Origin of the sequence: Algorimicrobium echini, from assembly GCF_900115185.1 — a bacterium.
GTDB classification, from domain to species: domain Bacteria; phylum Bacteroidota; class Bacteroidia; order Flavobacteriales; family Flavobacteriaceae; genus Algorimicrobium; species Algorimicrobium echini.
The window spans coordinates 807,163-922,505 of the sequence record NZ_FOVN01000001.1 but is presented as its reverse complement, the minus strand read 5'-3'; the positions used below and the strand labels follow the sequence as shown (position 1 = coordinate 922,505).

101 protein-coding genes and 1 tRNA gene (2 of these 102 only partly in view) are annotated in these 115,343 nt (G+C 33.6%); 40 read left to right on the top strand and 62 right to left on the bottom strand.

What is annotated here, in order from left to right:
- The 8 genes from BM239_RS04140 to BM239_RS04100 all read left to right on the top strand — a co-directional run.
- Positions 1-1,399 carry the 3' end of a 1-acyl-sn-glycerol-3-phosphate acyltransferase gene (locus BM239_RS04140; protein WP_092206358.1) on the top strand. Its footprint begins 2,285 nt before the window's first position, so only the last 1,399 of its 3,684 coding nucleotides appear in the window; the start codon falls outside the window, past its left edge; its stop codon occupies positions 1,397-1,399.
- Between the two features lies 1 nt (position 1,400).
- Positions 1,401-2,933 carry a phytoene desaturase family protein gene (locus BM239_RS04135; RefSeq protein ID WP_092206357.1) on the top strand — a complete coding sequence of 511 codons (1,533 nt, stop codon included), beginning with the start codon at positions 1,401-1,403 and terminating at the stop codon, positions 2,931-2,933.
- Positions 2,933-4,597: a C45 family autoproteolytic acyltransferase/hydrolase gene (locus tag BM239_RS04130; protein ID WP_092206356.1), complete on the top strand. Its 1,665-nt coding sequence runs from the start codon at positions 2,933-2,935 to the stop codon at positions 4,595-4,597. Before BM239_RS04135 ends, BM239_RS04130 begins: the two co-directional genes overlap by 1 nt.
- 232 nt (positions 4,598-4,829) lie before the next feature.
- Positions 4,830-6,125 carry a flexirubin biosynthesis putative acyl-CoA ligase FlxY gene (locus BM239_RS04125; protein ID WP_092206355.1) on the top strand — a complete coding sequence of 432 codons (1,296 nt, stop codon included), beginning with the start codon at positions 4,830-4,832 and terminating at the stop codon, positions 6,123-6,125.
- Positions 6,126-6,140: 15 nt separating this feature from the next.
- A complete protein-coding gene (locus BM239_RS04120; RefSeq protein ID WP_245758186.1) occupies positions 6,141-6,560 on the top strand; it encodes a hypothetical protein in 420 nt (139 codons plus the stop codon).
- A gap of 27 nt (positions 6,561-6,587) precedes the next feature.
- A complete protein-coding gene (locus BM239_RS04115) occupies positions 6,588-7,151 on the top strand; it encodes a hypothetical protein (RefSeq protein ID WP_143094887.1) in 564 nt (187 codons plus the stop codon).
- Between the two features lie 67 nt (positions 7,152-7,218).
- Positions 7,219-7,629 (top strand): hypothetical protein, encoded by a 411-nt coding sequence (locus BM239_RS04110; protein ID WP_092206353.1) that lies wholly within the window; start codon positions 7,219-7,221, stop codon positions 7,627-7,629.
- A gap of 752 nt (positions 7,630-8,381) precedes the next feature.
- The gene (locus BM239_RS04100) at positions 8,382-9,263 is read left to right on the top strand and encodes a hypothetical protein (protein WP_143094886.1); all 882 of its coding nucleotides are present in this window, start codon (positions 8,382-8,384) and stop codon (positions 9,261-9,263) included.
- A 64-nt stretch (positions 9,264-9,327) separates the two neighbouring features.
- Here BM239_RS04100 and lysM read toward each other — a convergent pair whose 3' ends face one another.
- Together lysM and BM239_RS04090 are read right to left on the bottom strand one after the other, a co-directional pair.
- Entirely contained in the window at positions 9,328-9,831 is a 504-nt protein-coding gene (gene lysM, locus BM239_RS04095; RefSeq protein ID WP_092206350.1) for a peptidoglycan-binding protein LysM, read from the bottom strand.
- 164 nt (positions 9,832-9,995) lie between these two features.
- Complete coding sequence (locus tag BM239_RS04090) at positions 9,996-10,943, bottom strand: nicotinic acid mononucleotide adenyltransferase (protein WP_092206349.1); 948 nt, start codon at positions 10,941-10,943, stop codon at positions 9,996-9,998.
- A 222-nt stretch (positions 10,944-11,165) separates the two neighbouring features.
- Between BM239_RS04090 and BM239_RS04085 the strand changes: the two genes are divergently transcribed.
- Positions 11,166-12,167, top strand: coding sequence for an NAD(P)H-dependent glycerol-3-phosphate dehydrogenase (locus tag BM239_RS04085; protein ID WP_092206348.1), 1,002 nt, complete (start codon positions 11,166-11,168; stop codon positions 12,165-12,167).
- Between the two features lie 26 nt (positions 12,168-12,193).
- The gene (locus BM239_RS04080) at positions 12,194-12,817 is read left to right on the top strand and encodes a hypothetical protein (protein ID WP_092206347.1); all 624 of its coding nucleotides are present in this window, start codon (positions 12,194-12,196) and stop codon (positions 12,815-12,817) included.
- 79 nt (positions 12,818-12,896) lie between these two features.
- Here BM239_RS04080 and BM239_RS04075 read toward each other — a convergent pair whose 3' ends face one another.
- Both BM239_RS04075 and BM239_RS04070 read right to left on the bottom strand, forming a co-directional pair.
- Positions 12,897-13,979, bottom strand: a complete 1,083-nt coding sequence (locus BM239_RS04075) for an acyltransferase family protein (RefSeq protein WP_092206346.1) — start codon at positions 13,977-13,979, stop codon at positions 12,897-12,899.
- A gap of 204 nt (positions 13,980-14,183) precedes the next feature.
- Complete coding sequence (locus BM239_RS04070; RefSeq protein WP_092206345.1) at positions 14,184-14,459, bottom strand: hypothetical protein; 276 nt, start codon at positions 14,457-14,459, stop codon at positions 14,184-14,186.
- Positions 14,460-14,703: 244 nt separating this feature from the next.
- Here BM239_RS04070 and BM239_RS04065 point away from each other — a divergent pair, with 244 nt between their 5' ends.
- Entirely contained in the window at positions 14,704-15,063 is a 360-nt protein-coding gene (locus tag BM239_RS04065) for a hypothetical protein (RefSeq protein WP_092206344.1), read from the top strand.
- Between the two features lie 55 nt (positions 15,064-15,118).
- On the opposite strand, the gene BM239_RS04060 is transcribed toward BM239_RS04065, so the two are convergent.
- The 10 genes from BM239_RS04060 to BM239_RS04015 all read right to left on the bottom strand — a co-directional run bounded on the left by BM239_RS04060 (position 15,119) and on the right by BM239_RS04015 (position 26,004).
- Positions 15,119-15,883 (bottom strand): CDP-alcohol phosphatidyltransferase family protein, encoded by a 765-nt coding sequence (locus BM239_RS04060; protein WP_092206343.1) that lies wholly within the window; start codon positions 15,881-15,883, stop codon positions 15,119-15,121.
- A 132-nt stretch (positions 15,884-16,015) separates the two neighbouring features.
- Positions 16,016-16,744, bottom strand: a complete 729-nt coding sequence (locus BM239_RS04055; protein WP_092206342.1) for a hypothetical protein — start codon at positions 16,742-16,744, stop codon at positions 16,016-16,018.
- Positions 16,745-16,888: 144 nt separating this feature from the next.
- A complete protein-coding gene (locus BM239_RS04050; RefSeq protein WP_143094885.1) occupies positions 16,889-17,677 on the bottom strand; it encodes a DUF6090 family protein in 789 nt (262 codons plus the stop codon).
- Positions 17,678-17,850: 173 nt separating this feature from the next.
- Complete coding sequence (locus BM239_RS04045; protein WP_092206340.1) at positions 17,851-18,246, bottom strand: hypothetical protein; 396 nt, start codon at positions 18,244-18,246, stop codon at positions 17,851-17,853.
- A 13-nt stretch (positions 18,247-18,259) separates the two neighbouring features.
- Complete coding sequence (locus BM239_RS04040) at positions 18,260-19,678, bottom strand: efflux transporter outer membrane subunit (RefSeq protein WP_092206339.1); 1,419 nt, start codon at positions 19,676-19,678, stop codon at positions 18,260-18,262.
- Between the two features lie 6 nt (positions 19,679-19,684).
- The gene (locus BM239_RS04035) at positions 19,685-22,828 is read right to left on the bottom strand and encodes an efflux RND transporter permease subunit (RefSeq protein WP_092206338.1); all 3,144 of its coding nucleotides are present in this window, start codon (positions 22,826-22,828) and stop codon (positions 19,685-19,687) included.
- Between the two features lie 8 nt (positions 22,829-22,836).
- Positions 22,837-23,955 carry an efflux RND transporter periplasmic adaptor subunit gene (locus tag BM239_RS04030; protein ID WP_092206337.1) on the bottom strand — a complete coding sequence of 373 codons (1,119 nt, stop codon included), beginning with the start codon at positions 23,953-23,955 and terminating at the stop codon, positions 22,837-22,839.
- 1 nt (position 23,956) lies between these two features.
- Positions 23,957-24,466 carry a GbsR/MarR family transcriptional regulator gene (locus BM239_RS04025; RefSeq protein WP_092206336.1) on the bottom strand — a complete coding sequence of 170 codons (510 nt, stop codon included), beginning with the start codon at positions 24,464-24,466 and terminating at the stop codon, positions 23,957-23,959.
- A 126-nt stretch (positions 24,467-24,592) separates the two neighbouring features.
- On the bottom strand, positions 24,593-25,612 hold the full coding sequence (pheS, locus tag BM239_RS04020) for a phenylalanine--tRNA ligase subunit alpha (RefSeq protein WP_092206335.1): 1,020 nt from the start codon (positions 25,610-25,612) through the stop codon (positions 24,593-24,595).
- Positions 25,613-25,647: 35 nt separating this feature from the next.
- The gene (locus tag BM239_RS04015; protein ID WP_092206334.1) at positions 25,648-26,004 is read right to left on the bottom strand and encodes a hypothetical protein; all 357 of its coding nucleotides are present in this window, start codon (positions 26,002-26,004) and stop codon (positions 25,648-25,650) included.
- Between the two features lie 103 nt (positions 26,005-26,107).
- Between BM239_RS04015 and BM239_RS04010 the strand changes: the two genes are divergently transcribed.
- Entirely contained in the window at positions 26,108-26,644 is a 537-nt protein-coding gene (locus BM239_RS04010; RefSeq protein ID WP_092206333.1) for a CvpA family protein, read from the top strand.
- Here the strand turns inward: BM239_RS04010 and BM239_RS04005 are convergent.
- From BM239_RS04005 to BM239_RS03990, 4 genes are read right to left on the bottom strand one after another with little or no spacing between them, the layout of a single operon-like run.
- Positions 26,641-28,833, bottom strand: coding sequence for a PepSY domain-containing protein (locus BM239_RS04005; RefSeq protein WP_092206332.1), 2,193 nt, complete (start codon positions 28,831-28,833; stop codon positions 26,641-26,643). The genes BM239_RS04010 and BM239_RS04005 overlap by 4 nt on opposite strands.
- Positions 28,834-28,866: 33 nt before the next feature.
- Positions 28,867-29,349 carry a DUF2271 domain-containing protein gene (locus tag BM239_RS04000; protein WP_092206331.1) on the bottom strand — a complete coding sequence of 161 codons (483 nt, stop codon included), beginning with the start codon at positions 29,347-29,349 and terminating at the stop codon, positions 28,867-28,869.
- Positions 29,350-29,408: 59 nt separating this feature from the next.
- Entirely contained in the window at positions 29,409-30,884 is a 1,476-nt protein-coding gene (locus tag BM239_RS03995; RefSeq protein ID WP_092206330.1) for an ankyrin repeat domain-containing protein, read from the bottom strand.
- Between the two features lie 7 nt (positions 30,885-30,891).
- Positions 30,892-31,797, bottom strand: a complete 906-nt coding sequence (locus BM239_RS03990; RefSeq protein WP_092206329.1) for a DUF6607 family protein — start codon at positions 31,795-31,797, stop codon at positions 30,892-30,894.
- A 103-nt stretch (positions 31,798-31,900) separates the two neighbouring features.
- Between BM239_RS03990 and BM239_RS03985 the strand changes: the two genes are divergently transcribed.
- Together BM239_RS03985 and BM239_RS03980 are read left to right on the top strand one after the other, a co-directional pair.
- Entirely contained in the window at positions 31,901-34,039 is a 2,139-nt protein-coding gene (locus BM239_RS03985; protein ID WP_092206328.1) for a TonB-dependent receptor plug domain-containing protein, read from the top strand.
- A gap of 12 nt (positions 34,040-34,051) precedes the next feature.
- Positions 34,052-35,143: an HmuY family protein gene (locus BM239_RS03980; RefSeq protein WP_092206327.1), complete on the top strand. Its 1,092-nt coding sequence runs from the start codon at positions 34,052-34,054 to the stop codon at positions 35,141-35,143.
- Between the two features lie 67 nt (positions 35,144-35,210).
- Here BM239_RS03980 and BM239_RS03975 read toward each other — a convergent pair whose 3' ends face one another.
- The 15 genes from BM239_RS03975 to BM239_RS03905 form a co-directional block, all read right to left on the bottom strand.
- Entirely contained in the window at positions 35,211-35,837 is a 627-nt protein-coding gene (locus BM239_RS03975; protein WP_092206326.1) for a carbonic anhydrase, read from the bottom strand.
- Between the two features lie 4 nt (positions 35,838-35,841).
- The gene (locus tag BM239_RS03970) at positions 35,842-37,713 is read right to left on the bottom strand and encodes a SulP family inorganic anion transporter (protein WP_092206325.1); all 1,872 of its coding nucleotides are present in this window, start codon (positions 37,711-37,713) and stop codon (positions 35,842-35,844) included.
- Between the two features lie 48 nt (positions 37,714-37,761).
- A complete protein-coding gene (locus BM239_RS03965; RefSeq protein ID WP_092206324.1) occupies positions 37,762-38,418 on the bottom strand; it encodes a DUF2490 domain-containing protein in 657 nt (218 codons plus the stop codon).
- Positions 38,419-38,434: 16 nt separating this feature from the next.
- Entirely contained in the window at positions 38,435-39,064 is a 630-nt protein-coding gene (locus BM239_RS03960) for a carbonic anhydrase family protein (protein ID WP_092206323.1), read from the bottom strand.
- A 23-nt stretch (positions 39,065-39,087) separates the two neighbouring features.
- A complete protein-coding gene (locus BM239_RS03955) occupies positions 39,088-39,897 on the bottom strand; it encodes a universal stress protein (protein WP_092206322.1) in 810 nt (269 codons plus the stop codon).
- A gap of 10 nt (positions 39,898-39,907) precedes the next feature.
- A complete protein-coding gene (locus tag BM239_RS03950; protein ID WP_092206321.1) occupies positions 39,908-41,500 on the bottom strand; it encodes a SulP family inorganic anion transporter in 1,593 nt (530 codons plus the stop codon).
- Between the two features lie 90 nt (positions 41,501-41,590).
- On the bottom strand, positions 41,591-41,875 hold the full coding sequence (locus BM239_RS03945; protein WP_245758185.1) for a hypothetical protein: 285 nt from the start codon (positions 41,873-41,875) through the stop codon (positions 41,591-41,593).
- Between the two features lie 59 nt (positions 41,876-41,934).
- A complete protein-coding gene (locus tag BM239_RS03940; RefSeq protein ID WP_092206777.1) occupies positions 41,935-42,708 on the bottom strand; it encodes a tetratricopeptide repeat protein in 774 nt (257 codons plus the stop codon).
- Between the two features lie 11 nt (positions 42,709-42,719).
- Complete coding sequence (locus BM239_RS03935; RefSeq protein WP_092206320.1) at positions 42,720-44,492, bottom strand: BatD family protein; 1,773 nt, start codon at positions 44,490-44,492, stop codon at positions 42,720-42,722.
- A 60-nt stretch (positions 44,493-44,552) separates the two neighbouring features.
- Positions 44,553-45,392 carry a tetratricopeptide repeat protein gene (locus BM239_RS03930; protein WP_092206319.1) on the bottom strand — a complete coding sequence of 280 codons (840 nt, stop codon included), beginning with the start codon at positions 45,390-45,392 and terminating at the stop codon, positions 44,553-44,555.
- 73 nt (positions 45,393-45,465) lie between these two features.
- Positions 45,466-46,503, bottom strand: coding sequence for a VWA domain-containing protein (locus tag BM239_RS03925; protein ID WP_092206318.1), 1,038 nt, complete (start codon positions 46,501-46,503; stop codon positions 45,466-45,468).
- Positions 46,504-46,553: 50 nt separating this feature from the next.
- Positions 46,554-47,555: a vWA domain-containing protein gene (locus BM239_RS03920; protein ID WP_092206776.1), complete on the bottom strand. Its 1,002-nt coding sequence runs from the start codon at positions 47,553-47,555 to the stop codon at positions 46,554-46,556.
- 2 nt (positions 47,556-47,557) lie between these two features.
- Complete coding sequence (locus BM239_RS03915) at positions 47,558-49,222, bottom strand: hypothetical protein (protein WP_092206317.1); 1,665 nt, start codon at positions 49,220-49,222, stop codon at positions 47,558-47,560.
- Positions 49,223-49,237: 15 nt separating this feature from the next.
- A complete protein-coding gene (locus tag BM239_RS03910; protein ID WP_092206316.1) occupies positions 49,238-50,104 on the bottom strand; it encodes a DUF58 domain-containing protein in 867 nt (288 codons plus the stop codon).
- Positions 50,105-50,206: 102 nt separating this feature from the next.
- A complete protein-coding gene (locus tag BM239_RS03905; protein WP_092206315.1) occupies positions 50,207-51,208 on the bottom strand; it encodes an AAA family ATPase in 1,002 nt (333 codons plus the stop codon).
- A gap of 222 nt (positions 51,209-51,430) precedes the next feature.
- On the opposite strand from BM239_RS03905, the gene BM239_RS03900 reads away from it, so the two are divergent.
- Genes BM239_RS03900 through BM239_RS03890 form a run of 3 tightly spaced genes read left to right on the top strand, consistent with a single transcriptional unit; the run spans position 51,431 to position 54,272 of the window.
- Positions 51,431-52,294, top strand: coding sequence for an aldo/keto reductase (locus BM239_RS03900; protein WP_092206314.1), 864 nt, complete (start codon positions 51,431-51,433; stop codon positions 52,292-52,294).
- A gap of 41 nt (positions 52,295-52,335) precedes the next feature.
- Positions 52,336-53,094: an SDR family NAD(P)-dependent oxidoreductase gene (locus tag BM239_RS03895; protein ID WP_092206313.1), complete on the top strand. Its 759-nt coding sequence runs from the start codon at positions 52,336-52,338 to the stop codon at positions 53,092-53,094.
- 47 nt (positions 53,095-53,141) lie between these two features.
- Complete coding sequence (locus BM239_RS03890; RefSeq protein ID WP_092206312.1) at positions 53,142-54,272, top strand: ATP-binding protein; 1,131 nt, start codon at positions 53,142-53,144, stop codon at positions 54,270-54,272.
- A gap of 225 nt (positions 54,273-54,497) precedes the next feature.
- Here BM239_RS03890 and BM239_RS03885 read toward each other — a convergent pair whose 3' ends face one another.
- The 3 genes from BM239_RS03885 to amaB all read right to left on the bottom strand — a co-directional run bounded on the left by BM239_RS03885 (position 54,498) and on the right by amaB (position 58,902).
- Positions 54,498-55,688 carry a DUF1501 domain-containing protein gene (locus BM239_RS03885; RefSeq protein WP_092206311.1) on the bottom strand — a complete coding sequence of 397 codons (1,191 nt, stop codon included), beginning with the start codon at positions 55,686-55,688 and terminating at the stop codon, positions 54,498-54,500.
- 11 nt (positions 55,689-55,699) lie between these two features.
- Complete coding sequence (locus BM239_RS03880; protein ID WP_092206310.1) at positions 55,700-57,076, bottom strand: DUF1800 domain-containing protein; 1,377 nt, start codon at positions 57,074-57,076, stop codon at positions 55,700-55,702.
- Positions 57,077-57,348: 272 nt separating this feature from the next.
- Positions 57,349-58,902, bottom strand: coding sequence for an L-piperidine-6-carboxylate dehydrogenase (gene amaB / locus BM239_RS03875; RefSeq protein WP_092206309.1), 1,554 nt, complete (start codon positions 58,900-58,902; stop codon positions 57,349-57,351).
- A 121-nt stretch (positions 58,903-59,023) separates the two neighbouring features.
- Here amaB and BM239_RS03870 point away from each other — a divergent pair, with 121 nt between their 5' ends.
- The 4 genes from BM239_RS03870 (at position 59,024) to pbpC (ending at position 68,538) form a co-directional block, all read left to right on the top strand.
- Positions 59,024-60,103 carry an isoaspartyl peptidase/L-asparaginase family protein gene (locus BM239_RS03870; protein ID WP_092206308.1) on the top strand — a complete coding sequence of 360 codons (1,080 nt, stop codon included), beginning with the start codon at positions 59,024-59,026 and terminating at the stop codon, positions 60,101-60,103.
- Between the two features lie 94 nt (positions 60,104-60,197).
- Complete coding sequence (locus tag BM239_RS03865; RefSeq protein WP_092206307.1) at positions 60,198-65,771, top strand: alpha-2-macroglobulin family protein; 5,574 nt, start codon at positions 60,198-60,200, stop codon at positions 65,769-65,771.
- A 95-nt stretch (positions 65,772-65,866) separates the two neighbouring features.
- The gene (locus tag BM239_RS03860; protein WP_092206306.1) at positions 65,867-66,178 is read left to right on the top strand and encodes an antibiotic biosynthesis monooxygenase family protein; all 312 of its coding nucleotides are present in this window, start codon (positions 65,867-65,869) and stop codon (positions 66,176-66,178) included.
- 8 nt (positions 66,179-66,186) lie between these two features.
- On the top strand, positions 66,187-68,538 hold the full coding sequence (gene pbpC, locus BM239_RS03855) for a penicillin-binding protein 1C (RefSeq protein ID WP_092206305.1): 2,352 nt from the start codon (positions 66,187-66,189) through the stop codon (positions 68,536-68,538).
- Here pbpC and BM239_RS03850 read toward each other — a convergent pair.
- Genes BM239_RS03850 through BM239_RS03835 form a run of 4 tightly spaced genes read right to left on the bottom strand, consistent with a single transcriptional unit; the run spans position 68,525 to position 71,066 of the window.
- Positions 68,525-69,394: an endonuclease/exonuclease/phosphatase family protein gene (locus tag BM239_RS03850; RefSeq protein WP_177208975.1), complete on the bottom strand. Its 870-nt coding sequence runs from the start codon at positions 69,392-69,394 to the stop codon at positions 68,525-68,527. The two genes, pbpC and BM239_RS03850, sit on opposite strands and share 14 nt — an antisense overlap.
- Complete coding sequence (locus BM239_RS03845; protein WP_092206303.1) at positions 69,394-69,906, bottom strand: YciI family protein; 513 nt, start codon at positions 69,904-69,906, stop codon at positions 69,394-69,396. Before BM239_RS03845 ends, BM239_RS03850 begins: the two co-directional genes overlap by 1 nt.
- Positions 69,903-70,376, bottom strand: coding sequence for a CYTH domain-containing protein (locus tag BM239_RS03840; protein ID WP_092206302.1), 474 nt, complete (start codon positions 70,374-70,376; stop codon positions 69,903-69,905). Before BM239_RS03840 ends, BM239_RS03845 begins: the two co-directional genes overlap by 4 nt.
- Before the next feature lie 33 nt (positions 70,377-70,409).
- Positions 70,410-71,066 carry an NAD(P)H-binding protein gene (locus BM239_RS03835; protein ID WP_092206301.1) on the bottom strand — a complete coding sequence of 219 codons (657 nt, stop codon included), beginning with the start codon at positions 71,064-71,066 and terminating at the stop codon, positions 70,410-70,412.
- Positions 71,067-71,107: 41 nt separating this feature from the next.
- Here BM239_RS03835 and dinB point away from each other — a divergent pair, with 41 nt between their 5' ends.
- Together dinB and BM239_RS03825 are read left to right on the top strand one after the other, a co-directional pair.
- Entirely contained in the window at positions 71,108-72,211 is a 1,104-nt protein-coding gene (gene dinB, locus BM239_RS03830) for a DNA polymerase IV (RefSeq protein WP_092206300.1), read from the top strand.
- A gap of 126 nt (positions 72,212-72,337) precedes the next feature.
- Positions 72,338-73,048: a DUF6090 family protein gene (locus BM239_RS03825; RefSeq protein ID WP_143094884.1), complete on the top strand. Its 711-nt coding sequence runs from the start codon at positions 72,338-72,340 to the stop codon at positions 73,046-73,048.
- On the opposite strand, the gene pyk is transcribed toward BM239_RS03825, so the two are convergent.
- The 5 genes from pyk to BM239_RS03800 all read right to left on the bottom strand — a co-directional run bounded on the left by pyk (position 73,045) and on the right by BM239_RS03800 (position 77,329).
- Entirely contained in the window at positions 73,045-74,487 is a 1,443-nt protein-coding gene (gene pyk, locus BM239_RS03820) for a pyruvate kinase (RefSeq protein WP_092206298.1), read from the bottom strand. The two genes, BM239_RS03825 and pyk, sit on opposite strands and share 4 nt — an antisense overlap.
- On the bottom strand, positions 74,487-74,969 hold the full coding sequence (locus BM239_RS03815; RefSeq protein WP_092206297.1) for an IPExxxVDY family protein: 483 nt from the start codon (positions 74,967-74,969) through the stop codon (positions 74,487-74,489). Before BM239_RS03815 ends, pyk begins: the two co-directional genes overlap by 1 nt.
- A gap of 114 nt (positions 74,970-75,083) precedes the next feature.
- Entirely contained in the window at positions 75,084-75,824 is a 741-nt protein-coding gene (rnc, locus tag BM239_RS03810) for a ribonuclease III (protein WP_092206296.1), read from the bottom strand.
- A gap of 7 nt (positions 75,825-75,831) precedes the next feature.
- On the bottom strand, positions 75,832-77,082 hold the full coding sequence (fabF, locus tag BM239_RS03805) for a beta-ketoacyl-ACP synthase II (RefSeq protein WP_092206295.1): 1,251 nt from the start codon (positions 77,080-77,082) through the stop codon (positions 75,832-75,834).
- Between the two features lie 13 nt (positions 77,083-77,095).
- On the bottom strand, positions 77,096-77,329 hold the full coding sequence (locus tag BM239_RS03800) for an acyl carrier protein (RefSeq protein WP_008637711.1): 234 nt from the start codon (positions 77,327-77,329) through the stop codon (positions 77,096-77,098).
- Between the two features lie 184 nt (positions 77,330-77,513).
- Between BM239_RS03800 and purN the strand changes: the two genes are divergently transcribed.
- Both purN and BM239_RS03790 read left to right on the top strand, forming a co-directional pair.
- Complete coding sequence (gene purN / locus BM239_RS03795; protein WP_092206294.1) at positions 77,514-78,110, top strand: phosphoribosylglycinamide formyltransferase; 597 nt, start codon at positions 77,514-77,516, stop codon at positions 78,108-78,110.
- Positions 78,103-78,744 (top strand): ribonuclease H1 domain-containing protein, encoded by a 642-nt coding sequence (locus BM239_RS03790; RefSeq protein WP_092206293.1) that lies wholly within the window; start codon positions 78,103-78,105, stop codon positions 78,742-78,744. The genes purN and BM239_RS03790 overlap by 8 nt, the downstream gene beginning before the upstream one ends.
- A gap of 66 nt (positions 78,745-78,810) precedes the next feature.
- Here the strand turns inward: BM239_RS03790 and BM239_RS03785 are convergent, their stop codons facing one another.
- Complete coding sequence (locus BM239_RS03785; protein ID WP_092206292.1) at positions 78,811-79,563, bottom strand: T9SS type A sorting domain-containing protein; 753 nt, start codon at positions 79,561-79,563, stop codon at positions 78,811-78,813.
- Positions 79,564-80,262: 699 nt separating this feature from the next.
- Between BM239_RS03785 and BM239_RS03780 the strand changes: the two genes are divergently transcribed.
- Together BM239_RS03780 and BM239_RS03775 are read left to right on the top strand one after the other, a co-directional pair.
- Positions 80,263-81,189, top strand: a complete 927-nt coding sequence (locus BM239_RS03780) for a PfkB family carbohydrate kinase (protein ID WP_092206291.1) — start codon at positions 80,263-80,265, stop codon at positions 81,187-81,189.
- Positions 81,190-81,262: 73 nt separating this feature from the next.
- Positions 81,263-83,161 (top strand): amidophosphoribosyltransferase, encoded by a 1,899-nt coding sequence (locus tag BM239_RS03775; RefSeq protein WP_092206290.1) that lies wholly within the window; start codon positions 81,263-81,265, stop codon positions 83,159-83,161.
- A 757-nt stretch (positions 83,162-83,918) separates the two neighbouring features.
- On the opposite strand, the gene BM239_RS03770 is transcribed toward BM239_RS03775, so the two are convergent.
- Positions 83,919-84,527 carry a superoxide dismutase gene (locus BM239_RS03770; RefSeq protein ID WP_092206289.1) on the bottom strand — a complete coding sequence of 203 codons (609 nt, stop codon included), beginning with the start codon at positions 84,525-84,527 and terminating at the stop codon, positions 83,919-83,921.
- A 130-nt stretch (positions 84,528-84,657) separates the two neighbouring features.
- Between BM239_RS03770 and BM239_RS03765 the strand changes: the two genes are divergently transcribed.
- The 5 genes from BM239_RS03765 to BM239_RS03745 all read left to right on the top strand — a co-directional run bounded on the left by BM239_RS03765 (position 84,658) and on the right by BM239_RS03745 (position 93,906).
- The gene (locus BM239_RS03765) at positions 84,658-87,804 is read left to right on the top strand and encodes a UvrD-helicase domain-containing protein (RefSeq protein ID WP_092206288.1); all 3,147 of its coding nucleotides are present in this window, start codon (positions 84,658-84,660) and stop codon (positions 87,802-87,804) included.
- A gap of 22 nt (positions 87,805-87,826) precedes the next feature.
- Entirely contained in the window at positions 87,827-89,020 is a 1,194-nt protein-coding gene (gene kbl / locus BM239_RS03760; protein ID WP_092206287.1) for a glycine C-acetyltransferase, read from the top strand.
- Positions 89,021-89,143: 123 nt separating this feature from the next.
- Positions 89,144-90,508: an OmpA family protein gene (locus tag BM239_RS03755; protein ID WP_092206286.1), complete on the top strand. Its 1,365-nt coding sequence runs from the start codon at positions 89,144-89,146 to the stop codon at positions 90,506-90,508.
- Positions 90,509-90,571: 63 nt separating this feature from the next.
- A complete protein-coding gene (locus BM239_RS03750) occupies positions 90,572-93,328 on the top strand; it encodes a PD-(D/E)XK nuclease family protein (RefSeq protein WP_092206285.1) in 2,757 nt (918 codons plus the stop codon).
- 47 nt (positions 93,329-93,375) lie between these two features.
- A complete protein-coding gene (locus BM239_RS03745) occupies positions 93,376-93,906 on the top strand; it encodes a hypothetical protein (protein WP_092206284.1) in 531 nt (176 codons plus the stop codon).
- A 1-nt stretch (position 93,907) separates the two neighbouring features.
- Here BM239_RS03745 and BM239_RS03740 read toward each other — a convergent pair whose 3' ends face one another.
- From BM239_RS03740 to BM239_RS03730, 3 genes are all read right to left on the bottom strand, one after another.
- Positions 93,908-96,265 carry a hybrid sensor histidine kinase/response regulator gene (locus BM239_RS03740; RefSeq protein WP_177208974.1) on the bottom strand — a complete coding sequence of 786 codons (2,358 nt, stop codon included), beginning with the start codon at positions 96,263-96,265 and terminating at the stop codon, positions 93,908-93,910.
- Between the two features lie 179 nt (positions 96,266-96,444).
- Positions 96,445-96,518 (bottom strand) — tRNA-Ala (locus BM239_RS03735).
- Between the two features lie 71 nt (positions 96,519-96,589).
- Positions 96,590-97,387 carry a universal stress protein gene (locus BM239_RS03730; protein ID WP_092206282.1) on the bottom strand — a complete coding sequence of 266 codons (798 nt, stop codon included), beginning with the start codon at positions 97,385-97,387 and terminating at the stop codon, positions 96,590-96,592.
- A 46-nt stretch (positions 97,388-97,433) separates the two neighbouring features.
- Between BM239_RS03730 and BM239_RS03725 the strand changes: the two genes are divergently transcribed.
- The 3 genes from BM239_RS03725 to BM239_RS15380 are packed head-to-tail and all read left to right on the top strand — an operon-like array spanning position 97,434 to position 99,462.
- Complete coding sequence (locus BM239_RS03725) at positions 97,434-97,931, top strand: GNAT family N-acetyltransferase (RefSeq protein WP_092206281.1); 498 nt, start codon at positions 97,434-97,436, stop codon at positions 97,929-97,931.
- Positions 97,928-99,262 (top strand): MATE family efflux transporter, encoded by a 1,335-nt coding sequence (locus BM239_RS03720; protein WP_092206280.1) that lies wholly within the window; start codon positions 97,928-97,930, stop codon positions 99,260-99,262. Before BM239_RS03725 ends, BM239_RS03720 begins: the two co-directional genes overlap by 4 nt.
- A 23-nt stretch (positions 99,263-99,285) precedes the next feature.
- Complete coding sequence (locus BM239_RS15380; protein WP_177208973.1) at positions 99,286-99,462, top strand: hypothetical protein; 177 nt, start codon at positions 99,286-99,288, stop codon at positions 99,460-99,462.
- An 82-nt stretch (positions 99,463-99,544) separates the two neighbouring features.
- Here BM239_RS15380 and BM239_RS03715 read toward each other — a convergent pair whose 3' ends face one another.
- Positions 99,545-100,186: a 2OG-Fe(II) oxygenase gene (locus BM239_RS03715; protein WP_092206279.1), complete on the bottom strand. Its 642-nt coding sequence runs from the start codon at positions 100,184-100,186 to the stop codon at positions 99,545-99,547.
- An 89-nt stretch (positions 100,187-100,275) separates the two neighbouring features.
- On the opposite strand from BM239_RS03715, the gene BM239_RS03710 reads away from it, so the two are divergent.
- Both BM239_RS03710 and BM239_RS03705 read left to right on the top strand, forming a co-directional pair.
- Positions 100,276-100,734 (top strand): 6-pyruvoyl trahydropterin synthase family protein, encoded by a 459-nt coding sequence (locus BM239_RS03710; protein ID WP_092206278.1) that lies wholly within the window; start codon positions 100,276-100,278, stop codon positions 100,732-100,734.
- Positions 100,735-100,846: 112 nt separating this feature from the next.
- Complete coding sequence (locus tag BM239_RS03705) at positions 100,847-101,599, top strand: UDP-2,3-diacylglucosamine diphosphatase (protein ID WP_092206277.1); 753 nt, start codon at positions 100,847-100,849, stop codon at positions 101,597-101,599.
- Positions 101,600-101,694: 95 nt separating this feature from the next.
- On the opposite strand, the gene BM239_RS03700 is transcribed toward BM239_RS03705, so the two are convergent.
- The 7 genes from BM239_RS03700 to BM239_RS03670 all read right to left on the bottom strand — a co-directional run bounded on the left by BM239_RS03700 (position 101,695) and on the right by BM239_RS03670 (position 109,315).
- A complete protein-coding gene (locus tag BM239_RS03700; protein ID WP_092206276.1) occupies positions 101,695-102,963 on the bottom strand; it encodes an MFS transporter in 1,269 nt (422 codons plus the stop codon).
- An 84-nt stretch (positions 102,964-103,047) separates the two neighbouring features.
- The gene (locus tag BM239_RS03695; protein WP_092206275.1) at positions 103,048-104,148 is read right to left on the bottom strand and encodes an OmpA family protein; all 1,101 of its coding nucleotides are present in this window, start codon (positions 104,146-104,148) and stop codon (positions 103,048-103,050) included.
- Positions 104,149-104,177: 29 nt separating this feature from the next.
- A complete protein-coding gene (gene recJ, locus BM239_RS03690) occupies positions 104,178-105,869 on the bottom strand; it encodes a single-stranded-DNA-specific exonuclease RecJ (RefSeq protein ID WP_092206274.1) in 1,692 nt (563 codons plus the stop codon).
- A 118-nt stretch (positions 105,870-105,987) separates the two neighbouring features.
- Positions 105,988-107,829 (bottom strand): T9SS type A sorting domain-containing protein, encoded by a 1,842-nt coding sequence (locus BM239_RS03685; RefSeq protein ID WP_143094882.1) that lies wholly within the window; start codon positions 107,827-107,829, stop codon positions 105,988-105,990.
- A 4-nt stretch (positions 107,830-107,833) separates the two neighbouring features.
- Complete coding sequence (locus tag BM239_RS03680; RefSeq protein WP_092206272.1) at positions 107,834-108,409, bottom strand: hypothetical protein; 576 nt, start codon at positions 108,407-108,409, stop codon at positions 107,834-107,836.
- Positions 108,406-108,780 carry a hypothetical protein gene (locus BM239_RS03675; RefSeq protein ID WP_143094881.1) on the bottom strand — a complete coding sequence of 125 codons (375 nt, stop codon included), beginning with the start codon at positions 108,778-108,780 and terminating at the stop codon, positions 108,406-108,408. The genes BM239_RS03680 and BM239_RS03675 overlap by 4 nt, the downstream gene beginning before the upstream one ends.
- A 106-nt stretch (positions 108,781-108,886) precedes the next feature.
- Entirely contained in the window at positions 108,887-109,315 is a 429-nt protein-coding gene (locus BM239_RS03670; RefSeq protein WP_092206270.1) for an OsmC family protein, read from the bottom strand.
- Positions 109,316-109,436: 121 nt separating this feature from the next.
- Between BM239_RS03670 and BM239_RS03665 the strand changes: the two genes are divergently transcribed.
- Positions 109,437-110,027: a carboxymuconolactone decarboxylase family protein gene (locus tag BM239_RS03665; protein WP_092206269.1), complete on the top strand. Its 591-nt coding sequence runs from the start codon at positions 109,437-109,439 to the stop codon at positions 110,025-110,027.
- A gap of 70 nt (positions 110,028-110,097) precedes the next feature.
- Here BM239_RS03665 and BM239_RS03660 read toward each other — a convergent pair whose 3' ends face one another.
- The 4 genes from BM239_RS03660 to BM239_RS03645 form a co-directional block, all read right to left on the bottom strand.
- Complete coding sequence (locus BM239_RS03660; protein ID WP_143094880.1) at positions 110,098-111,825, bottom strand: M28 family peptidase; 1,728 nt, start codon at positions 111,823-111,825, stop codon at positions 110,098-110,100.
- Between the two features lie 38 nt (positions 111,826-111,863).
- Complete coding sequence (locus BM239_RS03655; RefSeq protein WP_092206268.1) at positions 111,864-112,436, bottom strand: uracil-DNA glycosylase family protein; 573 nt, start codon at positions 112,434-112,436, stop codon at positions 111,864-111,866.
- An 18-nt stretch (positions 112,437-112,454) separates the two neighbouring features.
- Positions 112,455-113,123, bottom strand: a complete 669-nt coding sequence (gene rsmI, locus BM239_RS03650; protein WP_092206267.1) for a 16S rRNA (cytidine(1402)-2'-O)-methyltransferase — start codon at positions 113,121-113,123, stop codon at positions 112,455-112,457.
- A gap of 95 nt (positions 113,124-113,218) precedes the next feature.
- A complete protein-coding gene (locus BM239_RS03645) occupies positions 113,219-113,950 on the bottom strand; it encodes a hypothetical protein (RefSeq protein ID WP_092206266.1) in 732 nt (243 codons plus the stop codon).
- Positions 113,951-114,054: 104 nt separating this feature from the next.
- Here BM239_RS03645 and BM239_RS03640 point away from each other — a divergent pair, with 104 nt between their 5' ends.
- Positions 114,055-114,711: a thymidine kinase gene (locus BM239_RS03640; RefSeq protein WP_092206265.1), complete on the top strand. Its 657-nt coding sequence runs from the start codon at positions 114,055-114,057 to the stop codon at positions 114,709-114,711.
- A protein-coding gene (gene alr, locus BM239_RS03635; RefSeq protein ID WP_092206264.1) for an alanine racemase crosses the window boundary here: on the top strand, positions 114,695-115,343 show its 5' portion. It continues 458 nt past the right edge of the window; the window shows 649 of its 1,107 coding nt (coding positions 1-649); the start codon lies at positions 114,695-114,697; its stop codon lies beyond the right edge, outside the window. Before BM239_RS03640 ends, alr begins: the two co-directional genes overlap by 17 nt.

Genomic DNA, 115,343 nt, shown 5'->3' with positions numbered 1-115,343 from the left:
GGTTGGTGTTCTCGTATTTGCAAAACATCCTGCTTTGTTTAGTATTTCCTTGGTATCTATTATTGGTATTTTTTCTGCTTTATGTGTATCATTTGTTTTGCAGCCTATATTTTTTAAATTCTTTATTGGCAGTAAAACCAGCAGACCAGCTCCTGTTTTATTGTTTATTTTTTCATCTATATCATTTACTTACTATGGTCTTGGCGGTTTAATTTTATCACTTTTTGGCGTTTTTGTTTCAAAAATAGTCCCAATCAGTATGAAGAAAAAAATGGGTTGGTTTCACCGCGTGATGTCCAAGTTCATGAAATCTGTTTTAGATTCCTATCCGTTTTTTAAAACCCAAGTAATAAATCCAACAAATGAAAGCTTTAAAAAACAAGCTGTTATCATTGCCAATCATACCTCTTTTTTAGACATTTTAGCAATTGGCATGCTAAACCCGAAAATTATATTTTTAGTAAATGATTGGGTTTATAACTCGCCTTTTTTTGGTAAAGCCGTTAAGTTAGCTGGATTTTATCCAGTTTCTAGTGGTATTGAGAATGGTGTATCCCATTTGCAGAAAAAAGTAGATCAAGGTTATTCGCTCATGGCTTTTCCTGAAGGAACACGGTCGTATACACACAAAATGAAACGCTTTCATAAAGGTGCATTTTATTTAGCCCATCAATTTAAATTGGATATTGTTCCAGTTATAATTCATGGGAACTCTGAAATATTACCAAAAGGGAATTTTGTTATTAAACGTGGCCACTTATCCGTTAAAATATTAGAACGCATTCCGTTTAAAAATAAAGCCTTTGGTACTACGGATCGTAATCGTACAAAAAATATCAGTACTCATTTTAAATCCGAATTCAAGAAATTTAGAAACCAAAATGAAAACGCCAGCTATTTCCACAATATGGTGTTAGAAGAATTCAGGTATAAGGGCCACGACAGGTATCAAAGCATTAAAGCAGATTTAAATTCACATCAAGACACCTACAAAGTTATATTAGATACGGTGGATGATAATGAACAGATTACTCACATTTCTAACGCGTATGGGCAATTAGATTTTTTACTTGCTGTTCATGGTCCGAGTAGAACTATTACGAGTTTTATAGAAAATTCAGCTTCCCGACAATTGGTAAAAAATAGTTTTATCGCAAATAATCATTATAAAATTCATGTAGTTGACTCTTTACATCAAGCAATTGAAAATTTAACAACTACAATTATTATTAACGCTGTAACGTTAACACATACAGAATTGGAAACATTAAGCTTAAAAAATGCTTCTCGCATTATATTGCTTCTAGAAAGTACAACATGTGATATAGCACTATTTGAGAAACAAAACTATCTTATAAGTCACCAAACACCGAAATTAATAATTTTAACCAAACACTAATTTGAAACCAAAATCACATTATGATATTGTTATTGTAGGCAGCGGATTAGGCGGTCTGGTTTCAGCTATTATTATGGCAAAAGAAGGTTATAGTGTTTGCGTTTTAGAAAAGAACCAACAATTTGGTGGGAACTTACAAACTTTCGCTAGAAACAAATCTATTTTTGATACTGGTGTCCATTATATTGGTAGTTTAAATAAAGGCGAAAATCTTTACCAGTATTTCAATTATTTGGGTATTATGGATGGTTTGTCACTTAAAAAAATGGATGAAGATGCGTTTGATGTCATTAGTTTTGATGATGATGAAATTACCTATCCATACGCTCAAGGTTTTGATGAATTTAAAGCACAATTAATCACCTATTTCCCAGAAGAAGCAGCAGCTATAAACACCTATTGCAAACAAATTCAAGAAACCTGCAATAAATTTCCACTATACAAATTAGAATCTGGAAAACCTTATGCAGATGGTGTTTTTAAGCTTCAAATTAGGTCGTTTTTAGAATCTATAACGACTAACAAACGCTTACAAGCTGTTCTGGCAGGATCCAATTTTTTATATGCTGGCGATGGTTATAAAACGCCGTTTTATGTACATTCTCTTTCTGTAAATTCTTATATACAAAGCGCCTACAGATGTATAAATGGTGGAAGTCAAATAACCAAATTACTTATAAGACAATTAAAAAAACATGGTGGTGCCATTTACAAACATCATGAGGTTGAAAATTTAATTTGTGAAGATGGTTTAATAAAAGCAGCTGTCTGTACCAATGGAAATCGGATTGATGGCAGCACCTTTATTTCCAATATTGAACCTAAAGTTACCTTAAATCTAGTTGGCAAAGAGCACTTCAGAAAATCCTACTCCAACAGGATTGATGGTATTGAAAGTACCATTGCTGCTTTTAGCCTTTATATTGTTTTAAAACCAAATTGTTTTAAATACATCAATAAAAATTACTACCATTTTAAGACCCAAGATGCTGTTTGGAATGCACAACATTACTCGCAGGAAAGTTGGCCAGAAAGTTATATGATGTCCATGGGAATTAAAAAAGATAACAACATATATGGCGATAATATAACGATTATGACCTATATGCGTTATGAGGAAGTGGAACCTTGGGCTAACACCTTCAATACAGTTGCTCATAAAAATGAACGTGGTCAAACTTACGAAGCTTTCAAAAAAGAAAAAGCAGAAATAATTATTGATGAGTTAGAGAAAAAATTCCCAGATATTCGCGATTGTATTCAGGAGTATTATACCTCATCACCACTTTCTTATCGGGATTATATTGGCACAAATCGTGGTTCCATGTATGGATATACTAAAGATGTTAATAAATCCATGCAATCTTTTATTTCTCCGAAAACAAAAATAGACAATCTGCTATTTACAGGTCAAAGTTTAAATATGCACGGTATTTTAGGCGTTACTATTGGCGCTGTGGTTACCTGTTCCGAATTATTGGGTCAGGACTATTTATTAGAAAAAATTATTGCTGCCAATCAAACTGAAAATTAATGCTGAAAACCTATTGGAACATACTCGTATTTACGCTGCTTATTACATCGTGTGGTGTAAAAAAATCGCTTCATGATATTCCAGATGTATCCAGCTATAACCAAAGTATTCCTGCACGCAACCAGATTTCCGATTCCACATTTACCACTGAGAATGGTCTGCTAACCAAAAATAAATATGCCCAATGGGAATTATATGTTGCTGGCGATCCGTATCAAATTGGTTTGCATACAGGCAGTTTAAGTCAAGAGTTAATGGCAAAACAGGAAACGGCCTTTTTAGGAAAAGTAGAAGAACTCGTTCCATCTAAAACCAAACAATATCTATTACGTAAAGTATTGGCGTGGTACAACCGGAAAATGTACTTGCACGTCCCTGAAGAGTATAAAAGTGAAATATTAGGGGTTTCAAAATATGCAGGAGACACTTATGATTATGTGGCTGATGATTATCTACGATTACTCTATTTTCATAGTGCCCACGATATTGGTCACGCCTTACAGGATTTGGCACTTGTTGGTTGTTCATCTTTTGCCGCTTGGGGAGATAAAACCGAAGATGGCAGCTTGATTATTGGTAGAAATTTCGATTTTTATGCAGGTGACGATTTCGCCAAAAATAAAATCATTGCCTTTATAAAACCTACAAACGGTTATAATTTTATGTCTGTTACTTGGGCTGGCATGATGGGTGTGGTTTCAGGTATGAACGACCAAGGGTTGACCGTAACAATTAATGCTGGAAAATCAGATATTCCGTTAATAGCCAAAACACCAATTTCTATTTTAACTCGTGAAATATTACAATATGCCAGCACAATTGATGAGGCTGTTGCTATTGCTAAAAAACGCCAAGTTTTTGTTTCGGAATCTATATTTATAGGAAGTGCCAAGGATAATCGTGCCGTTACTATTGAAGTCTCGCCAAACAATTTTGGGGTTTATAATGTTGAAAATTCCAATCAATTAATTTGTTCTAATCATTTTCAAAGTGATGCCTACGCTACCGATGAAAATAACTTGAAACAAATTGCCGAAAGTCACTCGCAATATCGTTTTGAACGTATGGAAGAATTACTTTCAGAAACGCCCAAACTAACGGTTGAAAAAGCGGTATCTATTTTAAGAAACACAGAAGGATTAAAAAATAAAGCCATAGGCTATGGAAACGAAAAAGCCTTAAACCAATTATTAGCCCATCATGGTGTGGTTTTTAAACCTGAACAAGGTTTGGTTTGGATATCCGCTAATCCGTACCAACTAGGCGAATTTGTAGCCTATAATTTGAATACGATTTTCAAAAACGAACCATCAGAAACTGCTGCCAAATCATTCCATAATAATGAATTAACAATAGAAGCCGATCCGTTTCAATTCACGCAAGCGTATTTAGATTATGAAACATATCGGGTTTTAAGTCGGGAGATTTCCAAAGCTATTTCAACAGACAATCATGTAGAACCAAACGTTCTAGACGAACTAATTGCCGTAAATCCAAACTTTTGGGAAGCCTATTATTTAGTGGGAACCTATTACTATAAAAAGCACTATTACACAGCAGCTTTACAGGCTTTTCAAAAAGCGCAAACCAAAGAAATTACCACTGTTCCAGACCAACAACATATAGATTGGTACATTAAAAAGATTAAAAACAAATTGAAATAAAATAGAATCCTTATTTTTGAATACACTATAAAGTGTCATGGATATTCAAGCATAAAAAATAGATATTTGGGATGAACTGCCGTTAGAGCAACAGTCTGAAATTAAACTTGGATTGCAACAAATAAAAGAAGGTAGAATAAAAGACTGTGAGACAATTATGAAGAAACATAGATACAATGCTTAGAATTGCTAAATTACCTAGAGTTGCAGACTCAAACCTCCAAAAAACATTATGATTCCTAAAATAGAACAAGCTACTAAAGCAGAAATTAAAATTTTTCAAGAAGAAAAGTTGGCTGAATTATTAGTGTATTTACAAGAAAACTCAAGCTATTATCAGCAGGTTTTTAAAAAGCATAACATTGCTATTTCTTCGATAAAAACCTTGGAAGATTTAACAAAAATACCAACCACATCCAAAGACCAGTTGCAAGCATATAACGATGAATTTTTATGTGTTCCTAAAAATCAAGTTATTGATTATGTTACCACATCTGGAACTTTAGGCGACCCGGTAACCTTTGCCTTAACCGAAAAAGATTTAGAGCGTTTAGCTTATAATGAAGCGTTATCTTTTGCCTGTTCTGGTGTTACTGAAAATGATGTCATGCAACTCATGACCACCATGGACAGACGCTTTATGGCTGGATTGGCCTACTTTTTAGGGTCCAGAAAATTAGGAGCTGGTATGATTCGCGTTGGTGCAGGAATCCCAGAATTACAATGGGATTCGATTTTAAAATTTAATCCAACCTATTTAATTGTCGTACCGTCGTTTTTATTAAAACTGATTGAATATGCCAAGCAGCATGATATTGACATCAATAAATCGGGTGTAAAAGGTGCCATTTGTATTGGAGAACCGCTTCGAAATCAAGATTTCACACCAAATGCACTATCTGAAAAAATAACGGATGAATGGAATATCCAACTCTATTCAACCTATGCTTCAACAGAAATGAATACGGCTTTTAACGAATGTGAAGCACAACAAGGTGGTCATCATCATCCAGAATTAATTATCGCTGAAATATTAGACGATTCTGAAAATCCAGTTATCGCTGGAGAAGTTGGCGAATTAACCATTACCACTCTAGGAATAGAGGGTATGCCACTTTTACGGTTTAAAACAGGCGATATGGTTCAAGCACATCATGATGCCTGTACTTGTGGCAGAACAACCATGCGATTAGGCCCTGTTGTTGGGCGCAAAAAACAAATGATTAAGTATAAAGGCACTACTTTGTATCCGCCAGCTATGGATAATATTTTAAACGATTTTAATGCTGTACATAGTTATGTTATTGAAATTTCAAACAACAGTATTGGTACCGATGAAATTTGTATTAAGATAGCTACAGATACACCTACAGAAAAACTGCTATTAAGTATTAAGGACCACTTTAGAGCCAAGTTACGCGTGGCTCCTAAAATTGAATTTCACGATAGAAAAGTCATTCAAAAATTACAGTTTCCTGCCATGAGCAGGAAACCAATTATGGTTATTGACAACCGAAAGAAAGACTAATTTAATAGTTCCAAAATGGCAGATATCATTATTAAATACACTAAAAAAAGACTGTATATTAACTTGATTTTAGCTCTTTTCTGGACAACATTGGGTGTTTTTGTTTTATGGGAAAGTAATACGATCCGTTGGTATAATTTCGGTTACCTGCTTGCAGGTTTATTATATCTTACCCAATTTTTCTATGATTTGTTTTGGCAATACCTATTTATATCAGATGAATGTATTAAAATAAATGGCTTTTTTGGAAAAAAAATCAGACTCAAAGATATTACGGCTATCGAAAAATTTGCTGGTGGTTATACTGTCAAAACCGAAAACCGAAAATTCAATATTCATACAAATTTGATTGATGAAAATTCCTTGATTGAATTTGACACATTTTTAAACACCATTGAAATTTCTGAAAAAGAGTACTACGAATTAAAAATATAACATGCTATAAGGATGTTAAAGAAACCTATGAAGAACACATCAAAATTCATCTTATTAATTTTAGCAATTGCACTGACAAGCTGTGGTGCAATGGGAACGAAAACACTTTACAAAGCGGAAATTAATTTGAATAAACCAACCAAAATTGGATTTAGTCAAGTTGCGAACGAAGATATAATGGAAAAAATAGTCAAAGGAAGCACAAAAATTTACGACAGTACTATGACAAACCAACTTGCAACGCAAAACATAAAATCTAACAAAATAATTATCGAAAACTATGATGGGTTTGAAAGTATAAATGAGACTAAAATTAAGAGTATTTGTACTGATAATCAGTTAGACGGAATGATACTGACACAACTCAAATTTTTGAATGTCAAATATAGTAGTATGTTTATTCCAATAGGCGTAAGTGAAGATACAGAGGTAGAAATGCAATATTATGATGCAAATGGACATCTATTATTGCATACAAAACACAATACTCATATGGGAAATTCATATTGGGACTTTCCTTCTGCTGACAAAACTGTAACGGACGGAACAAAAGGAGCTTTAGGCAGAATTATAAAGGAGATTGTGAAATAATTGATTAATTTAGAGTTAAGAAACGTTTACTGACTAGGAGCCACATGCAAGACCACTATTTTTCTAAATGAATAACCTAATTATAAAATACAAGAATAGAAGACTCTATGTTAATTTAATTATCGGATTGGTTTGGATTATACTGGGTATTTTGACTAGTTGGGCAGCAGAATATTCTCGTTGGTCAAACTACTTTTACATTATTATTGGCGTAATATATTTGGGTATATACGTTTGGGAATTTAAAAATCAATATTTAACAATAACTGATAGTTTCATCAAAAATAATTCGCTTTTTGGAAAGAAAATTCTGCTACAAGATATTATTCAAGTCAAGAAAATATTTGGAGATTATGTGTTAAAAACCAAGCATAAAGAATTTTCTATTAACATGAATATGGTTCATGACCATTCGAAAGCTGAATTAGTTACTTTTATAAATAGCATAAAATTGCCTGAAGAAGAAGAGATTAGGTAATAAAAAAGTCATACGGTTTATAAAGACACTGGTTGGCTTCGAATGAAATTTGATAGTGAATGTTTTTTAGAAGATTCAGGTACATCAAGTCAATAAAAAACATTATAATGCTAGGAAATGTTAATTTCGTTGAACTGCTTGATTCCAATTTTGTTTTATTTGTTTTATTTGTTTTATTTATAACAAAAAACCCAAGTCTAATACTTAACCTAAAATCAAAAACAAATAAAACAAGTAAAAATTAAATTCGCTCTTACTATTGCTGTTATGTCTTTAACCCTAATTAGTTGTTCGAATGATAACAATCCAATTACGGAAAATTCATATAATCATTCAAAAAGTAATCCCACAGAAATCAATAACCTATATAAAGGTAGTAATAATTCTATATAAACAAATGACGGAGTAGAATATCGTATTAATAGCATTGATAACAAAATTTCACGTTTCAGTCAAGGAGTAGATATGGGTTTCACAAATTTGCAAGGAGACGCTAAATTTTGTTGGCGTTGTGCTACAGTTTTACTTGAAGTTGTAGCGGTTGTTGTTGATATAGTTACTTCTGGACCAACAATGGATATGACGCAAGCTTGTCTCGCTCAAATGCAAGCATGTTTGGCAGCGAATGGAACTCCGACAAATATGCAGGCATCTTCTTCATGGTGGGGCGGAGATGATTGTTCCTTAAGCTGTGTTAAAAATTAAAATTTTATTTTCTGAATAAGTTAATATTAAAATATAAATATAACTGGTTGTTGACCCTAGGTGTTGTTATTCTTGCTCTTGGGTTAATGACCTCCTTATATCTATTAGTGTCCCCTTCATCTCATGACTACTTTACAGGAAGTGAATACTTTAAAGTTCCATACTTTTTGTTTTTATGTATTGCCATATTTGTTGCACCTATTACAGAAGAATTAAGTTTTAGAGGAGGTTTTAATAAATCTAAAAGTATAAGAATAATTTCTATTATTGGTTTATTTGTTTTTCTACTACTTTCTGAAAGTTTATTACTCAAAACATTAATGATAATATATATAGCATTATTAATAGTAAGCTTTTATAGAAAACCAAACACATTAGTAATCAGTTTGTATGTTGGAAATGCATTATTGTTTTCTCTTTTTCATTTAGATTTGGAACAATTTTTTACCATTTCATCCTTACAAGGATTTCTTTTCAGGTTTGCCTTTACTTTCTTCTCTATTTGGATTTGTATTAACTTCAATTTATTGAAATCGATTATATTTCATGCTGCATGGAATTTTGTTTTAATGGCACTTCTATCCATTGGTTTATTTTTTCCAAACGAAACGATCCATGAATATGAAAACGAGATGATAAAAGTTACATGGCAAAGAGCTTCCAAAACATCGAATTCCATAGTGAATTTTAATACTACAAGTGAAAATGTCATTGAGGCGAAAGGCTGTAATGTTATATTTTTACTAAAATCTACTGAATGGAATTTAAGTTCTAAAGATAGTTTGATAGAATTTGTGCCTACTGAACCATACATGGATTATAAAATAGACATGAAAATAAAAGATACCAGTAATACAAATCAAAATCTTTATACTTTAGTCAGAACGTTTTTATCTGAAAGTGATTTAATCAAATTAAGAACAAAATAAATACCATTATTTTTACAAAAAAAACCAACTGGTAGTTGGCTTTTTTATTTTGCATCTATATTTTTTATGCTTTATCCACTGCAGGAATACGCAATACTTGACCTGGATAAATTTTATCAGGGTCAGTTAACATGGGTTTGTTGGCTTCAAAAATAACTGGATATTTCATAGCATTCCCATAGAATTTCTTTGCTATTTTCCCTAATGTATCACCACTAACTACGGTATGAAATTGGGCTTCTGGTTCAGTATGTTCAACTGTCATTTGGTCGTCAACTACAGCAATCCCGTTGGAGTTTCCTACTACTAATATAATTTTTTCACGGGTTGCTTGATCGTAAGCCATTCCCGTTATGGTTGCGGTATCACCATCAATTTTTATTTGTAAGTTTTTAGCTTCCAGTTTTAAATCGGAAACCGTTTCTTCCATTCGGCTTGCTGCTGCGGACTCACGTTTTAGCTTGGCTGCTGCTGCATCGGCTTTTGCTTCGGCTGCTTCTTCTGCTTCGGTTTTCCCGATACCAAATACTTTTGCACCTGCATTTTTAATAAATGAAAATAATCCCATAATTGTTTACTTGTTTTTAATGTTAATAGTCGATTTCTTGAAATCATAAATTACAAAATTATTACTGCTATGCCTACTTATTTTGAATTTTTTAATACAAAAAAGAACCACCAAATGATTTCTCATCAGGCAGTTCCCTCAAAATTATAGACTAATTAAATTTTCTAGGCGTTTTCTCGTGTAGGTTCGCGAGGATTATCTTGTTTTTCAGCTTTAAACTTTCGTTTTTTACGTTGCTCTGTTTGTTTGCCTTCTGCATTCTTCAAAAACTGGATGTAACCACGTCCTGTAAATTCATAAACCGTTCCAGATGTTGGCTGATAAAATTCTATGGTTGCATCATTTAAAACGCGGAGTTCAAAAAACTCATCAGAAAAATAATCATAATCCAATGTTACGGTTTTTAAATAACGGTTTCCTTGTATATTTCTAACATTGTAAAGTCCAGTGTAGTCCCAATAAATGTTATCTGGATTGTACACATTTACATCCTGTGAGCTTCTAAATTCAGAATCATTTCCACCAGCTAAAAACTGTAAATAGTTTTCATAATCAAACTCGTTTGGCGCACCTGTTGGACTGGTATATGTTTTCTCCCATGCTTCATATTCCTGAAGGAAATAATGAATATTATCATAAAACACATAATCATAATCAAAATTGCTACGTTGGTAACCATCCAAAAAGTAGGATGTATCGTTATTTGGGTTATACAATTCAATGGTATTACTATCTATTTGGTACACATCAAAGGTTTGATAACCATCAATAACATGATAAACATCTAAAATATTATTGTAAGCATCATAGGTTCCTGTTTGAATACCAAAACCATTACCTTGATCACCAAATCCAACCAAATTATTATTAGCAAATAAATTGCCATTTCTGAATGATATGGTAAAAGCAATTTGTAAAAATGGTGTTTCGTTATAACCAGTAGTTTCATTAATATCTACATACCAGAGCTCATATCTATTTAATAATTGATTTAAAGAAATAGAAGGCGCTGGGCTTGGAGTATAATTATCCACAATAATTTCATCGGTATAACAGGCCGTAAAAAGTGTTGCAGATACTGCAAATGCGAAGAGTAGTTTTATTGTTTTCATGTGTTCTTTTTTTAATTAATAAATAGACACATGCTGTTCGCTATTAATCATTCATTTGAGTGACAAAAAACTTTTAGCATGCTCCTTTAATCAGGCCATTATTTTAAAGTTATTATTACAAGGTTTTCAAAACACGTGCCAAAATGAAAAAACCAGAGACTTTACATATCGATAAAGCGTAATATTTTATGTATTTTTGAACTTCTAAATACCATACAAATTATGAGTAAACCTTTAAAATACGCTGTTTTTGGATCGGGAAGTTGGGCAACTGCTATTGTAAAAATGCTTTCTGAAAATTTAGACGAAGTAGGTTGGTATATGCGCAGTATTTATACCAAGGAGCATTTGCTTAAGGAACACCATAATCCTAGTTATTTGAGTTCTGTAGAGTTTAAAATAGACCAGTTAAAATTAAGTAATGACATTAATGACATGGCTAATTATGCCGATGTTTTAATCTTTGCTATTCCTTCTGCCTTTATGTTTGGTGAACTAGAAAAACTAACAGCCAACGTAACGAATAAAACCATTGTTTCGGCTGTAAAAGGTATTATTCCTGAATCTGGTTTACTAGTTGGTGAACATTTTCATGATATCTATAAAATTCCTTTTGAGAACATTGCCGTTATTGCTGGCCCTTGCCATGCTGAAGAAGTGGCTTTAGAACGTTTATCTTACTTAACCATTTCGTGTGCAGATGCCAGTAAAGCCAAGTTAATTGCCAAAGATTTAGCAAGCGATTATATAAAAACGAAAATTAGCGACGATGTTATTGGTACGGAATATGCCGTTATGTTGAAAAATATTTATGCTATTGCGGCAGGAATTGCGCATGGTTTAGGTTACGGCGATAATTTTCAGAGTGTGTTAATGAGTAATGCTATTCGTGAAATGAAGCGTTTTATAAAGAAAATGCATAAAATGAAGCGAAACATTAATAACTCGGCTTATTTAGGTGATTTATTGGTAACGGGTTATTCGGTGTTTTCTAGAAATAGAATGTTTGGGAATATGATTGGGAAAGGTTACACAGTAAAATCGGCACAAATGGAAATGAATATGGTTGCCGAAGGTTATTACGCTACCAAAAGTGCACATTTACTTAACGAAAAAAATAAACGCAAAACTAAAACACCAATTATAGATGCCGTTTATGCTGTTTTATACGAAGGAAAAGAACCCAAAGCGGTTTTTAAAAAATTAACGGATAAGTTGGATTAACCTAAAAAAATCAGAATCACTTATCCATGAAATTACAACCATTAAGAATATCTGCAGGTTGGCAGGTTACCTATAATCAATTTTACGAAATAGATCCGTTAGTAGGTAACGAAGCCTATTTTGATGGTTCTAGTTTATTACATCTACACAACCGTGGTCTATTAAAATTTATAGATCTCTCCTGGCGACCAGAATTAAACCTAGAAGGTGCGTATAAATTAGAAGTACTAAACTATTTAGAACTATTTAATCCAAAATCAAATGAACTTGAGGTGCATCCAATCTGGGAGCAGCCATATTTATCCTTCTCAACAAAATCTAGAAAAACAATTGTAGATAAATTAGAGTCTTGTATGATGGAGCTACCTCCTTTTAAGGACTTACGGATTTTAGATAAACCAGGTGTAATAAACACCAAATCGGAAAATTATAGGTTAGAATTATATAGTTTAGGTTTAACGGAGCTACTTGTTTCTCAAGTGTTAGCAGATGGAAATCGAGAGATTCAAGACATAATTCTGGATCATCCAGATATTACGAAAAACATACTGTTAGAGTTTTTAAAAAAAAGTAAGTTTAAAAAAGTAGTAAATAAAGCGCAGCAAAAACTCAACAGCAAGCCCTTTAAAACACATTTGCGAAACCTTTAGAAACAAGGAAAAAAGATTCCACTTTGCAAAAATAAAATTTTGTAAAAAACGACTAGATAGCATTAATTATTGATGCTATTTATTGTTTTTCAAGCCTATTTTGCCTGTAATTGTCAACCTTATCACTAATGAAATGCTTTAAAAAAATAGAGAATATAATCGAAATAATAATGACCATGATTCCCCTATTAACCATAACAACATTTAAGTTTTTAACAATTACTATAACAAATATATGCGTGATATAGAGTGGGTAGCTTAACTCACCAATATAACGATCTAATTTCGAATTTTTTGTTAGTTCGAATATAAAAGGAATAGAGGCAAAAAATAAGACAAAGAAAATTTGATTCTTATAATCGAAAGTGATTTTATCATAAAGTACCATTACCACCAACAAGACAAAAATAACTAGCCTATTTACCTTTACATTTTTGAAGTTAATTTTATTGGATTTATAAATTTTATAAGCAAAAACCCCCAACAAAAAAAGTGGAAGTTCTGTAGGGAAAAACCTAAATAGCCAAGGTATATGGTTCAAGCCTAAATGTGTTTGCATAAAATATTTTAGTAAAAGAAGAACCAAGAAAAATCCAAAAATAATTTTTGCTTTTCGTCTTACAATAAAAGGGGATAAAAGATAAAACATTAATTCTAAAGCTACTGTCCATGCCTGTGGTATTAATGCAAAATCAAATCCATTTAATGCCTGCAAATTAAAATTTGGCTGAAAGAAAAATATCCCTGTACTCAAATTAACTTCAAAAAAGAGAAGTGCATCTTGAAAGAAGATAAAAATATTTGTAAACCCAACAATAATCAAGCTTGAAAAATGGAGTGTATCATAATTATCTATAAAAACATTTAAAGGGCCATAGCTAGCTCCATCTGTTGCTATACCAAACAAAAGTGAACTGAAAACAATAACAACCAGAACAACCCAATAAACAGGATAAAGACGCATTAACCTATTGGTAATAAATAGTTTATAGGAATTATTTACTCCAATATATTTTTCATTTAATATAAGAGCCATATAAAAGCCCGAAATAATGTAAAATGTTTGAACAGCTATCTGCCCTCCTAAAAAATTAAAACCGAAAAAAGCTTGGGTGTGTGATATAATTACAATTATAGCAAGAAAAGTTCTAATATGACCCATTTGAATTTATAGATAAATCTCGTTATAACATACTGATTTATCTGCTAAAATAAGCATTTATAATTTGATAAATACTGTTGCAAATTTGACAAATTTTAAAATACATAAACTAATTAATGATCAATTTTTAGAACAATAACTATCGAAATCATCAACGATTTAAAATAAATAAGACTACAGTTCTTAATTATCTGAAGCAATATCTTACACTGCTAAATAAACAATTATCAAAACCAGAAATACAACAATACTAATAACTATAAATTGTTCCTTTTTCTTTTGAGTTTGAAGTCTATCACGAATATTTTGTTTAACGGTTTCCAGTTCAACTTCTGATAATTCTGGAAAGTTATATTCCGTTTGCTCATCTAAAACTTTAAAATACTGATTACCACTTTCAAAAGTTTTTCGCCTTTTATCTTCACGAGCCTTTTTACGTTCTAATGTTGCTTTAAATTGTGATAAACTGCCGTGAGCCATTATTTGGTAATTATGAATTAAAGCATAATATAGCTAAAAAAAAAGAATTTTGAGACTTTTTAACCTACGTAATACCACGCGTTTACGACAATGGAAAAAACCACGCTTAAATTTAACACAAAACATGTAAACCTTTGTAAGGTAGTAATGATTGAATATATAAGTAAAAGTATTCATCAAGCTATAAAGGTGGTATTCGAAAAACCTATTTAATAGAGTAGAAAAAACTATTAATTCATGTATTATGAAAAATTATTATTCCTTTGACGAGCAAGCAATTTCACATGCTTTAAATTCTGCCAGGCAAACACATGCAGGATTAGATTTAACAAATTTAAAATCAGATTCAGATTTGAGTCGTGGAGGCGATTTACAAGTCCAGGCACAATGCATTTCTGTTAAAGTTGAAGACAATAAAATTTGTTTGAATCTGCCTTTTGGTTTTGGAAAACACTGTTTACATATTCCAATTAGTATCCCTAATGGTACTGCTGCAAACGCTTGTTTGAGTATTTGTACAACATGGGGAATTCCAACTGGAATTAAAGTAGCGGTTACCGTTGCTGGTGTTACTGTTATCAGTCAAACGTTTGGGAAATGTTAGATTAATTAAATGGTAGAACACACAAATGTTCTACCATTTTGTATTAGTTAAATGCTTAATAAAAATACTTCCGAATACCAATAAAAACAAATACCATAGCCGTATACCCTAGAAAGAAAGGCAGAATAAACGCTTTTAAGCCTAATACGAGCATGATTGAGATAACTAATAATTGAAACCCTAAACCAAAAGTTGAGATACTGGTCATTAACAAATTAGGCATGGTTTTACCTTTTTCTGCTTGACTATCGAGAGCATAAATTGTTTTATCAAAAGCACCGTATAATAATTTATACAAGCCAAAAAGAATATCTACATGCTTTTGTTTTTCACCATACAACGCGGTTGGTATTTCGTTTTCAAAAATGCGACTCGTGGTGTCGCCATCAAATTTATTTCTTAAAATAACGTAATAATAATTGTACAGCGTGCCTTGCAATTGTAGTCCTAAAAAAGCCAATAGGCAGATCCAAATATTGGTGGTACTAACCAACCATATCGCTATAAAGATTAAAGCATTTAAAATAATATCGGCAACCGAATCTAAATAACGACCTGTATAAGATGGTTTTTGTTTTACACGAGCCAATTCACCATCTGCTGCATCTAAAATAGATTTAAAAATTAAAAAAAAAGCTGCTAACATATAATACCCTTGTGTAATACAAAAAATACCAATGAGGCCAGATATAATGAAACCGATAGTTACATGAATGGGTGTGAAAGCAGTGTGTTTTAAAGCGTTTGCTATAACGCGTGCTAGTGGTCTTCCATAATCTGAAAGATCTAGAAATTTATGCGCTTTTGGCAATTTGGACATGTGTAAACATAGAAAAACTGTACTTTTGGAATATACCAATCAAAATGCAAAGATACCATTAAAATGTAGAGGTTGCATTTGCTATCTAAAATTAGGTTAGGAAATTACGGAAGCACTCTAGTAAATACGTTTTTATTTAATATTCATTTCAGAAATCAGTTGTTTCTTAACTTTTGGATTAATCATTATTGACTTCTTGAAATCTTCAAAATGTTCATAATTATTTGGTGAATCTTGAATCTGTTCGTAAATAAACGATTTGTCTGTTTGAGGATAAATAATGATGGTTTCTCCAAACCTTAAATCAAAAAGTTTCATATTAAGAAGCAAAATAGAAAACCCATCGGGACTTACGGTAAATACCCAATCCAATTCATTATTTTTTACTTTAAAAATTCCTTGTGCTGTTAAATAAGGGTAATTTCGAGAATCCACCAATGTAGTTTCTTCTGCATCCTTGTCATTTGTTAAAACTAGTAAGGTTAACTTATTGATTATTTTTTCGCTTTCAGGGCTTTCATATTCTCCAATTCTAACACCTTTTAAAACTGAAGTGCCCATTTCAATAAAAAATGGAATACTAGAAACTGCATAATCATATTCAGCTACTGGAAAAGGCGATTTGTTTAAAGGAAAACTCTGAAAAACTTCAGAATATTTATTATAGGTTTCAATGTCTTGATTAAAAAGATTTAGATCCCATTTAGTACTATCAAGATGTTGAATAGCTCTATTGTTTAATTTTCCAATATCCCATTTCTTTTCCTCTATTGCTTGAGAAACCAAATTTGATTTTTTGCTATCCTGACAAGAATGAAAGAGCATTCCTGAAATTATAATTATCAGTAACTTTTTTGTCATTTTAAATGTGGTAACGGTTTTGTATAAGATTAGTTGCGTGGATTAGCACTTAACTTTGCAAGTACACACTAAACTGAAAATCCGCTAGAATTTTCAGAAGTAGACGGGAACAAGCAATTACTTATAGCCATTGTTGAGCTTTCGTTATTTATTTAATTCAATTTCGATTATATCCAGTATGTCCCTAATTCTATTGTGTAATGCCTCTGATTGTAAATTGGCTGACTTGTTTACAGTAATGGCATTCCCTAAAACACCTTCCAAATTTTTATTGGTCAATATTTCATTTAGAGTAGCTCCTAATTTTGATTTACCAATTTTAATTTTAAGCGAATTAGCATCTTTATCCAATAACCAAAGATGGTCTTGTTCGTTCATAAAACTATTTGATAAATCCCTGCCAATACCTAATTGTAATGCAGTTAAATCAAATTGATTATAAACTATTTTAGACCAGACGTCTTCAACCTCTTTTACGGCAACTACATCTGATGACCAATTGGATAGTAAGCGACTTAATTTTACATTTCTAATCAATCTTAAATTTTCAGAGCTGTTTAAATCATTCTGTATAGGGTCAAATGTTGGGTCATTACCGATAATTGCAATTTTTTTTATAACACTATCTCTATTCGCTCTCTGTGGGTAATCAAATGCTTCTAATAATGCAACTGCTGAAATTATTATCTTTTCTCTTGTTGCCATTTTTTCTTCTAGTTGATTGAGATTTGCTTGATAATCCTCTTGAAGTTGTTTGAGTATAATCTTTTCTTTTGTTCTGTCTTTTCTTTGCTCATTCCAATTATTTATCTGTAGTGCAATTAAAATTCCAATAACAACAAGAATAATCTCTCCAAATGCATATTTTAAATACTTTCCAGTTTTATTTTCCATCAGCAAGTTTTGCCTAATTTTTCTAAAAAATTTTATCATTGGTTTGCGGTTTCTGATAATGAAGCACAACATAAAATATAGACCATAGTCTATATATAACTTATAGGTCTACCTCAAATTTAGTCAAATTTTAGCAAGTATGGTGTTAGGTTATAATATGCCGTTTTTGGCTGTGTGGTAATATGGGAATATGTATTGTGAAAAGATTGAGCTTATTTAACCAAAACACCTTTTACATCCATTAAAGGAATGGCTTGTAAAGCTTTTAAATTAATAGTGTTTTTACGAAATAGGTAGGTTTTATCAAACATAGTGTTCCCTTTAAAAAACGTGACTTGAAACTGATTATTTAAAGCAAATAAGTCTTCTTGCATAAGCTCAATTTTAGCATAACTTTTGGCTGGAAGGGTATCTATTTTCTTTCTAAAAATTGAAGTCGCTTTATCTTTAGAGTAGCCACTGGTAACAATAATAACCATTTCTAGGTCTACGTCCTTATCGTTAATAATATAGGCATTCCAATCTTGGGTTTTATATAGGTCATTATACTCGTTTACTACCGCAATATAAACGCCTTCTACTTTAGGAATTTCAATATCTTTTTTCATAATTTAACAGGTTCTATTTCCAACCGCCTCCTAATGCTTTGTAAAAACGGACAACGGCTAATAACTGTTCTAACTTATTGTCAATACTATTCAATTCAGCGGTTAATACGGTTTGTCTAGCTGTTAATAAATCTAAATAATTAGCATAACCATTATCTAATAGAATTTCAGAATTACTTTCTGCCCGACGTAAGGCTTCTACTTCGTTTTCACGGAATTCAAATTTATCAACTTCTGCTTGGTAGGCATAAAGTGCGTTTGAAACTTCCTGGCCAGCTACTAACAACGTTTGCTTAAAGTTTAAAAAGGCCTGTTCTTGTTGTGCTTGCGATACTTCGTATTGGGTTCTAATTTTTCGCTGATTAAAAATAGGCTGTGTTAAACCACCTACAATATTAGCAAAAAGAGAGTTGGTATTAAACCAATTATCAAATTCCAAACTTTGAAAACCTCCTGAAGCACTTAATGTTAACGATGGATAAAAGTTTGCTTTGGCTACATTTGTCATTTCAAAAGCTTGTATAAAATCGTTTTCTGCAGCAATAACATCTGGTCTATTTCGCAATAATACATACGGCACACCTAGCTTCATTTCAGTGGTTATTTCTTGTGCATCTAATGAATTACGCTCATAATTTTGTGGTTGTTTACCTAGCAAAATACTTAAAGCATTTTCTGTTTTAAAAATCTCCCGCTGGATATCAATTTGAAGCACACGCACATTATTATATTGCGCCACATTTTGGTCTACAGCTACTTGGGTAACTTGACCAGCTTCTTTTAATGCCTCAATAGTTTCCACACTTTTTCGTCGCGTTTCAGTAGTTTCCTTGGCTATTTCTAATTGCGCATCTAAAGCCACAAGGGTGTAATACGTAGTTGCTATAGATTCAATCAATTTGGTTTTTACCGCTTGATGAGCCGCAATACTTTTTAAATAGCCTGCTTGAAAAGCGCGTTTATTACTACGTATTTTTCCCCAAATATCAGCTTCCCATGACAGACTCGCTACCGCTTCATACTGGTCTATGGCACCGTTAAAGAACGAGCCAAACTGGCTGTTTTTTGCCAATTCTTGATGTGTTAACGAAGCGCCTGCACTTAAGGTTGGTAGATATCCTGCTTGACCTTGTTTTAAATAGGCTTCACCAGCAATAATTTGCTGAATAGCAACGCGAATATCAATATTATTTTGAAGTCCTTCCTCAATATATTGTGTTAAATACGGATCGGTAAAAACGTCTTTCCAAGACACATCTGCCATAGATAAGCTATCGGTTGGTAGCGCATCTGTTCGAAACAAATTTTCGGTTTCATTTTCCAAATCTGGTCGTTCATAATCTTTTGCAACCAAACAACTTTGCATGGTAATCAACACAAAGACTAGAACACTACCTCTTAAAAACATGTGTTTATTTAAAAATACTTTCATAATCTATTAAGCTTGATTTTGTTGATTTACAGCTTCAGGAACACCTGTTACTTTTTCTTGTAACCATTGAAAAATGACAAACAATACTGGAATGATAAAAACGCCTATTATAGTACCTATTAGTAAACCACCAACAGCTCCGGTTCCAATAGAGTTATTACCAGCGGCTCCAACACCTTTGGCTAAAACCAACGGTAATAGTCCTAATATAAAGGCAAAGGATGTCATTAAAATAGGACGTAAACGTACCTTGGCACCATCAATAGCGGCATCTACAAGTGAGAGTCCATGATGGCGACGCTGAACAGCAAATTCCACAATTAAAATGGCATTTTTGGCTAGAAGTCCGATTAACATAATTAAAGCAATCTGGAAATAAATATTATTCTCTAATCCCGTTAACCATGTTGTAAAATAGGCGCCAGCTACACCAATTGGCAGTGACAAAATAATAGCTAGTGGTAATAAATAACTTTCGTATTGTGCTGATAATAAAAAGTACACAAACAGAATACTAATCATAAAGATAATTGTCGATTGTCCAGCCGATGCTATTTCCTCACGTGTAATTCCAGAATAAGCTACTTGATACCCTTCTGGTAAATTAGCTTCTGCCAATTCGTTAATAGTTTTAATGGCATCTCCTGAACTAAAACCCGGTGTTGCCGAACCATTTACAGTTACCGCATTAAATAGGTTAAAACGATTAACCGTTTGTGGTCCATAAACCCGTTTAAAAGATACATATTGTGAAATTGGTGTCATTTGGCCACTAGGTGTTTTTACCATCATGCTATTCAAGCTAGCTTCATCCACACGGTCTTCTGGTAAGGCTTGAATAAATACACGAAACTGTTTTCCAAAGCGACTAAAATCTGCTACATAATTACCACCAATATAACCTTGTAAGGCTGATAAAATGGCACTCGTTGAAATACCAGCCTCTTTAGCGCGTTCCACATTTATATCCAATTCTAATTGTGGAAAATTGGTGCTAAATGAATTAGAAGCAAAAGCAATATCGGGTTGCTGATTTAATAATCGAACAAAATCGGTTGCAGTGGCATCTAGTTCGGTAAGGGGTCTTGCATTTCTGTCCAACAATCGCATTTCAAAACCATCTGCACTACCAAATCCTGGCACGCTTGGTGGTGTAAAGAATAAAATATTGGCATCAGGAATTAGTGCAGCTTTCTGAAATAATTGACCAATAATTGCATCAACAGACTCGGCTTCTGATTCACGTTCTTCCCATGGCTCCAAAATAATAAAACCCATGGCATTCGAGCTACCGGCTCCCGAAAAGAAGTTTTGACCACTAATAAATGAAGCGGCTTGAATACCTTCAATATCTTTAATAATATTATACATGTTTTCGTTCACTTTATATGAACGATCGGATGAAGAACCAGGAGGTAATTCAGCATTCATAAAAATAACACCACGATCTTCAGACGGTACAAAACCAGTTGGTATGACTTTATTTGCTGAAATAATAGCAAAAACACCCAACCCAAGAATTAAAAACGTGATCCATTTATGCTTTAATAAAAAGCCTAACGATTGAGTATATTTTCTAGTTGTAGCATTAAACCCACTATTAAACGCATCATAAAAACGTTGTAAAATTGATTTTTTCTTATGCTCATGATTGTTATGTGGTTTTAAGAAAATGGCACACAAAGCAGGTGTTAACGTTAAGGCGTTTAGCGCTGAAATAAATATGGCAATCATTAAAGTAACACCAAATTGCTCATAAAATACACCAGATGGCCCTTGAATAAATGTTATTGGAACAAAAACGGCAATCATAACCAGTGTTATGGAAACAATGGCACCACTAATTTCACTCATGGCAGACACAGAGGCCTTTTTAGCATCATCAAAGCCTTCCTCTAGCTTGGCATGAACCGCTTCAACCACTACAATGGCATCATCAACTACAATACCAATAGCCAAAATAAGTGCAAATAAAGTTAATAAGTTAATGGAATAACCTAACACATTTAAAAAGAAGAATGTACCAATAATAGAAACAGGAACTGCAATGGCAGGAATTAATGTAGACTTAAAATCTTGTAAGAAAATAAAAACTACCAAGAACACTAATAAAAAAGCTTCTAATAAGGTATGCAACACTTTTTCAATGGATGCAGTAAGAAACTTATTGGTATCATAGTTTACTAAATAATCAATTCCTTCAGGAAAATCCTTTTTAAGATCGTCCATTTTAGTATAAATATTTTCAATAATTTCTTGTGCATTAGAACCTGGTGTTTGAAAAACACCAAAGTTAACAGCAGGCTTCCCTTTAGTTCTAGACACAGATGCATATGAAAAGGCATCCAATTCTACTTTTGCCACATCTTTAACACGTAAATAGTCACCATTACCTAGGGCTTTAACAACAATATTTTCGTAGTCTGTTGCTACTTTGTAACGCCCTTTATACTTGATTACGTACTCAAAAGATTCTCCTGTATTTTGTCCTAAAGATCCTGCAGCGGCTTCTAAACTTTGTTCGTTAATGGCTTGCGTCACATCGCGAGGTTCTAATTTATAAGCTGCCATTTTAACTGGGTCTAACCAAATACGCATGGAATAATCTTTACCTCCAAAAACATTTACAGCACCAACACCGTTAACACGTTGTAACTCTGGTTTAATGTTGATATTTAAATAATTTTGAATAAAGGTATCGTCGTATTCTGGATTTGTAGAGTATATAGCTGCATATAGCAAGGCGGAATTTTGTTGCTTTTGAGTGATAACACCAGCTCTAATAACCTCGGAAGGTAATAAAGCATTGGCACGAGCTACACGGTTTTGAACATTTACGGCTGCAATATCCGCATCATAACCCTGTTCAAAAAACACTTGAATAGTGGCACTTCCTGAATTACTTGCTGTTGAAGTGATATAGGTCATTCCTTCTACACCATTAATCTGTTCTTCAATAGGAACAATAACACTTTCTAAAATAGTTTCCGCATTTGCTCCAGGGTATGTGGCCGTAACTTGAACGGTTGGTGGTGCAATATCAGGATATTGAGTAACAGGTAATTGTAGTAAGCCTAAAACACCTAAAATAACGATGATAATAGAAATAACCGTAGACAAAACGGGTCTTTCAATAAATTTCTTTAACATAATTGGATTTATTTAAATACCGTCTCAAACGAGTTAATAATACTATCTAATGGTTTTTTTATTGGCTTAATTTTGCTTCCTGAACTCACTTTATTAAGTCCTTTTGCTAAAATTGTTTCACCCACTTCTAACCCATCTTCAATAAGATATATACGCCCTGTAGACTTTAATACCGTTACAGGCTTATCTACCAAAGAGTCATTTATAACTTTATACACAAAGCTTTTACCTTGTCTTTCAAAAGTAGACTCAGATGGAATAACCATAACATCGGTATATATTTTAGGAATTAGAACGGTTCCACTACTTCCGTTTCGGAGTATTCCTGCTTTATTATCAAATTTAGCACGAAATGTTATTGATCCCGTTTGGGCATTAATATCACCAGTAATCGTTTCAATTTTTCCCGTTTTATCGTACAATTCACCATTAGCAAGGAGTAATTTCACCTCTGGAAACAACTCTAATTTTTCTTTAGAAGTTTCACCTTTGGCTTCACTAAAAAAAGAAATAAATGCTTTTTCGTTCATTGAAAAATAGGCATATACATCACTAATAGACGAAACATTTGTTAAAGGCATAGGGTCTTGAGCACTTACCAAAGCCCCTTTTCTAAAATTGATGGAGCCTACAACACCATCAACAGGACTTTTAACATTGGCATAATTAATATTAGCTCCAATACTATTATAGGTACTTTGAGCCTGTAATAGTTTGGCGTTTGCCGTTTCTAACTGGACACTGCTTATAATGTTTTTTTCAACCAACGGTTTTAATTTATTCACCTCTACTTGCGCTGCATTAACATTTGCTTTAGCTGCTTGAGCATCCTGACTTAACGATTGAGTTTCTAATTTAAATAATAATTGACCTTGCTTTACCGCTTGACCTTCTGTAACCAATACCTCCTTTATATAACCAGAAATTTTAGGTCGAACCTCACTATTCACTTCACCTTCTATACTCGCTGGAAAATTTTCATAAGTCGTTATATTTTGTTTGGCAACCTCAACAACAGGATATGGCATGATAGGTGGTGCTTTTTGTTGTGTTTCTTTCTCTCCACAGTTAAATAGTGCAAGAACTAATGCACATGGAATACCAATGTTGATTATACTTTTTTTCATGTTAAGATGACGTTTGAGTTTTCATTGAAGCTACTTGGAATTTTAATTCCGACATGGAAGCCATAGCTAAATTTAAAAATTTTATATAATTATGATGATAGGTTAAATCAAATTTAAGCTCGGAACTCGTGCTTTTTAAAGTGTTAATTTCGCGCTTATAATCTGTTATTTCTATATGTAGTTCTTTTTCCATTTCCCACTGCCCAATCATAGCATCGATACTTTGAATTAACGAATCTGAATTGATTACAAAATATTTTTTCCTATCGCCCATTTTGGTGAAATAGGAAATTTTATGAATATCTTGCAAATGATTCAGATGTGATGAAATAGTACTTTTACTGGCGCATAAATCGGATACTAAATCATCAAAAGTAACGCCTGCTTTTCCAGTTAAAATAATATAAGCCAAAATACGCGCAGCAACGGGTGCTAACTGCTCGGAATTCTCAAAATGAACACCTAGCTTTTCAACTAATTCGTGTTTTTTTTCTTTTAATGTTTTTATCATTGCCTTAAATAGAAAGGCAAAAATAAAGTTAGTTCGGTTATTCCCGAACTAATCGAAGTTAAATAATTGTTAAATAAAAAAAGCCGATGGTATCATCGGCTTTAAATTTTATCGTTAAAAATGTCTTTATAAAGCTGATTTAAACTGCTCTAAAAAACGCACATCGTTTTCACTTAATAAACGGATGTCACCAATTTGGTGTAATAGCATAGCAATCCTATCAATTCCCATCCCGAAGGCAAAACCTGAATATTCTTTAGAGTCAATTCCGCAGTTTTCCAGTACGTTTGGATCTACCATACCACAACCCATAATTTCTAACCAACCAGTTCCTTTGGTAATCCGGTAATCTGTTTCGGTTTCCAGTCCCCAATACACATCTACTTCAGCACTAGGTTCCGTAAACGGAAAGTAGGATGGACGTAAACGAATTTTACTTTTCCCAAACATTTCCGTAGTAAAATATTGAAGGGTTTGTTTTAAATCGGCAAAACTAACGTCTTTATCAATGTATAAACCCTCTACTTGATGGAAAAAGCAATGAGAACGTGCTGAAATAGCTTCATTTCTGTAAACGCGACCTGGCGAAATAGTTCGAATAGGTGGCTTATTGTTTTCCATATAACGAACTTGTACCGAACTGGTATGCGTCCGCAATAAAATATCGGGATTGGTTTGAATAAAAAATGTATCCTGCATGTCCCGAGCTGGATGGTATTCTGGTAAATTTAATGCCGTAAAGTTATGCCAATCATCTTCAATTTCTGGCCCTTCACTAACATTAAAACCAATACGCGAAAAGATATCAATTATTTGATTCTTCACTAATGATATTGGGTGTCTAGCGCCAATTTCAATAGGTTCGCCAGGGCGTGATAAGTCATCATAAACACCTACCGTTTCTTCGTTGTTTTCTAACTCTTCTTTAAGTGTGGCAACCTTGTCTTCAGCTGTTTTTTTAAGCGCATTTATAACCTGACCAAACTCTTTTTTCTGATCATTGGCTACGTTTTTAAACTCCTTAAAATAATCGTTTAATAAACCTTTTTTTCCTAAATATTTAATTCGGAACGTTTCGACTTCCTCTTTAGATTTTGCTTGAAATGCTTCAGCTTCAGCTATTAATTCTTTTATCTTATCTATCATGATATCATTGAAAATGAGTGCAAATTTACTAATTCTTATTTTATATAATCAGCTTCTATAAAATAGTTTACTATGGCTTCTTTCATCAATACACTTTGCTCGCCTGCTTTTAAGTTTGGTAGCTGCTCTTTAACTTTATAATGTGGCCATTTGTCGTCATCAAAATAATCAAATTCATAATAACCATAAGGCTCCAAAAGTCGGCAGATAGCTATATGCATCAAATCTAATTTATGGTCTTTTTTAAACTTCCGATCCAACTGACCTAGCTCTTGCACACCAATTAGATAAATAATAGCATCTAAATCTAGCTTGTCTCCATCAGCAAATTGTGCAGATAATTTATGCACCACTTGTTCCCATCGTTCTTTTAATTGTTCGTCTCTAGACATGTTGAAAATTAAAGTTGAAAATTAAATGAAAGCAGGACTTCCATTTCAAATTCCGTTTTATTTTGGCAAAGTTAACTTATATTTGACGAAATTCTGATGTAATATGACCGTAATTGATATCATTTTAGTGGCATTTTTGGGTTTCGGACTTATACGTGGTTTCTTAAAAGGTTTTTTTGTAGAAATAGCTTCATTGGTGGCATTAATTGCAGGAATTTATGGTGCTATTCACTTCAGTTATTATGCTGCTGAAATGCTTATGAATCAAGTTGATTGGGATGAGAAAACCATTAATGTAGCTGCATTTGCCATCACCTTTATTGTGATTGTTTTAGTCATTGCTTTGGCAGGAAGAGCCTTGACCAAGTTAGCTGATTTTGCTGCTTTAGGAATTTTAAATAAGCTACTAGGTGCGCTTTTTGGTGTGGTAAAAATGGCATTAATTTTAAGTGTGTTACTCAATATTTTTGATGCTATGAACACCACGATTACTTTTGTAGATGACGAAAATACGGAAAACGCTATACTTTACAAACCTGTAAAATCCATTGCTCCCATGATTTTTCCATTTGTAATAAAATCAGCTGAAAATCAAGAAGTAGAAGAAACCGATGCTGCTTCATATTTCCCTGAAATCTAATAACAATCCAATTGAATTTGTCCGTTTTTTTTATAGATATGCAGCCCTTCTAATTGGTGTTTTTCACAAATAAGCTCCAAGGTTTTAAGTACATCGTTTTGCATGGCCAATGAGCCACATAACATTAAAACACCTTTGTTTTTTAGCGTAGCTGCCATAAATTCAGAGTCCCTTAAAAGTAAATTTTGAACATAATTATTATTGGTATCGCGTGATAGTGCTAATTCCAAACGGGCTAATTTTTGAGTTTTTAAATAGCCTTCTATTTGCGATTTGTATAATTTGTATGATTCGCTTGTCCGTAATCCGAAATACAAATGCACTGTTTTTAGTTTGGTGTTTGCATTTAACATTCCTAAAAATGGAGCAATACCAGTTCCATTAGCAATCATCACGACATGTGGTGCTTTTTTAGGAAAATGAAAAGCTGCATTATTAATAATGCGAGCTTTAAAGGTACTGCCCAAACTAAAACCGTTTAGAAAATTAGAACCCAATCCATTGTCGTAATATTTCACACTTAATTGAATATGTCCATTTACTTTTCCTATAGAATATAGACGTTCCCGATAATCATTAGCTGGATAAACAGCCAGTAAATCGCCAGAAACAAACCGTTTGGCTTGTTTGGCTTTCAGTGTCAGTATAAATGTTTGATCTGGATTATCCGCTACGTCTGTTTTGTGAACAACCGTCAGTGAATTGGTTAATTTTGGTTTAGCAACTAATTTTTCTTCAGCAATTTGAACGGGAACATGTATTTTTTCCGTCCACGAATTTGTCCATTGTTTAAAAGCATCAACCGATTTATCATTAATAGTAAAAACAGGTAAAAATTGTTTGAATTTGGTTTGCATGGCCTTATCTACATCCAAGGCAAATTTACAAAAATCAGCATAGGCATAGGAACCAAAACCAACTACGGAATATTGTAAGGTACGTGGTTGTTGGGTTGTTTTTAAAAGCTCTAAAAATTTAGTTGCATTAGTTGGTGGATCTCCTTGACCATAGGTTGCGGTTAGAATAATTAGGTGTTCTGCCTTATTAAAAGTTGTATAACTATTCAACTCTGTAATGTAAGATTTTTTACCAGCTTCTAAAAGTTGCTCATGTAAAACATTAGCAAACGGTAAGGTACTTCCGTTTTCTGATCCTACTAGAATAACAAACTCACAAACCTCCTTTTTATATTTATTTTTTAGTTTAGATTTTCGGCGTTTTACTGTCATAGCAAATCCTGAATAAATGAAAAACAGGATGTTTGCCGTAGCAAGCGCTAAAATAACAGACCATAAAATACTGCCTTTTCCCGTATGTAAATTCAGACTCAACTCCGAGTAAAATGCAACAAGCGGATACTTAATTTCACTTAAAATTTCGCCTGTAAACTGATTAATTACTAATTCTTGATTAGTTAATGCTAGGGTGTAATAATCTTCCACATCATCAGAAAACGGAAATTCTATGGCGCGAACTTCAGAGAGTTGTGTGTTTTTAAACACAGGAAAATCTTCAATGTTTAATTCTGGTGTAACTGAAATAGCATCAAAATCAATATTGTGTGTGGTATTGGAAGTTGGTAGAAAATCAAATTTCTCTAAAGACAAATACACACCTGTAATGGTGATAATAATTATGGGAATTAAAGACAAACGCCCTAAAACAATATGCCAATATTGATTAAAGTTCTCATTGATAATTTTTGAAAAGAACTTTTTAAAACTACGCTGTCTTTTCAGAATTAGAATAGAACCCGTCACTGCAATTAAAAACAACAAAAAAGAACAGAGACCAACAAAAAAGCGTCCTGTACTTTTTAAAAATAAGGATCGATGGAAATTGGTTACCCATTGAAAAAAGGGACTCACTTCTAGTTTACTGCCAATAAATTGAGCATTTTTTGGATTGATATAACCCGTTTTACTGTCGCCTTCATGGGTAATTACGGAAGCTAAAACAAAACTATTAGCATCAATTTGAACATCTATAATTTCCGGATAGGTTTGCTTTAATGTGGAAATGGTTTCGGCTACCGTTATGGTTTCAAAATCGGCTGATTTAAAAGGTTGAATTTGTTCAGAAATAGGCTGAAACGCCAAAATAATTCCCGTTATGGAGGCTAAAAGAATAAAAACAAAAGAAGACACGGCCAGGGCAAGGTGACTGTATCTCCAGATTGAAATGGTCATAAACCAAACGTATTAATTATAAGTTTAAAAAAATTAATTTGGCATCATCCGAACATAACGAATAAATCCGCTGCCTGCTTTCTTGCTTTTTACTGTTTCAGAAGTCAATGGAAATTCCACATCTTTGGTGTAATATTCCTGATCTTCCACGGCTGTTTCAAAACGGATACTATAACCAGCATTAATTTTAGAATCTTCAATATCTATAACACTAATCGTTCTGGCACCTCCAGCAATGGTTGCTCCAGTAATGGCATCTATATTGCTACGTTTTTTTCCGTAGAATTTCCACCAGTCCGTTATATCATGATACCATTCGCTGTCATCTCCTTGTACGTATAGGGTTTTTTCGTATTCGCCATCTGGATTAATTAAGGAAATAACCACATACGCAGCTTCACCTGTATAATTCGTCATTTGTATCATACATTTGTATTTGGTAGAATCTGTAAGGGTTGTAAAGGATAATAATCCAAAGGTTAAAAAACTAACAAGTATTATATGTTTTATTTTCATGGTTTCTAATTTTACTAAAACCTGCTAGGTTGATGAAAGACTAACAGGTTTTCAATTAACTACTTCAAAAAATCTAAATTGCTTTTACTGGATTTTAGAATCTCATTTTCAGATGCCAAATCGAAAGCGGTTTCATCAAATTCTGTTACCGCATCCGTTTTAGCGCCTATTGAAACTAAATATTTTAATATGTCTGAATTTTTAGCACGCATAGCAGCCAAATGCAGAGCTGTATTACCTTCACTATTTTTTGCATTTACATTAACAGGATAGGTGTTTACCCATTTTACTAAATCCAAGTTATTTTGTAAAACGGCTAAATGAAATAAGGTATTTCCGTTTGCTTGAGGTTTGCTAATATCTATTCCATTAGCTTTAATTAAGGCTATTTTTTGTTGAAACTCCTTTTGATTATTAGCATTAAAGGAATCCATAGCATACGCTATAATATTGTTTCCATTGGCATCAATAACCGAAACTTCTGCTTTGTTTTTTATTAGGAAATCAACCACCACATACGTGTTGTTTTTAAGAGCTAAAGCTAAAGCCGATTCACCTTTCTTGTTCACCGTATTAATATCTTTTACCTGTTTGTTAAGAATGGTAATGACTTCCAAATTATTTCGGTAAGCTGCGTTTAAGAAGGCTGTATTTCCATCAGCATCCGCCTGATTTACATCAACTCCTTTTTTTATAAAATAGCGTATCAAGTCTAGATCTTTACTACGAGCGGCTAAAATATGCAAAGGTGTTTTACCTTCTTTTGAAGACGTATTGGAGTTTAATCCTATTCCTTCTAAATAGGTGTAAAAGTCTAAATTATTCGTGTGGCTTCGGGTTCCATAAGCCGCAAAAATAAAGGCTTGGTTATTTCCTGTAACACCTTTTTTAAGCAGCTGATTTAACATTTCTACATTACCCGTTTTAGCAACATAATTAAAAACGCCATTACCATTAGCATCTACACTTTGGATATCGAGCCCTTTGGATGTAAAATAATTGATGAGTTTAAAATCCGTATCAAAAGGTGCAGCAAGTAGTAGTGCATTAGCTCCTGACGGTGTAAGGTCCGATTTTAAATTGGCACCATGTGCCAAACACATATCATATACTTTGGTATTGGTTTGTCCTGAACCAGCTGCAAAATTTAAAATAGTATTTCCTTTATCATCCGTTATATCCGTTTTGGCACCTTTCTTTAAAAGGTATTGCATGATTTCGGTATTACCTTTGTAAGCGGCCCAAAAAATATAGGTTCGTCCGTCATGGGTTAATTTATTGACGTCATTTCCATTATAGGATTGAATGTATTGAATGGTTTCATTGGGAGCCTCTTGCAAAATGGCATATACAACGGCATCAAAATTATTGCTATTAGCTTGCGTTATATCATGTCCTGCTTTAATTTGGATATCTACATCTTCCACAGATGGTTTGTTGCTCCAAAAATCGCGATTTAAAAACACATTATCTTGGGCATAGCTTTGAAGGCTTAAAACAAGGATTAAAGCGGATATTATAGATTTAATTTTCATAGTATTCTTATTTTACAAATGCATCAATAATAGGACTGATGGTTTCAGATGTGTTGTAATTTTCATCATCCAATAAGTATTTAAACATAGTTTTGTTATCTACTTTTTCTTCTAAAAGCAAATCCGTATTTCGTGCAAAAACAGTATCCCATTTAGCACGCACTACAGCCCATTTTTCTTTGTTTTTTACCCAATAGTCTTGAGCAGCTTTGCATTCGCTATCGGCAATTTTCACGTAGGTATTATGTCCTTTTTCTTGAGCCAAAATCACGTCTTCCTTTCCTGTTTGACGAATAACCTTATCGTTATCCTGATCATGAATCCAACCGTTGGCAACAATTTCATGTCTGTTGGTTCTAGACAACACATTATAATCGCTACGTGTTGTATATTCACGTCTTGCTAATGGTGCAGCTGTGGTATTTTCCCAATAACTTTTTCCATCGACATGAACCCAAGTAGCAGAGCCTTCATAACGCGGACTGTCATCTACTTGAAAAACGCGCTGTGTCCATTGACCAGCCACGTCTTCTTTTGGAAGTGTTACAAAGTTCCACTTGTTATCATGGTCGTAAACATATAAATTGGTGTTTTCAAACTCCCAATCTTGTCGCCAATGCTTTACAATGTATGGACGCTCTTTAGAACCCACTATTAATAAATGTTGCATGACAATTTTATCGGCATCATCTTGAACCAGCTCTACCCACTCGATTCCTTTATCATGTTTTGTATCTGATGGCACATAAGTTGAATCACCAGAATATTCAAAAGTTTCTGCAAAATTGAAGCTTACTTCATAACATCCACACATGGATTTAATGGCTTCTTGATCTAGTTGTTGCTTTGTTTGTGCGTGCAATTTAAACATACATGCTAATAATAAAAAATAGGTAAGGGCTACATGTTTCATTTTTAGTGTTTTATTTTTTCTTTTGAAATAAATTCAAAATTTTGTTATTCTTATTTAGATTGAATTAAAATAAGATTTTATATTTGCGACAAATTTATAAAGAATGAGTCTAAATAAAAATAACTATTTACTTTTTTTTCTAATTATTTTGAATTCGGTTGTCTTTGCTCAAAACACAGAAACCGACTCAACAAAAACAGAACAATTGCATGAAATAGTTATTACTGGTCAGTATAATCCGCAGTCTATAAAAAAATCAGTTCATAATGTAAAAGTGATCGATAGACAACAAATTGAAAGTCAGGCCGCAAATAACATAGCTGATTTATTGAATTTCAATTTAAATTTAACCATCATTCCAAATGCACAAACCGGAAAATCTAATATTTCTTTTTTTGGATTAGACGAACAATATTTTACGATTCTAGTGGATAATATTCCATTAGTAAGCGACAGCGGTGTGGGAAACAACATAGATTTAACGCAAATAAATTTAGATGATATAGAGCGTATTGAAATTGTGGAAGGTGCCATGGGTGTGGAATATGGTGCGAATGCTGTTTCTGGAGTTATAAACATTATCACCAAAAAATCTATTGACAATAAATGGGAAATTCAAACCGCTATTCAAGAAGAAACCGTAGGAGATGAATATGCTTGGTTTAACGAAGGACGCCACATACAACTTGTAAATGTCGCCCATAATATTACTGATAAATGGTTTACAAGAGTGGGTTTTAACCGAAATCAATTTGCCGGTTATTTTGGTGATCAGCAAGGAAAAGAATACTACCAGAATGATGGGTTGCGTGGTTATGAGTGGTTGCCTAAAATACAGCTAAACACAAATGCTTTAATTAATTATCAATCTGAAGCCTTTAGAATCACTTACCGCTTTGATTACTTTAATGAGATTTTAAATTTTTACGGTACAACCGTAAGACCTAATATTGATATTAACGCTCAAACTTCCAACCCATCTGCTACCGATAGGATTTTTAAAACAAACCGTTTTGTAAACAACATTAATTTATCAGGACATTTTAAATCTGGAATCAATTATAAAGCATCCTTTTCGTACCAGCAACAGGAACGTCGTCTTAATGAGTTTAATTATTTTATTCTTACTGAAGATACAAGCAATGAAACAGACGAAACCTACCAATCCACCAAAGTGTTTTTCTCTAATGGTGCTATAAATAACCTCATTAAAAATGAAAAATTCAATTTCCAATTAGGATATGAAACACGCTTTATTGAAGGTTTTGATACACAAGCAACAGGCGTACAAACCCAACTTGATAAATCGCAATCGGTGTCTAGTTTAGCAGGTTATGCATCTGTTGAATATCACTTTACCGATAAAATATCTGTTCGTCCAGGTATGCGTTATGAATATAATTCACAATTCAATTCAAAAGTAACAGGATCTTTAAGTGCACGTTATTTAATGAATCATGGGTTTGAATTACGCGCCGAATTAGGAAGCTCTTACCGAACACCAAGTTTTGAGGAGTTGTATTATTACTTTGTAGATTCCAATCATGATGTCCAGGGTAACGAAAATTTAAATCCAGAAAACGGTTATACCGCATTTTTAAATTTAAAAAAACGCAGTTGGTTTAATAAACTAGCTCTGGTTAATGAATTTAAAATTAGCTACTTGTCTTTGGATGATAAAATTGATTTAGCCATTGTAAACGCACTACCACTTCAATATCAATACATAAATATAGATAACTACAAGCTTATTGGTGCTACTATAGATAATAGTATTAAAGCTGATAATTGGTCCTTTAATTTAGGCGCTACGCTTCAAGGAATTTCGCGTGGTTTAGAGAATGAAGCAAATGCAAACAACGATTTTTTATATGCCTTCCAAATTAATTCAGGTGCTACTTACAATGCCGAAAAATGGGATACTTATTTCACCGTACTCTACAAATACAATGGAGCTCAAGAAAACTATGTTGCTAGTGGTGGCACTGACTCTGAAGGAAATAATCTTTTTGTTAAAGAAACTTTAGAGGCCTATAGCTGGCTAGATGCTTCTATTAAAAAATCATTTTTTCATGATGTTTTTAATGTAACTCTTGGGGCTAGAAATATATTGGATATTACAACTGTGGATCTTCAAAATTCCACTTCTAATGGTGGTACACACGCTGGAAACACCCAAAATATCACGTTAGGTTATGGACGCTCATTTTACTTAAAACTATTATATAAATTCAAATTTTAAACACTACATATTATGATTAACAAATTCTTATCAATTCTTTTCACATTCGCATTATTTACTACTTTTAGTTGTAGTAGTGATGACAACAACACACCTTCTAGCCCTATTAATATAGTTATTGAAGGCGCATCGGTAGCACCAGAAGTTGGTGGTCCAAACCAGCAAAATCAAGTTTATATTGATTTGAGTACCAATACAGCAACCAGTGTACAACGCGATTCTTGGGATTTAGGGTTTTATTCTGGATCGGAATTTAGAGTAGCTATTAATGGGTCTATTTATATGGCTGTAGCGGAACTTACGGCTTCAGATATTGATGTCATAAATTCTTCAAATTTAGAAGTTCAAACTTTACAACCGCAAGTAGCAGTTGGTACTTTTGAAGATGTTAGTGCAGGTTTTATAGATGCGCCTTTTGGTAATATTGACAGGACAGCCATTAATGTTATTTCTGATGATGCTATTTCAAACCATGTGTATTTAGTTAATTTAGGTTATGAAGTAAGCACCGTAACGCCAGCTAATGGTAGCGTAGAAGTTTCAGGCAATCCAAGGGGTTGGAAAAAAATTCGTATTACTAAAAGCGGAAACGATTACGTATTACAATATGCTGATTTAGATGCTACAACGCATAATACCGTTACTATTTCAAAAAACACAGATTATAATTTTACATTTTTTAGCTTTGATACAGAATCTGAAGTTAGTGTAGAGCCTCCAAAAACGGAATGGGATTTAAACTTTACCGTGTTTACTAATGAAATTACAGGATATGGTGCTTATGGTTATACCGATTTTGTAGTTAATAATAGTAAAGGAAATACAACCGCTTATATGATTGATTCCGATGTTGACACCGAATTAAGTTATGAAAACTTTATGTTAGCCAATGTTGTAGACACAAACTTTAGTAACGATCAACGTTCAATTGGAAGTAGCTGGAGAAATGGTGGTGGACCAGGAACGTTGCCTTCCTTAAAAGAAAACGTGTTTTACATTGTTAACGATACAGAAGGTAATTTATACAAATTGAAATTTTTAGCATTAACAAATGCTGATGGTGAGCGTGGGCATCCAGAATTTGTGTATAGTTTATTGCAATAAGATATCATCTTTCTTCGGAATGATAAACCATAAAAAAACCGCTTCAATTGAAGCGGTTTTTTATGATTTAATCCAAGTGATAAATTTCTCGAATATCTTCAAGATATTTTACAAAATTAATTTTTAAGTCAATCAATTCTCCTGAATGGATATCAAATACCCAACCGTGAACCTGTAAATTACGCTCGCGTATAGCCTTTTGTACGGCAGCTGTTTTAATTAGGTTAACGCATTGTTCTTTAACGTTGAGTTCAACTAACCTATCGTACCGTTTTTCCTCACTTTCTATAGCATTTAATTCATCTTTATGAATTCTATACACGTCTCTTATATTTCGTAACCATGGGTTTAAAATACCTAAATCAGCAGATTGCATAGCAGCTTTTACACCACCACACGAATAGTGTCCACAAACCACAACATGATTTACTTTAAGATGTACCACAGCATATTCAACAACAGACATTGCGTTTAAATCTGTTCCAGAAACCATATTAGCTATATTTCTATGCACAAAAACTTCACCAGGTCCAAGACCCATTAATTCTTCAGCTGTTACACGACTATCTGAACAACCTATAAACAGTAATTCAGGGCTTTGTCCTTCACCTAACTCGTTAAAATAATTTGGGTCTGCTTGTAACTTATTTTGAATCCACGCTTTGTTATTATCGAAAACAGTTTTTAAATCCATAATTTTAGTAGGTATCTTTTACATTATTTTTAACCCAAAGTATACATTCTTTAAAAGAAGAAAAAATATGATTTTTGGGTATCAAATCTGGAATGATACCAATACGCTCCATCATATATTCGGGTTGTTTTAATAAGCCTACAAATAAAACCGTAATATTATTTTTATTTAATTCTTGTAGCACATCTTCCATAGCATATAACCCAGACTGATCCATATATTGCATGCGTCCTAAACGGATGATAACGGTTTTAGCTGTGAGTGGAATTTGTCCTGCCAAACTTTGAAAATCACTAGTTGAACCAAAAAACAGTGGTCCTTTTAAGTGCTTAATAAAAACTTCTTCTTTTAATTTTTCAGGAAAGTCCGATTCATCTGCCCATGATTTTTCTTTTGAAAGAGCTTTAACATCAGAACGTTGGGCTGTTAAATCTCCAATTGTTTTCATAAACATTAATGAAGCAATAACTAATCCAATTCCAACAGCATACACTAAATTCCAAAAGGTTGAAAGAAATAGTACAATGAGCATAATTAAAACCTCCGAACTTAATTTTAAAGGCCCAATTTTTATATCTTTTGGTAAGCTTGGAATGGCTTTTAAACCTTTATAATCCATGACACCTATACCTACGGTAATTAAAATACCTGCTAAAACTGCTGCAGGAATATCTGATGCCAATCCTGGCAAACCTGGTATTAAAAGAATGCAGAGTAATAATAATCCAGCTATCATACCAGACAACTTGGTTTTACCACCTGAATTAATATTTACCACTGTTCGGATAGTTGCTCCTGCTCCTGGAATTCCTCCAAAGAAGGCTGCAACACTGTTTCCAATTCCTTGTCCTACTAATTCTTTATTGGGTTGGTGCTTGGTTTTAGTCATGTTATCTGCCACCACACTGGTTAATAAAGAGTCTATAGCGCCCAATAACGCAAGTGTTAAAGCTGTAAAAATGTAAGGCGTTATTGTACCCAATTTAAAATTGGTTAAAATCTCTAAATTTGGAATGGGCAATCCACTTGGAATTTCTTCTATTGGCCTATAGTTTAAACCAAAAATCATGGCCACACCCGACATAACGACAAGGGATACCAATGTGCTTGGCACAACGGTTGTAATCCGTTTAAATCCATAGATTATAATAATGGTACCAAGAGCCAAAAGGACTTCCAGCCAATTAAAATTTTGAAGTGCACGTCCTAAAACTTTTATTGTACCTAAAACACCTGAAGCTTCTTTGGCAGCCAAGGTTTTAGATTCTTTTAAAATATCAGCTTCTGTTACTAATTCTGCTCTAGCAATTGTTTCCCTAAAATCCTCAAGAACCAAAATACCTTCACCAGCCTCTTCAATTAAAATATTTTCTAATATCGCTTCTTCTGCTTGTGGTTTAAAAGTACTAACAAATTCGGTATCTTCTTTTGGGTAATAACCAACAGCAGGCAAGATTTGAGTAATTAAAATAATCACACCAATGGCAGTCATAAAACCAGATACAACTGGATACGGTATGTATCGAATGTATTTTCCTAGTCCTAAAGCTCCCAATCCAATTTGAATGAGACCTGCTAATAAAAATACCGTTAAAATAGCTGGTAAAGCTTTAGTTACATCACCATCGTTTGCAGCAATTATACCCGCAATAACCACCATACTTACAGCTGTCATAGGTGCTGTTGGACCAGAAATTTGTGTATTGGTTCCACCAAAAAGGGCTGCGAAAAAACTAATAAAAATAGCACCATACAGTCCGGCACTTGGCCCTAAACCCGAAGAAACTCCAAATGCTAGTGCTAAAGGTAGTGCAACTATTCCGGCTGTAATTCCGCCGAATGCATCACCTTTGAAGTTTGAAAATAGTTTTTTCATAATTATTTTAAATTTTGGTCTTTGTACTATTGGTTCTGCTTCTTTTTTCTAGAATGTTACAAAGGTCATGATATTAAATTGATCTCGGTTATAAGATTCAAAGAATTGATTCATATATCCTGCCTCCAATTTTATGGCATCACTGATTTTATAGCCTAAACCTAAATAAGCTCTATTTCTATCAAAAACAGGACTTTCTAAATTAAGGAAAATCTCGTTATATGCAGAAACAAAATACGTATTAGATTTATTGAGAGGAATATTTATACCTAAAAAATATCTAAACCGCATTTTAAAGTCGCTTTCAACAAATCGCTGCTCGAACCTATAACGATGTAATAACTTAACAAAGCTTATATCTTGTTTTGAAATAAACTGCTGAAAAATTCGATGCTCATTAATTGAAATTTTATCTTCTGAATTAGACAAGTAATTTTCTGATAAAATATATCCATACCCTAATAATACATTACTTTTACCTTCATTAAAACTATAGCCTAATCCGGTTCTTAAAAGTAACTGTTCTAAATCTCCTATAGCATTATAATTTCTGTATTGTAATTCATTATGGATATTCCATTTAGAATTAATTTTTTTATTTCCAATGTAAATTAACCAATTTCCAAAATTACTGTCTTGTGCTTTTAAAAAAGAAGGTAGTATTAGCAACAAAGTTAACACTACCATATTTATTTCCTTGTTCATATATCAATTATCTTCTTTATTCAATAAATTTTACTTCACCAGTATTAATATCATACATAGCGCCAACAATCATAATTTGGCCATTTTTTTCCATATCACTTAAAACCGGACTTTCCTCATGAATTCTAGCAATGGTAAGTTCAATGTTTTTAGCAGAAACAGCGTCTACAAAATCTAAATTTGCAGAAGTTCTTTTGCTTTCATCTGCAGGTTCTGAAACGGCTTTGACTGCTGGTTTAATTTTACTTAACATACGTGTTAAATTCCCTAATTTAGCATCGTCACAGGCTCCTTTTATGGCTCCACAACTTGTATGACCCAAAACAACTATTAGCTTTGTTCCTGCTAATTTACAGGCAAATTCCATGCTCCCTAAAATGTCTTCATTGACAAAATTCCCAGCTATTCTAACACTAAAAATATCTCCTAATCCTTGGTCAAAAACTAATTCGGCAGATACTCTAGAATCAATACAACTTAATATCGTTGCAAATGGAAATTGCCCATCACTTGTATCATTTACTTGTTCTAGTAAATTTCTATTCGCTTTCAAATTATTTTGAAACCTAACATTTCCTTCTTTTAAATACTGTAATGACTTTTCGGGTGTCATTGTAGCTTGTGTTTCTCTTGTGTGTGCTTTCATAATTTTATTTTAAAAATTGTTAATTATTTTTGACTTGATATTAATAAGGATACATTTAATTTATCAATGATATTTTTAACATCAATCTGTTTCGTGTTTTTCTGTTTATTTTCCTTTTTATTCCTATCGATTAACAATAGGTTTATATTACTTTTCAATACATAGTTAGACAAGTTATTTATGGTGTTATCATTATGCTCAAAAACATACTCAACTATTTTGGTCTGTTCATGTTGGTTTTCTTGAGCCATGTCTATTTGATTATTAGTAAAGCTGAAAATTTTTAAAGATTCATTCGTACCCTCTAAAAGTTCTTTTGGAAATTCATTGTGTAATAAAGTCAGCTCACCATTTAGAACACCGATTGACATGTCTTTATTGGGCTCTAATACATGATCATTATTAGCTATCAGTATAGCTCCTTTGTGTGTATTCAATACAAACTCCGTTATACTATCTCCTAAAAGGCTTATAGGTTTCGGTTTTCTATTCCCCAAAATAATAATGTCTGGTTTATTTTTAGAAATATAATCACCTATTTCATTTTTTACATTACCAAAAGTATAGCTGTAATCTACCTTTAAATCATAGGTTTTATGAACCGAGCTTACAAGTTCTTCTATACTTTTCTTGGTTTTAGTATGTTGTTCATTGATACTGCGAAAGGTGGATAACTGACTTTCTCTTTCTACAATATCTGTTGGTTTTTTTACATGGAAAAATTGCACATGACCATCAATTTTTTTTGATAAACTAACCGCACTTTTTAATAGTTGGTTATTTGAATCTTTTAAGTCAGATAGCACGAGAATGTTATATTTACCTTTTTTCATGCTATTTCTTTTAACTTAAACTTAAGTTTGATTTTGGTCTCTCTTTAAAAAACCTGATGAAACTTGATGGGTTTTCAACTATTCCCCGTTTTGACATTAATTTGATATCAATATTTCGTTCCTTCGCTTTGTGCAAGAAATCTTCTAATATTTCAACAATATCATGATCCAAATAACGCGTTTTAATTAGATCTAGTTCCAAATAAGTGTCTCTAGGTAAACTATCCAGTTCGTTAAGAATTGCGCCTTTATTAAAGAAAGTAACTTCTTCAGCAAGTGTCATTTTTATTTTATGCTTGCCATTGCTTTTATCTTCAATATGAAGGAAATGAGAATTTTGGTAGCTTTTTAATAAAATTACCACAATTCCAACCATTAAACCTAATCCAATTCCGAAGAGTAAATCTGTAAATACTATACCAAGTACAGTAACTATGAATGGTACCCATTGTTTCCAGCCTAAATGATACATTTCTTTAAACAAACCAGGTTTAGCAAGCTTATATCCTACCAGTAAAAGAATAGCTGCCAAAACAGACAACGGTATCATGTTTAATAATTTAGGTATTAAAACTACAGAAATTAACAACATGAATCCATGTAAAATAGTTGATAATTTACTTTTTCCTCCCGACTGTATATTAGCGGAACTTCTAACAATTACTTGCGTTATTGGTAAACCACCTATTAAGCCCGAAATCATGTTCCCTGTTCCCTGCGCTAATAATTCTCTATTTGTAGGTGTTACGTTTTTATTAGGATCCAATTTATCTGACGCCTCCACACATAATAAGGTCTCTAAACTTGCCACTAACGCAATAGTAAAGGCTGTTACCCAAATATCTACATTGGTTATAACAGAAAAGTTAGGAAAACTAAATTGATTCAAAAAATCAGAAGCATTTTCTGGAATAGGCACGCTTACCATATGATTTTTTCCTATAGAAAGTATGTCACTACCTTGGACAACTGTATAGAAAATAATCCCTAAAACAACCACAACAAAAGGCCCTTGGATAAGTTCAAAAAGTTTTGATTTTTTACTTAAAATTTTCTCCCAAAACACCAATAAAAACAAACTAACTATTCCTATTAGAGCAGCTCCTGGATGAATATTACTTAACATAGTAAACAATTCAGAAAAGGTATTTCCACCGTCAATTTCAAAAAATTCTAAATCCCAAGCTGATGCTTCATCATAACCGAAAAAATTAGGGATTTGTTTTAAAATTATGATAATACCAATTCCTGTTAGCATCCCTTTAATTACGGATGACGGGAAATAATATCCAATAATTCCAGCTTTAAGAATTCCGAAAATCAATTGAATAGCACCTCCTAAAACAACAGCAACAAGAAAATTCTCATAACCTCCTAAAGTTCCAATAGCAGTTAATACAATTGCAGCCAAACCTGCTGCCGGACCACTTACTCCAATTTTGGAGCCACTTAAACTTCCTACAACAATTCCACCAACAATACCTGCTATTAATCCTGAAAACAAAGGTGCACCACTGGCAAGAGCAATACCTAAACATAAAGGCAAAGCCACAAAAAACACGACAATACTCGCTGGTAAGTCGTTCTTAATATTTTTAAACATACATATAAATAATTATGCTTCTAATCTTTCTTTTTTTTGATTAGAAGTGTTAATAAAAGAAATAGGCTAACTCATTAGCCAAAACGAAATTTATATGATGTAATCGGGTGGTGGTGAAATTAAATTTAGATGAGGTTTAGAATAATTTTTAAAATAATATCCTAAATATTCTTTTGAATCTGTTCCATATAGGTTGTCCGATTCATGGTATTCATTGTTTGAAATGGGAAATTTTAAGTTTTCATTTTCTTCTTCAGCAATACTGTAGAACATGGAAACATCAATAGTATCATCTACTGCAATAAGTATTGATGGCGCTGAAATAAACGCCAAAAATAGGACAGACATTAAAATTGCAATAGTATGTTTCCTCATGAAATAATCTTAAAAAAACAAATATACCTTTTTTAGATTTTTTATGATGTTAAATTTTCTTAAAACGAATCCAATAACTTAATATCTTCAGAATGTATCCAACCTGTTTTACCATCGGTTAGTTTTATTTTTTTCCAATTTTTAACGGTATCTAACACTTGAACTTTAGTCCCTTCATGAAGAATAAAGGCTTCAGTGCTTCGTAAATTTGGTTCGCTTTTTATTTTACTTTCTTGCGCAAATACAATAGCTGGATTATCATTTTTATCCAAATCGTATTTATTAAATGCTGAAACTAGAGATCCTAACATTAAAACAAGACCAACAAATCCTAAAGTGAATGAAAAGCGTTTGGTTTTTGTTCCTTTAGCCAAATAATAATTAATAAATGCAAATACGGACAAAAACACAAAACAAATGGCCAGAATTGCCCAAGCGTCAAAACTTACAGCATGAGACACCTGATTAATTACTTTTGAGATACCTACTTCTGGAACCACGTCTATAGCATCCAATGTCATGTTTTTAGCAAATGCCATATTCTGCTTAATTTCCGAATCGTTAGGCGCTAATTGTAACGCTTTCTCATAATAAAAAATGCTAGGTGCAATATGGTTTAGTTTGTAATGTGCATTGGCCAAATTAAAATACAATTCTGCTGAATGCATATCCGTATCCAAAATCTGCTGATATTTTTTAATAGCCTCTTCGTATTGAGCATCATTATATAAGGTGTTTCCTTGTTCAAATAACTGGGTGTTTTGCGCCATTGAACAAAAACTAAATAGCGCTATTGCTAGCGTAAAGATATATGTCTTTTGAAATTGTATCATCTGTAACATATCTATTTTAATTCTTTATCAATTTGTGAAATAGTGCTTGCAGCGCGCTCATAATCTTGTTGCATTTCTACCTGTGTAATTGGTGTATAACGCGCCAATTCACAATTTTTTAGAATGGTTATAAAACCCGTTATAGTTTGCTGACTTACTTGTCCTTTAGACAAAAGTTCCTGTATTTTTTCTTTACTTAATTCTGTGGTTTCAATATGAAGGGTGGCTTTTAAATAGTTATGTAAAGCTTTTTCTAAAGCTATGTAAAACGCTTCTTTTTTTCCTAAAGCTTTTTTGGCTTCACTTAAATATTTTTTAGCAAGTTTATCAGCCTTACGAATTTTGTTTCCAAAGACATCCGCATCACGCTTTTCTTTGTTCTTTTTAAACACCATAACTAATGGAATAGCCAAAAATGGCATTATAAGGGCTGTCCAGAATCCAATAGATTTAAAAAAGTGATTGGGCTTGGTACTGGTAAAATTGGTGTCCGTTTTTATAAATGCAAACTGATTACTATTTAAAACAACACGCTGCTTATCGCCTCCTGCAGCTGTAATATCTTGATTACCTGTTTGATTTGTTGGCCCTTGTAACACATCAATAATAATTTCATTAGAATTTATGGTTTTGTAAGACTCTGTTTTTAAATCGAAATAAGAAAAGGAGATATTTGGAATAGGGTATTTTCCTTTAAATTGTGGTACAACCGTATAACTATCTGAAATACGCCCTTGCATACCGTTTAAATTGGTGCGGACATCTTCTAAATGCTCTGGCTCATAAACCTCCAATGAACTCGGTAAATTTAATTTAGGTAGTTGGAATAACTTTAAATTACCTGAACCCGAAACTTCCACTTTTGCTTGTAAAGACTCTGTAGCGTTTAATGAGGTTTTAGAAGTAGTCACTTTAAAATTAAAATCGCCTACAGCGCCTGTAAAATCGGCTGGTTTTCCTTGTTCTGGAAGCGGTTTTACATTAATGGTTCGTCTTCCAGCAGAAACGGTTTTATGCGCTTGAGACATTAAACGGCCTCCAAAAATATCACGCCTATTTGTTGGCACCTCCACCGTAATATCTAAACTTAACGGTTCAATTTCTAGTTCACCCGTTTTTTGTGGGTATAAAACCGTTTTTCGCAATATCACATACCGATAATCTTCGCCTTTATATGTGCCGTTCTGAACTTTTAATTGTCGGATATCTATATTCTGACTCCAAAAATCACTGTATTTTGGATTATCTATTTCACGCCAATTACTAACACCAGTATCTGGTGAAACGTATAGTTTATAAACAACAGTTATCGCCTCGTTTAAAAAGGGTTTATCATCTGAAATTTCAGCTACAAGATGTATGTTCTCTGAAGCAATATAATCGGCATTATTACCATCTTTAGGCGCTTCTACTGCGCTAGTAACAACAACCGAAATGGGAGTTGTTTTATAGATTTCGCCATCAATTTCAATAACAGCTTGATTGATGGTAAAGGCTCCTTGCCGTTTTGGTGCTAAAAAATAGCTGTAAGTTTTGGAATAGGAGCGTTTTCCATTAATCCAAGAATTGCTAACGGCTTGATTTGGACCACCTACAACGGTAAAATTGCTAAAGTCTGGTGGGTTAAAATTATCGCCATCTTTATTCATTTCAAAATCAACGCGCAAACGCTCATTAATGCCTAATTTTTTCTTGCTTACTTTAGCTTCAAAAGTAATTTGGGCACTTGCTATAGTACTTGATAGTACTAGTAAAATAACTGCAATGTGTTTTATGAGTTTCATGATATCGTTCTATCCGCTTCTATTATCTCTTTTATAACTTTTAACTATTTTGTAACCTACCTACCAATCTTTTTCTGTTTGGATTTTAACACCTTTTTGTTTTTCAGCATTCATTTTTTCTTGCACTTTAGACTCTTGATTATTCATAGCTTCTAATAAGTTTTTCATTTGCTGTGGCGACATTTGTCCTGGTTGCGGTTTTGGTGGTTGCTGCTGTTGCTCATTATCTTTTCCAGGGTCTTGGTTTTCTTTACCTTGTTCTTCTTTATCGTCTTTAGGCTTTCCATCTTCATCCTTTTTATCATCGCCTTCCTTTTTATCTTGGTCGCCTTTGTCTTTCTGGTCGTCTTGGTCGCCTTCTTTATCTTTATCTTGGTCTTTATCCTTATTGTCGTCTTGATTTTCTTGATCTTTATTATCGTCCTGATTTTGATCTTCTTGCTGTTTTGCACAATCTTTGGCTAATGCTAAATTGTATCGCGACTCATCATCAGTTGGGTTATTTCGCAAAGCATTTTTATAAGCCTCAACCGCTTCTTTACATTTTTTATTTTGCATTAAAATATTTCCAATGTTATGAAATGCTTGATGCTTTTCAGATTTAGAAGTGGTTGCTTTGACTGATTTTTGCAATTGATACAGAGCCTCTTCTAAATTACCTTCTAAAATTTGAGAAGTTCCTAAATTATAACCTCCTACTGCTTCCGTTGGTGCTTCAGAAATAGCTTCACGATAAGCCATTTCAGCAGAAACAAAATCGTCTTCACCCAAAAGGTTATTACCTTGGTAAACAAGATCGTTAGCGTTTTTAGCTGCTTGTAGTTGCACGTCCTTTTCATCCTCTTGGGAAAAGACAGCTACCGACATTAGAGCAAATATGTAAATTAATAGGTTTTTCATTGGTACCTTTAAAAGTATAAAACTACTGGTTTCTAATCCGTTAAATATATTATAAAATTCCTTTTGAAAATCTTTATAGGTTTTCGTTGAATAAATTGAGCCGTTTAAGCCAAGCTGTTTTACGTTCTAACAAGAAAATATCGATAAATAAGAAGAAAATTGCTAGGCCTAAAAACCATTGAAATTGGTCTTTAAAATCTGCAAATTGTTTGGCCTCATATTCTTTTTTATCCATACCGTTCAAAATATCTGTTATGGCATCCACAACCTCATTGGTGTTTCTACCGTTTATATAGGTTCCATTTGCTTCATCAGCTATTTCCATTAAGGTGCTTTCGTCTAATTTTGTAATGACTGTTTCGCCAGTATTATCTTTTTTATAGTTTAAAACAACACCATTTCTTTTTATTGGAATAGGGCCACCTTTAACATCTCCAACACCAATAGTAAAAATCCTGATACCTTCTTCATTGGCTTCACTGGCTACATTTTCTGCCATTTCTGTATGATCTTCACCATCTGAAATAAGAATTAAAACACGATTGGTTTGTTGGTCATCATCAAAATAAGTTTTGGATAATTCTATAGCTTCATTAATTGCAGTTCCTTGTGATGAAAGCATATCAGTATTCATACCTTGTAAAAACATTTTTGCCGAAGCATAGTCTGTTGTAATTGGTAATTGCGGAAATGCTTTTCCTGCGTATGCAATAATTCCAACCCGATCGCCTGCCAGGTTATTAATAATTTGTGTTACTAGCTGTTTTGCCTTATCCAAACGATTGGGCGCAATATCTTCGGCTAGCATACTTTTGGAAACATCTACTGCAAAAACAATATCTACACCCTCGCGTTTTACGGTTTCAAGTTTGGTTCCAATTTTAGGGTTAACCAAAGCTAAAGCCAAACATGCAAATGCTAAACTTAAAACAAGAACTTTTAATGCCGTTTTAAAACCAGATTGATTAGGACTTAAACGTTTTAATAAGCGCTTGTCGGCAAATTTCCTTTGCGTTCGTTTTTTCCAAAATTGAAGCACCAAATATAGGAGCATAATTACCGGAATAACTGCTAAAACCCAAAACCATATTTTTTCTTCTAATTGATACATATTAATTTCCCATGACAATGGGAATCTTTTAATTTTTATTAAATTTTAATTTACACAAAACTCCTAAAAATGGTAACGCGTAATAGGACTTCTAATAATAGTAAAATACCTGCTAAAAACACAAGTGGTCTAAACAGTTCTTGATAATTATAAAATTTAAACTCTTCTACTTCTGTTTTTTCAAGCTTATTAATTTCGTCATAAATTGCGCTTAATTTTTCATTATCAGTCGCACGAAAATATTTTCCACCCGTAGCATCTGCAATTTCTTGGAGCAGTTCTTCATCAATTTCCACTTGTACATTTCCATATTGAAGTTTTCCGTTTATCATAGAAACTGGTGACAAAGCCATTCCATTAGTTCCTAAACCAATGGTATAGGTTTTTATTCCAAATTCCACTGCCAATTCGCTGGCAATTTTAGGATCAATAAATCCAGAATTGTTAACACCATCGGTTAATAATATGATAACCTTACTTTTAGCTTTGCTATCTTTTAATCGGTTTACTGCTGTTGCCAAGCCCATTCCTATAGCTGTTCCGCCTTCAATAATGGTGTTGTATTCTATACTTTTCAAAGACCGTAACACAATGGCTTTATCGCTAGTAATTGGTGTTTTAGTATAACTCTCGCCTGCATATTCTACTAAACCAATGCGGTCATTTGGCCTGCCTTCAATAAATTCTGCAGCCACTTCTTTTAACGCTTCTAAACGATTTGGCTTTAAATCTTTTGCCAACATACTTGCCGATACATCAATAGCCATTACAATATCTATACCACGCGTAGTTTTTGTTTTCGTACTGACATCCACCGATCGTGGCCTTGCCAAAGCCGTTATTAATGCTGCCAAAGCTAATAACCGTAACACAAATAAAATGTGCTTAAATTTTGGTAGTATAGATGGTGTGACTTTAAAGCCCTTAAGACTAGAAATTTTTAGTTCGGCAGTTTGCTGCTTGTGTTTTAAAACATACCAAATTATAGCAATAGGTAAAAGCAACAGCAACCAAAAAAACTGTTTATGTAAAAAATCGATTCCTTCCAACATCATCATTCTATATCAGGTTTTAGTTCTACGGAATTTTCAATACGCTCAACCATTTCAGCTGCATATTCATCATCTTTTTGCCAAATAATAATAATTTGCTGAATGATATTCTGTGTTGTAAAATGCAACAATATGTATTCACCTTCCACAAAAGAATCTGAACTTCCAATTGGGAATTGCGCATAACCAAAAGTTTTTAGTCCTTCGGCATTATTTGGAGTTACAAATTTTTCGTTTTTAACAATGATATTTGTGACACCTTTGTTTTCTAAATCCTGAATGGCTTTTTCAGCTACTACTACTAAATTAATAGAATCTTCAGGTTTCTGGTTTTTTAAAGTAGCCGTATTTAAGGTAATATTTAAGTTACTTCCTAAATTGCCATAATTAAAAGTTGTGTAATCCACTTGAGCATTTTTGTTTTGAACAGAATCTATTTCAACCCGTTTTAAAACTTTAGGTGTTGATATTATAATGGGTGGAAAACCATAATCACTGCGTACCCAATTGCCCTCTAATAATTCCAAACTGTTATTTCCCAGCAAGGTGTCTTTTACATAATTGAAACCATATTTTAAGCCAAACCCAACAAATGTGGCTACCAATAGCCCCACAACCACCAAGGCAGAAATAACTATTTTTCGGCGTTTCTTTTTACGCTCTTGAGCCTCCTTATATTGTTCGTCTAGCAGTTTTTCTTCTTCTGTTGGTTCTGGTAAAACTTCTTTTACATGATCTATTTCTTCATCAATTGTTTTTCTATCAAATTTGGCTAATTCTTTATCTGGTGCTGATTTGGCGAATTTTACTAAATCGGCACGTTTAAAAATACTTTCTAGATTTTTAATGGTTTCCAGACTTAAATCAATTTGATTGCCGTCTTTTAATAATCGTAAACGGGAAATAAGCTCATCGGTGGTACTTTCTAAAGCGTGATCATAGACCTTTTCATCTAAATAACGACGGATGGCTAGGGTTAATTCAGAATAGTATTCTTTATAGGCATCTTCCTCTAGATATCGATGCTCATCCAACTGTTTCAAGGCTAGTTTTGCACGATCGTAAGGAGGTAATAAAGCTATTTTTTCTTCTTCAGTTAGTGGTTTTTTACGCCAAACAAACCAATATAATAAAGCTGCTACTAAAGCAATAGCTAGTAAAACAATCAGTAATGTTTTCCACCAATTACTACTACTTTTTTCAACTGAAATAATAGGTTTTATACCATATAATCCTTGTTGGGTAGTATCAACCTCAACAGGATTCACAAAAACTTTAAGCGAATCTGTAAAAAGCGTTTGATTGTTTATAATAATTTTTTGTCTTGGAATGGTGTAGGCTCCAGAGTCGAATTGGGTTAATCCGTATTTTTTTATCAAATTGAATTTTGCCGCATTTTTAGTGGTATCAATTGCGTAAGACTCTATAATTTCTAAAGGTAAAAATGTAGCGCCTTCAGGAAACACAACTAAATCTGTAGTATCTGCTTCTACTTCAATTTGAAAGGTAATTTCTTCGCCAATTTTAATTTCAGAAACATTGGCAGCCGATTTTACTTGCGCTACAGAAACCGCCGAGAAAAGAAATAAGATACAAGAAAAAACAACCGTTAATGGTAAACCAAAAACGGAATTTCTATGTCTATTAAATCGTAAATATGGGTTCATAAATTGTAATATCAATTAGCCTCTTTGTTTAAAATAGCCTAATAATTTTTTAACATAACTCTCATCAACACGACAATCAATAACACCTGCTCCAGATTTGGAAAAGCTTTCTTTAAAATAAGCAACTTGATCTTTATAATAGGTACTATATCCTAAACGAACACGTTTTGATGCTGTATTTACCAACATACGTTTACCCGTTTCTTGGTCTAGCATTTGCACCATACCCAAATTAGGCATATTTTCTTCATGTCTGTCATACACACGAATACCTGAAATGTCATGACGTCCAGCAGCAATTTTCAGGTTGTGTCGGTAGTCGTCTGCCATAAAATCGGAGAGCATAAAAACGATAGCCTTTCGTTTCATAACATTGGATAAGAATTTTAATGCTTCTGATATATTAGTTTGTTGACTTTGTGGTTTAAATTCAATGAGTTCACGAATAATTCGTAAAACGTGTGAGCGTCCTTTTTTGGGTGGTATGTAAAGTTCTATAGCATCTGAAAATAGAATTAAACCTATTTTATCATTATTTTGAGTGGCTGAAAATGCTAAAGTTGCTGCAATTTCGATTACTATTTCATTTTTAAACTGGGAATCAGTTCCAAAAAATTCAGAACCTGAAACATCTACCATTAACATCATGGTTAGCTCGCGTTCCTCTTCAAATACTTTAATGTGTGGTTCGTTGGTTCTGGCGGTAACATTCCAGTCAATATTACGAACATCGTCTCCATATTGATACTGGCGAACTTCACTAAAAGTCATACCACGACCTTTGAAAGTAGAGTGGTATTCGCCTCCAAAAATATGATCAGACAACCTACGTGTCTTAATTTCTATTTTTCGTACTTTTTTTAGTAATTCTTTAGTATCCATCGCTTCAGTAAACAGTGTTCAGTCGCAGTTTTAAGTTTTTCTTGTATTCAAATTCCAGCAGACCTTTTACAGTTTACTGTAACTAAATACTGAAAACTCATGTTACGGTACTTCAATCTCATTTACAATTTTGCTAATAATATCTTCTGAAGTTACGTTTTCCGCTTCCGCTTCGTAAGTTATTCCAATTCTATGACGCAATACATCATAAATTACGGCACGCACATCTTCTGGAATTACATAACCACGACGCTTGATAAACGCATAACATTTTGCTGCAGTTGCCAAGTTAATACTTCCACGAGGCGACGCTCCAAAAGAAATAAGTGGTTTTAATTCGGCTAATTTATATTTTTCAGGATAGCGTGTTGCGAAAATTATATCAAGAATGTATTTTTCTATTTTTTCATCCATGTACACCTCACGAACGGACTTTTGTGCTTGTAAAATTTGATCTACTGAAACAACTGGTTTTACTTTATCGAATGCGCCTTTAAGATTGGCTCTCATAATGAGTTGTTCGTCATCAATTTTTGGATAATCGATAACTGCTTTCAGCATAAAACGGTCTACTTGTGCTTCAGGCAGCGGATAGGTTCCTTCTTGCTCAACCGGATTCATAGTTGCCATTACTAAAAATGGTTTATCTAACACAAAGGTTTCATCGCCAATGGTAACTTGCTTTTCCTGCATGGCTTCTAATAAAGCCGACTGTACTTTTGCAGGCGCACGGTTAATTTCATCTGCTAACACAAAATTGGCGAAGATGGGTCCCTTTTTTATTTTAAAATCGTTTTCCTTCATGTTATAGATAAGCGTACCAACAACATCTGCAGGTAATAAATCGGGTGTAAACTGGATTCTACTAAAAGACCCATGAACAGCTTGAGACAGTGTATTAATAGCTAATGTTTTTGCTAAGCCTGGCACACCTTCTAGTAAAATATGGCCTTGACCTAATAAACCAATTAGCAGACGTTCCAACATGTGCTTTTGCCCAACAATTACTTTGTTCATTTCAAACATTAGTAATTCTATAAAAGCACTTTCTTTTTCAATTTTCTCGTTAATAGACGCAATGTCAATTGTACGCGTATCTTCCATTCTTTTTCAATTTAAAACACCCTAAAATAATGGGCTTATTTAAGATTGCTAAATTGTTAAAATTTTTGCTTTCATGCTGTTAATAATTGGTTAAAAATTAAGAGGTCTTTTTAAAGTGAAATATTAAAAATTTAACTATTTATTTAAAAAAACAAACATTCTAACGATTAAATTGCATGGTATTTTAAATAAATTAACAATCAATACCAATAGCATAACAGAATGACTTATTCAAAAATTATTGCTGGGACAATGACTTGGGGTCAATGGGGAAAATCACTTTCAAAAAATGATATGATGGCGCGTTTAGACCATTGCCTTAAAGAAAATATAACCACGTTTGACCATGCTGATATTTATGGCGGCTATACTACTGAAAACGAGTTTGGACATGCGTTTAAAGAATCAAATATTCGCAGAGAAGCTGTTCAATTTATTTCTAAATGTGGTATTCAATATATGAGTACTAACAGGAATAACAGCGTTAAACATTACGATTATAGTAAAGAATATATTTTTTGGTCTGTCGAGCAGTCACTCAAAAACCTTCAAACAGAATATTTAGATACCTTATTATTACATAGACCAAGCCCATTAATGCAACCTGACGATATTGCGGAAGCAATTATTAAACTTAAAAAGGACGGTAAAATTAAACATTTTGGTGTTTCTAATTTTTCAGCAAGTCAAATAGCCTTACTTTCAAAATATATTCCTACTACTGTTAATCAAATTGAATTTTCACTCACGCAACACAAAGCCATGCATGATGGCACGTTGGATTATATGCAATTACACCAAATAAAACCCATGGCTTGGTCACCATTAGGATGTGTTTTCAAAGATAATACCAATCAGACACTCCGAATTAAGAAGCAATTAGATATACTATCTGAAAAATACCAAGCTACTCATGATCAATTACTTTTAGCATGGATTTTAAAACACCCTAGCGGCATAACACCTGTAATTGGAACCACTAATTTAGAACGTATTACACAGGCACAGCAAGCAACAAAAATAGATTTGGAAATAGAGGATTGGTTTTTAATTTTAGTAGCTTCACAAGGGCATAAAGTTCCTTAATAATTTACATTAAAATTAAAAACAGAAATAACAAACTAAAGATGATAAATAAAACTGCCTTAATAACAGGCGCAACAAGCGGAATTGGTCGTGCTACAGCTCACGAATTTGCTAAACACGGTATTCACCTTATTCTATGTGGTAGGCGTCAAGACCGTTTGGATACCATAAAAAGTGCCCTCCAAAAACAAACGGAAGTTCATACATTAAATTTTGATGTGCGTGACCTTAAAGCTGCACAAACCGCTTTTGAAAGCTTACCAGTAGAATTCAAACAAATAGATATTTTAATTAACAACGCTGGAAATGCCCATGGCATGGATACCATCCAAGACGGAAATACAGACGATTGGGATGCAATGATGGATATTAATGTAAAAGGGTTATTATATGTAAGCAAACTAATAATGCCACAAATGATTACACGCCAATCTGGGCATATTATTAATATTGGCTCATCGGCTGGGAAAGAAGTATACCCAAAAGGGAATATTTATTGTGCTAGTAAACATGCTGTTTTGGCTATTACAGAAGGTATGCGAATAGATTTAAACCCATATGGCATTAAAGTCTGTGCCATAAATCCTGGACTAGTAGAAACCGAATTTTCACAAGTCCGTTTTAAAGGTGGAGAACAAGCAAATTCCGTTTACAAAGGCTATAAAGCATTACAACCAGAAGATATTGCAGATATTATTTATTTTACCATTAGCAGACCAGCTCATGTAAACATTGCCGATTTGTTAGTGTTTCCATCGGCTCAAGCCAGCAGTACGATTGTTAAAAAGGAGTTTAACTAAAACCTAAAAAAACTTCCTGATATTTATTGGGATTCGCGATAAATACCATGTTAAACAAACGCCTCCTCATAAAAAACTTACTGGCTCACAACGATGAGAACAGTTTCTATGATAAAAAGCGTCAAATAGATATTAGTCTCAAAGAAGGAAAAGCTAAATTTTTAAAACATATTTGCGCACTTTCCAATAGCAATCCTAAAAACAATTCTTATATAGTAATTGGTGTTGAAGATGAAGACAGCCAGATTATTGGTGTTGATTTTTTTGATGACAGTAAAATACAAAACCTCATCAATGCGTATTTAACCAATCCACCAATTGTTCAATATGAAAATATTTCGTTTCCGCATTTACCAGAAGATAAAGTAGTTGGATTGGTAACTATTAGAGCAACAGGAAAAATAACATCACTCCGAAAAAACATTTGGAAATATTATGGTGGTGCCGTTTTTTTTAGAGATGGCAGCATTAGCATGCCTAAAGTTTTTGATATAGAAATTACCGATGTCAACTCTCATATTGTAGAAGCTATTGAAGCACATTCTCAAAACAATATAGCATATACTCTAGATGGTGTTTTTGATTTTCTAAAAAACAGAAAAGACTACAATCCACAATACAAGGTTTTTAAAGAGTATTTTGTGGTTTGCTGGGCTGGACAGAAAAAAGTAGTCAAACATGAAACATTTTATTCTAGAGTAGATATTGAACTTATAAATGAACAAGTCCGATTATTTTATTCTGCCTTAGATGAAGTTTCTATATCATTTACTGAAGATTCCTTTACAATTGTTGAATATATTAATTTAGGGTTGCAAAAAGCTTTTAGATATTATCCGTTAGAGAAAACTACCATTTGCTTTTCAGAGCAAGGAAAATACAGCATTACCAGTAAGCTTATTTTTAAACCACCACAATATGATAAGAAAGTATTACATCATATTTACAATGCTAATAATGCCCTATTAGAAAAAATAAAAAATGAACACGTTTTATCAGATAATGAACTAATTGATTTAAAAAATTTACCCGCAACCTATTTAATTTGCTATTTAAATGATTTTGAAGAAGCCATTAACAAACTTATAGATGCCAAGTTACTACTGAAAATTTATCCTGAAATATACTTACTTTATAAGCAAACCATGCGAATTTTAAGAAAAGTACAATACAATTAATGTTAGTTACACATCAATACATACCAAGAATAAAAAATATGTTACCAGTTATGTATTTCTAAATCTATTAAAACTATTTTTAATTAAATTTGTAATGCTATTAATCAACTAATACACAAGAGCCTAAACAGAAGTATTTTTACTTTTGAATAGGCTTTTTGCTTTTATAATTGGTTATTTAACCCAAACTAATTGCTTACTGTTTCTTAATTTCTGGTACTACCGTTATATAAAATCCAAATGATTAAACCTGTTGTTTAAAATAGGTTCGGCATCTACATCCAGCCATGTATTTAAAACGGTTGCATAAATGGCTCTAAAATCAATTTCAAATTTTATATCACCTTGATCATCTAAATCGGAGAGACTAGCTAACGGATTGTAGACACCAGGTTTTTTTAATTTATTTCCAATAACAAACACATTGTTTGCGGTACCATGATCTGTTCCATTACCTGAATTTTGTTTTACACGCCTACCAAATTCCGAAAAAGTTAAAATCAATGTATCATCAAAAGTACCATGTGCTTTTAAATCGTTTACAAAAACTTCCACAGTTTCAGCGTAAGTTTTTAATAGTTTACTGTGCGTATTTACCTGATTCACGTGGGTATCAAATCCATCTAAAGACGCATAAAAAACTTTTGTTTTTAATCGTGAATTAATAAAAGAAGCCGTTGTTTTTAATTGGTAAGCAAGTCCATTTTTTGGGTAATCTATAGAGCTGTTTTTAATCGTGTTCTTTTCATGGATATATTTTGCCGATGATTCTGCTGCTATCATCGTCTTATACAAATACCCCAAATTATGCTCACTTAAATGCGTGTCTTCATTTTGTTTGGTGACTTGTTTAATAAATGGGTCTTGAGATAGTTGATAAAATGTATTTGGATTTTCAAATGCCATTCCACTCAATTTTTTCCCTTGTAAAGCTAGTGACAAGCTTTCGTTTAATTCGATAGCATTATAAGGTTCATTTCCATGTTGATCTAAAAAACGACCAATCCAACCATTTTTATAATACGTATTGGACGGACTAGCAGTTTGCCATATATCTGTGGCTCTAAAATGCGATCTGTTTGGGTTTGGATATCCAACATTATTAATTATGGATAAAAGACCTTGATCGTACAAACGTTTTAAGGGTTTTAAGGCGCCATGGAATGCTAAATCATCTGTAATGGGAATCAAATCGGGACGTTTTAAAGCCAATTTTGGTCGCGATCTATAATAAATATCATTTTGAAAAGGTATAATTGTATTCAACCCATCGTTTCCACCAGAAAGTTGGATTATTACCAACCGCTTATAACCTAAATTACTAGAAAGGGTATCTTCAAAAGCCCTTATAAAACTAGGAATAAAGAATAAGCTACTCGCTAATGTTGTATTTTTTAAAAAATGACGTCTGTCCATATGTATACATTTTAGCACATTTGATATTCAGGTAAAGACATGAGTTGTATGCATTGGTCTTTAATAGAAATTTTTTGCAATTTATTTATGTAGTCATTGGTTTGCTCACGCAATGGTGGCACAATTAGCACCTTTTTCATTTCTGAAAAGGTTAAATTTTTATATTCGGAATTAAAACGTTTCCAGTTAATTTCTGTGTTTGTCAGTTTATTTTTAGCTATCCGACGGTAGTAATTTTGAAAAGCATCTGAAAAATCGCCTTCCTCTTTTACTGAAATCACACCATCGTTCAATAGTAAAGAGGCTAATTTTAAACGCATTAAAATAGTATTACTATTAATCCAAGATTGTCCGCCTTCCCAGCCAGCTACATTGGGAGGATGCAATAAAATCTGGCCTAACATTCGCTGAAGATAAATTACATCTTGCCAGTTTTGAAACGCTAATGATGTTACTTTCTGAATTCCAACTAATAACTCAATTGGCGATTTTATTTTAGTACCAATATGCTTCTCATCATAAAACCAATCTGACATAAATATAAAACGCATTACCGTTTCAATATTATAGTCTGGATAAAATACAGCCGTCATTTCTTCAATATGAGTTTTATTGGGCACATCATTAACAAAATAACGGTACAATTTTTTACAGATAAATTGGGCACATTGTTTTTTTTCTAGAATCATATCAATTACCATATCACCATCATATCTCCCAGATTTATTAAAAATGAATTTGAAATCAGCATTATGCTGTTTTTCATTAAACTGGAAATTTCCTTGAAATTCAAAACTATATCCCGTAAATGCTTTTGCTGCCTCTTTTACATCATCTTCCGTATAATTTCCAACACCCAATGTAAATAGTTCCATCAGTTCTCTGGAGAAATTTTCATTTGGTTTATCCTTTTTATTCTGCTTCAAATCCAAATATTTTATCATTGAAGCTTCTTTAGAAATAGCTTTAACAAAATCCCCAAAATTCCCTAAAGCATTTTCTCGTAATGTATTATGGTATTTTTGAACATGAAGGATATTCGTGTCTTGACAAACAAAATGATTGGCCCAAAAAAGTAACATTTTTTCTTGCAGTACACAGGGATTATTAACCATTCTTTCCACCCAAGCGCTATTTAATTCTCGGACTTTTACTGCTGATTTTTCTCTAAACAAACGTTTCTCTTTAACATTCATTTTTAGATACTTTTCTCTGGTAATATTTTCAAAATAAGAGGTGTCAAAGGTTAAAGGCGATGTGTGCTGTGCATTATAAAATAACTCATCAACCAATTCCTTCCTGCTTTTGCCAGAAAGTCGTGCCAATTGCTTTGGGAGAAGTCCAAAACCTGCACGCCAATATAGATGTTGAATGTGTTTATCCGTCATTACTTTAAGCCTTTCTCTATAAAATATACGACTTCAAACACAAAAAAGACGCCAAAATTTTAAGAATTCGGTTACTTTACCAAACTATTAACAAATTAAGTAACTTTTGAAAAATGAAAAATCCGTTGTTATTTAACAACGGATTTCATCCAGCAAAAATATAGTATCACCTATTTAAATTTTTAGATATGACTTATAAAACCATAAAAAAAGTCGCTTCAATTCTAGCATTTAGAACGAAACGACTTTTATTATTTTATAATTTGAGTTGATTATAAATCGAATTTAATACCCTGTGCTAAAGGTAACTCATCAGAATAATTTACTGTATTTGTTTGACGACGCATATACACTTTCCAAGCATCAGATCCAGACTCACGTCCACCACCTGTTTCTTTTTCACCACCAAAAGCACCACCAATTTCAGCACCTGATGTTCCAATGTTTACATTAGCAATACCACAATCTGAACCTGCAAATGATAAGAATTTTTCAGCTTCTTTCATCTCGTTGGTCATAATTGCAGAAGATAATCCTTGAGCTACGCCGTTTTGTTTATCAATAGCATTTTCCACATCACCTGAATATTTCATTAAATATAATACAGGTGCAAACGTTTCATGTTGTACTATTTCAAAATGATTTTCTGCTTCAATAATAGCTGGTTTAACGTAACAACCACTTTCGTACCCCTCACCTTCTAAAACACCACCTTCCACTAATACGGTTCCGCCTTCAGCTTTAGCTTTTTCTATAGCAGATAAATAAGTATTTACAGCATCTTTATCAATTAATGGTCCAATGTGGTTTTTCTCATCTAATGGGTTACCAATAGTTAATTGTTTGTAGGCACCAACAATAGCATCTCTCACCTTATCATAAACCGATTCATGGATAATTAATCGTCGTGTTGACGTGCAACGTTGTCCACAAGTTCCTACAGCTCCAAATACAGCACCTGGAACTACTACTTTTAAATCGGCAGTTGGTGTGATAATAATGGCGTTATTTCCACCTAATTCTAATAATGATTTTCCAAAACGTTCTGCAACAGTTACACCTACAATTTTACCCATTCGTGTAGATCCTGTAGCAGAAATTAATGGAATACGTGTATCAGTCGTCATCATTTCACCAACCTTGTAATCTCCATTTATAATACAAGAAATACCTTCTGGTAAATTATTTTCTTTTAATATTCCAGCTATTATATTCTGGCAAGCTACAGAACATAATGGTGTTTTTTCAGAAGCTTTCCAAACGCAAACATCACCACAAACCCAAGCTAAAGCGGTATTCCAGGCCCAAACAGCTACTGGGAAATTAAATGCTGAAATTATACCAACCACACCCAAAGAATGCCATTGTTCTCGCATAACATGACCAGGGCGTTCCGATGGAATTGTTTGTCCGTTTAATTGTCTAGATAATCCAACGGCAAAATCGCAGATATCAATCATTTCTTGAACTTCTCCATATCCTTCTTGAAGGGATTTACCCATTTCAAAAGATACTAATCTCCCTAGAGGTTCTTTTAATTCACGTAATTTATTACCAAATTGACGAACTATTTCACCACGTTGTGGTGCTGGCATAGCCCTCCAAACCGGAAAAGCAGCTGTTGCAGCATCCATTACTTTTTCATAATCTGCTTTAGTAGTTGTTTTAACTTTAGCAATTAACTTTCCATTTACTGGTGAAATACTCTCAATAACATCACCACTTGAAAAATTATTGGAACCTGTTGATGTTCCTTCATTTATATCTTTAACACCTAATGCTTTTAAGGCTTTTTCAATTCCGAAATCTGTTGCAACTGCTTGCATAAATCTATTTTTTTTAATTATTATTCTTACTATTTGCGAATATACTAATAAATGTGGCCTTACTAAAGGGAAACATCCTAAAAATTGTTAACTTTAAGTTCTCATTTAATTGAAATTAACCATGAAAAACACCCTCCTTTTAATAGCCATCTTCGTTTTATTTTCTACATGTAAAAACAAAGAAGAATTAAACGCTATTTCACACAAGCAACATAAAACAACTGTTGATAGTACTAAAATTAAAGTCAACGAATTTGCCATTGTTATTCATGGTGGTGCTGGTACTATTTTGAAAAAAAATATGACTCCAGAAGATGAAGCAGCCTATAAAGCCAAACTTGAGGAAGCTATTCGTATTGGACATAAAATTTTAAGTGAAGGCGGTAGTAGCTTGGATGCCGTTGAAAAAACAATTACAATTTTAGAAGATTCACCGCTATTTAATGCTGGAAAAGGTGCCGTGTTTACCCATGCCGAAACCAATGAATTGGATGCATCCATCATGGATGGAAAAACTTTAAATGCTGGAGCATCAGCTGGAACAAGAACAGTAAAAAATCCCATAAATTTAGCACGAGCTGTTATGGAAAACTCACCACATGTCATGCTATCTGGTTCAGGTGCCGAAACATTTGCCCAAGAACAAGGGTTAACAATTGTAGACTCTACTTACTTTTTTACGGAGAACAGATTTAATAGCTTAAAGCGAGTAAAGGAACGTGAAGAGGAAACAAATAAGAAATCAGCGTTTTATGATGGCACTATTAAAGATTCTAAATTTGGAACGGTGGGATGTGTGGCTTTGGATAAAAATGGCAATTTAGCAGCTGGAACCTCAACAGGTGGAATGACCAATAAACGTTGGGGACGCATTGGCGATGCACCAATTATTGGGGCAGGAACCTATGCCAACAATAATACTTGTGCCGTTTCTAGTACTGGTTGGGGCGAATTTTTTATTCGTGCTATGGTAGCTCATGATATTTCAGCTTTAATGGACTACAAAGGTTTATCGCTCCAAGCAGCAGCACGTGAGGTCATCCAAAAAAAAGTTCCTGAACTTGGTGGTGATGGCGGGATTATTGCGGTAGACAAATATGGCAATTTGGTTATGGAATTTAATACAGCTGGCATGTATCGTGCATCTATGAATGACAAAGGCAAATTAACCATCGGTATTTATAAAGAAAATGATAATTAATGGTTTTAACAATGATCCTAACAATTAGAGTTTTCTGATAAAAAATGTTAGAAAAACACATTAGTTATAGTTATTCAATAAAAATTATCCGCATATGTCATTTAAAAAAATCGTAACCGTCATTGTCATCCTATCTGTTTTGGTGTCTTGTAAAAAGGAGGATACCAAAACCGACAATCTTTTTAAATTTCGCGAATATATAAGTTATACAACCTCTGGCTTAAGTTCTATTGCCGACCCTATCCAAATTAATTTAACGAAACCCGTTGAAAAATGGGAAATAGAACAGGAAATACTGGATGATATTGTAAACATTTCACCACATGTTTCTGGAAAATTAGTGGTTGTTAATCAGCAATCAATCCTGTTTACTCCAGATGAGCCACTAGAACCTGCCACAGAATATACGGTTACCGTAAAGCTGAAAAATATTTACAATGACATACCGAATGATTTTGACAATTACACCTTTCAGTTTAAAACCATCACGCCAAATTTCACAATTAATACTACTCATTTGCAATCTTACAGCAAGGAATGGCAGTATGTTGAAGCAGTTTTGCGTGCTTCAGATGTCATTTCATTACAACAAGCTAAACAATTAGTAGAAGCTTCACAAAATGGCAAAAAATTACAGATAGTTTTTAATGAATACAACCAAACATCACGCATTTTTGAATTCAAAATAGACAGTATTCATAGAAAAATAGAGGATTCTGAAATTTTAGTTAAATGGCAAGGTGAAGCCATTAATGCTGACAATACAGGTGAAAATACTTTGACAATTCCTGGTATCAATAATTTCACCATTGTGGATATGGAAGTGATTCAATTACCCGAACAATACGTCTCCATTAACTTCTCGGACCCGCTTAAAAAACAGCAAAATTTTGATGGTCTAGTAACCATTGAGAAAAGCAAAAACCCCAAATTTATTGTTGAAGGCAATATTTTAAAAGTCTATCCTGAAAGCAAATTAGTTGGCAATATTCAAGTGGACGTTTTTCAAGGTATTTCCAATACAGATGGTTTTAAATTAAAGAAACCGTTTTCAGAAAAAATTACCTTTGAAAACTTAAAACCACAAGTCCGTTTAATTAGCAACGGAAGTATTCTACCAAATTCCAAGCAGCTTAAATTTAATTTTGAAGCGGTAAACCTGAAAGCGGTCGATGTCCGTATTATTAAAATATATCAAGATAATATATTACAGTTTTTGCAGGAAAATAATTTAGATAGTAACAACTCTTATAATATCCGGCAAGTAGGTCGCAGGATTGCTAAACAAACTATAGAACTGCAATCGGCAGCTGAAAACACTGGGAAATGGCGTGCTTATAGCATTGATTTATCCAAATTCTTTACGGCCAATCCTGGAGCCATTTACCGTGTGGAATTAAGTTTCAACAAAGACTATTCATTATACGATTGTAGCACAAATGAAACAGCGTCAGTTAGTAATGATGATTATGACGATTACTACTATGAAGATGATTATTATGGTCATGATTATAACGAAGAATCCTACACCGAAGATGACGATTTACGAGAAGAAGCCTATTGGGATAATTTAATTTACAACTACAAAAACTATCCATACAATTGGCGCGAGCGTGAAAATCCATGTCATGTAGCTTACTATAATGAAAACCGCGTCGTATCTCAAAACTTACTGGCTTCCAATTTGGGTGTTATTGCCAAACGTGGCGAGAATAATTCCTATTATTTTGCGGTTACCAATATTCTAAACACCAATCCCGAAGCCAATGCATCCGTAACACTTTATAATTTTCAGCAACAGGAAATGGTAACACTTTTCACCGATTTGGAAGGCTTATTAACCATTGATGCGGACAAACATGCAGCTTTTGCCATTGTAAAAAAAGGCAATAATACCTCGTATTTAAAACTCGCAGATGGCAACTCACTATCCTTAAGTAAATTTGATGTTTCTGGTAATAAAATGCAACGCGGACTTAAAGGCTATTTGTATGGCGAGCGTGGTGTTTGGCGTCCTGGAGACACACTTCATTTAACCTTTATGCTGAATGATAAAGCAAATAAATTACCGAAAGCACATCCTGTGAAACTAGAAATCACAGACTCAAATGGAAAACTGACATACAAAAATATCACTACCGACAACCTTAATAATTTTTATAGATTTACAGTTCCTACAAACAAAGAAGATAAAACCGGAAACTACAACGCCAAAGTTTCCGTTGGTGGTGCTACATTTTTTAAAACATTAAAGATTGAAACCGTTAAACCAAATCGTCTTAAAATTAATGTCGATTTTGAAAACGAGATTTTAACCAACAATCAACCATTAGCTGGAACACTAGATGTGAAATGGCTACATGGCGCACCTGGAAAAAATCTCAAAGCTGAAATTAAAGCAAAAATTAGTAGCTCCAATTCTAGATTCCAAAACTACAAAAACTACCTATTTTCCGATCCAACACGGGAATTTGAAACCGAAGAATTAACCGTTTTTGAAGGAAATGTGAATGCCGAAGGTATCGCAAAAATAAATAATCAATTAGAGGTTGGCAAAAATGCACCTGGCATGTTAAACGTGCAGTTTTTAGTACGTGCTTTTGAAAATGGTGGCGACTTTTCCATGGACGCTTTCACCATGCCGTTTGCACCTTACGAGTCCTTTGTAGGTTTACAATCGCCAGAACCAAAAGCTTATGGTTCCTTTTTTACAGACGAAAATCAAACCTTTGATGTAGTTGTTGTGGATAAAGATGGAAAACCTATTCAACGCAATAATCTAGAAGTAAAAATTTATAAAATTGAATGGCGTTGGTGGTGGAATGCTTCTGAAGATAACCTATCGAGTTACGTTTCCAGTAATTACCACAGACCGTATTTAGATAGTAAAGTAAACACCAATGCCCAAGGCAAAGGAAGTTTCAATATAAAAATTCCTGACGAAGAAGGTGGACGTTATCTCATTCGTGTTATCGATCCCGTAAGTGGCCATGCTACAGGACGTACGGCTTACTTTTATAAAAACTGGTGGCAAAAAGCACCAACTAGCGACAAAGAAGCAGCAAAGATGCTGGTATTTTCAGCAGATAAGGAAACCTATAATGTTGGCGAAACGGCTACCATTACATTTAATTCAGGTAGTGAAGGTCGTGCGTTGGTAAGTGTGGAAAATGGTACCGAAGTGTTAGAAACCAAATGGGTAAAAACGCTTCTAGGCGAAACCAAAGTAACCATCCCAATCACGCCCGAAATGGCACCAAACGTGTTTGTTAATATGTCACTTTTACAGCCGCATGCTATAACAGCAAACGATTTACCAATTCGTTTATTTGGTGTTATTCCATTAATGGTTGAAGATCCAAACACCAAACTGCAACCACAACTTAAAATGCCAGACGTGTTACAACCTGAACAGGAATTTAAGGTTACGGTTTCCGAAAAAAATAACAAAGCCATGACCTACACCATTGCTATGGTAGAAGAAGGCTTGCTAGATTTAACGCGTTTTAAAACGCCAAATGCGTGGGATGAATTTTATGCACGTGAAGCCTTAGGCGTTAAAACCTGGGATATTTTTGATGCTATAATTGGCGCCTACTCTGGAAGTATCGATCAGGTTTTCGCAATTGGTGGTGACGGTAATGCTGCAGCCGGTAAAAACAAAAAAGCCAATCGCTTTAAACCGGTTGTAACGTATTTAGGGCCTTTTAGTTTGAAGGCGGGCGAAAACAAATCGCATACCTTAAAATTACCAAATTATATTGGAGCAGTTCGGACTATGGTGGTCGCTGGAAATGCTAACAACGAAGCCTATGGCAGTGTAGATAAATCGGTTCAGGTTAAAAAACCGCTTATGGTTTTAGCTTCTTTACCAAGAAAATTAAGTCCAGGAGAAAAAGTAACCCTTCCTGTTACTGTTTTTGCTATGGAAAACAAAGTGAAAAATGTAGAAATCAGTTTGAAATTAAGCAATGGAATTTCTGTAGTTGGCGAAAAAACTCAAAATATCACCTTCGATAAGCCAGACGAAAAAATGCGCTATTTTGAATTAGATGTCAGTCAAGCGAAAGGCTCAAATACTATTGAAGTTATTGCCAAAGGTAACGGCGAAAAATCGACCTATAAAGTTGAGATTGATGTCTTGAACCCGAATCCGATATCGTCCAAATCCATTGATAAATCGGTTGCTGCAAATAATTCAGAAACACTAAACTTTACAACCTTTGGTGAAATAGGAACCAATTCAGCTACGGTAGAATTTTCAACCTTACCACCTATGGATTTTACAAGACGTTTACAATACTTGATTAGATATCCACATGGCTGTTTAGAACAAACCACATCAGGTGTTTTTCCACAATTATATTTAAACGATATTTTCGATTTAACGTTAGACAAAAAACAAGATATTCAGAAAAACATTGAAAGTGGCATCAAACGTTTGGCGCAATTTCAAATGCCTAATGGTGGTATGAGTTATTGGATGGGCGAAAACACTGCAAACGATTGGTCTACCAGTTTTGCTGGACACTTTATGCTAGAAGCAGAAAAGAAAGGCTATGTGTTACCATTAACATTTAAGAACAATTGGATAACCTATCAAAAACAAGCGGCTCGTGATTGGCGACCAAGTTACAGAACCTATAATTCAGATTTAGCACAAGCCTACAGACTTTACACATTGGCTTTAGCTGGACAAGCAGATTTAGCGGCTATGAACCGGTTACGTGAGTTTTCTGAAATATCCAACGAAGCCAAATGGCGTTTGGCAGCAGCTTATGCGTTGGCAGGACAAAATGAGGCGAGTCAAGCCATTTCAAAAACTGCTAATATTAATTTTCAACCACCAAAATATAATTACTACACCTACGGATCGGTAGATAGAAATCGCGCCATGGCTTTGGAAACTATGGTGCTGACTAAAAACCCACAGCAACGTGAGTTAGCAGAACTTATAGCGAATGATTTATCGAGCAACCGTTGGATGAGTACCCAAACAACAGCTTATAGCTTGTTGGCTATGGCAAAAATGGTGGAAGCCAATGGTGGCAAAGATTTAAATCTTACGTACACCATCAACGGTAAATCTGAAACTATCCAATCGAAATCGGCTATTGCGCAACGTGATTTACCGATATATCATGGCACAAATGAATTAACATTCACAAATAAAAAAGCCAATTTGGTGTATGTACGTGTGCTTAATTCTGGGAAACTTCCACTTGGTCAAGAGCTCACGGAACAACGTGGATTGAGTGTTTCCGTCAACTATAAAGATTTAACTGGCTCTAAAATTAATATTTCCAATTTAAAACAAGGTCAGGATTTTGTGGCAAGCATTACAGTTAGCAATCTTAAAAATGAAAATATAAACGATGTGGCACTCACTCAATTATTTCCATCTGGTTGGGAGATCATTAATACCCGTTTTACCGATTTTGGTGCGGCAACAACGAGTCAAGCACGTTACACCGATATTCGTGATAATGAGGTGAATTACTATTTCGATTTGCCGCAAAAAGGAAATCAAGGCAGTAAAACTTTTCATATTATGCTAAATGCTTCCTTTTTAGGAACCTATTATTTACCTGGCATTCAAGCGGAAGCTATGTATGATAATGATTATTTAGTGCGAAATAAAGGACAATGGATTACTGTTGAAAAATAGAATTCCTGTGAAAGCAGGAATCTAATAGTAATTCAAAGAAGTAAATTTATATAATTAAACAACAAGATTCCTGCCTTCGCTTGAATTAAGAAACCATGACAAATCAAAAACCCTATTATGCTGTTATTTTTACCTCAACACAAACAGACTGTATTGGAGGTTATCCTGAAATGGCAGAAAAAATGGAGACACTTGCCAAACAACAACCCGGATTTATTGGCATAGAATCCGCCAGAGACGGTTTGGGTATAACCGTTAGCTATTGGGAAAGTTTAGATGCCATTAAAAATTGGAAACAAGAAAGTGAACATATAATTGCGCAACAGAAAGGTCGTGAACACTGGTATAATTGGTATCACGTTCGGATTTGTAAAGTGGAACGGGAATACGAATTCCTACGAGAGTAGGAGTCTACATGAAGAAGATTATATCTTACATAAAAGCAAACAAAATAAAATCGGTAATAGTATTCCTATTACTTATTGCCTATTATTTCTGTTTACCCAATCCATTATTTACAGATCCAACAGCGACAGTCATTACTAGCCAAAACAATCGTCTTTTAGGTGCACAAATTGCTAGTGATGGTCAATGGCGATTTCCACACAACGATTCTATTCCAGAAAAATTTAAAACCTGTATTATTACTTTTGAAGATGCCTATTTCTACAAACATCCTGGTTTTAATCCAATTTCTATTTTTAAAGCCTTTAAAGAGAACTTAAAATCTAACGGTATTAAACGCGGTGGAAGCACACTCACACAACAAGTAATCCGTTTATCCCGAAAAGGCCAAAATAGAACCTACTTTGAAAAAGTTATTGAAATTATTTTAGCAACCCGTTTAGAACTTCGCGAAAGCAAAGATCAAATTTTAGCCTATTATGCCAGCAATGCACCATTTGGTGGAAACGTGGTTGGACTGGATGCCGCATCTTGGCGGTATTTTAATCGCGATGCCAATCAATTATCGTGGGCAGAACATGCAACTTTAGCCGTTTTACCCAATGCGCCAAGTTTAATTTATCCTGGAAAAAATCAAGAACAATTACGTAATAAGCGCAATCGTTTGCTCAAAAAATTACGAGATAATGGGACTATAGATTCTTTAACCTATCAATTATCAATTGCTGAAGGCTTACCACAAAAACCGTATGCATTGCCACAAACGGCTCCACATTTATTACAAAAAGTAGCAACAATACATTCGGGAAAACGCGTACAAACAACGGTTGATAATCATTTACAAGAGCGCGTGAATCAACTTGTAAAAACACATTATAATCAACTAAAGCAAAACGGGATTCACAATGCAGCTGTGTTAGTTTTAGATGTTAAAACCAGAAAGGTTTTGGCTTATGTTGGAAATACGCCAACAGACAAATTACACCAAAAAGATGTGGACATTATTGATAAACCAAGAAGTACAGGCAGTATTTTAAAACCTTTTTTATATGCTGCTATGTTGGATGCTGGCGATTTATTACCAAACACATTAGTTGCGGACATACCAACACAGTATGGAAGTTATAATCCCGAAAACTACAACAAAACTTATGATGGAGCCGTACCGGCTAGTCGCGCCTTATCACGCTCTTTAAATGTGCCATCGGTTAGAATGTTGCAGGAATTTGGATTAGATCCCTTCTATCAATATCTAAAAAAACTTGAGCTTAAAGACCTTTCGGAATCTGCCAATTATTATGGATTATCGCTTATTTTAGGAGGTGCTGAAAGTAATTTATGGGATTTATGTAAAAGTTATGCTGCGCTATCTTCAACCCTAAATCATTTTTCGGAAACATCTAGTGAATATTTTAGTAACGAATTTACGGAACCCATTTTCATCAACTCCCAAACAGTCGACTTCGGAAAAAAAACAGCCGATAAAACGCTTATTGATGCCGCTTCCATCTATTTAACCTACGAAAGTTTGAAAACCGTAAACAGACCAGAAGGTGATGATAATTGGGAATTTTATGATGGCTCTAAACAAATAGCCTGGAAAACAGGAACGAGTTTCGGTTTCCGTGATGCTTGGGCTATTGGAACAACTAAAGATTATGTGGTTGGTGTTTGGGTTGGTAATGCAGATGGTGAGGGCAGACCTGGCTTGGTAGGTGTGCAAACTGCTGCACCCATTTTATTTGATGTATTTAATCTATTACCGCATAGCGATTGGTTTTCAAAACCGTTTGATGAGATGCAGGAAGTTAGTATTTGTAAAAAAAGTGGTCATCGTGCATCGCCAAATTGTGATGCGGTAGAACAAAAATTTATTCAAGTTTCGGGATTAAAAACCAAGCCTTGTCCGTATCATGTATTGGTTCATTTAGATAATTTAGAGCAGTTTCAAGTGAATTCCTCCTGTGAGTCTATTGCCGATATTTCGCATAAATCGTGGTTTGTATTACCACCATTAATGGCTTATTATTATAAAACCAAAAATCCCTTTTACAAACCCTTACCACCTTTTAGAGCAGATTGTTTAGGAGAAAATGCCGTTTCTATGCAATTCATGTATCCCAATGATAACAACACCATTTTCCTTCCGAAGGATTTTGGAGGAAAAACTAATGAACTCATATTAAAAATAGCACATTCCAAACCTGAAACCACCGTATTTTGGTATTTGAATGAGCAGTTTTTAGGGAGTACGCAAAATATCCATGAATTTGGAATTATTCCTCAAAAAGGAAAACATTTGCTAACGGTTGTGGATACCTTTGGAAATGAAGCCAAACGCTGGATGACTATTTCCGAATAGTTGGTCTACTTATAAACGTTCGCAACATACTGTGATCTGATTTCCAAGTAGATATTTTATCGGTTTTGTTTATTTTCAAATTATGAGACACCCAAATATGATCCAGTGACAAAAGTGGTAAATTCCAAAACCAAGTTTCTTTAAAGCCCTTTCCTTTAACAGAAAACGCATGATTGTAATTGCGTTTAAAATTTTCGAAATAAATGGATTCTAAAGGTGTATTAAAATCGCCTAAAACAACCGAATTATTATGATATTCTATATTTGAGTATACAAATTGAAGCTCTTCTTTTCTGGAATTAAATATTTCAGCCGTTAAATCAACTGCATAAAAAATGATGTTATTTGTAGCAAATTTTAAAACGGTAGAATTGGTTTCAGAAGTAATTTCACTAATAATTTTTAGAGGCGTTTTGGAGAATATTCCTATTTCTTCTTCCGATAAGTGAAAGTAATAATTTGGATATGTATTTTGCGTTTTTTGAATGGATTTTAAATTGCATTCTATTAAAACCAAGACATCAGGAATCTGATTATTTTCAAGAAAAGCATCTTGAAAACTTTGATTATGTCCAGCATTCCAAACCACAATTTCCAAACCATTTTTACTTGTGTGTTCATGGTTTGAAACATAGCTTTTAAAATACCAGATGACACTTAAAACGAGTAGACATAAAATAGAAATTTTGCGCCACTTTTTAATAATAATTATTGAGAATGCTACTAATAATATAATAATTGGAAGCGGAAAGGCATAAAAGATGATGGCAGATGCATAGCAGTAATCTTTAACCGTAAAATGAATGAGTACAGCAATAATAATTAAAACTTGAATACCTATTTTTAATTGCTTCATTAACGTAATGGAAATCCTTTTGCTGCCCACCATGGGTGCATTTCAATAACTAACCTCCCAGATTTTACCATAGGATCTAAATTTGCCAAGCTATCAGCCATTTCAAATGTTGGCACATTGTAAATAGTAATCCCACGAATATCACCATCGTCTCCAAAAGGTCCAGAAATATCAGCATAACCTAATTCATACATTCTAGATAAATGTGCTAAATGTTGTTTTTGAAGTTTAGCCGCTTCTGCTTCATTTTGAGACCGAACAGGTCCTTTTTTTAAAAAAGCCATAAAGTACTGCTGCATTAAAATGGTATCCTGTGTTTTCTCATCTACATAATCAAAAATTTCAAAACCTTGTTCGGTTAACTCATTTTTTAAAGTTAGAGTGGACTTTTCACTGGATGCAACTTTTATTTGAACCGAATCTATCGGTTTCTCGTTTGTTAGCTTTGCCGTTTCCTTTTTACAAGCTAATAGGACTAATAAATTAAAACTTAATAAAATTATTTTCTTCATGAGTTCCAGTTTTTAAATGGGTTCTTACTTAATTCTGAATTATAATATTTGGTAATACCTGTTACTTCTTTACCAAGCCAATTTGGTTTTTTGAATATTTCGGTTGGATGCGATAATTCTACCTCGGCAACAATTAATCCCGTGTTATCACCAAAAAATTCATCGACTTCAAATAGGTGATTACCCACTTCTATATCATAACGTGTTTTATCAATAATGCCGGTTTCGCATAATTTCAATAAGGCTTCAGCATCTGTTTTTGAAATCTCGTTTTCCCATTCAAAACGTGATAAACCATCATCGGTAGAAGCGCCTTTAACAGTTATAAAACCTATTTCTCCTTTTAGACGCACACGAACCGTTCGTGCTTTATCTGTATTTAAAAACCCTTGTTTAATCCGTGTTTTTCGAATGGCTTCGGTTTTAAATTGTTGAGAGGTAACTAAAAATTTGCGTTCTATTTCAATCATATTTAAAGGTTTCGCTAAAGCAAAAATGCATTATCAATTTACAATCTGTTTAATATCATCAGATAAAATCCGACTATCTGGATAGCTGTTATTATCCAAAAAAATCATGCATTTAGCAATGGTTTCTGGTTGAATGGATTTGTATTTAGCTAATGAACCTATTAAAAATGGATTAATTACAGCCATAGCCATCTTAGCCAGTTTTTCACCCAAGCGGTTTTCATCACGACTACCTCCAATTAGAGATGGTTGCAGCACATATGAGTTTGGAATGTGTTGTGCCAAAACAGCTTCTTCCATCCTTCCTTTTGTACGACTGTAAAACACCTTACTGTTTTTATCAGCACCTAATGCGGAAATCACGATATAGGTTTTAATGCCATTTTCTTTAGCCATTTCGGCAGCAGAAACAGGAATACCATAATCAATTTTTAAATAGGTTTCCTGGTCCGGTGTTTTGGCTTTGGTGGTACCAATACAACAAAACACCACGTTGCCTGTAAACTGTTCTTGGTGGGATTTTAATTCGAATAAATCCACCAAATGTTCTTCAATTTTTGGATGATGAATACCACAAGTAGATCGTGAAAACAGTTTAATTTTATCATATCTGTTGTCGTCCAAAAGTTGTTCTAAAAGCAAACCGCCTGTTAATCCTGTTGCACCTAAAATGATAGCTGTTTTACCCATAATGACCTGTTTATATGCTAAAGATATTATAAATTTACATCATGCTAGACACATTTCCCATTAGAAAAATTATTCATGTAGATATGGACGCCTTTTACGCGTCTGTTGAGCAAATGGATAATCCAGAATTAAAAGGGAAGCCAGTGGCTGTTGGTGGTTCTGGTAATCGTGGTGTAGTTAGTGCTGCTAGTTATGAAGCTCGGAAGTTTGGCGTTCGTAGTGCCATGAGCGGCATGCAAGCCAGACGTTTGTGCCCTGACTTAATATTTACTAAAACCCGTTTTGATCGATATCACGAAATTTCTAAACAGGTTCGGAACATATTTCACGATTATACTGATTTGGTGGAACCGCTTTCTTTAGATGAAGCCTATTTGGATGTTACCCAAAATAAAAAAGGTAATCCGAGTGCGAGTTTAATAGCCCAAGAAATCCGAACACGCATTTTTAATGAAGTAGGCTTAACAGCTTCCGCAGGAATTTCAATTAATAAATTTATAGCCAAAGTTGCTAGTGATTACAACAAACCAAATGGCCAAAAAACCGTAAATCCTGAAGATGTTTTACCGTTTTTAGAAGGTTTAGATATTCGTAAATTTTATGGTGTTGGGAAAGTAACTGCCGAGAAAATGTATCAGCTTGGTATTTTTACGGGAAGCGATTTAAAATCTAAAACCATAGAATACCTAGATATGCATTTTGGCAAATCTGGTCGTTTTTATTACCACGTGGTTCGCGGAATTCATACCAGCGAAGTTAAACCAAATAGAATTCGAAAATCATTAGCTGCAGAACGCACGTTTAGTGAAAATTTATCTTCCGAAATTTTCATGCTTGAAAAATTAGAACACATTGCACACGAAGTGTCTAGACGTTTAAAAAAAAGTAAGGTAGCTGGAAAAACCGTTACTTTAAAAATAAAATATAGCGATTTTACCATGCAAACGCGCAGTAAAACCCTACCGTATTTTGTCAGTGATGCCAATATTATTTTGGAAACAGCCAAAGACTTATTGTTTCAGGAAAGTATGCAAAATTCGGTGCGACTTTTAGGAATCTCATTATCCAACCTCAACACCGATAAAAAAAAGAAAAAACCAGAAGAAAAAAAAGCGGTTAGTGTACAGTTACAGTTTGATTTCTAGGAATTTGATTTTCTTAATTAAAAAGGCGAACTTCGTTACAAACACAACCAACCTTTAATCAAACAGTTATATAAAAACCAATCCGTGATAAAGTTCTTCAGAAAAATCAGACAAAATTTACTTTCAATGGGTAAAACCTCAACTTATTTTAAATATGCTGTTGGTGAAATTATACTTGTAGTAATCGGAATTTTAATAGCTTTAAGCATCAACAACTGGAACTCTAATAGAATTACAACAAATAGAAAAACTGATTATTTAATACGTATTTCTGAGGAACTGAAAAAACAGATTGAAGATTTAAACTATGCTAAAGATAACGTGGCTTCTGAAATTGAAAATGGCAAACGCATTTTAAAAATATTAGATACTAAAAATCCAGATTCTATTCCAGCACTTAAACAGCTTTTAGGAAATACAGCTACATTTTGGGGCATCACACTTTCCTTTCCTGTTACCGATGAATTTATCAATCAGAACTTGCAATCTCAAATAAAAAATGACTCCCTTAAATTATACTTAAAATACTTGAGTGAATTTAGAGATTTTTCAGATATTCAAAATGATTATACCAAAACACAATACACCAATACTATTGAACCTTTTTTTGTAAAAAACATTAATTATAGCGAAATAGCTGTAGATTATTATAAAGATGGTTTAATACAAGGTGGCCCTAAAACTGATTATAACAATCTAATAAGTAGTATGGAATTATGGAATGTTGCAACCTTTAAACTGGAAACTTTAAATACTGGTGAATATTATTTAAAATCACTCAATCTTCTTCTAGAGAAATTGATTACTCAAATAGAAAAAGAAATTGATAATCCTTAAAAATTACAACTCATAATTTCTGTAACCCGTAAGGTGTTTACCATCCCTTTATCTTGAATTGGCATAGCCGCTAAACTCACGAGCATATCACCTTCTTCCAAATAGCCTTTTTGGCATGCAATAGCATTTACATCTTCAATGGTTTCATCGGTACTTACAAATTTATCGTAGAAGAACGCTTTTACACCCCAAAGCAAACTCAATTGTGTTAAAATACGCTTATTTGATGAAAACACTAAAATATGTGCTTTTGGCCGCCATGCGGAAATTTGAAATGCCGTATAACCACTATTGGTTAAAGTTGAAATAGCTTTTGCATCAATTTCATTAGCCATATTGGCGGCATGATAACAAATAGACTTTGTAATATACCGTTTAGTACGAATATGCGGTGGCATTTGTGGTACCTTTATTAAACTAGAATCCTCCACACTTTTGATAATATTAGACATTTGTCTGATAACCTGAATGGGATATTGCCCAACTGATGTTTCGCCCGAAAGCATCACAGCATCGGCACCATCCATAACGGAATTGGCCACATCATTTACTTCGGCTCGTGTAGGTGTTAAACTGGAAATCATCGTTTCCATCATTTGTGTAGCAATAATTACGGGAATACGTGCTTGTTTGGCACGTAACACTAGTTTTTTCTGAATAAGTGGAACTTCTTCTGCTGGAATTTCAACACCTAAATCGCCTCGAGCTACCATTAAACCATCGCAATACGCAACAATTTTATCGATATTTTCTACTGCTTCTGGTTTTTCTATTTTAGCAATAATTGGAATTTTATGGTTACTATGTTTGCTTATTAGTTCCTCCAATTGCATTAAATCTTCCGCATGACGTACAAATGATAAGGCCATCCAATCCACTTCCATTTTAATAGCAAAAATAGCATCTTCAATATCTTTTTCAGTTAATGCCGGTTGTGATATGTTGGTATTGGGTAAATTAACACCTTTTTTAGAACGTAAAGGTCCACCTTGAATAACACGTGCTTTTACTTCTGTTTTCTTATCGGTTGAAACCACTTCAAAAATAAGTTTTCCGTCATCTAAAAGAATACGTTCGCCTGGTTTGGCATCTTGCGGAAACTTATCATAGGTCATGTAAACGCGTTCTTTGGTTCCTTCAAAACGCTTTCCTGTTGCAAAGATAATTTCGTCTCCTTCGTTTACAATCACCTCACCTTTCATAGTGCCTACTCGTAATTTTGGGCCTTGTAAATCACCCAAAATAGCAGCATTATATCCAAATTCGTCATTTAATTCACGAATCATTCCTATCCGCTCCTCTACATCCTTGTAATCTGCGTGAGAAAAATTAATTCTAAAGACATTTACACCTTCATCAAGCATTCCTTTTAAAACGGCTTTTGTACTTGTTGCTGGGCCTAATGTGGCGACTATTTTGGTTTTTTTTCTTTTTAACATTAATAGAATATTAAGTTGTTTTTAGATTTTAATTCCGATGGGTTAACACGATATGTGGTGAGGACATTCGGAATTGATTGAATTTTTTTTAAGAGCTTCTGTACTTGAGCGTCTGTAATAGCATCATCAGCGATTTTTAAAAAATAATTCACAGTTTTATACTCGGGAATGAGGTAATAGGTTTTGGTTGTCTGCTGTTCTTGCAAACCAAAAAGTGAATTATCATTGCTAATTGCCATCATTTCAACGCGGCAGGTATTTGATACTAAATGCCATGTAGCAAACTTATGCGCATCTACCCATTCAAAAATTTCATATTGGGTATTGTTTCCGAAGTCTAAATCCGCTTTTTGTCTTGATAAAAAAAGTTGTAATTCTTTATTTAAAAAATAAGCTAATCGGTAACCTTCTAAAGGACTATGAATACCAATTAATGCATAATCAATGGTATCTAAAAATTCGTCCAAGTCAAGTTTTTGCATGAGCATAAATATCAAAACGAATTGTAAATATAATATATAATAGCTATAAACAAATGCTGTTTACATTAAACTTAACAGGAAAATATTACGAAAACGTTATCGTAAGTTTGTGTTCTAGCTCTCTTTAGACATTTGTTTTTGGAAAACAAAAAAGGCACGTTTAGAGGCTTTTTCTTCTGCCTTTTTTTTGGAAGTGGCTCGAGCTTTGGCTACAACTTTATTATCTATGGCCAATTTTACGGCAAAATGACGGATATCATCATTTCCTGTATCTTCGTATACGTTGTAATCAAATACCTTCTTTTCCTTTTGGCACCATTCTATTAATAAGCTTTTGTAGCTAATAACTTTGCCTTCTAATTGTGAAATATCCACATAAGGGATAATAACTTTCTTGTAAATAAATTTTTCACAATATTTATAACCACGATCTAAAAATATGGCGCCTACTAATGCTTCAAATAAGTTACCATAAATATTATCGCCAAAATGGCCTTTGGGTATTTTACTTTCAACCAGGTCTATTAAATGCAAATCTTTTCCAAGTTCGTTAAGATGTTCGCGGCTAACTATTTTGGAACGCATTTTTGTTAAATAGCCTTCGTCGCCACTTGGCACTTCAGAATATAAATGCGATGCAATAACAGATCCTAACATAGCATCACCTAAAAATTCAAGACGCTCATAATTAATAGGGTGTCCTTCCGCATCCTTGATATTCATGGATCGATGGGTAAATGCTTTTTTGTAATATGCTATATTTTTAGGTTTAAACCCGAGAATATTATGAATAGATACAAAAAAATTCCCGTCAGTTTTTGAACGGGAATTTAATATGTTTCGAATGTGCTTCATTCGTTATTTAATCAATTTTTTTAAATAATACGCATGCATTATGGCCACCAAAGCCAAACGTATTACTCATAGCAACTTTAACATCGCGTTTTTGTGCTTTGTTTAATGTTAAATTTAATTCAGAATCAATATTTTCATCAACAACCTCATGGTTTATGGTAGGTGGCACTATTCCGTGTTCCATTGCTAATATAGACGCAATGGACTCAATAGCACCAGCTGCACCTAATAGGTGACCTGTCATGGATTTTGTTGAATTAATATTAATAGTTTTTGCATGTGCTCCAAACACTTCCGAAATCGCTTTTAGTTCGGCAACATCTCCTAGAGGTGTTGACGTTCCATGCGTGTTGATATGATCAACTTCTTCTGGTTTTAGGCCTGCATTTTCTAAACAATTTTTCATTACTGCAATCACACCAATTCCTTCTGGATGTGGCGCTGTCATGTGGTAAGCATCTGAAGACATACCGCCTCCTACTACTTCCGCATAAATTTTAGCACCACGTGCTTTGGCATGTTCATAATCTTCAAGAACTATGGCTCCAGCACCTTCACCTAATACAAAACCATCTCTGGTTGCATCAAAAGGTCTTGAGGCTGTTTCAGGGCTTTCGTTTCTTGTTGATAAGGCATGCATGGCATTAAAACCACCCATACCTGCTATGGTTACTGCAGCTTCACTTCCACCTGTTACAACCACATCACAATGACCCAAACGTATATAGTTTAGGGCATCAATCATGGCATTGGCAGAAGATGCACAAGCAGATACTGTTGTATAATTAGGACCCATAAATCCATGTTTAATGGAAATGTTGCCTGGTGCAATATCTGCAATCATTTTCGGAATGAAAAAAGGGTTAAATCTTGGCGTACCATCTCCAGCTGCAAAGTTTAATACTTCGTCTTGGAAGGTTTCCAAACCACCTATTCCTGCACCCCAAATTACACCGACTCTTAATTTGTTTACCGCGTCAAGGTCCAGTTTCGAATCTGCAATAGCTTCATCTGAAGCAACCATTGCGTACTGCGTAAACCGGTCCATTTTTCGCGCTTCTTTTCTATCAAGAAAATCGGTGGCATTAAAGTTTTTTAATTCACAAGCGAATTTGGTTTTGAACTTTTCAGTATCAAAATACGTTATGGGTGCAGCACCACTTTTTCCACTAATAAGTGCTTCCCAATATTCGTCCTTGGTATTTCCTATAGGTGTTAGTGCTCCTAATCCAGTAACTACAACTCGCCTTAATTCCATAAATTCTAATGAATTATTTTGCTGTTTCTATATAAGAGATAGCTTGACCAACCGTTGCAATGTTTTCTGCTTGATCGTCTGGGATTTGAATATCGAATTCTTTTTCGAATTCCATGATTAATTCTACAGTGTCTAATGAATCTGCTCCTAAATCGTTTGTGAAGCTAGCTTCAGTTACAACCTCGTTTTCATCAACACCTAATTTGTCTACGATAATCGCTTTTACTCTTGATGCAATGTCTGACATAATCTTTTAATTTTAAGTTTTAATTAGTTGGCAAAAATAAAAATTTTATTCTTATTCCACACCTTTACTGTAAAAATGTGGTGGTAATTTACTAAATTTCCTTTAAGTAAATCCCATTTACCTGCTAATTGTTATAATTTATTCTTTTTTTTGCGTTACTAATCATGACATGACAAGCTGCTATATGAAACGTATTGTAATTTTTGCGTCCGGATCTGGATCTAATGCTGAAAATTTAATTAGGTTTTTTCAAAACAACGCGCATGTTGAAGTTACGCACATACTAACCAACAATCCTCATGCCAAAGTACTAGAGCGTGCTAAAAACCTCAATATAAGTGCGTTTTCTTTTAACAGACAAGCGTTTTCTAAATCGGATGATGTATTAAACGTACTTAAAACCTTTCAACCTGATTTAATTGTATTGGCTGGTTTTCTTTGGAAATTTCCCGAACATATTCTAGCTGCTTTCCCTAATAAAGTAATTAATATACATCCTGCACTTTTACCTAATTATGGAGGCAAAGGCATGTATGGCATGCATGTGCATCAGGCTGTAGTTACCAATAAAGAAACTAAAACTGGTATTAGTATTCATTTGGTAAACGAACATTATGACCAAGGCGCTCTGATATTTCAAACTACGTGTCCCGTGTTACCAACTGATACAGCTGAAGATGTGGCGAAAAAAATTCATGCTTTGGAAATGGAACATTTTCCGAAAGTGATAGAAAAGTTATTAATACCTTCTTTAAAAGAGAAGGGAAACAAATATGAGTAAAAAGAAAAAGAAATATTATACCGTTTGGAAAGGTCATAAAACTGGTGTTTTTGAGTCTTGGAATGACTGCAAAGCCCAAGTTAAAGATTACCAAGGTGCGGTTTATAAATCTTTTGACACCTTTGATGCTGCTAAAAAAGCCTTGAATAGCAATTACAAAGATTTTATTGGGAAGAAAACAGCTTTTAAAAGTGAATTATCCGAAGCCCAGCTTAAAAAAATAGGACAACCTAATTACAATTCGATAGCTGTTGATGCGGCATCGTCTGGAAACCCAGGCGTAATGGAATATAGAGGTGTAGATACCAAAACCAAAAAGCAGTTATTTATACAAGGCCCTTTTCCAGAAGGAACGAATAATATTGGTGAATTTTTAGCGCTTGTTCACGGTTTAGCCTTTTTAAAGCAACATAATAGTGACCGCATTTTGTACACGGATTCTAAAATAGCTATGAGTTGGGTGCGCAAAAAAACCTGCAATACCAAATTACCACGAAATGAAAAAAACGCTAAACTTTTTGAATTGGTAGACCGTGGTGTAAAATGGCTAAATGAAAACACGTACACCACAACCATTGTAAAATGGGAAACCAAGGCTTGGGGAGAAATTCCTGCTGATTTTGGCAGGAAATAAAAAACGCTATATCTTTTAAAAGATACAGCGTTCTTGATGCCTGTGTTAGCAAAAACATTGAGTTGTTTAATATTTAATAAATTTTACGGTGTTACCATTTTCTAATTTTAAAAAGTACAAACCATTGGCGAAGCTTTTAATATCAATAGCCTCATTATCAGAAATTTTACCATGAGTGATTTTTGAACCTAATGCATTATAAATACTATATGTTGCTATATTTTTTAAGCCTGAAACTTTAATATATTCAGAAGCAGGGTTTGGTAATACTTTTATATTATTGGAAACATTAAACGCATCAACACCTAATGTGTCATCTGAAATTGAAACTGAAAATTTGGCATCTGTTATAGATAAACCAACTCCATCTCTGAAAAGATTACCTCCAGTATATTCATTAACAAAATCGGCAACAATACTCATACCTGTATCTATGGTAAATTCAAAAGTATATTGGTTACTTTGACTTACATTTACGTTGCCAGTAACATTTATTCTAATAGGGTCGTTTACTTGACTAATGGTTATTTCAGGATACGCTTGCGTATAAATAGGTGTTCCACTAACCGTATTACCACTATATACTTTAAGCGTACCAGCTGAAATGGTACCAGTTGAAGCGGCAAGGAATTGAACGTACTCTAAAGCACCACTACACTCTGCAGTAAAGCCTTGACCTATAGACCAATTTGCGGTACTTTCCCATGGGGCTGCAAATTGAGGGTTATTGCTTACAACACACTGTGCTGTTAAATTTTGTAATAAAAACGTGAAAGCTAGAATTAAGGTTGTTTTAATGGATAAGTAATTTTTTTTCATTTTTTTTCAATTAAGTTGAGTAATTATTTTTTGCTGCTAACAAAGGCATAGCGTTTTTATAATCTTCACTAAAACGTAAACCCGATTGGTATGTTAATTGACATTAAAAAATCTTAAACACCAAAAGTTGGGTTTGGACAAACCTGTCACTTTAAAGAAACATCTATTGCTTCAGGTGTGATTAACGTTTCAGAAATAGCATATTGTTTAATATAATACTAGAATAAAGCTTTGCTGATCATCATTTTAAGTGTTATATACTTGCCAAGACTTTAAGAAATGGAGCCGTTTGAGATGGTTCCATAGTTTTGTCCAAGTACTGTAGTGACAAGCCTTAAAATATCATAGAATAGAAAAGTACTTTTTGGTCATAAAATTTGGGGTTAAAATTAATTTCGGCCGCAAAAATAAAAATTAAATGTCAAAAAAATCCAAAGAAAATAGAACTTTACACTGAAAAAAAGAGTAAAAAATTAAAAATCAAACACATAAATAAACCGTTGGGTAATAGCATACTTAAATAAAACTTTACAGTATGCTTAATAAGTATTATTGTGTTCATCTAACACCTGCAAGCCTGTTAACCAAATCTAAAAAAACAATCAGACCTCTAACACCAACCATAAATGCACTGATAAAATTAATTCGGAATTTAGTAACTAAAAACCGTATCTTTGCACCAAATTTTCAAACCTTTTTATGAGTAAACTAGTAATTGTAGGAACCGTAGCTTTTGATGCTATTGAAACACCTTTCGGAAAAACTGATAAAATTTTAGGAGGTGCTGCCACATATATTGGCCTAGCTGCATCGCAATTTAATGTGGATGCTGCTGCAGTATCTGTTGTTGGAGGCGATTTTCCACAAGACTACTTAGATTTACTTTCTGATAGACAGGTGGATATTTCAGGTATCGAAATCGTAAAAGAAGGCAAAACATTCTTCTGGAGTGGTAAGTACCATAACGATATGAATACGCGCGATACTTTGGCTACAGAGCTAAATGTATTAGCAGATTTTCAACCAGTGGTTCCAACCGAATATCGCGATGCTAAAATTGTTATGCTAGGAAACTTACATCCTTTAGTGCAATTAAGCGTTTTAGAACAAATGGAAACCAAACCAGAATTAGTTATTTTAGATACTATGAATTTCTGGATGGATTGTGCTTTGGACGATTTGCTAAACGTTATTAAAAAGGTAGATGTCATTACCATTAATGATGAAGAAGCAAGACAACTAACTGGTGAATACTCATTAGTAGTAGCTGCCAGGAAAATACACGACATGGGACCAGAATATGTAGTTATTAAAAAAGGTGAACATGGTGCTTTATTGTTTCACAATGAGAAAGTATTCTATGCACCAGCTTTACCGTTGGAAGAAGTTTTTGACCCAACAGGTGCTGGCGACACATTTGCAGGTGGTTTTGCAGGCTATTTAGCAAAATCGGATGATGTTACGTTTGAAAACATGAAGAATGCTGTCATTTATGGATCCACACTAGCCTCTTTTTGTGTTGAAAAATTTGGTACAGAACGCATGGTTAATTTAAAAAGTAGCGATGTTCAAAAACGCTTGCAGCAATTTAAAAGTTTAACGCAATTTGATATTGAACTAACATAACACAAGCGCGCACCTTCATGGAGCGCGTTTTTAATTTATATAAACACAGTCTCGTAATTAGATACACAACACAATGAGTGACGCTTTAAAACATGAATGTGGTATTGCCCAAATTCGCTTGCTAAAACCACTGGAATTCTATAAAGAAAAATACGGCAGCGCCTTTTATGGTGTTAACAAAATGTATTTACTAATGGAAAAACAGCACAATCGTGGACAAGATGGTGCTGGTTTTGCTAGCATTAAACTAGATACTCAACCAGGTGAGCGATACATTAGCCGTGTTCGTTCTATAGCACAACAACCTATTCAAGATATTTTTGCCCAAATAAACGAGCGGATTAATAAAGAGTTTGCCGAAAACCCTGAATATGTTGATAATGTAGAACTACAAAAAAAGAACATTCCATATATAGGAGAAGTACTATTGGGACATGTACGCTACGGAACCTTTGGAAAAAATAGTGTAGAAAGTGTTCATCCTTTTTTACGTCAAAATAACTGGATGCACCGAAACCTAATTGTAGCCGGTAATTTTAACATGACCAATGTTAATGAACTTTTTGATGGCTTGGTTAGAATTGGCCAGCACCCTAAAGAAAAAGCAGATACAATAACGATCATGGAAAAAATAGGTCATTTTTTAGATGATGCTGTTTCCAAGTTATATAAGAAATTAAAAAAAGAAGGCTATAGTAAAAACGAATGTTCGGCATTAATTGCCGAACGTTTAAACGTAGCAAAAATATTAAAGAAAGCATCAAAAAACTGGGATGGTGGTTATGCTATGGCTGGATTATTAGGTCATGGTGATTCATTTGTTCTTCGTGATCCTGCTGGAATTAGACCTGCATATTATTACAAAGATGATGAAATTGTGGTTGTCGCTTCTGAACGACCAGTTATCCAAACCGTTTTTAATGTGGACTTTGAGGATGTTAAAGAGTTAGAGCCAGGACATGCTATTATAACCAAAATGTCCGGAGAAGTTGCTATTAAAAAAATATTAGAGCCGTTGGAGCGTAAAGCCTGTTCTTTTGAACGCATTTATTTTTCTCGTGGTAGTGATGCAGAAATTTATCAAGAACGTAAAAACCTTGGTAAATTTTTAATGCCAAAAGTTTTAGAAGCTATCAATAACGATACGAAGAACACCGTATTTTCATACATCCCAAATACCGCTGAAACATCTTTCTTTGGAATGATTGAAACGGTAGAAGAGCATTTAAATAAGAAAAAAACACAGGCTATTCTAGATGGAAATGGCCAATTAAGTGCAGAAGCTGTTACCAACATATTATCTGAAAGACCTCGCATTGAAAAAATAGCCATTAAGGATGTTAAGTTAAGAACGTTTATAACAGAAGATAGTAGTCGTGATGATTTAGTGGCTCATGTATATGATGTTACTTATGGCGTTATCAAACCAACCGATAACTTGGTGATAATTGATGATAGCATTGTACGTGGTACTACCTTGAAGAAAAGTATTATTAAAATGATGGACCGCTTGCATCCTAAAAAAATTATAGTCGTCTCGTCAGCACCTCAAATTCGGTATCCCGATTGCTATGGTATTGATATGGCACGTTTGGAAGATTTAATTGCTTTTAGAGCCATGTTAGAATTGTTAGAAGAAAACAATAAATACCATTTAGTTCAAGAAGTCTATGAAAAATGCAAAGCACAAGTAAATTTAGAAGATAAAGATGTTCGTAATTTTGTTAAAGATTTGTATTCGCAATTCACAGCGGATGCAATTTCAGACAAAATAGCTGAATTAATATCTAACGAAAATATCAATGCCGAAGTTGTTACCATATTCCAACCTATTGAGAATCTACACAAAGCGTGTCCTAAAAATTTAGGCGATTGGTATTTTACTGGTAATTATCCAACTGTAGGCGGTAATCGCGTGGTTAATCGTGCATTCATTAACTTCTTTGAAGGAAACAAAGATCGCGCCTATTAACCTGTTGAATATGTGCTTATTACCTATCAAATTTCGCTCTTTATCGAATTTATAGGTATTTCAACTGATTTATAATTATTACGCTTAAAAATAATATACTTTAGAATCACCATAACATAAGTAGGTTAAGTTCATGGTAGATTTGGGGCAAAAAAAGGTGAACATCTGTTCGCCTTTTTTTATTTTATTCAACCTCTAAAGAAGTTATTTTTTTTTGAACTAGTATTTTAAATAATTAGGCTGCTTTTTTAGTTTGCCATTCATATTCAAGTAATTAGGTTTCAAAAAAAATCATAGAAAAAGCTGTTTCTGACTTAAGCTATTCGTTTGTCCTAATTTATAAGTCGTTTATCTAATATTTTTTTTAGTGGTATATAAGTACCGTTTATTTGCTTCACCATAACATAAGTAGGTTAAGTTTATGGTAGATTTGGGGCAAAAAAGGTGAACATCTGTTCGCCTTTTTTCATTTCATACCACATTGGAGGAAATCTAAAAGACTTCTAGGCATCTCTTCACGTTCAAGCAATTTTTGCAAAAACAACGACCACCAATAAAAATACATTACAAACTACAATAACTGTAGTAATATTGCAATTCAGCATCTTTCAGGGTACATAAATACAGGTTTTAACTACTTCTTACCTGTCCAATTAAATTAACTATTTATAAATAGATTATTACAGAAAATAGATTTTAAAAAAAAAAGCAAACCCTAAAGGTTTGCTTTCAAAATATTTATAAATGGTATTATGCTTTATTTTGCTTCAGCATAGCGCCTTTCAACTTCATTCCAATTGATAACATTAAAAAAGGCATCAATATAATCTGGACGTCTGTTTTGATAATTTAAATAATATGCATGTTCCCAAACATCTAATCCTAAAATTGGTGTACCTCCACAACCAACTGCTGGCATAAGTGGATTGTCTTGGTTTGGTGTTGAGCAAACTTCAACTTTACCACCTTTATGAACGCACAACCAAGCCCAACCAGAACCAAATTGCGTTGCAGCTGCATTACTGAATTTAGTTTTAAAATCTTCCACACTGCCATATGCAGCTTCAATGGCATCTTTTAAATCGCCAGATAGACGACCTTTACCTTCTGGATTCATGACTTCCCAAAATAAAGAATGGTTATAAAAACCACCACCATTATTTCTAACAGCCTTATTATCCATATCTAGATTAATAAGAATGTTTTCTATTGTTTTCCCTTCTAAATCGGTACCCTTTATAGCATCATTCAATTTTGAAGTATAACCAGCATGGTGTTTTGAGTGATGTATTTCCATTGTGCGTGCATCTATGTGCGGCTCTAACGCATCATAAGCATATTTTAATTTCGGTAATTCGAAAGCCATAATATATATCTGTTTTTAGTGTTAATAATTTAATTCTCTCAAATTTACGGAATATCGCCTTCAATTAAAAATAATAAATACCTATCAAATCATCGATAGTTTTTATCTTGTGTAAAATTTCAAATTCATTATGTTGGTCAACCATCCATATCTAATTTATAACGCGTCTGCGGGAAGTGGTAAAACCTACACATTAGTAAAAGCTTATTTAACTATTTTGCTTAAAGCTTCTAGCACACTAGCCTTCAAGAATATTTTAGCCATAACCTTCACCAATAAAGCGGCTGGCGAAATGAAAACTAGAATCATAGATGCTTTAAAAGATTTTTCTTCGGAAGAAATACAGAATCCATCAAACCCAATGTTTGTTGCTCTTTGTAGCGATTTGGAACTATCAGCAGATGATTTAAAAACAAAAAGTAAACAGGTTCTTGATGCCATTTTGCATAATTATGCTGCTTTTGATATTTCAACAATAGATGGTTTTACTCACAGAATTATTAGAACTTTTGCTCACGATTTAAAATTGCCTTTAAATTTTGAAGTTGCATTAGATGTAGAAACTTTATTAAACGAAGCTGTAGACCGATTAATCTCTAAAGCAGGAACCGATAAACGTTTGACAAAAACATTAGTAGATTTTGCAATTGAAAAAGCGGATGACGATAAAAGCTGGGATGTTTCGAGAGATTTTTATGCCATTGCAAAATTGTTAGTCAATGAGAACGACAAACCGTTTATTGAAAATCTCCAGGATAAAACCTTAGACGATTTTAAAGCTTTGAAAAACACACTACGTGAGGAAATTAAAAAAACAGAACAGTTAAGTATAGATAGCGCAACTCATGCGCTGGATTTTATAACCGATAACGGATTGGCATTTGAAAATTTCTCACGAGCATCTATTCCTAATTATTTCAAAAAAGTATCAGATGGCGATTTTAGTCAAAACATAGATTCTGCAAAATGGCCAACCGAATTAGTAGAAGGCAGCACTATTTACCCAAAATCTAAAACTGATGCAAATACTGCGGCAACCATTGAGAGCATCCAACCACAATTAGCTGAATTTTTTATAACCACCAAAACAGCCGTTTTAAATTTCAAATTACTTAAAGCTATATATAAAAACTTAACACCGCTCTCTGTATTAAGCGCTATAAATACGGAATTACAACTTATAAAAGAAGAACAAAATTTGATGCTTATTTCCGAGTTTAATGGCTTGATTAGTCAGGAAATAAAAAATCAGCCAACCCCTTTTATATATGAGCGTATTGGCGAAAAATTCAAACATTATTTTATTGATGAATTTCAGGACACTTCTGAATTACAATGGCAAAATTTAACGCCTTTATTGGATAATGCCATAGCATCACAACCAGGAAGCATAATGATAGTTGGCGATGCCAAACAAGCCATATACCGATGGCGTGGTGGGAAAGCTGAACAGTTTATCAACCTATATAACAAAACCGAAAACCCATTTCATTTAGAACCTGAAATAATTCCATTAGAATCTAACTTTAGAAGTTTTCAGGAGATTATTAATTTTAATAATGGTTTTTTTAACTATTTATCCAACAGTATTTTTAGCAATCCAGATTATAGTGGTTTGTATCAAGCTGCTAAACAAACCATTAGGAAAGAAGACTCTGGCTACGTACAATTAGATTTTCTAGACTTAAATGGTGTAGAGGATAAAGCTTTAGCATATTCAGAAGAAGTATATAACACCATTAAATCTTGTTTAGAAAACGGTTATCATGAAGCCGATATTTGTGTATTAGTTAGAAAGAAAAAAGAAGGCATTGCTATTGCTAATTATTTAAGCGAACAAGGCTTAAGCATCATGTCATCGGAAACCTTGTTACTTAACAGCTCTCAAAACGTACAGTTTATTAACAATATATTACGCTTTATTTTACAACCAGAAAATCAAGAAATAAAAGCTGATATCCTGCTACATATTGCACACTTATGCGCCATTGAGGACAAACATAGTTTCTTAAAAGCCCATATATCATTTAGTATATCTGACTTATTTAAAGAATTAGAAAACCTAGGTTTTTATATAAATTATAATGAATTAATTCAACTATCATTCTATGATTTGGTTGAAACCATTATCCGCCAATTTAAACTAGTACATCATTCCGATGCTTTTATTCAATATTATATGGATGTTGTTTTAGAATTTTCTGAAAAACAACTCGCTGATATTGGTAGCTTCTTACATTATTTCGATTCTAAAAACGATAAATTGAGTATAGTAACACCCGAAGGATATCAAGCAATTCAAATCATGACGGTCCATAAATCAAAAGGACTAGAGTTTCCAGTCGTTATTTTTCCTTTTGCAGATTTGGATATTTATCGTGAAGTAACGCCTCAAGAATGGTTTCCAATTAATCCAGAAACATTTAACGGATTTCGCTATACCTTACTAAATTACAGCAAGGCTTTTGAAAACTATGGTCAAGCTGGTAAAGAAATTTTCAATAGACATCAAGCGGAATTAGAATTAGATAATATCAATATACTATACGTAGCCCTAACTAGACCTATTGAACAACTATATGTGATTTCAAAATTAGATATTGGTGCCAAGGGGAATGTAAACCAAAAAAGTTATGCTGGATTTTTAATTAACTATTTACAAAAAATTGGAAAATGGGAAAACAAGCAATTACGCTATCAATTTGGAAATAAATTAAAAGAAGGAAAAACGAAACCAAAAGAAACTACAACAATTATTAATAACCGATTTATTTCAACACCAAAAGAAGCACACAATATTAAGGTTGTTACGCGCTCGGCAAGTTTGTGGGATACCATTCAAGAAAAGGCCATTGAAAAAGGAAATCTGATTCATGATATCATGGCCGAAATTAAAACAGAAACCGATGTAGAATATGTGTTGCAATCCTTTTTAGAAAATGGTACCATTAATAATCTCCAAGCACCTATTTTAAAGAAAACGGTATTGCAAATTATCAATCACCCTAAACTGCTACCCTATTATACGGACGAAAATATAACCGTTTATAATGAGCGTGATATTATATCAAATGATGGCAGCATATTAAGACCAGACCGTTTGGTAATAAGGAACAATAAAGAAGCTGTTATTATAGACTATAAATCAGGTAAAGAAAAGCCAAAACATATTGATCAATTGGAAAGCTACGAATCTGTTTTAAAGATTATGAATCTGAACGTGACTAAAAAAATACTTATTTATATAAATGATAGCATTGCTATAAAAGAATTTTAACTTTGTATAAACATTAAAGATTATGTACGGAAAAATACAACAACATTTAGAAAACGAATTACAAGAAATAAAGAATAACGGACTTTATAAAACCGAACGTGTTATAACTTCAGCTCAAGGTGCTGAAATAACTTTAAATACAGGTGAAACCGTTTTAAACTTTTGTGCAAATAATTATTTAGGACTGTCATCACACCCAGATGTTATCCAGGCTGCTAAAGACGTTATGGACACCCACGGATTTGGAATGTCGTCTGTACGTTTCATTTGTGGTACCCAAGATATCCATAAAGAGTTAGAACAAAAAATAGCAGATTTTTATGGAACTGAAGATACTATATTATATGCCGCTGCTTTTGATGCTAATGGCGGTGTTTTTGAACCATTATTAGAAAAAGAAGATGCTATAATTTCAGACTCTTTAAACCACGCATCTATTATTGATGGAGTACGCTTATGTAAAGCAGCCAGATATCGGTACAAAAATAATGATATGGCAGATTTAGAAAATCAACTTATTGAAGCTAATAAAAATGGTGCGCGACATAAAATTATTGTTACTGATGGTGTATTTTCTATGGATGGATTAGTTGCGCCTTTAGATAAAATTTGCGATTTAGCTGACAAGTATGACGCTTTAGTAATGATTGATGAATGTCATGCTACAGGGTTTATTGGAAAAACAGGACGCGGTACCCTTGAAGAAAAAGGAGTTATGAATCGTGTTGACATTATTACTGGAACTCTAGGAAAAGCAATGGGTGGTGCCATGGGTGGCTACACAACGGCAAAAAAAGAGGTTATTGAAATTTTAAGACAACGTTCAAGACCGTATTTGTTTTCAAACTCTTTAGCACCAGCAATTGTTGGTGCTTCTATTAAAGTTTTTGATATGTTAGCTACCGATACCACATTACGAGATAAACTCGCATGGAACACTGATTATTTTAAAGCTGGCATTAAAAAAGCTGGGTTTGATATTATAGATGGAGACTCTGCCATTGTACCTATTATGTTGTATGATGCCAAATTATCTCAAACTATGGCAAACCAATTACTTAAAGAAGGTATTTATGTTATTGGCTTCTTTTTTCCAGTTGTACCAAAGGATAAAGCTCGTATTCGTGTGCAGCTATCAGCAGCACATGAAAAAGAACATTTAGATCAAGCTATTTCTGCATTTATAAAAGTCGGAAAAGAATTAGAAATTATTTAAAATAATGACAAACAAGCAGATTTTAGGGGAATTATACAATATTTTTCTATATTTGTCTTTGTTAATAATATTTAACAACTTACTTTTGTTTACAATTAACACTTAAAAATTAAATTTTTGAATATGAAAAATCTTAGCAGATTATTGTTCGCTATGTTACTTATGTTAGGTATGAGTAACACGTACGCACAAGATGAAAACAACCCTTGGGCAATTAGCCTTGGAGTAAACGCAGTTGATTTCTATCCTACAGGTGAAGATGCACCTCTTGGTGACTATTTTGATGAATATTTTAATGCTACAGACCACTGGAACATTTTACCATCATTATCTTCATTAACAGTAGGTCGTTACTTAAGCAATGGATTCACATTAGGCGCAACAGCTTCTTTAAACAAAATTGATAAATTTGGAGATGACAGAGCTAGATATGATGAAGTAACTTATTTCGGCCTTGACGGTATTGTAAAATACAGTTTTGGTCAATTATTAAACTCATCATGGTTAGATCCTTATTTAGGAGTTGGTGGTGGTTACACTTGGGTTGATGAAATTGGAGCTGGAACATTAAACGGAACTTTAGGAATTAATTTCTGGGTTAGTGAAAATGTAGGAATTACAGTTCAATCTGCTTATAAGCATGCATTCGAAGATTATTTAGATACACACTTCCAACACACAGCTGGTGTTACTTTCAAGTTTGGAGGTAAAGATACAGATGGTGACGGTATATATGACAAAGATGATGCTTGTCCAGAAGTATTTGGTTTAGAAGCTTTCAACGGATGTCCTGATACAGACGGTGACGGTATTGAAGACAGCAAAGATTCTTGTCCAAATGAAGCTGGTCCAGCTGAATTTAATGGTTGTCCTGATACAGATGGTGACGGTATTGCTGATAAAGATGATGCTTGTCCTACAGTTGCTGGTTTAAAAGCATTAAACGGTTGTCCTGATGCTGATGGTGACGGTGTTGCTGATAAAGATGATAAATGTCCAAATGAAGCTGGTCCTGCAGCTAACAATGGTTGCCCTTGGCCAGATAGAGATGGTGACGGTGTTGCTGATAAAGATGACGCTTGTCCAGACAAAGTTGGTACTGTAGCAAACAATGGTTGCCCAGAAGTAACTGAAGCTGTTCAAAAAGCATTAAACGCTTACGCTAAAACAATCTTATTTGATACAGGTAAATCTTCAATCAAAGCACAATCTGAAAAAGTACTTCAAGATATTATTGCAATCTTAAAAGAGTACCCTAATGCTAAATTTACAGTTGAAGGTCATACGGATAGTGTAGGTAGTGAATCACTTAACATGAAGTTATCTGATGCTAGAGCATTATCAGTTAAAGATTACTTAACAAGTAACGGTATTGATCAGTTTAGATTATCTTCTAAAGGATTTGGCGAGTCTAAACCAATTGACTCTAACAAAACTAGAGAAGGTAGAGCTAACAACAGACGTGTTGAAATTAATTTAGTGAAATAATTATTTCACATAAATAAATAGAAAAACGCTCCGAATATTCGGAGCGTTTTTTATTTTTATAACATGACAACTTTTATACATGACGTCCTTGCTGATTTAAATAAGAAGCAAGTTGATGTTTCTAAAATTACACTTATTCTGCCTAGTAAACGTGCTGGTGTATTTTTAAAACATGAATTAACCAATTCTATTCAAACACCCATTTTTTCTCCAATTATATTAAGTATTGAAGAATTTGTAGAAGAACTATCTCAACTTAAAGCTATATCAAACACCGAGTTACTTTTTGAGTTCTATGAAACCTATCTTCAAGTTCATGAAGAACAAAATCCAGATAGCTTTGATACCTTTTCTAAATGGGCCCAGATATTACTTCAAGATTTTAATGAAATTGATAGATACCTTATTCCTCAAGAGCACATATTCGATTATTTAAGTGCTATAAAAGAATTAAATCATTGGTCGGTTGACACCAAACAAACGAATTTTGTTAAAAATTATCTTGTATTTTGGAAAAGACTTAAAATCTATTATAACCAGCTAACCGAAAACCTCATCAATAAAAAGAAAGGTTATCAAGGTTTAATATATAGAGAAGCTGTTGAAAATATTCAAAACTATATTGAAACCAATCCTGATAAACATCATGTGTTTTTGGGTTTTAACGCGCTTAATAAAGCGGAAGAGACCATCATACAAGAATTATTAGAAAACAGTCATGCCGATATTTATTGGGATATTGATAAATCATTTTTTGAAAATAAAAATCATGATGCTAGCTTATTCATTCGGCAACATCAAAACCAATGGAAATACTTTGAATCAAATCCATTTAATTGGGTTACTAGTCATTATAAGCAAACAAAGGACATATCGGTTATAGGTGTCCCTAAAAATGTAGGACAGGCAAAATGCATTGGTAACATCTTAAACAAACTCCAAGAAGAAAACAACACGCTTAATAACACAGCTGTTGTTTTAGGCGAAGAATCTCTTTTATTACCGGTTCTAAACTCAATACCTGAAGCTATAAAAGCGTTAAATATCACCATGGGTTTACCTTTAAAATCCATTCCATTGGCTACCCTTTTCGAGCAATTGTTTTTTGTACATAAAAAAGAAACTACTAACTATTATTTTAAAGATGTAATTAAAATATTGTCACATCAGTTTATTCGTCCACTGCTCCAATCCGGATTTTCTAACGATTTACAAAAAGTGGTTCAAATTATAGAATCTAATAATTTAATCTACATATCATTATCGCGCTTAACAACATTCGCACCGCAACACAAAACGCTGTTTAAATTACTATTTGGTAAATGGGATAACAATCCCTCTACAGCTTTAAAGCAATGCCAAACATTAATTTTAATAATAAAAGCTCATTTAGAACAGCAAAAAAAGGAGAATCTACTAGCATTAGAGCACCTATTTAAATTTAACACCCTATTTAATGAGCTTATACTATTAGACGAGCAATACAAGCATGTATCGGATATTGCCAGTTTATTTAGTGTTTACAAAGAATTATTAAGCACACAAACACTGGACTTTAAAGGAGAACCTTTAGAAGGATTACAAATAATGGGGATGTTAGAGTCACGTGTTTTAGATTTTGAAACAATTATCATATCATCGGTTAACGAGGGTATTTTACCATCTGGAAAAAGTAATAATTCCTTTATTCCCTACGATGTAAAATTGGAAAACAACCTACCAACATACAAAGAAAAAGACGCTGTTTACACGTATCATTTTTACCGTTTACTCCAAAGAGCTAAACGCATATTCATTATTTATAACACAGAAATAGATCCATTAAAAGGCGGTGAAAAAAGCCGTTTTATTACACAATTGGATTTAGAAGGGATACACAAAATAAAGCATACTATTGCTGTCCCTAATATAGCGTTGGATACTAATATAAAGGAAACTGTTATTACTAAAAATGATGATGTTATAAATCAATTAAAAAAATATGCTGCAAAAGGTTTATCACCATCTGCACTAACTAGCTATATTCGAAATCCAATTGATTTTTATTTTCAGAAAGTACTAAAAATAAAAGAGTATGATGACGTAGAAGAAACTGTTGCAGCCAATACTTTAGGAACTGTTATTCATAATACATTAGAAGATTTTTATAAACCTTTTGAAGGCCGTTTAATAACTTGGGAACAGATTTCTGAAATGAAACCCAAAATCGCGGTTACCGTTACCAAACATTTTAAGGATTTATTTAAAGAAGGAGATATAACTAAAGGCAAAAATCTTATCGTATTTGAAATTTCAAAACGTTACATTTTTAACTTTTTAGAACTAGAAATTGCCGATTTAAAAGCCGGAAACACGCTAGAAATTCTTGCTGTTGAACTTGATAATACTGTTGAAATACAAATACCTGAACTAGATTTTCCTGTTAGAATTACTGGAAAAGTAGATCGTATAGATAAGCGTAATGGTATTACCCGAGTTATAGATTACAAATCTGGAAACGTAGATTCTAGTAAAGTACAAATAACCAATTGGGAGGATTTAACAACAGATTACGATAAGTATAGCAAATCGTTCCAAGTGTTAACATATGCCTATTTAATGCATAGCAAAAACCCTTTTACGGAGCCTGTTGAAGCCGGAATTATTTCGTTTAAAAACCTGAATGGAGGATTTTTAAAATTTGCAAAAAAAGAAACTGGCAGCAATCAAAAAATAGAAATTATAAATCATGAAATATTGGAAGAATATCAAACGCAATTAAAACAGCTTATTTTAGAAATTTTCAATCTGGAAATACCTTTTACGGAAAAGGCTACTTAACACATTTTTAGTATCTTACAGTAAAATATCGTTTAAATACTATCGCTATGTTTACTGTTAAAATTGAAAATAAAATAATTTCACATTGCGAAACTATTATTAAAACACACAATTTTGGTAATCGGTTTACGGCCAATGGCTCCAAAAACCAACAACTAACTGGTATTATTGGACAATCTGTAGTCATGTCCTTTTTCAATTTAGGCCTCGTAGATGGCACTAAAGGTTTTGATAATGGCGTAGATCTTATTGTGAATAACAAAACGATAGACGTAAAAACAATGGGTAGAACAACACATGTTAGAAAAAGTTATACCAACAATTTTTTAAAACTTCAAGACCATTTTAAAACAGATATTTATATTTTTTGCAGTTATCATAAAACCAAACATGAATTAACCGTTTGTGGTTGGATTGATAAAGCTAGTTTTATAGAAAAAAGACGATTTTACCCGAAGGGAAGCATTCGAACAAGAACGGACCAAACCACTTTTAAAACATTTGCCGATTTATTTGAAATAGATAATTGCCATTTAAATCCTGTGTTTAGCATTTCCGATTTGAAGCAACAACTTTAGGTTAAGCTGGCTCTAATACTGTAAAGATGCTGTTACATATTTTTTCAAACAGGACAACTTTATTAATGGGTTTCGTTAAGTAATCGGTCATTCCTATATCCAATACTTTCTGACGTGTTTCTTGCATGGCATCGGCAGTAACGGCAATAATTGGAATATTTTTATTCCTTGAACCTGCCTGTCCACTTCTAATTATTTTAGTAGCTTCATAACCATCCATAATGGGCATATGCAAATCCATTAAAATAACATCAAAGGTAGTTTCTTGAAGTCTATGAATAGCTTTTAACCCATTGTCCAAAACTTCAAAGGTAAATTTAGGGTTGATTTTTAGAAGTTTTTTAATAATCATTTGATTCATGACATTATCTTCTACGATTAAAATATGTACCTGATCTTTTTTTTCTAAATCCGTCGAGACTAGTGTTCTATCACTTTTCATGTTTTTAACCTCAAATGGAATATCAATATACACATCGGTACCGCTGCCTTCTTGGCTTTCAATATTGATATTACCATCAAAACGTTTTACTAAATGATTTACTATAGTTAACCCTAAACCCAGTCCTCCAAATTGTCGTTTATAATCATTTCTCATTTGGCTAAAACTGTCAAATACGTCATCTTGTAAATGTGGCGGAATACCAATTCCTGTATCTGAAATATGAAACGAAAAACGATTCATATTTTTGGAAATAAAAATGGACTGCAACTGAAATGCAATGGTACCTGATTGAGTAAATTTCACAGCATTTCCAAGAACATTATTTATAATTTGTATAAATCGGTCACTGTCTCCAACAACCTCATCGGGAACTTGGCCTTTAATTTCAAACCTATAGTGTAAGCCTTTGTTTTCAGCTTGTAATTGCCAATTAGCACTAATCTGTTTTAGCAAGGGTAACGGTTCAAAAACATCTTTTTTAAGTTGTAATTCATTCTTTTCAATTTTTTCAAAATCTAGAATATCATTAATATTACTCAATAAACTGTAGGATGCGTTCTTAATAATCTCCAAACAATTATTGTCCACCGTATTACCTATTTGCTCTAATTGCTCTTGAGTGGCTCCTAAAATAGCATTGAGTGGTGTTCGTAGTTCATGACTCATATTGGACATAAAATAGGTTTTAACTTGGCTAATTTCTTCAGATTTTTTTAAAGCTAGAGCTTGAGAAGCTTCTTTTTCCTCGCGCAACTTTCTAATTAAATTAGTCATGGATAAGGATAAGAATACAACCTCAAGTCCTGCTCCAAATTTTGCACTATTTTCAGTATAAAAATTATTGGGTAACAAGCTTAAATTATTCATCACAAAACCCAGTAAACCTACTACTAGAAACAAAATACCAATAGAGAAAAAAACATCTAGCGCAATACGCTTATAACGCATAACAAAAACGGTAAACAAAATTAATAGCAGACTTACTAAACCATTTATATTGCTAATTGGATAAACAATTTTTAAGGTGGACTCATTGATAAAAACACCAATAAATAAAGTTGCTATTACAATATAAATTGCTCGATAATATTTGCTTAAACTATTAAAATGAGTTTTAACATTTAAAAAATATTCGCAATACTTCAATAAAAACAGATTTGAAAATAAGGCCGTTATTAATACCAAACGACTATTAAAATAACCAGCATCAGACCAAACAAACTCAAATAATAATCCGTCTAATGCCGCTTGAAGCAGGGCTATTGAAAACACATATAGTCCATAATATAAAAACGAACGTTCTTTTAAACTGATATAAAAAAACAAATAAATAATACCAGCAAGTAGTAATACGCCATAAAACAAACCAAGAAATAATTGCTGGTTATAGGTGTTTTGCAAAAATTCAGATTCGGATAATAAGTTTAAGGGCAGGTTGATGGTTTCACCATCACTTTTTAAATGCAAATAAAACTGCTGACTAGAGTTTGCAGGTAATTTAATTTTAAAAACCGTTGATCTATGATTAACCTGTCGCTGATTAAAAGGTATTTGATCGCCACTTTTATAGCTTTCTATTCCTGTTGATGAAATTTGATATAAGTTAGCAATATCTGTTACAGGCCTAGCCGTTTCTAAATAATAGAAACGCTCTGTTAATTGCGTATTAATTAACTTAAAGCGAACCCAAAAATTATCTGTTGTAAAACCAAGGCTATGGTTTTCTGAAAGCAAAGGTTTATAAATTAAATTTTTGTTTTTATGAATGTCTTCAACATGATATGTCTGGTCACCGACATTAACGAAACTTGCAAATTTAAACAATGGATCATGCTGAATTTCTGGATTGTATCCTGCGTTTTGAGCTTGTAGAAAACTGCTAAACAAAAATGCTATTAATAATGTGTATTTCATAGTAGTATGGTTGGGAGCCATACTTACGAACGGTTAATTTATCAGGTTTTAGAAATGATTTACTTTTCGATAAAAACATCTAAAATATCTTTGAAATACATAATTTTTATGAAAACAAGAGCACTTTTATCATATTGAGGCATAAAAAAAGCAATGCTTTCGCATTGCTTTTTTTCAAGTGGAGAATATCGGAGTCGAACCGATGACCTCTACGCTGCCAGCGTAGCGCTCTAGCCAGCTGAGCTAATCCCCCAAAAACGGTTGATTTAATAAAACGAAAATAAACTATTTTATTTAGGTTCTGTACTACAATTATAAAATTATTTACTTCACACCACTTAAAACTAAAACAGGTAGGGTATTGCTTTGAAAATCTTTTTTCAAGATTGTATTTTTTTCCCATAGTTTAGAGAAAAAACCACGTTTGCGTCTTACCACACATAACATATCTGGGTCGTTTTCCTTATAATGTTCTAAAACACCTTGAAATGTTGTAGCATTTTCTGTTTTGGTTGTATTTGTAACTAATTTCGCTAAATCTGGATTTACTTCAAAATCGCCTTCATTATAAAATGGAGTTTTTACTAATAATAAATTTACTATTGAACGAAATTGTTCTTTAATAGCAATTAAAGGCAATAAGGCTTCTTCCTTTTTTATGACAGCAGATTTTAAAGCAACCAAAATATACACAATTGGTTTAAAAGTTAAACCCTCCGGAACAATTAAAGCCGGAATATTTGTTTGTTTGATAATCTTTCCAGACGTTTTTCCTAAATATACCTCATCTCGTAGAGAATTGGTTCGAGGTTCAATCATAATTAAATCAATATCTAAAGAGTGGCAAACCAGCTCTAAAGTATCAACCAATTTTCCTTTAAAAGATTTTACAACAACCTCAACCCCTTTTGTATCCACTTTAGATACATGCTTCTTTAAAAACTCATAACTTTCACGCTCTAAAATATGATCTATTTTTATCATGGTTCCAGCTTTAGAGTACACATTATAAACTTGAACTACATAAATTTTCGCACCAAATGCTTTAGCAAAATCTACAGCATATTGCAAATGACTCACTGCATTTTTAGACGATCCTACTGGCACTAAAATATTCTTCATATTGAAAAAATTATAAGTAATTTAGATGCAAATCTACGCATTTATTATGATTCGGAAAGGAACCAACGAAGATATTGATACGATTTTAAAAATTACACAGGCTTGTGCTATTGATATGGTTTCTAAAAACATACATCAATGGAATTCTAAATATCCAAACAGAACCGCTTTTGAAAATGATGTTACCAGAACCGAATTATTTGTTTTGGAAGAAGAAACTATAATAGGCTGCGTTGTGATTTCTACTCATATGGATGCCGAGTATCAATCTATATCTTGGCTCACACCAAACCAAAACAACTTATATATTCACCGACTTGCTATTCATCCAAATTACCAAGGAAACGGATTCGCCAGAAAACTAATGGATTTTGCTGAAAAACTTGCAGTTACAAAAAAATTTCATTCTATTAGGTTAGATACGTTCTCAAAAAATTTGAAGAACCAAAAGTTTTACGAACTTCGCGGTTATAAAAAATTAGGCTCTATTTACTTTCCAAATCAAAGTGAGCACCCTTTTTACTGTTACGAATTCGTATTGTGAATACTAATATTAGTTTAAAACATATAAATAAATTGGCTATTCCGGCATTAATTGCAGGTGTAGCAGAACCTATTTTATCAATTACCGATACCGCTATTGTAGGTAATATTTCAGAGTTTGCCACAGAATCATTAGCTGCTGTAGGTATTGTTGGTACCTTTATTTCTATGCTTATTTGGGTTTTAGGGCAAACCAGGAGCGCTATTTCATCTATTGTTTCACAATATGTAGGTGCCAATAATCTAGATAACGTAAAAAACCTACCTGCTCAAGCTATTTTTATAATAACATCTTTAAGCATTTTAATAATTATAGGAACTTTTCCATTTGCCGAAAGTATCTTTAAACTCTACAATGCATCAGATTTAATTTTAAGTTTTAGTGTTGACTATTATAAAATTCGTGTTTTTGGATTTCCCTTCACCTTATTTACTATTGCCATTTTTGGAACCTTTAGAGGTCTACAAAACACCTATTACCCAATGATTATAGCCATTGTTGGAGCTAGTGTAAATATTCTGTTAGATGTTGTTTTGGTTTATGGTATTGAAGGATATATTCCTGCCATGAATATAAAAGGTGCTGCTTATGCCAGTGTTTTTGCTCAAATGCTTATGGCTATTTTATCTGCTTATTATTTATTGACAAAAACAGCCATTCCGTTGCGTTTTCGTTTTCCGTTTAACAAAGAGATCAATCGGTTTGCTATTATGATTCTCAACTTGTTTGTGAGAACCATTGCGCTGAATGTGACACTTTATTTTGCTAGTGCGTTTTCAACTAGTTATGGTAAAGAATATATAGCGGCATATACAATTGCTATCAATTTATGGTTTCTAGGAGCCTTTATTATTGATGGTTATGCCAGTGCAGGTAACATTCTATCCGGGAAATTATTGGGCGGAAAAGAATATGGTAAACTTATATCGTTAAGTAATAAGTTAATAAAATATGGAATTATATTAGGAGTCGTTATGGCATGTATCGGTACTATTTTCTATAGCTTTATTGGCCATATCTTTACACAAGAAGAAGCTGTTTTAAGTGAATTTTACAACATTTTCTGGATTGTTTTAGCCATGCAACCACTTTGTGCCATTGCCTTTATTTTTGATGGTATGTTTAAAGGTCTTGGTAAAATGAAAACGCTACGAAATGTATTGCTTATGGCTACTTTCCTAGTATTTGTTCCCATATTGTTTTTATTGGACAGTATGGAATATAAACTTTATGGTATTTTTATTGCTTTTACTTGTTGGATTATTGCAAGAGGTTTGCCCCTAATTATAAAATTTAGGAAAGAATTTTTACCGCTTTCTGAAAAACAGTAACTTTGATTTCAAATTTTTAGTAAATGATAGCACTTATTTCGGTTTTGCAAGAAGTCAATATTGAAGAAAAAGTAAAAAACGCACCTAATAGTGATTATGGAATTGGCATATTTATAGGTTCTTTTATCCCTTTTTTAATTCTCGTAATAATTGCTTACGCCATTTACAGATATCATAAAAACAACTCAAATATAGATTAGTATGGGCGGAAATATGCTTTTTTTAGTACTGGCAATTGTATTAGTAATTATTTATGTTTATAACCGTAATAAACGCAGATAATTACCGTGTTTTTAACCATCCCGTAATGCTTAAACGCTCTGTTTTTACGGGCTTCACTTCGTGTTCTAATAGTTGACTTTCAAAAATAACTACGCGTCCTGGAAACGGGTAAATTACTTTCTCTGTTTCTACCCCATTTTCATTCAAATACAATACTAATTCGCCACCATTTTCCGGTAACCAGCCATCTTCATTTAAATAACATACAAAGGATAACTTTCGTCTGTCATCATTTTGAAAGGTATCTAAATGTCTTTTATAGTAAGTTCCTTCAGGGTACAATGCATAATGAAACTCTTTATGTAAAATACCCAAAAAACAGGTTTTATTTAAATAGGCTACCAGATTATTTATTTTACTAAAAAATGCAGCTTCTAGTGGATCTGCTCGGTTTTCATCAATCCATAAAATAACATCGCCACGAATGGATTTTTCAATCACTTCATTCACCCTATTACCAATGGCGGCCTTTTTAAAAACATCAGCTTCGTGTTTGTCAAGCAAAGATTGTCTTAATTCCAAAACCTCTTGTTCTGTAAAAAAATTTTCTACCAAACTGTATTTCTGGTTTAAAATATCTGTAATAATACGCTCATACTGTGCGTTTTCAACAAAAGCAATTTCTTCAAATAGTTGATTCATAAGTATCTGCCAATTAAAAAGCGCGCAAATGTAATCTAAAAACTGTTTCCTTTTACAAAACGATTATATTTGCATTGAAAAATAATAGTATGGGAAATATTCGAATTACAAAACAGTTCTCATTCGAGACTGGACACGCCCTTTATGGCTATGATGGAAAGTGTAAAAATGTACATGGACATAGTTATAAATTATCGGTAACCGTTATTGGAAAACCAATTGAAGATACAAACAATGTGAAATTTGGAATGGTGATTGATTTTGGTGATTTAAAAAAAATTGTGAAAACTGAAATCGTGGATGTATTTGATCATGCTACTGTTTTTAACAAAAACACACCACATGTAGAATTAGCAAAAGAACTTCAAGACCGTGGTCACAATGTGCTTTTAGTAAATTACCAACCAACTAGCGAAATGATGGTAATTGATTTTGCCGAAAAAATAAAATCGTTTTTACCAAGCCATATTGCATTACATTCTTTAAAACTTCAGGAAACAGATACCAGTTTTGCAGAGTGGTATGCAAGTGATAACGAATCCCTTTGAAAAAAAGGAATCTCATAATAAAAAGATATTGAACATTATGTTGTGTTTTTAAGTTTATAAATTGAATAATTAATAGATTCCTACCTCAAAAGGAATAGGTTATATTTACCACATGAACATCCCAAAAGGAAAAAAAATATATTTCGCATCCGACAATCATTTGGGCGCACCAACAGCCGAAGCCTCACGACCTCGCGAACAAAAATTTGTAGCCTGGTTAGATGAAATTAAAGGCGATGCTGCTGCTATTTTCTTGATGGGCGATTTATTCGATTTCTGGTTCGAGTATAAAACCGTTGTACCAAAAGGTTTTACTAGAACTCTTGGTAAACTAGCAGAAATAACCGATTCAGGAATTCCAGTTTATTTTTTTGTAGGTAATCATGACTTATGGATGAATGGTTATTTTCAAGAGGAATTAGGCATTCCCGTTTACCACAAACCTCAAGAATATACGTTTAATAATAAAACCTTTTTAATTGGTCATGGTGATGGTTTAGGTCCTGGAGACAAGGGTTACAAACGCATGAAAAAAATATTCACCAGCTCATTAGGTAAATGGTTATTTCGTTGGTTACATCCAGATATTGGTGTGAAAATTGCCCAGTATTTAAGTGTAAAAAATAAACTAATTTCAGGTGATGATGATGCCAAGTTTTTAGGCGAAGACAATGAGTGGTTGGTACAATATTGTAAACGAAAATTAGAAACCAAACACAGCGACTATTTTATCTTTGGCCACAGACATTTACCCCTAGAAATAGAACTCAACAAAAATTCTAAATACGTGAATTTAGGCGATTGGATTCAATATTATACGTATGGTGTTTTTGATGGAGAAAATTTAGAGTTGAAAAAGTTTTGAAACATTTTTTCAAAATAAACAACTTTAGTTCTGTATACATTTGTTTTACTCTGGCACGAAAATAAACACGAAAACTGACATTTTAAATACAGATTTTATTCTGCATTCTCATGGTCTTCCAAATCTTTTGTTAAGTCCAATTTCCGAAACGAAGGCGAAACAATTCCAGTCGTTACTGCTGTAATTAAGGTCATGGTTCCACCAAAAACAACAGCCGTTACAGTTCCCATCAATTTAGCGGTTACACCACTTTCAAAAGCACCAAGTTCGTTGGATGAGCCAACAAACATGGAGTTTACTGATGCCACGCGACCACGCATATTGTCTGGTGTTTTTATTTGTAAAATGGTTTGTCTGATAACCATAGAAACGCCATCTGTAACACCACTAAAGAATAAAGCAACTACCGAAATCCAGAATATAGAGGACAGGCCGAAAACAATAATACAAACACCAAAACCAAATACGGCCGCTAATAACTTCATTCCCGCATTTTTACTAATAGGAATATAAGCTGTAATTAGCATGGTTAAAAAAGCACCAACAGCTGGCGCAGCTCGCAATACCCCAAATCCTTCAGATCCAACATGTAAAATATCCTGTGCAAAAACAGGCAGTAAGGCAACAGCACCTCCAAATAAAACAGCAATCATATCCAAAGTTAAAGCGCCTAAAATAGCTTTTGTTTTAAATACAAACGTTAAACCTTCCTTTAAACTTTGCAAGACAGGTTCCCCAATTTTAGGGTTTAAAATTGGTTTCTTTTTTATTTGAGAAAGGGTAATTAAGGCAAAAATAACAAGTCCAAATACAAAGCAAAGCGACCAATGTACACCAATCATACTGATTAATACACCAGCTGTTGCAGGTCCTAAAACCGATGCCATTTGCCAGGTAGAACTACTCCATGTAGCGGCATTTGGATATATTTTTTTTGGAACTATTAACGCAACCAAGGAAAAAATAGTCGGCCCAAAAAAGGAACGCAAAAAACCACCAAAAAACACAAGCGCATAAATAGAATATAGAATGGTATTGGTAGACCAATCTGCTACAATTTTTGGCCAGGTTAAAAGAAATAAGCCTAAACTTATTAATGAAAATAATGCCATACAGACAGCCAATAAATTACGTTTTTCACGTTGATCCACAATATGACCAGCAAACAATGCCATGGATAAAGCCGGAATAATTTCCATTAAGCCAATAATTCCAAGAGACAAAGGGTCTTTTGTAATACTATATACTTGCCATTCAATAATTATAAATTGCATAGACCATGCAAATACCAATGCAAAACGGAGTATTAAAAAAATATTGAATTCTTTGATACGCAAAGCTGCGTAAGGATCTTTTTTTGCCATGTTGATGCATTCATAGACGATACTGAAATCGCTACTATTTTACAAAAGTATTGAAAACTAAAATAACAGTATTAAAACCGTTAATTATTTTATAAGTTTAAATTCTACCCGACGGTTTAATGCCCGATTTTCTTCTGAAGTATTATCAACAATAGGTTTTGAACTACCATAACCAAACCATTGAATTCTGGAAGCTTCCAAACCACTTTTTATTAAATAATCTGAAACTGCTTTTGCTCGTTTTTCAGATAGTTTTTCATTATGTAATTCTATTCCTACAGTATCTGTATGCCCATAAATTTCAACGTTAAGATGATTTCCTTTTAAATGGAGATAAAGTTTATCTAATTCTTCAACCGATTCCTCCAATAAATTAGCCTTATCAAATTCGAAAAGGACATTTTTAAAAGTATATAGTGTATTCGTTTCATAGGTGTTTTTTATTAATTCAATTGAAATAGCATCAATATAATAATAGGTAAACGGATGTTTAAATTCAGGTTTTTCTTGGTTGATAGCTGTCTCTTGGTTCGCTTTAAAATTTCCTATTGTAAAAAACTGTTCGTAACCTGTTGCTTGATAAGTAAAAGTAACCTGCATCCATTCCTTCGTATCATTATAAAAAGGAATTAACGTATCTTTTTGAATTAGGCTGTTTTGGATTTTCAGTGCTTCTGGATTAATAAATTTCTTTGAAAGGTTACCAAACTTTTGATTACTTCCCTTCGGACTATTTAAAATTGATGCACTTTTGGTTGAAGCACCAATGCGTTCGTCAGTAAATAAAACAGCCATGTTTTTAATTGAAAACGATGATTTTTCGGCTAAACTGATATAAAATTGAATTGTGTAGGTTTCAGTTGCCTGTAGTTTCTCCTTCAATTCGCCTTGAATATATTCGCGGTAATCATCTTCAGCATAGCAGTACATTCCAGCATACGCATCACCTAAAAATGGTGTTTGCTCACCATTATAATTTTGGTTTGTTTCATTTGTATTACCACAGGCTCTAAAAAAATCTGTAGAACCATGATTTGGGCAAGACCAATAATTTACATTACTATTGAACATGCCTAATTTCCAAGGACATTTTTCAAAATCTTCAAAACTTGGATTTCTTACTAAATTTTGAGACACTGCTAATTGAAAAGTTAGTAGTAATAAAAAGAATAAAAATTTAGTCATATCAAATGAACGAAAATAAGCTAGTAATATTATTTAATATCTCGTAATTTCAATTGCAAGGACACTTGATTATTCCAATGATTTTCATCTATAGAGTAGACTGCAGAGAATGGTTTTTTATCTGTAATTAAATCCAGCTTATCTCCTAAACCAAAACCTATACCAACTAATTTATTGGAACGTTCTGGATTGGTTACTGTAATCCGTAGGTGACTTTCGTCCGTACCTACACATTTGCCATAACCAGTATCACACAGGTTATCTGTCATAAAAACTGGTGACATATTTCCAGGTCCAAATGGTGCAAATTGTTTTAAAATGCGGTAAAATTTCGGCGTTATATCAGTTAATTCAATTTGAGCATCAATTTTAATTTCTGGTGTTAATAAGGATCTGTCAATAGTTTCTGAAACCACATCTTCAAAAGCTTGTTTAAAAGCTTCGTAATTTTCGGATTTCAAGGTTAATCCAGCTGCATATTTATGTCCACCAAATTGCTCAATATGATCTGCACAGGCTTCCAAAGCATTGTACACATCAAAACCACTAACCGATCGTGCTGAAGCTGCTAACCTGTCACCACTTTTGGTAAACACCAAAGTTGGCCTGTAATAGGTTTCTATTAATCGAGACGCTACAATACCAATAACACCTTTGTGCCAAGCTTCGTGATATACAACGGTTGTAAAACCGTCTTGCTCATTATTGGTTTCTATTTGCTGAAGCGCTTCAAGGGTAATTTGTTTATCGGTTTCTTTTCTATCGGTATTAAAAAACTCAATTTCTTCGGCATAACTTTTTGCTAATTCAGGATTGGTTTCCGTTAATAAAGTCACCGCATAATTACCATGTTTCATGCGTCCAGCGGCATTAATGCGCGGCGCCACAATAAATACCACATCGGTAATGGTTAAATGTTCCTTTTTTACTTCAGCAATTATAGCTTGAATACCTGGTCTAGGATTACTATTAATAACATCTAAACCTAAAGAAGCTAATGCGCGATTTTCACCCGTTATAGGAACAATATCAGCACCAATTGCTGTAGCTACTAAATCGAGATATTCGGTTAAATCGGCAGTTGTTTGCCCCTGTTTAGCAGCTAAAGCTTGAATGAGTTTAAACCCAACACCACACCCACACAATTCCTTATATGGATACGAGCAATCGTCTCGTTTAGGGTCTAAAATAGCAATAGCTTTTGGTAATTCTGCTCCTGGTCTGTGGTGATCACAAATAATAAAATCAATGCCTTTTTCGTTGGCATAAGCCACTTTATCAATAGCTTTTACGCCACAATCTAAAGCAATAATGAGCGAGAATCCATTATCTTCTGCAAAATCAATACCTTTAAAAGACACACCATATCCTTCATCATATCTATCAGGAATATAGGTTGCTACATTTTCAGTTCGGGTTTTTAAATAAGAACTCATTAAGGCGACTGATGTCGTACCATCCACATCATAATCACCATAAACCATAATGTTTTCGCCAGTTTCTAGTGCTTTTTCAATTCGTGACACCGCTACATCCATGTCTTTCATTAAAAATGGATTATGTAGATCTGTTAAACTTGGCCTGAAAAATGTTTTGGCAGCGTCATAGGTTTCTACCCCACGTTGCAATAGTAAGCTAGCAACAATGGGTTCCATCTTGAGTGCTTTTTGCAAAGCAGCTACTTTTTTAGGTTCCGGTTTTGGTTTAATGGTCCAGCGCATGAGTTGAATTCTAATTGATAAGGTAAATGATAAAAGCCTAAAGGTAAGAATTTTTCAATGACACCTTTAGACTTTTAAATTGACCTTTAACGCCAAATACTATATGGCATGTACCTGTTTACTCGATAATGATTTTATGCGTAAATACTTGGTTATTATAAACTAATGAAGCAATATAAACACCCGAAGACAACCCAGAAACATCAACTTTTTGATTGCTTTCAGTAGTATGAAGCTTTGTATTTAGAACTTCTTGACCTACAACATTATAAACTTTAAAAGAACTGGAATAAGATTGCATGTTGTCATTTAACTTAATATACAAAACATCATTAGCAGGGTTAGGATATATAGCAAAAGGTGACGTAGCTGATTCTGCCACACTTAAATTACTTGGTGAAAATTTATTTATATATCCTTGAGAACCTTCTAAATATGTACTTTCTAAAGTATCAATGTTTTCAGAACTAGACGTTCTTCCTGCGACGTAAAGTGCATCCTCAAAAGGAAAAACCCAAGGAATACTTTCGTCATCCTCACCACCCAAATAAGTACCCCATTCGCGTTCGCCTTCTGTAGAAAACTTCATAATAAAAGCATCATATTGTCCATACAAAGTATTTCCATAAAGACTTTCCATAAAAGCACCTTCGGTGGCAATATCCACATACATACTTGTTTGCCCGGTAAAATACACGCCATCTTTTGCCGAGAATACCGATTTTATTCTATAAACATGGCTAACACTACTTCCTCCACAACTAATCGTGCTGCCTTCATAGGCTTCTTCTACCCAATCCAGCGTATAGGTAAGCCAGTCTATCTCGCCAGAACGGTTTAATTTGGCTAGAAACCCATTACCACAACCATTTGTTTCCTTATAAGCTCCTGCTGTAGCCATCCCTGATGTGTCACCACCGGTATTCCCTCCAGATTGACCAGCAATATACAGTCCCGTTTCATCTAAAACCAAAGGCGACATCCCTAAAAATTCTACTCCAGAGGTTCCCAGATACCGACTCCACAGTCGGGTACTCCCATCTAATGATAAGCGGGATACAAAAGCGTCATGGATATTGGAAAAAGAAAACTCGTACTCCCCAAAGGTATCAAAATAGGTATTGGGCACATAAGGCGAAGTAGGGAAGTCTTCTTTAGTGCCTGCCACATACAGCCCCGAGTCATCTACAGCAATTCCAGTAATATCAGAACCGTTTATGCCATAATAGGTAGTCCAAACTCTATCTCCCGAAGGCGAAAACCTACTTATTGTTGTTCCAGCATCATAGGAGTCTGTTTGAAAAGCATCTAGAGTTGTAATATTATCACTTGTTTGATGGCTAACGTAATCTGATAAATAAATAAAAATTTCATCAGCGTTATTTATAGCTACACCAGCTTTAATATATTGTTGTGACCGAAAATCTGTAGTAAAGTTGAAAGGTTCGTTGTCGTCTGGACGGGTAGCGGCATTATAAAAATGCGTGCCCCAAAGCTGGTTGCCATCTGCAGTAAATTTGGCTATAAAAGCACCACCACCACGATCGGTAGGCTGTTCTTGAAACGCGCCAGAGGTTGCTATGCCTGTTGTAGAATAGGTATAACCCACCACAACTATATTATTACTATTGTCTATGTCAATACCCTCTATAACGTCAAAATCTTCACCTCCAAAATAAGTTCCCCATAGATAATCGCCATCCTTATTATACTTGATAATAAAGCCGTCAGCTTGCCCGCCTCCATAATTGGGTTGGTGAGACATAGCTGTTGTAGGCAATATATCGGTATCATCTGCAAAACCTACAGTATAGATATTGCCTTCATTATCTATGGCGTGGGCTCTGGGACGCGCTGTGGTTTCTATATAAGCTCCCCATTCACGCTCATAAGGGAATGTTTGGCACACCCCATTATGGAATATGCCAAACAAAAGTAAACATGTGATGAATGGTTTCATAACATTAGTTATCAAGGATTATTATTACATATTCAGTTATAGAGCCAACTAAATTTTCTGAATAATATGCAGCCATAGACCCATTAGAACTAACTATAGCATCTTGTACAAAACCTGTATTGCAGTAGTCTGTCGTCCCTATATTGCCGCCACCTGAATCACTAGGGTTTTCAAACTCAAACTTTAAATAGTGAAATTGTTGCCCATTACCGTAAGCTAACCATGAGTTAGTACTGTTAAGACTAAATGTATTAGTAGAACTGGTACTTACCAACCATTGCGTAATTTCAGGAACGGAATCAGGTGAGTAAAAAGGAAATCGCGTTGCACTGTCTAAATTCTCAAGTACATAGGTATTTCCTGCTGGAAGTATATAGCCAACCGAACCATAGAGATTGGGGTATTGTATTTGGCATCCAGTATTTCCAGGGTTTCCTGGTGTTATAGCATTATTTGGCAATGTAGCCAGTGACCCCATTTCTATAGGATAGCTTGAAAAATTATAGACATACAGTGTTTTTTGAGCCAACAAGGCATTAAAAAACAATACCATTAAAGGTAGTAAAAATAGCTTTTTCATGGTTGTTGATTTAAAGTTACACGTGTTTTTTGGGCATAAAGGCGCATGGCTTTAGAAATGATTTCATTCTCATTTAAAGCTTGCTTTCCATCTACTGTTTCGAGTTGTGCCCCATTGGACTCCAACAACAGTCTAGATTCTTCCATCAAAATGCGATTGCTTTTTTCTGTGCTCTTTGAAGCATTTGGATTGTGTTTTGCTTTCATCCAAACAATCATAGCATCTCGAAAATTTTCCATTTCAACGGACATTTCTTTTTTGGCTAATTGTGAAGAAGCAATCGATTCTCCTTCTATTGGAGAAGATTCTTCAGTAGAACAGGACGTTGCTAAAAACAGCCCCATAATACATAATAAATACATGTGTTTCATAATAAATTTGGGTTTAATTAAGAATTATTTAACATAAATGTAATTATATTTATCCTAAACACCAAACTGATTACTACAAATACATATATTAAAATTCTATTTTTCATTAAGTTACATGATAATGAATAGATGTGTTTATAGTAGCGAATTTTCGAAACATTTCCATAACACCACAGTATTTTTCCACAGATAAATTTACTGCTTTTTTAATTTTATTTTCATCTAGATTGTCACCATAAAAATGATATTCTACAGAAACGCTATGGTAATATTTAGGATGCTCATCGGTTAGTTCGCCATAGGTATCCATTCGGAAATCGGAAACTTGTACTTTCATTTTATCTAAAACAGACACCACATCCAATCCTGAACAACCTGCTAAAGCCGAAAGCATCATAGCTTTTGGTGATAAGCCTGAACTATGACCACCATGTTCTGGACTGGTGTCCATTAAAACCGTTTTCCCATTTGGGTTATCCGATTCAAATTGTAGATTCCCTTTCCAATGTGTGATTACTTTATTTGTATTTGCCATGTATGTTGATTTTTTTGTTACTGGTTAGGATTATAACTTAATTCTGAAATAGGCATAAATTAAAACTGTTTTCAGTTCAATATTGCTTGTTTATTCAAAAATACCAATAAAAAAATAGACTATGCCACTTGTAACACCATTATCCGCAGACCACGATTTAGAAACTAAAGAGTTAGCCGAATTTTTTAATGAAACACTAGGTTTTTGTCCAAACTCTGTATTAACCATGCAACGCAGACCGGCAATTTCCAAGGCATTTATAAACCTCAACAAAGCGGTTATGGCCAATGAAGGTCGTGTAACATCTGCTTTAAAACGCATGATTGCCTGGGTTTCAAGCAACGCAACAGGTTGCAGATATTGTCAAGCTCATGCCATTCGTGCTGCGGAACGCTATGGTGCAGAACAGGAACAGTTAGATAATATTTGGGACTATAGAACACATCCAGCTTTTTCGGAAGCCGAACGTGCTGCCCTCGATTTTAGTTTAGTCGCAAGTCAAGTGCCAAATGCGGTGGATGACACCATTCAAAAGCGCTTACACCAATATTGGAATGAAGGCGAAATTGTAGAAATGTTGGGCGTTATTTCACTGTTTGGCTATTTAAATAGATGGAATGACAGCATGGGAACAACTTTAGAACATGACGCCATAGAAAGTGGAAATCAATTTTTAGGAAAACATGGTTTTGAGGTTGGGAAACACGTGTGATTAGAACCTAGATTTTAGACCGCTTTGCTGTTAGAAATTAGATAAAACCTTACTAAAAATAGTGAGGTTTTTATTTACTCAACTCCAAAAGCGCAGCTTCTGAAGTTGCCCGAACCGAAGCTTGTGCTTTCTCAATAGCTTCTTTTAAAGACGTTGCTTCTGGCGACATATCAATTGTTGTGGCAATGGCTTTTACATACCAATCTTCCCAAGCTTTAATAATTTCAATTTGTTCCGCAAGCTTATCACCTTTCTTAATGGCTATTTTTCCTTGTTTTAATTCTTCATGCAATCTGGAAATAGCTGCGGTTTCAATATGGGTAATTATTGTTTTAGCAGTTGTTGCATCAGAATTCAACAAAGTATACGCAGATAGCAATGACGCTGTCCCTACATTTTTAAGCGTTTCTTTAGATACTTTATCCAATCGGTCGTTATCCGTATGATAAAACTGATCGGTAAAATGCCAAAACAAGACACTTGGAATATTACTTCGTAAAAAAGGCATGTGATCGCTTCCTCCTTCAAACGGATTAGTATTAACTTCCCAATTGGCACGTTTGCCTTGAGCTTCAAATTCACCAATTACAATATCGTTTAAATAATGGGGTTTCATTTGGTCTAAACTCATTTTACTGCCGCCCCATTCGGAATGTTTATCATTACCACGTGTCCAAATAGCACTAGGGTCCGGCATTTTTTCAATTAAAAATGAACCACCTGTGATGTCTGTATTTTCGCCAACCATGTCCAAGCTAATTCCCCATTTTATATGTTGAGCACGCATTTTATCTTCTTGCACATAACGTCCTGTAGACACAATTTCGTCTCCCCAAAGAAAGGTTAATGTTCTGGTAGGATTCCATGTGTTATTTTGCAACAACTTTGCTGAAAGCGTTGCCATTTCTAGAGCCACACCAACTCCTGTAGCATTATCATTGGCACCAGGTTCCTGAACATGCGCACTAAAAACCAAGCGCTCATTAGGTAGTTTATTTCCTTTAATATCAGCAACAATTGTTAGTTCTTCCGATTCATATATTTTAGTTTCTATTTGAACATGTAAGGTAATTGGCCCTTTTAAAAGCGCTTCTTTTAAACGCTCTTTAGCTTGATAGGACAAGGCAATTGCCCAAGGCTTTAATTTAGAATTTAAAGGAATGGAGCGAAATTGAATAGAGGTTGTGTTTTTTTCTGGTTGTAAATAGGATGGGTTATCATAGGTCATTAATCCAATAGCACCTCCATTAACAATGGCATCATTATAAATGCGTGACGGACTTGTTTCAGCAAAAACAATTTTCCCTTTCACATCCATTTTTTTTAATTTCTGAACATCCTTTACATAAACAACTTCTGCGGAAACGCCTTCTTTTGGTGTGCTGTAAGAATTTAAAGCCACCATATTTCGGTTGGTTTTATAGTCTAAAAGCGGTGCTTCTTTGCTATTAAAAGTTATGAGGGCATCCACCATTTCCCAAGTCGGATTTTTTAATGGACGCTTTTCAATTCGGTAGGTAAGTCGGTTGTTTGGTTTTGATTTTTCTTCTAAAACAAAGCCAGCATTTTCTAAATGTTTAGCGATGAAAAAAATACTTTCATTAAATCCTGTATTTCCAACTACACGCCAATATTGTTCAACAAATGCAGTGGTTTCGTAAGCTAAATCGCCCGAAAAACTAGTTATAACCGTTTGCTCTACACTTTCTTTTGTAACTCGTTTTTTTATGGCTTGTGCTTGAATTATGTTTGAAAAAGTTACACTGAAAAGGCAAAGAAATAGAATATTTTTAATCATGGTAATTGGGTTTTAACCGAAAAATAAAGATATATTTTTTATTTGATAAGGCTATGGACTTTTGCTTTTAATATAGGTAATACTTCGTTTTGAAACCACGGATTTTTAGTTAACCAAAACCGATTTCTAGGCGATGGGTGTGGCAAGGGTAAATACATGGGCAAATAGGCTTGAAAATTATCCACCGTTTCTGTTAGCGTTTTTTTAGCATTACTTTTTAAATAATAGCGCTGTGCATACATACCAATGAGTAAAACTAATTCCACATGAGGCATTTGCTCTAATAATTGATGATGCCATTGTGGTGCACATTCTAGCCTAGGTGGTAAATCTCCCGACTTCCCTTTTCCAGGATAGCAAAAACCCATAGGTATAATGGCGAAATTTTCTGGGTTATAGAATTGCTCATTTGTAACATCTAGCCAATTCCGTAATTGCTTTCCGCTAGCATCATCCCATGGAATTCCGGAAGCATGAACTTTAGTCCCTGGTGCCTGACCAATTATTATGATTTTGGAATTTTTATGGGCAGAAACAACGGGGCTTGGTCCTAGAGGAAGATGGTCTTTACATATGGTACATTTTTTTACTTCTTGAAGTAGATTCTTCACTTTAGTATCTAAAATAAATTACTTTTTACCACCTACAACAACCACAATTTCACCTTTTGGCGGTTTGTTGGTGTAATACTCTAAAACATCTTTAGCTGTGCCACGAATAGTTTCTTCATAGAGTTTGGAGAGTTCTCTAGAAACAGAAACAGGTCTGTTGTCTCCAAAATATTCACAAAATTGGGTTAGCGTTTTTATCAGTTTATGCGGACTTTCATAAAAGATAATGGTTCGGGTTTCTTCGGCAAGGAATAATAAACGTGTTTGACGCCCTTTTTTTACGGGTAAAAAGCCTTCAAAAACAAACTTATCATTCGGCATCCCACTATTTACTAAGGCTGGCACAAAAGCTGTTGCTCCAGGTAAACAGTCCACTTGTATATTATTTTCAATGCAAGCTCTGGTTAATAAAAAGCCTGGATCTGAAATAGCTGGTGTTCCGGCATCACTAATTAATGCCATAGTTACACCACTTTTTAATTTATCGATTAAACCATCAACCGTTTTATGCTCGTTATGCATATGGTGCGATTGAGATGGTGTGCTAATATCAAAATGCTTCAATAATTTTCCAGACGTTCGGGTATCTTCAGCAAGGATTAAATCTACTGATTTTAAAACATCTATAGCTCTGAAGGTCATGTCTTGAAGGTTACCAATAGGTGTTGGAACAATATAAAGTTTCATAAAGCGTTATAATTTCAGTTTAAATTCCCACGCTTTTGATGCATATGAACTGTCAAAATCATGATTAAAAAGATGGTTTTTTGAAATCACTATTATTAATCGAATTTACTTTCAATAAGTTCCATAAATCGGGTTTCATAGTCCTCTTTTCCTTCCCAATTATTATAATCTGGTTTTACAATATTGAAAATTAAATTCCGAACTTCATCAACTGAATTCAAGGTATTTATTTGCGATATTACACGATTATAATCATCGGCTTCCCCATCAAACAAGTGCTTAATAAATGCTATTTTATCATTTAACCCAATTACGATTCCTTTTTTAAGTTGGTCATTAAGTGATTTTTTTAAGTTAGGATTTCCCTTTTTAACAGGATCAAAAATGGGCTCATTATCAAAACCAGCTGTGATATCATCTAAATTAATTTTGTGAACTTTCGTTTTGGAAGTTGCTTTTTCAACCATAGAATCTACCAGCTGTGCTTCATGTGGCATTTGGGCGACCATATCTTTTATTTTTTCAATAGCAGGCTCCATAATATCTTCATGTTCAGAATCATCAAGATTAATATAGGTTCTATCTTCAAATTCTATCGTATCGCTTACTTTATTATTAAAGGCCACATCTAGCATATCGAAAAACGAGGAATCGTTTCCAATGGTAGGAATATCCTCTTCAAAATTTTCTTTAGCAAATTTTAAAACGGTTAATTTTTCATATAAAGTAGCTACTTCTTGATGCATTTTATTCAAATCATCTTTGCCTTTTAATTTTAGGATTCTATGCGCAATACTCATTAATTCCGCTTCTAACTTCTTCTTCATAACTTTTTATCTTTAAAACCTATTTATGCTTTTGATTTTTAATAAATTTACGCCACCTTTATATAAAACGAACAATCCGTTTATTTTAGTGTTAAAATTACAAAATGTTTCTCGAAAATACAGTAAATCATAAAGAACAATTTGGCTGGATCGAAGTTATTTGCGGTTCCATGTTTTCTGGTAAAACAGAAGAATTAATCCGTAGACTCAAACGTGCGCAATTTGCAAAACAGAAAGTTGAAATCTTTAAACCTACTGTAGATGTACGTTATGACGAAGATATGGTGGTATCGCATGATGCAAATGAAATACGTTCTACTCCAGTTCCTGCTGCTGCAAATATTCCTATTCTGGCAGACGGCTGTGATGTTATAGGTATAGACGAAGCGCAGTTTTTTGATGATGAAATTGTACGGGTATGTAATGATTTAGCAAACAAAGGTATTCGCGTTATTGTTGCTGGTTTAGATATGGATTTTAAAGGAAATCCATTTGGCCCAATGCCAAACTTGATGGCTACTGCGGAGTATGTTACTAAAGTACATGCCATTTGTACCAAAACTGGAAATTTAGCACAATATAGTTACCGAAAATCTAAAAACGATGCACTTGTATTGTTGGGTGAAGTGGATGAATATGAACCGTTAAGCCGTGCCGCTTATTATAAATCGATGCAACGTGATAAAGTGAGAAATATGAAGGTAACCGATGCTGAAGAAATTGAAAATAACTCAAAAGACTCCAATGGAAAAAGTGCATGAAACCATTCTTGAAATCGATTTAAATGCCTTAACGCACAATTTTCAGTACTTAAAGTCTCGGACAAACACACAAACAAAAATACTAGCTGTAGTTAAAGCATTTGCTTATGGCAGTGATGCGTCAGAAATTGCAAAACATTTAGAAACATTAAATGTTGATTATTTTGCTGTAGCCTACACAAATGAGGGTGTGGCCTTGCGCGACGCTGGAATTGTAACACCAATTTTAGTACTTCATCCACAATCTGTAAATTTTAAAACACTTATTGATCGTTGTTTAGAACCTAGTTTATACAGCGCATTTGTATTAAACGAATTTATAAAGGTTGCTGAGGAAAAAAAGCAAACTAACTATCCTGTTCATATTAAATTTAACACAGGTTTGAACCGGTTAGGTTTTGATAGTACTGAAATTCCTAAAATTTCTTCAATATTAAAAAACACCAAAAGCATCCATGTTAAGTCAATCTTTTCTCATTTAGCAGCAAGTGAAGATTTTAATGAAAAAGTATTTACTGAAAATCAAATTAAATTATTCAAAACCATTTCCCAATCTTTTGCTAAAACTATGGGGTACCAACCCATGCTACACCTTTGTAATACATCTGGAATATTAAATTACCCAGATGCAC

Coding starts and splice junctions, on each gene's coding strand:
- BM239_RS04130 (WP_092206356.1), top strand. CDS start 2,933: ATGCTGAAAACCTATTGGAACATACTCGTATTTACGCTGCTTATTACA.
- BM239_RS04125 (WP_092206355.1), top strand. CDS start 4,830: ATGATTCCTAAAATAGAACAAGCTACTAAAGCAGAAATTAAAATTTTT.
- BM239_RS04120 (WP_245758186.1), top strand. CDS start 6,141: ATGGCAGATATCATTATTAAATACACTAAAAAAAGACTGTATATTAAC.
- BM239_RS04115 (WP_143094887.1), top strand. CDS start 6,588: ATGAAGAACACATCAAAATTCATCTTATTAATTTTAGCAATTGCACTG.
- BM239_RS04110 (WP_092206353.1), top strand. CDS start 7,219: ATGAATAACCTAATTATAAAATACAAGAATAGAAGACTCTATGTTAAT.
- lysM (WP_092206350.1), bottom strand. CDS start 9,831: ATGGGATTATTTTCATTTATTAAAAATGCAGGTGCAAAAGTATTTGGT.
- BM239_RS04090 (WP_092206349.1), bottom strand. CDS start 10,943: ATGAAAACAATAAAACTACTCTTCGCATTTGCAGTATCTGCAACACTT.
- BM239_RS04085 (WP_092206348.1), top strand. CDS start 11,166: ATGAGTAAACCTTTAAAATACGCTGTTTTTGGATCGGGAAGTTGGGCA.
- BM239_RS04080 (WP_092206347.1), top strand. CDS start 12,194: ATGAAATTACAACCATTAAGAATATCTGCAGGTTGGCAGGTTACCTAT.
- BM239_RS04075 (WP_092206346.1), bottom strand. CDS start 13,979: ATGGGTCATATTAGAACTTTTCTTGCTATAATTGTAATTATATCACAC.
- BM239_RS04070 (WP_092206345.1), bottom strand. CDS start 14,459: ATGGCTCACGGCAGTTTATCACAATTTAAAGCAACATTAGAACGTAAA.
- BM239_RS04065 (WP_092206344.1), top strand. CDS start 14,704: ATGAAAAATTATTATTCCTTTGACGAGCAAGCAATTTCACATGCTTTA.
- BM239_RS04060 (WP_092206343.1), bottom strand. CDS start 15,883: ATGTCCAAATTGCCAAAAGCGCATAAATTTCTAGATCTTTCAGATTAT.
- BM239_RS04055 (WP_092206342.1), bottom strand. CDS start 16,744: ATGACAAAAAAGTTACTGATAATTATAATTTCAGGAATGCTCTTTCAT.
- BM239_RS04050 (WP_143094885.1), bottom strand. CDS start 17,677: ATGATAAAATTTTTTAGAAAAATTAGGCAAAACTTGCTGATGGAAAAT.
- BM239_RS04045 (WP_092206340.1), bottom strand. CDS start 18,246: ATGAAAAAAGATATTGAAATTCCTAAAGTAGAAGGCGTTTATATTGCG.
- BM239_RS04040 (WP_092206339.1), bottom strand. CDS start 19,678: ATGAAAGTATTTTTAAATAAACACATGTTTTTAAGAGGTAGTGTTCTA.
- BM239_RS04035 (WP_092206338.1), bottom strand. CDS start 22,828: ATGTTAAAGAAATTTATTGAAAGACCCGTTTTGTCTACGGTTATTTCT.
- BM239_RS04030 (WP_092206337.1), bottom strand. CDS start 23,955: ATGAAAAAAAGTATAATCAACATTGGTATTCCATGTGCATTAGTTCTT.
- BM239_RS04025 (WP_092206336.1), bottom strand. CDS start 24,466: ATGATAAAAACATTAAAAGAAAAAAAACACGAATTAGTTGAAAAGCTA.
- pheS (WP_092206335.1), bottom strand. CDS start 25,612: ATGATAGATAAGATAAAAGAATTAATAGCTGAAGCTGAAGCATTTCAA.
- BM239_RS04015 (WP_092206334.1), bottom strand. CDS start 26,004: ATGTCTAGAGACGAACAATTAAAAGAACGATGGGAACAAGTGGTGCAT.
- BM239_RS04010 (WP_092206333.1), top strand. CDS start 26,108: ATGACCGTAATTGATATCATTTTAGTGGCATTTTTGGGTTTCGGACTT.
- BM239_RS04005 (WP_092206332.1), bottom strand. CDS start 28,833: ATGACCATTTCAATCTGGAGATACAGTCACCTTGCCCTGGCCGTGTCT.
- BM239_RS04000 (WP_092206331.1), bottom strand. CDS start 29,349: ATGAAAATAAAACATATAATACTTGTTAGTTTTTTAACCTTTGGATTA.
- BM239_RS03995 (WP_092206330.1), bottom strand. CDS start 30,884: ATGAAAATTAAATCTATAATATCCGCTTTAATCCTTGTTTTAAGCCTT.
- BM239_RS03990 (WP_092206329.1), bottom strand. CDS start 31,797: ATGAAACATGTAGCCCTTACCTATTTTTTATTATTAGCATGTATGTTT.
- BM239_RS03985 (WP_092206328.1), top strand. CDS start 31,901: ATGAGTCTAAATAAAAATAACTATTTACTTTTTTTTCTAATTATTTTG.
- BM239_RS03980 (WP_092206327.1), top strand. CDS start 34,052: ATGATTAACAAATTCTTATCAATTCTTTTCACATTCGCATTATTTACT.
- BM239_RS03975 (WP_092206326.1), bottom strand. CDS start 35,837: ATGGATTTAAAAACTGTTTTCGATAATAACAAAGCGTGGATTCAAAAT.
- BM239_RS03970 (WP_092206325.1), bottom strand. CDS start 37,713: ATGAAAAAACTATTTTCAAACTTCAAAGGTGATGCATTCGGCGGAATT.
- BM239_RS03965 (WP_092206324.1), bottom strand. CDS start 38,418: ATGAACAAGGAAATAAATATGGTAGTGTTAACTTTGTTGCTAATACTA.
- BM239_RS03960 (WP_092206323.1), bottom strand. CDS start 39,064: ATGAAAGCACACACAAGAGAAACACAAGCTACAATGACACCCGAAAAG.
- BM239_RS03955 (WP_092206322.1), bottom strand. CDS start 39,897: ATGAAAAAAGGTAAATATAACATTCTCGTGCTATCTGACTTAAAAGAT.
- BM239_RS03950 (WP_092206321.1), bottom strand. CDS start 41,500: ATGTTTAAAAATATTAAGAACGACTTACCAGCGAGTATTGTCGTGTTT.
- BM239_RS03945 (WP_245758185.1), bottom strand. CDS start 41,875: ATGAGGAAACATACTATTGCAATTTTAATGTCTGTCCTATTTTTGGCG.
- BM239_RS03940 (WP_092206777.1), bottom strand. CDS start 42,708: ATGATACAATTTCAAAAGACATATATCTTTACGCTAGCAATAGCGCTA.
- BM239_RS03935 (WP_092206320.1), bottom strand. CDS start 44,492: ATGAAACTCATAAAACACATTGCAGTTATTTTACTAGTACTATCAAGT.
- BM239_RS03930 (WP_092206319.1), bottom strand. CDS start 45,392: ATGAAAAACCTATTAATTTACATATTTGCTCTAATGTCGGTAGCTGTC.
- BM239_RS03925 (WP_092206318.1), bottom strand. CDS start 46,503: ATGTATCAATTAGAAGAAAAAATATGGTTTTGGGTTTTAGCAGTTATT.
- BM239_RS03920 (WP_092206776.1), bottom strand. CDS start 47,555: ATGTTGGAAGGAATCGATTTTTTACATAAACAGTTTTTTTGGTTGCTG.
- BM239_RS03915 (WP_092206317.1), bottom strand. CDS start 49,222: ATGAACCCATATTTACGATTTAATAGACATAGAAATTCCGTTTTTGGT.
- BM239_RS03910 (WP_092206316.1), bottom strand. CDS start 50,104: ATGGATACTAAAGAATTACTAAAAAAAGTACGAAAAATAGAAATTAAG.
- BM239_RS03905 (WP_092206315.1), bottom strand. CDS start 51,208: ATGGAAGATACGCGTACAATTGACATTGCGTCTATTAACGAGAAAATT.
- BM239_RS03900 (WP_092206314.1), top strand. CDS start 51,431: ATGACTTATTCAAAAATTATTGCTGGGACAATGACTTGGGGTCAATGG.
- BM239_RS03895 (WP_092206313.1), top strand. CDS start 52,336: ATGATAAATAAAACTGCCTTAATAACAGGCGCAACAAGCGGAATTGGT.
- BM239_RS03890 (WP_092206312.1), top strand. CDS start 53,142: ATGTTAAACAAACGCCTCCTCATAAAAAACTTACTGGCTCACAACGAT.
- BM239_RS03885 (WP_092206311.1), bottom strand. CDS start 55,688: ATGGACAGACGTCATTTTTTAAAAAATACAACATTAGCGAGTAGCTTA.
- BM239_RS03880 (WP_092206310.1), bottom strand. CDS start 57,076: ATGACGGATAAACACATTCAACATCTATATTGGCGTGCAGGTTTTGGA.
- amaB (WP_092206309.1), bottom strand. CDS start 58,902: ATGCAAGCAGTTGCAACAGATTTCGGAATTGAAAAAGCCTTAAAAGCA.
- BM239_RS03870 (WP_092206308.1), top strand. CDS start 59,024: ATGAAAAACACCCTCCTTTTAATAGCCATCTTCGTTTTATTTTCTACA.
- BM239_RS03865 (WP_092206307.1), top strand. CDS start 60,198: ATGTCATTTAAAAAAATCGTAACCGTCATTGTCATCCTATCTGTTTTG.
- BM239_RS03860 (WP_092206306.1), top strand. CDS start 65,867: ATGACAAATCAAAAACCCTATTATGCTGTTATTTTTACCTCAACACAA.
- pbpC (WP_092206305.1), top strand. CDS start 66,187: ATGAAGAAGATTATATCTTACATAAAAGCAAACAAAATAAAATCGGTA.
- BM239_RS03850 (WP_177208975.1), bottom strand. CDS start 69,394: ATGAAGCAATTAAAAATAGGTATTCAAGTTTTAATTATTATTGCTGTA.
- BM239_RS03845 (WP_092206303.1), bottom strand. CDS start 69,906: ATGAAGAAAATAATTTTATTAAGTTTTAATTTATTAGTCCTATTAGCT.
- BM239_RS03840 (WP_092206302.1), bottom strand. CDS start 70,376: ATGATTGAAATAGAACGCAAATTTTTAGTTACCTCTCAACAATTTAAA.
- BM239_RS03835 (WP_092206301.1), bottom strand. CDS start 71,066: ATGGGTAAAACAGCTATCATTTTAGGTGCAACAGGATTAACAGGCGGT.
- dinB (WP_092206300.1), top strand. CDS start 71,108: ATGCTAGACACATTTCCCATTAGAAAAATTATTCATGTAGATATGGAC.
- BM239_RS03825 (WP_143094884.1), top strand. CDS start 72,338: ATGGGTAAAACCTCAACTTATTTTAAATATGCTGTTGGTGAAATTATA.
- pyk (WP_092206298.1), bottom strand. CDS start 74,487: ATGTTAAAAAGAAAAAAAACCAAAATAGTCGCCACATTAGGCCCAGCA.
- BM239_RS03815 (WP_092206297.1), bottom strand. CDS start 74,969: ATGCAAAAACTTGACTTGGACGAATTTTTAGATACCATTGATTATGCA.
- rnc (WP_092206296.1), bottom strand. CDS start 75,824: ATGAAGCACATTCGAAACATATTAAATTCCCGTTCAAAAACTGACGGG.
- fabF (WP_092206295.1), bottom strand. CDS start 77,082: ATGGAATTAAGGCGAGTTGTAGTTACTGGATTAGGAGCACTAACACCT.
- BM239_RS03800 (WP_008637711.1), bottom strand. CDS start 77,329: ATGTCAGACATTGCATCAAGAGTAAAAGCGATTATCGTAGACAAATTA.
- purN (WP_092206294.1), top strand. CDS start 77,514: ATGAAACGTATTGTAATTTTTGCGTCCGGATCTGGATCTAATGCTGAA.
- BM239_RS03790 (WP_092206293.1), top strand. CDS start 78,103: ATGAGTAAAAAGAAAAAGAAATATTATACCGTTTGGAAAGGTCATAAA.
- BM239_RS03785 (WP_092206292.1), bottom strand. CDS start 79,563: ATGAAAAAAAATTACTTATCCATTAAAACAACCTTAATTCTAGCTTTC.
- BM239_RS03780 (WP_092206291.1), top strand. CDS start 80,263: ATGAGTAAACTAGTAATTGTAGGAACCGTAGCTTTTGATGCTATTGAA.
- BM239_RS03775 (WP_092206290.1), top strand. CDS start 81,263: ATGAGTGACGCTTTAAAACATGAATGTGGTATTGCCCAAATTCGCTTG.
- BM239_RS03770 (WP_092206289.1), bottom strand. CDS start 84,527: ATGGCTTTCGAATTACCGAAATTAAAATATGCTTATGATGCGTTAGAG.
- BM239_RS03765 (WP_092206288.1), top strand. CDS start 84,658: ATGTTGGTCAACCATCCATATCTAATTTATAACGCGTCTGCGGGAAGT.
- kbl (WP_092206287.1), top strand. CDS start 87,827: ATGTACGGAAAAATACAACAACATTTAGAAAACGAATTACAAGAAATA.
- BM239_RS03755 (WP_092206286.1), top strand. CDS start 89,144: ATGAAAAATCTTAGCAGATTATTGTTCGCTATGTTACTTATGTTAGGT.
- BM239_RS03750 (WP_092206285.1), top strand. CDS start 90,572: ATGACAACTTTTATACATGACGTCCTTGCTGATTTAAATAAGAAGCAA.
- BM239_RS03745 (WP_092206284.1), top strand. CDS start 93,376: ATGTTTACTGTTAAAATTGAAAATAAAATAATTTCACATTGCGAAACT.
- BM239_RS03740 (WP_177208974.1), bottom strand. CDS start 96,265: ATGAAATACACATTATTAATAGCATTTTTGTTTAGCAGTTTTCTACAA.
- BM239_RS03730 (WP_092206282.1), bottom strand. CDS start 97,387: ATGAAGAATATTTTAGTGCCAGTAGGATCGTCTAAAAATGCAGTGAGT.
- BM239_RS03725 (WP_092206281.1), top strand. CDS start 97,434: ATGATTCGGAAAGGAACCAACGAAGATATTGATACGATTTTAAAAATT.
- BM239_RS15380 (WP_177208973.1), top strand. CDS start 99,286: ATGATAGCACTTATTTCGGTTTTGCAAGAAGTCAATATTGAAGAAAAA.
- BM239_RS03715 (WP_092206279.1), bottom strand. CDS start 100,186: ATGAATCAACTATTTGAAGAAATTGCTTTTGTTGAAAACGCACAGTAT.
- BM239_RS03710 (WP_092206278.1), top strand. CDS start 100,276: ATGGGAAATATTCGAATTACAAAACAGTTCTCATTCGAGACTGGACAC.
- BM239_RS03705 (WP_092206277.1), top strand. CDS start 100,847: ATGAACATCCCAAAAGGAAAAAAAATATATTTCGCATCCGACAATCAT.
- BM239_RS03700 (WP_092206276.1), bottom strand. CDS start 102,963: ATGGCAAAAAAAGATCCTTACGCAGCTTTGCGTATCAAAGAATTCAAT.
- BM239_RS03695 (WP_092206275.1), bottom strand. CDS start 104,148: ATGACTAAATTTTTATTCTTTTTATTACTACTAACTTTTCAATTAGCA.
- recJ (WP_092206274.1), bottom strand. CDS start 105,869: ATGCGCTGGACCATTAAACCAAAACCGGAACCTAAAAAAGTAGCTGCT.
- BM239_RS03685 (WP_143094882.1), bottom strand. CDS start 107,829: ATGAAACCATTCATCACATGTTTACTTTTGTTTGGCATATTCCATAAT.
- BM239_RS03680 (WP_092206272.1), bottom strand. CDS start 108,409: ATGAAAAAGCTATTTTTACTACCTTTAATGGTATTGTTTTTTAATGCC.
- BM239_RS03675 (WP_143094881.1), bottom strand. CDS start 108,780: ATGAAACACATGTATTTATTATGTATTATGGGGCTGTTTTTAGCAACG.
- BM239_RS03670 (WP_092206270.1), bottom strand. CDS start 109,315: ATGGCAAATACAAATAAAGTAATCACACATTGGAAAGGGAATCTACAA.
- BM239_RS03665 (WP_092206269.1), top strand. CDS start 109,437: ATGCCACTTGTAACACCATTATCCGCAGACCACGATTTAGAAACTAAA.
- BM239_RS03660 (WP_143094880.1), bottom strand. CDS start 111,825: ATGATTAAAAATATTCTATTTCTTTGCCTTTTCAGTGTAACTTTTTCA.
- rsmI (WP_092206267.1), bottom strand. CDS start 113,123: ATGAAACTTTATATTGTTCCAACACCTATTGGTAACCTTCAAGACATG.
- BM239_RS03645 (WP_092206266.1), bottom strand. CDS start 113,950: ATGAAGAAGAAGTTAGAAGCGGAATTAATGAGTATTGCGCATAGAATC.
- BM239_RS03640 (WP_092206265.1), top strand. CDS start 114,055: ATGTTTCTCGAAAATACAGTAAATCATAAAGAACAATTTGGCTGGATC.